The 92,159-nt window shown below is 62.6% G+C and carries 84 protein-coding genes and 5 pseudogenes (1 of these 89 cut by a window edge); 47 read left to right on the forward strand and 42 right to left on the reverse strand.

Annotation, left to right across the window (positions count from 1 at the left end; genetic code table 11):
• Together mscK and selO are read left to right on the forward strand one after the other, a co-directional pair.
• Window positions 1–621: the end of a mechanosensitive channel MscK gene (mscK, locus tag INT12_RS05610; RefSeq protein ID WP_193058781.1), read on the forward strand. It extends 2,763 nt beyond the left edge of the window; 621 of the gene's 3,384 nt are visible here — the last part of the coding sequence; the start codon falls outside the window, past its left edge; its stop codon occupies window positions 619–621.
• 48 nt (window positions 622–669) lie between these two features.
• A complete protein-coding gene (gene selO / locus INT12_RS05615; RefSeq protein WP_193039499.1) occupies window positions 670–2,133 on the forward strand; it encodes a protein adenylyltransferase SelO in 1,464 nt (487 codons plus the stop codon).
• 6 nt (window positions 2,134–2,139) lie between these two features.
• Here selO and INT12_RS05620 read toward each other — a convergent pair whose 3' ends face one another.
• A complete protein-coding gene (locus tag INT12_RS05620; RefSeq protein WP_017849826.1) occupies window positions 2,140–2,541 on the reverse strand; it encodes a helix-turn-helix domain-containing protein in 402 nt (133 codons plus the stop codon).
• Window positions 2,538–2,834: a type II toxin-antitoxin system HigB family toxin gene (locus INT12_RS05625; protein WP_017849827.1), complete on the reverse strand. Its 297-nt coding sequence runs from the start codon at window positions 2,832–2,834 to the stop codon at window positions 2,538–2,540. The genes INT12_RS05620 and INT12_RS05625 overlap by 4 nt, the downstream gene beginning before the upstream one ends.
• A 238-nt stretch (window positions 2,835–3,072) precedes the next feature.
• On the opposite strand from INT12_RS05625, the gene trxC reads away from it, so the two are divergent.
• Window positions 3,073–3,507, forward strand: a complete 435-nt coding sequence (gene trxC, locus INT12_RS05630; protein ID WP_126585357.1) for a thioredoxin TrxC — start codon at window positions 3,073–3,075, stop codon at window positions 3,505–3,507.
• A gap of 113 nt (window positions 3,508–3,620) precedes the next feature.
• On the opposite strand, the gene INT12_RS05635 is transcribed toward trxC, so the two are convergent.
• Entirely contained in the window at window positions 3,621–4,391 is a 771-nt protein-coding gene (locus INT12_RS05635) for a ParA family protein (protein WP_017849829.1), read from the reverse strand.
• Window positions 4,392–4,728: 337 nt separating this feature from the next.
• Between INT12_RS05635 and INT12_RS05640 the strand changes: the two genes are divergently transcribed.
• Genes INT12_RS05640 through INT12_RS05735 form a run of 20 tightly spaced genes read left to right on the forward strand, consistent with a single transcriptional unit; the run spans window position 4,729 to window position 22,029 of the window.
• The gene (locus tag INT12_RS05640) at window positions 4,729–5,448 is read left to right on the forward strand and encodes a beta-ketoacyl synthase chain length factor (protein WP_046384950.1); all 720 of its coding nucleotides are present in this window, start codon (window positions 4,729–4,731) and stop codon (window positions 5,446–5,448) included.
• Complete coding sequence (locus tag INT12_RS05645) at window positions 5,424–6,236, forward strand: lysophospholipid acyltransferase family protein (RefSeq protein ID WP_017849831.1); 813 nt, start codon at window positions 5,424–5,426, stop codon at window positions 6,234–6,236. Before INT12_RS05640 ends, INT12_RS05645 begins: the two co-directional genes overlap by 25 nt.
• Window positions 6,214–6,483: a phosphopantetheine-binding protein gene (locus INT12_RS05650; RefSeq protein WP_017849832.1), complete on the forward strand. Its 270-nt coding sequence runs from the start codon at window positions 6,214–6,216 to the stop codon at window positions 6,481–6,483. The genes INT12_RS05645 and INT12_RS05650 overlap by 23 nt, the downstream gene beginning before the upstream one ends.
• 9 nt (window positions 6,484–6,492) lie before the next feature.
• Window positions 6,493–6,747 (forward strand): acyl carrier protein, encoded by a 255-nt coding sequence (locus INT12_RS05655; protein WP_169884399.1) that lies wholly within the window; start codon window positions 6,493–6,495, stop codon window positions 6,745–6,747.
• Window positions 6,744–7,289, forward strand: a complete 546-nt coding sequence (locus INT12_RS05660) for a membrane protein (RefSeq protein WP_017849834.1) — start codon at window positions 6,744–6,746, stop codon at window positions 7,287–7,289. The genes INT12_RS05655 and INT12_RS05660 overlap by 4 nt, the downstream gene beginning before the upstream one ends.
• Window positions 7,286–8,956 (forward strand): acyl-CoA synthetase family protein, encoded by a 1,671-nt coding sequence (locus INT12_RS05665; RefSeq protein ID WP_193039500.1) that lies wholly within the window; start codon window positions 7,286–7,288, stop codon window positions 8,954–8,956. The genes INT12_RS05660 and INT12_RS05665 overlap by 4 nt, the downstream gene beginning before the upstream one ends.
• Complete coding sequence (locus INT12_RS05670) at window positions 8,949–9,683, forward strand: glycosyltransferase family 2 protein (protein ID WP_046384953.1); 735 nt, start codon at window positions 8,949–8,951, stop codon at window positions 9,681–9,683. The genes INT12_RS05665 and INT12_RS05670 overlap by 8 nt, the downstream gene beginning before the upstream one ends.
• Window positions 9,680–10,615, forward strand: a complete 936-nt coding sequence (locus tag INT12_RS05675) for a glycosyl transferase (RefSeq protein WP_193039501.1) — start codon at window positions 9,680–9,682, stop codon at window positions 10,613–10,615. Before INT12_RS05670 ends, INT12_RS05675 begins: the two co-directional genes overlap by 4 nt.
• Complete coding sequence (locus INT12_RS05680; protein WP_102617204.1) at window positions 10,599–12,140, forward strand: HAL/PAL/TAL family ammonia-lyase; 1,542 nt, start codon at window positions 10,599–10,601, stop codon at window positions 12,138–12,140. Before INT12_RS05675 ends, INT12_RS05680 begins: the two co-directional genes overlap by 17 nt.
• On the forward strand, window positions 12,133–12,561 hold the full coding sequence (locus tag INT12_RS05685; RefSeq protein WP_193039502.1) for an acyl-CoA thioesterase: 429 nt from the start codon (window positions 12,133–12,135) through the stop codon (window positions 12,559–12,561). Before INT12_RS05680 ends, INT12_RS05685 begins: the two co-directional genes overlap by 8 nt.
• Window positions 12,555–13,241: an outer membrane lipoprotein carrier protein LolA gene (locus INT12_RS05690; protein WP_046490798.1), complete on the forward strand. Its 687-nt coding sequence runs from the start codon at window positions 12,555–12,557 to the stop codon at window positions 13,239–13,241. Before INT12_RS05685 ends, INT12_RS05690 begins: the two co-directional genes overlap by 7 nt.
• Entirely contained in the window at window positions 13,213–15,543 is a 2,331-nt protein-coding gene (locus tag INT12_RS05695; RefSeq protein ID WP_193039503.1) for an MMPL family transporter, read from the forward strand. Before INT12_RS05690 ends, INT12_RS05695 begins: the two co-directional genes overlap by 29 nt.
• Before the next feature lie 33 nt (window positions 15,544–15,576).
• Window positions 15,577–16,824, forward strand: a complete 1,248-nt coding sequence (locus tag INT12_RS05700) for an NAD(P)/FAD-dependent oxidoreductase (RefSeq protein ID WP_026140390.1) — start codon at window positions 15,577–15,579, stop codon at window positions 16,822–16,824.
• The gene (locus tag INT12_RS05705) at window positions 16,821–17,555 is read left to right on the forward strand and encodes a class I SAM-dependent methyltransferase (RefSeq protein WP_017849843.1); all 735 of its coding nucleotides are present in this window, start codon (window positions 16,821–16,823) and stop codon (window positions 17,553–17,555) included. The genes INT12_RS05700 and INT12_RS05705 overlap by 4 nt, the downstream gene beginning before the upstream one ends.
• Window positions 17,552–18,034: a hypothetical protein gene (locus INT12_RS05710; protein WP_017849844.1), complete on the forward strand. Its 483-nt coding sequence runs from the start codon at window positions 17,552–17,554 to the stop codon at window positions 18,032–18,034. Before INT12_RS05705 ends, INT12_RS05710 begins: the two co-directional genes overlap by 4 nt.
• Window positions 18,031–19,197 (forward strand): beta-ketoacyl-[acyl-carrier-protein] synthase family protein, encoded by a 1,167-nt coding sequence (locus tag INT12_RS05715; RefSeq protein ID WP_046490805.1) that lies wholly within the window; start codon window positions 18,031–18,033, stop codon window positions 19,195–19,197. The genes INT12_RS05710 and INT12_RS05715 overlap by 4 nt, the downstream gene beginning before the upstream one ends.
• Window positions 19,194–19,655 (forward strand): hotdog family protein, encoded by a 462-nt coding sequence (locus INT12_RS05720; RefSeq protein ID WP_193058782.1) that lies wholly within the window; start codon window positions 19,194–19,196, stop codon window positions 19,653–19,655. The genes INT12_RS05715 and INT12_RS05720 overlap by 4 nt, the downstream gene beginning before the upstream one ends.
• Window positions 19,652–20,380: a 3-oxoacyl-ACP reductase FabG gene (gene fabG / locus INT12_RS05725; protein ID WP_193039504.1), complete on the forward strand. Its 729-nt coding sequence runs from the start codon at window positions 19,652–19,654 to the stop codon at window positions 20,378–20,380. The genes INT12_RS05720 and fabG overlap by 4 nt, the downstream gene beginning before the upstream one ends.
• A complete protein-coding gene (locus INT12_RS05730; RefSeq protein WP_046384962.1) occupies window positions 20,380–21,606 on the forward strand; it encodes a beta-ketoacyl-ACP synthase in 1,227 nt (408 codons plus the stop codon). Before fabG ends, INT12_RS05730 begins: the two co-directional genes overlap by 1 nt.
• 27 nt (window positions 21,607–21,633) lie before the next feature.
• Window positions 21,634–22,029, forward strand: a complete 396-nt coding sequence (locus tag INT12_RS05735) for a hypothetical protein (RefSeq protein WP_017849849.1) — start codon at window positions 21,634–21,636, stop codon at window positions 22,027–22,029.
• 108 nt (window positions 22,030–22,137) lie between these two features.
• On the opposite strand, the gene INT12_RS05740 is transcribed toward INT12_RS05735, so the two are convergent.
• Window positions 22,138–23,052: a LysR family transcriptional regulator gene (locus tag INT12_RS05740; RefSeq protein WP_193058783.1), complete on the reverse strand. Its 915-nt coding sequence runs from the start codon at window positions 23,050–23,052 to the stop codon at window positions 22,138–22,140.
• A gap of 124 nt (window positions 23,053–23,176) precedes the next feature.
• On the opposite strand from INT12_RS05740, the gene INT12_RS05745 reads away from it, so the two are divergent.
• On the forward strand, window positions 23,177–24,445 hold the full coding sequence (locus INT12_RS05745; protein WP_026140391.1) for an MFS transporter: 1,269 nt from the start codon (window positions 23,177–23,179) through the stop codon (window positions 24,443–24,445).
• 11 nt (window positions 24,446–24,456) lie between these two features.
• Here the strand turns inward: INT12_RS05745 and INT12_RS05750 are convergent, their stop codons facing one another.
• The 11 genes and pseudogenes from INT12_RS05750 to pilM all read right to left on the reverse strand — a co-directional run bounded on the left by INT12_RS05750 (window position 24,457) and on the right by pilM (window position 39,611).
• Window positions 24,457–24,966 (reverse strand): cytochrome b/b6 domain-containing protein, encoded by a 510-nt coding sequence (locus tag INT12_RS05750; RefSeq protein WP_193039505.1) that lies wholly within the window; start codon window positions 24,964–24,966, stop codon window positions 24,457–24,459.
• A 197-nt stretch (window positions 24,967–25,163) separates the two neighbouring features.
• Window positions 25,164–26,231: a uroporphyrinogen decarboxylase gene (gene hemE / locus INT12_RS05755; protein ID WP_017849853.1), complete on the reverse strand. Its 1,068-nt coding sequence runs from the start codon at window positions 26,229–26,231 to the stop codon at window positions 25,164–25,166.
• A 242-nt stretch (window positions 26,232–26,473) separates the two neighbouring features.
• Window positions 26,474–27,892, reverse strand: coding sequence for an FAD-dependent oxidoreductase (locus tag INT12_RS05760; protein ID WP_017849854.1), 1,419 nt, complete (start codon window positions 27,890–27,892; stop codon window positions 26,474–26,476).
• Between the two features lie 32 nt (window positions 27,893–27,924).
• Window positions 27,925–32,370 carry a glutamate synthase large subunit gene (gene gltB, locus INT12_RS05765; protein WP_193058784.1) on the reverse strand — a complete coding sequence of 1,482 codons (4,446 nt, stop codon included), beginning with the start codon at window positions 32,368–32,370 and terminating at the stop codon, window positions 27,925–27,927.
• A gap of 351 nt (window positions 32,371–32,721) precedes the next feature.
• A complete protein-coding gene (locus INT12_RS05770; RefSeq protein ID WP_193039506.1) occupies window positions 32,722–34,284 on the reverse strand; it encodes an SPOR domain-containing protein in 1,563 nt (520 codons plus the stop codon).
• 10 nt (window positions 34,285–34,294) lie between these two features.
• A complete protein-coding gene (gene aroB, locus INT12_RS05775; RefSeq protein WP_169884392.1) occupies window positions 34,295–35,395 on the reverse strand; it encodes a 3-dehydroquinate synthase in 1,101 nt (366 codons plus the stop codon).
• A gap of 125 nt (window positions 35,396–35,520) precedes the next feature.
• The gene (gene aroK / locus INT12_RS05780; RefSeq protein WP_026140392.1) at window positions 35,521–36,039 is read right to left on the reverse strand and encodes a shikimate kinase AroK; all 519 of its coding nucleotides are present in this window, start codon (window positions 36,037–36,039) and stop codon (window positions 35,521–35,523) included.
• A 4-nt stretch (window positions 36,040–36,043) separates the two neighbouring features.
• Window positions 36,044–37,297 (reverse strand): annotated as a pseudogene (locus INT12_RS05785) (type IV pilus secretin PilQ); the annotation flags it as partial.
• A 141-nt stretch (window positions 37,298–37,438) separates the two neighbouring features.
• A complete protein-coding gene (locus INT12_RS05790) occupies window positions 37,439–38,410 on the reverse strand; it encodes a pilus assembly protein PilP (RefSeq protein ID WP_193039635.1) in 972 nt (323 codons plus the stop codon).
• Window positions 38,407–38,961, reverse strand: a complete 555-nt coding sequence (locus INT12_RS05795; RefSeq protein WP_126585348.1) for a PilN domain-containing protein — start codon at window positions 38,959–38,961, stop codon at window positions 38,407–38,409. The genes INT12_RS05790 and INT12_RS05795 overlap by 4 nt, the downstream gene beginning before the upstream one ends.
• A complete protein-coding gene (pilM, locus tag INT12_RS05800) occupies window positions 38,958–39,611 on the reverse strand; it encodes a type IV pilus biogenesis protein PilM (RefSeq protein ID WP_104904587.1) in 654 nt (217 codons plus the stop codon). Before pilM ends, INT12_RS05795 begins: the two co-directional genes overlap by 4 nt.
• Window positions 39,612–39,831: 220 nt before the next feature.
• On the opposite strand from pilM, the gene INT12_RS05805 reads away from it, so the two are divergent.
• Entirely contained in the window at window positions 39,832–42,294 is a 2,463-nt protein-coding gene (locus INT12_RS05805) for a penicillin-binding protein 1A (RefSeq protein ID WP_413469013.1), read from the forward strand.
• Between the two features lie 199 nt (window positions 42,295–42,493).
• Here the strand turns inward: INT12_RS05805 and INT12_RS05810 are convergent, their stop codons facing one another.
• From INT12_RS05810 to rpmE, 3 genes and pseudogenes are all read right to left on the reverse strand, one after another.
• Window positions 42,494–43,762 (reverse strand): malic enzyme-like NAD(P)-binding protein, encoded by a 1,269-nt coding sequence (locus INT12_RS05810; RefSeq protein WP_017849864.1) that lies wholly within the window; start codon window positions 43,760–43,762, stop codon window positions 42,494–42,496.
• Window positions 43,763–44,019: 257 nt separating this feature from the next.
• A pseudogene (locus INT12_RS31140) lies at window positions 44,020–44,100 on the reverse strand (thermonuclease family protein); the annotation flags it as partial.
• Window positions 44,101–44,114: 14 nt separating this feature from the next.
• Window positions 44,115–44,345: a 50S ribosomal protein L31 gene (gene rpmE, locus INT12_RS05815; RefSeq protein ID WP_017849866.1), complete on the reverse strand. Its 231-nt coding sequence runs from the start codon at window positions 44,343–44,345 to the stop codon at window positions 44,115–44,117.
• A gap of 225 nt (window positions 44,346–44,570) precedes the next feature.
• Between rpmE and INT12_RS05820 the strand changes: the two genes are divergently transcribed.
• Window positions 44,571–46,790: a primosomal protein N' gene (locus INT12_RS05820; RefSeq protein ID WP_108526685.1), complete on the forward strand. Its 2,220-nt coding sequence runs from the start codon at window positions 44,571–44,573 to the stop codon at window positions 46,788–46,790.
• On the opposite strand, the gene INT12_RS05825 is transcribed toward INT12_RS05820, so the two are convergent.
• A complete protein-coding gene (locus tag INT12_RS05825; RefSeq protein WP_169884389.1) occupies window positions 46,787–47,050 on the reverse strand; it encodes a hypothetical protein in 264 nt (87 codons plus the stop codon). The genes INT12_RS05820 and INT12_RS05825 overlap by 4 nt on opposite strands.
• Between INT12_RS05825 and argS the strand changes: the two genes are divergently transcribed.
• The 9 genes from argS (at window position 47,021) to INT12_RS05870 (ending at window position 57,522) form a co-directional block, all read left to right on the forward strand.
• Window positions 47,021–48,757: an arginine--tRNA ligase gene (gene argS, locus INT12_RS05830; protein ID WP_017849869.1), complete on the forward strand. Its 1,737-nt coding sequence runs from the start codon at window positions 47,021–47,023 to the stop codon at window positions 48,755–48,757. The genes INT12_RS05825 and argS overlap by 30 nt on opposite strands.
• Window position 48,758: 1 nt before the next feature.
• On the forward strand, window positions 48,759–49,460 hold the full coding sequence (locus INT12_RS05835; RefSeq protein ID WP_193039632.1) for an SPOR domain-containing protein: 702 nt from the start codon (window positions 48,759–48,761) through the stop codon (window positions 49,458–49,460).
• A gap of 272 nt (window positions 49,461–49,732) precedes the next feature.
• Entirely contained in the window at window positions 49,733–50,263 is a 531-nt protein-coding gene (gene hslV / locus INT12_RS05840; RefSeq protein WP_010563201.1) for an ATP-dependent protease subunit HslV, read from the forward strand.
• Between the two features lie 38 nt (window positions 50,264–50,301).
• Window positions 50,302–51,639 carry an ATP-dependent protease ATPase subunit HslU gene (hslU, locus tag INT12_RS05845; protein WP_017849871.1) on the forward strand — a complete coding sequence of 446 codons (1,338 nt, stop codon included), beginning with the start codon at window positions 50,302–50,304 and terminating at the stop codon, window positions 51,637–51,639.
• Window positions 51,640–51,786: 147 nt separating this feature from the next.
• Entirely contained in the window at window positions 51,787–52,164 is a 378-nt protein-coding gene (locus INT12_RS05850) for a gamma-butyrobetaine hydroxylase-like domain-containing protein (protein WP_057003631.1), read from the forward strand.
• 249 nt (window positions 52,165–52,413) lie between these two features.
• Window positions 52,414–54,093 carry a class II poly(R)-hydroxyalkanoic acid synthase gene (gene phaC, locus INT12_RS05855; protein WP_193039631.1) on the forward strand — a complete coding sequence of 560 codons (1,680 nt, stop codon included), beginning with the start codon at window positions 52,414–52,416 and terminating at the stop codon, window positions 54,091–54,093.
• Window positions 54,094–54,256: 163 nt separating this feature from the next.
• The gene (gene phaZ / locus INT12_RS05860) at window positions 54,257–55,102 is read left to right on the forward strand and encodes a poly(3-hydroxyalkanoate) depolymerase (protein WP_017849874.1); all 846 of its coding nucleotides are present in this window, start codon (window positions 54,257–54,259) and stop codon (window positions 55,100–55,102) included.
• An 88-nt stretch (window positions 55,103–55,190) separates the two neighbouring features.
• On the forward strand, window positions 55,191–56,873 hold the full coding sequence (phaC, locus tag INT12_RS05865) for a class II poly(R)-hydroxyalkanoic acid synthase (protein ID WP_104904087.1): 1,683 nt from the start codon (window positions 55,191–55,193) through the stop codon (window positions 56,871–56,873).
• Window positions 56,874–56,901: 28 nt separating this feature from the next.
• Window positions 56,902–57,522 carry a TetR/AcrR family transcriptional regulator gene (locus INT12_RS05870; RefSeq protein WP_017849876.1) on the forward strand — a complete coding sequence of 207 codons (621 nt, stop codon included), beginning with the start codon at window positions 56,902–56,904 and terminating at the stop codon, window positions 57,520–57,522.
• Window positions 57,523–57,545: 23 nt separating this feature from the next.
• Here INT12_RS05870 and INT12_RS05875 read toward each other — a convergent pair.
• The 4 genes and pseudogenes from INT12_RS05875 to INT12_RS05890 form a co-directional block, all read right to left on the reverse strand.
• Window positions 57,546–57,686: pseudogene (locus INT12_RS05875) on the reverse strand (DNA-binding response regulator); the annotation flags it as partial.
• Between the two features lie 60 nt (window positions 57,687–57,746).
• The gene (locus tag INT12_RS05880) at window positions 57,747–58,619 is read right to left on the reverse strand and encodes a phasin family protein (RefSeq protein WP_126585346.1); all 873 of its coding nucleotides are present in this window, start codon (window positions 58,617–58,619) and stop codon (window positions 57,747–57,749) included.
• Window positions 58,620–58,631: 12 nt separating this feature from the next.
• Window positions 58,632–59,054, reverse strand: a complete 423-nt coding sequence (locus tag INT12_RS05885; RefSeq protein ID WP_017849878.1) for a phasin family protein — start codon at window positions 59,052–59,054, stop codon at window positions 58,632–58,634.
• Between the two features lie 104 nt (window positions 59,055–59,158).
• Window positions 59,159–59,434 (reverse strand): polyhydroxyalkanoic acid system family protein, encoded by a 276-nt coding sequence (locus INT12_RS05890; RefSeq protein WP_177031418.1) that lies wholly within the window; start codon window positions 59,432–59,434, stop codon window positions 59,159–59,161.
• Between the two features lie 144 nt (window positions 59,435–59,578).
• Here INT12_RS05890 and ubiE point away from each other — a divergent pair, with 144 nt between their 5' ends.
• The 12 genes and pseudogenes from ubiE (at window position 59,579) to INT12_RS05945 (ending at window position 69,610) form a co-directional block, all read left to right on the forward strand.
• On the forward strand, window positions 59,579–60,349 hold the full coding sequence (gene ubiE / locus INT12_RS05895) for a bifunctional demethylmenaquinone methyltransferase/2-methoxy-6-polyprenyl-1,4-benzoquinol methylase UbiE (protein WP_017849881.1): 771 nt from the start codon (window positions 59,579–59,581) through the stop codon (window positions 60,347–60,349).
• Entirely contained in the window at window positions 60,349–60,972 is a 624-nt protein-coding gene (locus INT12_RS05900; RefSeq protein ID WP_017849882.1) for an SCP2 domain-containing protein, read from the forward strand. The genes ubiE and INT12_RS05900 overlap by 1 nt, the downstream gene beginning before the upstream one ends.
• Window positions 60,969–62,573, forward strand: a complete 1,605-nt coding sequence (ubiB, locus tag INT12_RS05905) for a ubiquinone biosynthesis regulatory protein kinase UbiB (RefSeq protein ID WP_017849883.1) — start codon at window positions 60,969–60,971, stop codon at window positions 62,571–62,573. Before INT12_RS05900 ends, ubiB begins: the two co-directional genes overlap by 4 nt.
• 41 nt (window positions 62,574–62,614) lie before the next feature.
• On the forward strand, window positions 62,615–63,007 hold the full coding sequence (gene hisI, locus INT12_RS05910; protein WP_017849884.1) for a phosphoribosyl-AMP cyclohydrolase: 393 nt from the start codon (window positions 62,615–62,617) through the stop codon (window positions 63,005–63,007).
• Between the two features lie 2 nt (window positions 63,008–63,009).
• Window positions 63,010–63,342: a phosphoribosyl-ATP diphosphatase gene (locus INT12_RS05915; RefSeq protein WP_017849885.1), complete on the forward strand. Its 333-nt coding sequence runs from the start codon at window positions 63,010–63,012 to the stop codon at window positions 63,340–63,342.
• 25 nt (window positions 63,343–63,367) lie between these two features.
• A complete protein-coding gene (locus tag INT12_RS05920; protein ID WP_017849886.1) occupies window positions 63,368–63,646 on the forward strand; it encodes a twin-arginine translocase TatA/TatE family subunit in 279 nt (92 codons plus the stop codon).
• Window positions 63,647–63,656: 10 nt separating this feature from the next.
• Window positions 63,657–64,067 carry a Sec-independent protein translocase protein TatB gene (gene tatB, locus INT12_RS05925; RefSeq protein ID WP_017849887.1) on the forward strand — a complete coding sequence of 137 codons (411 nt, stop codon included), beginning with the start codon at window positions 63,657–63,659 and terminating at the stop codon, window positions 64,065–64,067.
• Window positions 64,064–64,858 carry a twin-arginine translocase subunit TatC gene (tatC, locus tag INT12_RS05930; RefSeq protein WP_017849888.1) on the forward strand — a complete coding sequence of 265 codons (795 nt, stop codon included), beginning with the start codon at window positions 64,064–64,066 and terminating at the stop codon, window positions 64,856–64,858. The genes tatB and tatC overlap by 4 nt, the downstream gene beginning before the upstream one ends.
• A complete protein-coding gene (locus tag INT12_RS05935; protein WP_193058786.1) occupies window positions 64,855–65,562 on the forward strand; it encodes a 16S rRNA (uracil(1498)-N(3))-methyltransferase in 708 nt (235 codons plus the stop codon). The genes tatC and INT12_RS05935 overlap by 4 nt, the downstream gene beginning before the upstream one ends.
• An 81-nt stretch (window positions 65,563–65,643) precedes the next feature.
• A pseudogene (locus tag INT12_RS31870) lies at window positions 65,644–66,702 on the forward strand (methyl-accepting chemotaxis protein); the annotation flags it as partial.
• A 144-nt stretch (window positions 66,703–66,846) separates the two neighbouring features.
• A complete protein-coding gene (locus INT12_RS31875) occupies window positions 66,847–67,560 on the forward strand; it encodes a methyl-accepting chemotaxis protein (protein WP_370737573.1) in 714 nt (237 codons plus the stop codon).
• Window positions 67,561–67,702: 142 nt separating this feature from the next.
• The gene (locus INT12_RS05945; protein WP_193058787.1) at window positions 67,703–69,610 is read left to right on the forward strand and encodes a methyl-accepting chemotaxis protein; all 1,908 of its coding nucleotides are present in this window, start codon (window positions 67,703–67,705) and stop codon (window positions 69,608–69,610) included.
• A 3-nt stretch (window positions 69,611–69,613) separates the two neighbouring features.
• On the opposite strand, the gene INT12_RS05950 is transcribed toward INT12_RS05945, so the two are convergent.
• The 19 genes and pseudogenes from INT12_RS05950 to hutU form a co-directional block, all read right to left on the reverse strand.
• Window positions 69,614–70,348, reverse strand: a complete 735-nt coding sequence (locus INT12_RS05950) for an amino acid ABC transporter ATP-binding protein (RefSeq protein ID WP_193039628.1) — start codon at window positions 70,346–70,348, stop codon at window positions 69,614–69,616.
• Window positions 70,341–71,300 (reverse strand): amino acid ABC transporter permease, encoded by a 960-nt coding sequence (locus INT12_RS05955; protein ID WP_017849893.1) that lies wholly within the window; start codon window positions 71,298–71,300, stop codon window positions 70,341–70,343. Before INT12_RS05955 ends, INT12_RS05950 begins: the two co-directional genes overlap by 8 nt.
• Window positions 71,301–71,508: 208 nt before the next feature.
• Window positions 71,509–72,306: a transporter substrate-binding domain-containing protein gene (locus INT12_RS05960; RefSeq protein WP_017849894.1), complete on the reverse strand. Its 798-nt coding sequence runs from the start codon at window positions 72,304–72,306 to the stop codon at window positions 71,509–71,511.
• Window positions 72,307–72,526: 220 nt separating this feature from the next.
• The gene (locus tag INT12_RS05965; RefSeq protein ID WP_046384983.1) at window positions 72,527–73,327 is read right to left on the reverse strand and encodes a transporter substrate-binding domain-containing protein; all 801 of its coding nucleotides are present in this window, start codon (window positions 73,325–73,327) and stop codon (window positions 72,527–72,529) included.
• A 150-nt stretch (window positions 73,328–73,477) separates the two neighbouring features.
• Window positions 73,478–76,086: pseudogene (gene mdoH / locus INT12_RS05970) on the reverse strand (glucans biosynthesis glucosyltransferase MdoH).
• Entirely contained in the window at window positions 76,079–77,758 is a 1,680-nt protein-coding gene (locus tag INT12_RS05975; protein ID WP_186357264.1) for a glucan biosynthesis protein G, read from the reverse strand. Before INT12_RS05975 ends, mdoH begins: the two are co-directional and overlap by 8 nt.
• Before the next feature lie 323 nt (window positions 77,759–78,081).
• On the reverse strand, window positions 78,082–78,519 hold the full coding sequence (dtd, locus tag INT12_RS05980; protein WP_046490853.1) for a D-aminoacyl-tRNA deacylase: 438 nt from the start codon (window positions 78,517–78,519) through the stop codon (window positions 78,082–78,084).
• Entirely contained in the window at window positions 78,516–79,487 is a 972-nt protein-coding gene (gene pip, locus INT12_RS05985) for a prolyl aminopeptidase (RefSeq protein ID WP_046384986.1), read from the reverse strand. Before pip ends, dtd begins: the two co-directional genes overlap by 4 nt.
• A 341-nt stretch (window positions 79,488–79,828) precedes the next feature.
• On the reverse strand, window positions 79,829–80,167 hold the full coding sequence (locus INT12_RS05990) for a hypothetical protein (protein ID WP_128192080.1): 339 nt from the start codon (window positions 80,165–80,167) through the stop codon (window positions 79,829–79,831).
• Between the two features lie 35 nt (window positions 80,168–80,202).
• Entirely contained in the window at window positions 80,203–80,286 is an 84-nt protein-coding gene (locus INT12_RS05995) for a hypothetical protein (protein WP_226926018.1), read from the reverse strand.
• 52 nt (window positions 80,287–80,338) lie between these two features.
• A complete protein-coding gene (gene hutG / locus INT12_RS06000; protein WP_046490859.1) occupies window positions 80,339–81,139 on the reverse strand; it encodes an N-formylglutamate deformylase in 801 nt (266 codons plus the stop codon).
• A gap of 11 nt (window positions 81,140–81,150) precedes the next feature.
• The gene (hutI, locus tag INT12_RS06005; RefSeq protein WP_126585342.1) at window positions 81,151–82,356 is read right to left on the reverse strand and encodes an imidazolonepropionase; all 1,206 of its coding nucleotides are present in this window, start codon (window positions 82,354–82,356) and stop codon (window positions 81,151–81,153) included.
• 144 nt (window positions 82,357–82,500) lie between these two features.
• Window positions 82,501–84,039 carry a histidine ammonia-lyase gene (hutH, locus tag INT12_RS06010; protein ID WP_017849903.1) on the reverse strand — a complete coding sequence of 513 codons (1,539 nt, stop codon included), beginning with the start codon at window positions 84,037–84,039 and terminating at the stop codon, window positions 82,501–82,503.
• Window positions 84,040–84,058: 19 nt separating this feature from the next.
• The gene (locus INT12_RS06015; RefSeq protein WP_193039626.1) at window positions 84,059–85,582 is read right to left on the reverse strand and encodes an HAL/PAL/TAL family ammonia-lyase; all 1,524 of its coding nucleotides are present in this window, start codon (window positions 85,580–85,582) and stop codon (window positions 84,059–84,061) included.
• Between the two features lie 136 nt (window positions 85,583–85,718).
• A complete protein-coding gene (locus INT12_RS06020; RefSeq protein WP_017849905.1) occupies window positions 85,719–86,543 on the reverse strand; it encodes a quaternary amine ABC transporter ATP-binding protein in 825 nt (274 codons plus the stop codon).
• Complete coding sequence (locus INT12_RS06025) at window positions 86,540–87,391, reverse strand: ABC transporter permease (RefSeq protein ID WP_017849906.1); 852 nt, start codon at window positions 87,389–87,391, stop codon at window positions 86,540–86,542. The genes INT12_RS06020 and INT12_RS06025 overlap by 4 nt, the downstream gene beginning before the upstream one ends.
• A 71-nt stretch (window positions 87,392–87,462) precedes the next feature.
• Complete coding sequence (locus INT12_RS06030; RefSeq protein WP_017849907.1) at window positions 87,463–88,428, reverse strand: ABC transporter substrate-binding protein; 966 nt, start codon at window positions 88,426–88,428, stop codon at window positions 87,463–87,465.
• Between the two features lie 68 nt (window positions 88,429–88,496).
• Entirely contained in the window at window positions 88,497–89,969 is a 1,473-nt protein-coding gene (locus INT12_RS06035) for a purine-cytosine permease family protein (protein ID WP_046490861.1), read from the reverse strand.
• Between the two features lie 149 nt (window positions 89,970–90,118).
• Complete coding sequence (hutU, locus tag INT12_RS06040) at window positions 90,119–91,804, reverse strand: urocanate hydratase (RefSeq protein ID WP_046384993.1); 1,686 nt, start codon at window positions 91,802–91,804, stop codon at window positions 90,119–90,121.
• Window positions 91,805–92,159 lie beyond the last annotated feature (355 nt).

The raw sequence follows: 92,159 nt of genomic DNA on the forward strand, positions 1-92,159 counted from the left end.
ATGATCCTGTTCGAGCGCCCGGTGCGGATCGGCGACACCATCACCATCGGCAACCTGTCGGGCACGGTGAGCAAGATCCGCATCCGCGCCACCACCATCACCGACTTCGACCGCAAGGACATCATTGTCCCGAACAAGACGTTTATCACCGGGCAACTGATCAACTGGTCGCTGACCGACACCATCACCCGGGTCACCCTCAAGCTCGGCGTGGACTACGGCTCCGACCTCGACCTGGTGAAAGCCCTGTTGCTCCAGGCCGCGCGCGAAAACCCGCGGGTGCTGAAAGAACCCGAACCCCACGTGTACTTCCTCAACTTCGGCGAAAGCACCCTCGACCACGAACTGCGCATGCACGTGCGCGACCTCGGTGACCGCAACCCGGTGATCGACGAGGTGAACCGTTTTATCAACCGCGAGTTCAAGAACAACCACATCAACATCTCGTTCCGGCAGATGGAGGTTTACCTGAAGAACCTGCACGGCCAGGAGTACAAGCTGGTGCCGGTAGAAGACGAAAAACGCACCATCGCCAACCCGGCCGAGACGCACGACGCACCGGAACCGCCGCCGGGCAAAGGGGTGGACGCCCCCGAGCCGCCGCCCTCCAAGCTCGACTAAAACGCCTATCCCCAGCAGAATGCTCGGACATTCTGCTGGAGATGGCCGGTGAAAGCCCTCGACGAACTGACCTTCGACAATCGCTTCGCACGCCTGGGCGACGCGTTCTCAACCCACGTCCTGCCCGAGCCCCTCGACGAACCGCGCCTGGTCGTGGCGAGCGACGCCGCCATGGCCCTGCTCGACCTCGACCCGGCCGTGGCCGAAACGCCGGTGTTCGCCGAACTGTTCGGCGGCCACAAGCTGTGGGCCGAAGCCGAACCGCGGGCGATGGTGTATTCCGGGCATCAGTTCGGCTCCTACAACCCGCAGTTGGGCGATGGCCGTGGCTTGCTGCTCGGCGAGGTATATAACCGCGCCGGCGAACACTGGGACTTGCACCTCAAGGGCGCCGGGCAGACGCCGTACTCGCGGATGGGCGATGGCCGCGCCGTGCTGCGCTCTTCGATTCGGGAGTTTCTGGCATCAGAAGCCCTGCATGCATTGAACATCCCTAGCAGCCGGGCGCTGTGTGTGATCGGCTCAAGCACGCCGGTTTGGCGCGAGAAGCAGGAACGCGGGGCGATGGTGTTGCGCCTGGCCCGTAGCCATGTCCGCTTCGGCCATTTCGAATACTTCTACTACACCCAGAAGCCCGAGCAGCAGGCGGCACTGGCCGAACACGTGTTGAAGCTGCACTTCCCCGAGTGCCGGGAACAGCCCGAACCGTACCTGGCAATGTTCCGCGAAGTCGTCGAACGCAACGCCGAACTGATCGCCAAATGGCAGGCCTATGGCTTCTGCCACGGGGTGATGAACACCGATAACATGTCGATCCTCGGCATCACCTTCGATTTCGGGCCGTTTGCGTTTCTCGACGATTTTGACGCGCACTTCGTCTGCAACCATTCCGATCATGAAGGGCGCTACTCCTTCAGCAATCAAGTGCCGATCGGGCAGTGGAACCTCAGCGCGCTGGCGCAGGCGCTCACACCGTTTATCAGCGTCGACGCTTTGAAGGAAACCCTCGGCCTGTACCTGCCGCTGTACCAGGCGCACTACCTGGACCTGATGCGCCGCCGGCTGGGGCTGACCAGCGCCGAAGACGATGACCAGAAACTGCTGGAGCGCCTGCTGCAATTGATGCAGAACAGCGGCGTGGACTACACGCTGTTCTTCCGCCGCCTGGGCGATGAACCGGCGGCGCTCGCAGTGGCGCGGTTGCGTGACGAGTTTGTCGACAGGAACGGCTTCGATGCCTGGGCAGACGCGTACAAGGCCCGCGTGGCGCGCGATGGCGAGTACAGCGAAGAACAGCGCCGAGCACGGATGCATGCGGTCAACCCGCTGTACATCCTGCGCAACTACCTCGCACAGAACGCCATCAGCGCCGCCGAGTCGGGGGATTACAGCGAAGTGCGGCGGCTGCATGAGGTGTTGCGCAAACCCTTCGAGGAGCAGGCCGGGATGGAGCAGTACGCGCAGCGGCCGCCGGATTGGGGCAAGCATTTGGAGATCAGTTGTTCTTCGTAGAGTCGACTAGATGAACGTCTCCACGGAAACCCCAAAGCGTTCGGCCAACCATTTAATCTGTCGCAGATTGAGCTTACGCTTACCGCTCAGAATCTCGGAAACGACTGACTGTGTGCCTAAGCCTGGCAGATCACTTTGATTCAAGCCGTGTTCGCGCATCATCGCGCGCAACACGTCAACACCACTGACGATGGGCATCGGACGATGCTCGTGATCGTAGGCTTCGATCCAGTCACTGAGAATATCCACCAAACTCATAAGCGGATTTGATTCGTCCTCCCCGACCAAATCCAGCAACTCGTCGAGGGCAGCAACCAGTGCATCGTAATCCGCCTCGTTTTTTGGCTTGCGCAGTAATGGTGAAACAAATTGCCAATGTTCAGCGGCGAGCTGAATGAGTGCGCTCATCTGATTGTCTCCTTCCACTTGTCTTGTTCGTATTCGCGGTGATCGAGCAGATGCTTGATGTAAATTCGTTGTGCTGGGTACCGCACGAAAGCAATTAACCTCAGTTTATTGCCACCGATGTCGAACACATGGAACTGCCCGACTTTATCCGTCGCAGGAAAAATGCCTTTCATTGACGCGAAATCTCCTGGGCTATTGCGCTTTATCCGTCGGTACCACTCATCCAAAGCACTCGCTGAGCGCGGCCACTTTTCCTTTGCTTCCCAGATCCTTTTCTCACTAATCACTCGCATGCAACATCCTTATCGCATCTTGCTATGAAGGTTAAACCCGAACTCAAACTATCGCAATTTGCTATAACCGCAAACAGACAGATGGCGGGAAACAGAACGCGCTCCAACAGCCTAGATAAGCGGCTTCACATCGACATGGCAGAAACTGTGAGCGGATGAGTCACCGCTCCCACGCCTTGATAAACCCCAGACCTGACTCCAAATAGGATCTATTGGCCAGTCTCAAAGGAGCGCCACCATGTCCAACCCTCTCGTCATTCCCTGCCCGCACTGCAACGGCCTCAATCGCATCCCCGGCGAACGCCTGGGCGATGCGCCGAAGTGCGGGCGCTGCAAGCAGCCGGTGCTGCTGAACAAACCTTTTGAACTGAAACAGGGCGACTACACCAGCCAGATCAAGGGCGACCTGCCGTTGCTGGTGGATGTGTGGGCCGATTGGTGCGGGCCGTGCAAGTCGTTCGCGCCCATCTTCGAACAGGCCGCCGCGCAGCTGGAAGGCAAGTGCCGGCTGGCCAAGCTCGACAGCGAGGCCAATCAGCAGTTGTCGGCACAGTTGGGGATTCGCTCGATTCCCAGTTTGATTCTGTTCAAGAACGGCCGCGAAGTGGCGCGTCAGAGTGGGGCGTTTCCGTTGCCGCAGTTGATGAGTTGGTTGCGCAGCCAAGGGGTCTAGTGTGGGAGGGAGCTCGCTCCCGATGACGGTGTATCAATCAGCTTATGTTGCGCCTGACCCACCGCCATCGGGAGCAAGTCCCTTCCCACATCGGTTTTGTGTGGTGCTTTAGGTCAGGCGTTTTCCAGCAGGTTATGCAACTCCACAAACTGCTGCGTCAGCTTGTGCCGTGGGTCCAGGTGGATCAGCGGCTTGTTCTGCTGGTGCGACTCACGCATGCGTACCGAACTCGCCAGGTACACCGGCAGCACCGGCAAGCCTTCGGCAATCAACTCATCGAGCATCTGCTGCGGCAAGCTCGCCCGCGCCTGGAACTGGTTGACCACGATGCCTTCGACTTCCAGGCCTTCGTTGTGGTCTTCCTTCAATTCTTCGATTTCCGCCAGCAGGCCATACAGCGCCTGGCGCGAGAAACTGTCGCAATCGAAGGGGATCAACACACGATCAGCAGCAATCAGCGCCGAAACCGCATAAAAATTCAACGCTGGCGGGGTATCCAGGTAAATCCGGTCGTAGTCTTCGCTCAGTTCATCCAGCAGCTTTCGCAGCTTGTTGATCTTGTGCTTGGCTTCGAGCTTGGGCTGCAAGTCCGCCAGCTCAGCGGTGGCGGTGATCACGTGCAGGTTGTCGAAGGGCGTTTCGTAGATATCCACCCGGTTTTTCTTGGCGAACGGCCCGGAAGACAGGGTTTGCTTGAAGAACTCGGCAATACCCATCGGTATATCGTCGCCGGTCAGCCCGGTGAGGTACTGAGTAGAGTTGGCTTGTGCATCGAGGTCCACCAACAGGGTTCGATAACCTTCACTGGCGCTGACCGCCGCCAGGTTGCAGGCGATGCTGGACTTGCCAACCCCGCCTTTTTGATTGAACACCACGCGCCGCATGGAAAAACCTCCGTGTACCAATGAATGCCCGAGTGTAGAGGGCAAAAGCGCCGGTTAGCTACCTCGTTCATCCATGCACTGCTGCATTAATGGTCCGGGCTAGCATCTAACGTACAAATGAAAAGGAACAGTCCGACAATCCAGCTCGGTTCTCAGTGAAGGACAATCTGTAAATCTTCCCCAGCAAATTGTAATCGGCCGTGAACAAATATTTACCAAAGTTTGCTAGAACCCCACAGCACCGGGATAATGCGCGCCACTCGGCTGCTGCTCCCTGTCCCGGTATTCGGGGCCAGTGGCCGCGCATGGAAGCCCGCAGGGGCGGGATATCTTCTCAGTGATCAATTTCAATATCAGCCAATGGCGCGCCTGGGCTCCGGGCCTCGAAAGTGCGGACGACTGGCGCGCCTGGTGCCAGGCGCCAGTGTTGCTACCCGCCAGCGAAGCCTCCCCCGACGTCTCGTTTTTACCGGCCATGCAGCGCCGCCGCCTGAGCCGTCTGGCGCGCATGGCTTTCAGCGTGGGCTGGCCGCTGGCCGAGGGCCTGCAAGACCTGCCGCTGGTGTTCGTTTCCCGCCACGGCGAAACCCCGCGCACCCTCGACATCCTCAGCGACCTGGCCAACGACCAGCCGTTGTCGCCGACCCAGTTCAGCCTGTCGGTGCATAACGCGGTGATTGGCCTGTGGTCGATCCTGCGCAATGAAACCAGCGAAATGACCGCCCTCGCCGCCGCCGGCGATGGCCTGGAACACGGCATGCTCGAAGCAGCGGCCCTGCTCAACGAAGGCGCCCCGGCGGTATTGCTGGTGATCAGCGAGGAACAGCCCCCCGAGGCCTACGCCAACTGGATCCACGACGTGCCCTTCCCCTACGCCCTCGGCCTGTTACTGACGCCGGGCGACGAGTGGCAACTGGAACTGCGCACCGGCACGGTCCAACACACTCACACCCAGTGGCCTCACGCCCTGAACCTGCTACGCACCCTGTTGACCGAACAGGGCGCCTGCCAACACGCCTGGAAGAACCGCGTATGGAACTGGCAACGCAAGCCCTGAACGACAAGCCACGGGACGCCTACTACTGGCGCCTGTTCGCCACCGCCGCCAGCTTCGCGCTGTTTGGCGTCGGCGGGTTGTGCCTGCGCTTACTGGTGTTTCCGTTGCTCAATTGCCTGCCGGGGACTGCCAAGCAGCACCAACGGCGCGCGCGGCATACCATCAGTCGCCTGTTCTGGTTGTTCATTCGGTGGATGCAGCGCCTGGGCATTCTCACGTTCAGCGTCGACGGCGCCGACAAACTCGGGCGCCCCGGCCAGATGATCGTCGCCAACCACCCGTCACTGATCGACGTGGTGTTCCTGATCGGCCTGATGCGCCAGACCAACTGCGTGGTCAAGCAGAGCCTGTTTCAAAACCCGTTCACCCGTGGGCCGGTGCGCGATGCCGGCTACATCAGCAATGACGGCAGCGCGGACATGCTCGACGCCGCCGCCGATGCGCTGCGCGAAGGTCAGACCCTGATCATCTTTCCAGAAGGCACCCGCACCACACCCGGCGCGGCGCCTGCCTTTCATCGCGGCGGCGCCGCGATTGCGTTGCGTGGTGCGACAATCATCACCCCCGTGGTAATCAAGGTCAGCCCCACCACCCTGACCAAGGCCGAACCCTGGTATCGCATTCCCAAACGCCGCTTTCACTTCAGTTTACGGGTGGGTGCCGATATAGAACCACAAGCGTTCGCCGCACTCGGCCCCGCGCCCCAGGCCTCACGCAAGCTCAACGATTACCTGCATCACTATTTTATTAAGGAGCTCGCCGAAGATGAGCAACTCAAACAGCCTTGAGCACGACATAAAGACGCTGATCATCGAGGCCCTGGGCCTGGAAGACATCAGCGTCGACGACATCAACAGCGACCAAACCCTGTTCGGCGAAGGCCTCGGCCTGGACTCAGTCGACGCCCTGGAACTGGGCCTGGCGATCCAGAAAAAGTACGGCATCAAGATCGATGCCGACGCCAAGGACACCCGCAATCACTTCACCAACGTGGCCAGCCTTGCGGCGTTCGTCACGGCCAGACAGGCAGCTTGAGACCGTACCATGCAAACTCGTGACGATATTTTCAACACCCTGCGCGCTGCCTTGGTGGAACTGTTTGAACTGGAACCTGGACGCATCACCCTCGAAGCCAACCTGTACCAGGACCTGGAAATCGACAGCATCGACGCCGTGGACCTGATCGATCACATCAAACGCCAGACCGGCAAAAAAATCGCCGCCGAAGAGTTCAAGGCTGTGCGTACCGTGAACGACGTGGTTGAGGCGGTGTACCGTCTGGTCCAACCGGCCGCATGAGCCGGCTGATCGGCCTTGGCCTGTTGCTGGCGGGGTTGCTGTACCCTTTCGCGGTGTATTACGGCACCGAGCACTTTGCACCGTGGCAATTCGGCCTGCTGCTCGGCAGCCTGTGGTTGCTGCGCGCGCTCACGGGTGCGCGGCGCCCCGGCAGCCGCTGGATGGCGGTGGCGATCATCCTGTTCTGCTTGGCCCTGGCCTGGTTCGACAACCCGCACCTGCTGCGCTGGTACCCGAGCCTGGTCAGCGCGTTCATGTTGGCGCTGTTCGGCCTGAGCCTGAAATACGGCCCGCCGATGGTCGAGCGCCTGGCACGCATGACCGACCCGCAACTGCCGCCGAAAGCCATTGTGTATACGCGCCAGGTCACCGTGGTGTGGAGCGTGTTTTTTCTGTGTAATGGCCTGCTGGCCGCCGCCCTCACCCTGTGGGCGCCGCTGAGCTGGTGGACGTTGTACAACGGCCTGATCGCCTACGGGCTGATGGGGCTGTTGTTTGCCGTGGAATGGCTGGTACGACAAAGGGTTCGAGGCCGCGTATGAATGGGTTGAAACTTGAGCACCTGCTGCTTGAGCCGTTGGAACAGCGCTTGGTCACCACCGAGCCTGCGATGAATCACGCCCAGCTGTGGGAGCAATCTCTGCGCCTGGCGGCAGGCCTGCACGCGCGCGGTATCCAGCGCGTGGCGGTGCATCTGGAAGACGCCGGCCTGCTGGCGATCGCCCTGCTGGGGGCCTGGCGCGCCGGGGTCGGCGTGTTGCTGCCCGCCGACCTGCAACCGCAGACTCGCCAACGCTGGGCCGACGCCGTCGACACCTGGCTGACCGACGCCGCGGACCTGGACGCGTTGTATCAGGCGCCGTTGAGCCCGGCCGCCCTCGACCTGGATGCGTGCCAATTGAGCCTGTGTACCTCCGGCTCCAGCGGCGAACCCAAGCGCATCGACAAGACCCTGCGCCAACTGGCCAACGAGGTGCAGGCCCTGGAAACGCTGTGGGGCGCGGACCTCAACGACGCCTGCATCATCGGCAGCGTCGCCACCCAACACATCTACGGCTTGTTGTTCCGCGTGCTGTGGCCGTTGTGCGCCGGCCGCAGCTTCGTGCGCCGCCAGCTGGCCTTCCCGGAGGATTTGCAGCGCGCCAGCCGCGAGCACCCACGGTTCGCCTGGGTCGCCAGCCCGGCGCTGCTCAAGCGGATGGGCGACAACCTCGACTGGCCGGCCCTGAGCCGAGTGTCGCGGGTGTTCTCCTCCGGCGGCGCCTTGCCCCTCGACGCGGCCGCCAGCCTGTACGAACGCTTGCAACAATGGCCGACGGAAATCCTCGGCAGCTCGGAAACCGGCGGCATTGCCTGGCGCCAAGGCGCGCAGCCGTGGCAGCCGTTCGCCGGGGTAGAACTGAGCCAGGACGCCGACGGTGCCCTGCGCATTGCCTCGCCGTACCTGCCCGCCGGGCATATCGAACAGACCGCCGACGCCGCCCGCCTGCATGCCGACGGCCGCTTCGAGCTGCTCGGGCGCCTGGATCGCATCGTCAAACTGGAAGAAAAACGTATCTCCCTGCCCATGCTCGAACAGGCCCTGATGGCGCACCCCTGGGTCGCCGAAACGCGCCTGGGCGTGGTCCAGGAAAACCGCGCCAGCCTCGGCGCCCTCGTGGTGCTGAGCACCGACGGCCTGCATGCCCTGCGCAACCAGGGCCGGCGCACCGTCACGCAAACCCTGCGCCAACACTTGAGCCAGCACTGCGAAGCCCTGGCCCTGCCGCGTCGCTGGCGTTTACTGCGACAGTTGCCGCTGAACAGCCAAGGCAAGCTGCCCCAGGCCGAGATCGAAGCGCTGCTGCTGGCGCCCCGGCCGAAAGCCCCGGAGGTGCTGGAGCAAGTCGAAGCCGATGGCGAATGGACCTTGCAACTGAGCATCCCGCCGGACCTGGCCTACTTCAGCGGCCACTTCCCGGTGACGCCGGTGCTGCCGGGCGTGGTGCAGGTCGAGTGGGCGTTCAACCTCGGCCAGCAACTGCTCGACCTGCCGGCGACCTTTGCCGGCATGGAAGTGCTCAAGTTCCAGCAACTGGTGCGCCCCGGCGACCACGTCGAACTGCACCTGCGCTTCGACCCGCAACGCAGCAAGCTGTATTTCGCCTACCGCAACGGCGTCGCGGCCTGCTCCAGTGGCCGGATTCAACTGGAGCCTGCGCATGCATAACCCCTGCGCCCTGATCCCGGTCTACAACCATGAAACCGCCGTGCCGGCCGTGGTCCACAGCCTGCTCGACAGCGGCCTGCCATGCCTGTTGGTGGACGATGGCAGCAGCCCGGCGTGCGCGGCGGTGCTGGCGCAATTGGCGACCCTCGACAACGTCAGCCTGCTCACCCTGCCGAACAACCAAGGCAAGGGCAGCGCGGTGATGGCCGGCTTTCGCGAAGCGGCGCGCCTGGGCTTCACCCATGCCCTGCAAGTGGACGCCGACGGCCAACATGACCTGCGCGAAGTCGAGAGCTTCATCGACACCTCGCGCCGACACCCCACGGCGGTGATCTGCGGCTACCCCGAATACGACGATAGCGTGCCCAAGGGCCGCCTGTACGCACGCTACCTGACCCACGTGTGGGTGTGGATCAACACCCTGTCGCTGCAGATTCGCGATTCGATGTGCGGCTTTCGCGTGTACCCGCTGGTGCCGACCCTGGCGCTGATGGACTCGGCCTACATCGGCACCCACATGGATTTCGACTCGGACATCCTGGTGCGCCTGGCCTGGCGCAACCAGCCGATGCGCTGGCTGCCGACGAAGGTGCATTACCCCGCCGACGGCCTGTCGCACTTCCGCCTGTTCCGCGACAACGTGCGTATCTCGGCCATGCACACCCGGCTGTTCTTCGGCATGTTGGTGCGCGCACCGATGATTCTGTGGCGACGGTGGCAGGCATGAGCGACAGCAGCAAACACTGGGCCGACCGCGAAGAGCGTGGCAGTTTCTGGCTGATGAAACTCACCGCAGTCGCCGCCAGGCTGCTCGGGCGCCGGCTGTTGAGCCCGCTGCTGTACGGCATCGTGCTGTACTTCTTCCTGTTCGGCCGCACCGCGCGCCAGAGCACCTGGCAATACCAGCAGCGTCTGGCGCAATGGAGCGGCCGCGATGAGCTGCGCCCGACCCGGCGCAAAGTCTTCGGCCAGTTCATGGCATTTGCCGATGCGCTGCTGGACAAGCTCGACGTGTGGAACGGCAAGCTGCGCATCGAGCAGATCGAAATCCACGACCCGGCGCAATTGCGCGGCCAACTGCGCGGCGAGCGCGGGCAGATGCTGGTGGGCGCGCACCTGGGCAACCTCGAAGTGTGCCGCGCGCTCGCGGAGATCGGCGAAAAAGTCACCATGAACGTGCTGGTCCACACCAAGCACGCCGAACGCTTCAACCGCCTGCTGGGCGAAGCCGGCGCGACCCATTTGCGCCTGATCCAGGTCAGCGAGCTGGACCCGGCCACCATGCTGCTGCTCAGCCAGCGCCTGGACGACGGTGAATGGCTGGCGATTGCCGGCGACCGCGTGCCACTGCACGGCGGGCGCACGGTGCGCGTGGACTTCCTCGGCCACGACGCCGCCTTCCCCCAGGGCCCGTGGCTGCTGGCCGGGCTGCTGAAATGCCCGGTCAACCTGCTGATGTGCCTCAAGTACCAGGGCCGCTATCGCCTGAGCATCGAACCGTTTGCCCAACTGATCGAATGGAAACGCAGCACCCGCGAGCAGGTCATCGCCCTGTGGACCGCACGCTACGCCGCACGCCTGGGCCAGTTCTGCCTGGAAGCGCCCCAACAATGGTTCAACTTTTACCCTTTCTGGAAGACCGATGACGACGCATCTTGAGCCAGTAACGTTTGGCGAACGCGCTTTGCGCATTGAAGACGTATTGGCCCTGGCCAATCGTCAGGCGCCCACGCACTTGCAGGATGATGCCGCGTATCGCCAGCGCATCGCCAAGGGCGCGCAGTTCCTCGACTCGCTGCTGGACAAGGAAGGCGTGATCTACGGCGTGACCACCGGCTATGGCGACTCGTGCGTGGTGGCGGTGCCGTTACAGCACGTCGAAGCCCTGCCGCGACACCTGTACACCTTCCACGGTTGCGGCCTGGGCAAGTTGCTCGACGCGCAAGCCACCCGCGCCGTGCTCGCGGCGCGTTTGCAGTCGCTGTGCCACGGCGTGTCCGGGGTGCGCGTGGAACTGCTCGAACGCCTGCACGCGTTCCTCGAACACGACGTGCTGCCGCTGATCCCGGAAGAAGGCTCGGTGGGCGCCAGCGGCGACCTGACGCCGCTGTCCTACGTGGCCGCGACGCTCTCCGGCGAACGCGACGTGCTGTTCCGCGGCGAACGCCGCCAGGCCATCGACGTCCACCGCGAACTGGGCTGGGAGCCGCTGGTCCTGCGGCCCAAGGAAGCCCTCGCACTGATGAACGGCACCGCCGTGATGACCGGCCTCGCCTGCCTGGCCTTCGCCCGCGCCGATTACCTGCTGCGATTGGCCACGCGCATCACCGCGCTGAACGTGGTGGCACTGCAAGGCAACCCGGAACACTTCGACGAGCGCCTGTTCGCCGCCAAGCCGCACCCTGGGCAGATGCAAGTCGCCGCGTGGTTGCGCCAGGACCTCGCCATCGATGCGCCGACTGCGCCGCTGCACCGTTTGCAGGACCGCTACTCGCTGCGTTGCGCGCCCCATGTTCTCGGCGTGCTGGCCGACAGCCTGAACTGGCTGCGCTCGTTCATCGAGATCGAACTCAACAGCGCCAACGACAACCCGATCATCGACGCCGAAGCAGAGCGCGTGCTGCACGGCGGGCACTTCTACGGCGGGCACATCGCCTTCGCCATGGACAGCCTCAAGACCCTGGTGGCCAACGTCGCCGACCTGCTCGACCGCCAGCTCGCCCTGCTGGTGGACGTGCGTTACAACCACGGCCTGCCGAGCAACCTGTCCGGCGCCCCGGCCGACCGCGCGATGATCAACCACGGCTTCAAGGCAGTGCAGATCGGCACCAGCGCCTGGACCGCCGAAGCGCTGAAGAACACCATGCCGGCCAGCGTGTTTTCACGCTCCACCGAGTGCCACAACCAGGACAAAGTGAGCATGGGCACCATCGCCGCCCGCGATGCGATCCGTGTGCTGGAGCTGACCGAACAGGTCGCCGCCGCCACCCTGCTCGCCGCCAACCAGGGCGTGTGGCTGCGCGCCCAGGCCGCCGACGCGCGCCCGTTGCCGCCGGCGTTGGCGGCGATGCACAGCGAACTGGCCAAGGACTTCCCGCCGGTGATCGAAGACCGCGCCCTCGAAGGCGAGCTGCGCCTGTGCCTGCAACGCATCGCCGAGCAACACTGGAGGCTGCATGCGTAGCCCGGGCGTACTGCATTGCGACACTGAAATCCTCGTGCCGTTTTTCGACATCGACACCATGAACGTGGTCTGGCACGGGCACTACGTGAAGTACCTGGAAATCGCCCGCTGCGCCCTGCTCGACAAGATCGGCCATAACTACACAGCGATGCTCGAGTCGGGCTACGCCTGGCCGGTGATCGACATGCAACTGCGCTATGTGCGCGGCGCCACCTTCGGCCAGACGCTCAACGTGCGCGCCAGCCTGGTGGAGTGGGAGAACCGTTTGAAGGTCAATTACCTGATCACCGACCGTACCAGCGGCGAGCGTTTGACCCGCGCCAGCACGGTACAAGTAGCGGTACAAATCGCCAGCCGCGAGATGCAACTGGCGTCCCCTACCGTCTTCATCGACGCGATCGAAAGGGCCCTGAAATGCTGACCCCTGTAGGAGCGAGCTTGCTCGCGAAGATCGTCAACGATAACGCTGGCCACCTGACACCCCGTGGCGCCCTCAGGTTTTTCGCGAGCAAGCTCGCTCCTACAGTGTTCGCGTTGTTTGGTTTTTCGGCGGCGGCCCATGGGTTCGACTTACAGCAACTGAGCGATCAGTTGGCCAAACCCAGCGTGATCCACGGCAGCTTCATCCAGGAAAAACACCTGCGCGCCCTGCCGCAGCCCTTGGTCAGCAAAGGCACCTTCGTCCTGGCCAAAGACCACGGCCTGCTGTGGCTGCTCAAAACCCCGCTGCAACAGGATTACCGCATCAGTACCCAAGGCATTGCGCGGCGTGACGCCAACGGCTGGCAGACGCTGCCGAACAAGAGCGCCGGGGCCGAGCAGAACCGCCTGTTCCTCGCCGTGCTGCAGGGCGACAGCAGCGGCTTGCAGCGTGACTTCGACCTGCAACTGCAGGGCGAAGCCGAGCAGTGGCAGTTGACGCTGACCCCGCGCTCGCTGCTGCTCAAGCAAGTGTTCAAGCAGATCAATATCGACGGCGGCACGCTGGTCCACAGCATCGAACTGCTGGAAACCCAGGGCGACAGCACCGTGCTGCGCATGCAGGACAGCAGCGCCGACCTTCCCCTGAGCGATGCGGAGCAACACGACTTTGCCCAGTGAGCGTTTATTGCCGCGCCTGTTCCTGACCCTGCTGGTGGCCGTGCTGGCCCTGGCCGGCTGGCAATGGCGCCATGGCGCGCCGTTGTCGGCCAACCTGATGGAACTGGTGCCGGGCAACACGCCGGACGCCCTCGAACTGCAAGCCGAACAGCGCATGCAGGAACCGTTGAACCGCGAAATCCTGGTCCTCGTGGGGCACGCCGACCGCCAGCAAGCGGTCAACGTGGCCGAGCAACTGGGCGCGCGCTGGCAAGCCAGCGGCCTGTTTGAAAAGGTCCAATGGAACCTGCAAGCCGACCTGCCGGCACTGCGCGCGCAATTGTTGCGCGGGCGTTTGTCGATGCTCGCGGCCAAGGACCGCGAGCAACTGATCGACCACCCCGACGCCTTCATCCAGCAGCGCGTGCAAGCATTGTTCGACCCGTTCACCGGGTTCAGCCTGGTGCCGAGCCAGGACGACTGGCTGGGCCTGACCGGACGCATTCAGAACAGCCAGCCGCAGAGCGGCGCGGTGCAATTGGATATCGGCAGCGGCGCATTGATTGCCGATGCCGACGGCAAGAGCTGGGTGCTGTTGCGTGCGCGCACCACCGGCAATGCCTTCGATATGAAACTGCCGCTGCAGGTCGCGGACCTGCTCCAGGCCAGCCGCGCCCAGGCCACCGAGCACGGCGCGCAACTGCTCGCGGCCAGCGGTTTGCTCTACGCTGCCAGCGGGCAACAGCAAGCCAGCCGCGAAATCACCTGGGTCGGCGGCGGCGCCACCCTCGGCATTCTGCTGCTGTTGCTCCTGGCGTTCCGCCGCTGGCGCGTGCTGCTGGCCTTCGTGCCGGTGCTGGTGGGCATGCTGTTCGGCGCGGTGGCCTGTGTGGCGCTGTTCGGGCATATGCATGTGCTGACGCTGGTGCTCGGCTCCAGCCTGATCGGCGTGGCAGTGGACTACCCGCTGCACTATTTGTCGAAAAGCTGGAGCCTGCAGCCATGGCGCAGTTGGCCGGCGTTGCGCCTGACCCTGCCGGGCCTGAGCCTGAGCCTGGCGACCAGTTGTATCGGTTACCTGGCGCTGGCCTGGACTCCGTTCCCGGCGCTGACCCAGATCGCCGTATTCTCCGCTGCCGGCCTGGTCGGTGCGTACCTGTCGGCCGTGTGCCTGTTGCCAGCGCTGCTCCAGGGTGTCGACCTGCGCCCGGCGCAATGGCCGTTGCGCATCGCCGAGCGCCTGTGGCTGATGCGTTCCGGGTTGATCAAGCGCGTGCCGAGCGCGGTGCTGCTGGTGTGGGTGCTGCTGTTTTGCGCCGGCGGCTTGTGGCAGTTGAACAGTAAAAACGATCTGCGCCAGTGGATCGGCGCCCCGCCGCAATTGCTGCAGGAAGCCCAGGCCGTGGCGCGGATCACCGGGTTCCAACCCACCAGCCAGTTCTTCCTGGTGCGCGCCGACAATCAGCAGCAGTTGCTGGAACGCCAGGCCGCCCTGGGCCAGCGCCTGGAACAGCTGGTGAATATGGACAAACTCCAGGGTTATCTGGCGCTGAACCAGCTGGTCAACCTGCCCGCCGAGCAACAACAGCTGCGCGAGGCGCTGAATGCACTTCCCGCGCACTGGCAACCGCTGCTGGACCTCGGCGTGCCCGTCGGCGCGCTGCAAGCCGAAGTCGCTCAACTGCAAGCGCTGCCTACCCAAGACATCGACGCTGCGCTGCTCGGGCCACTGGCCGAACCCTGGCGCACGCTGTGGCTGGGCCCGGTCGACGGCGGTGTGGCAGCCATGATCAGCCTGCAAGGCTTGAGCGACCCGGCGCTGCTGCAGGTGCAGGCCGTGGATTTGCCGGGGGTGCAACTGGTGGATCGCCTGGGGGAGTTGAACCGGGTGTTCGCCGCCACGCAGATCAGCGCGGCTGAATTGAAGTTGATGTCGTGCGGGCTGATCGTGCTGTTGTTGATCGTGCCCTTCGGCTTTGGCGGCGCGCTGCGCATCGTCGCCCTGCCGTTGCTGGCCGCGCTGTGCAGCCTGGCCAGCCTCGGTTGGCTGGGCCAGCCGCTGACGCTGTTCAGCCTGTTCGGCCTGCTGCTGGTCACCGCCATCAGCGTCGACTACGCGATCCTGATGCGTGAACAGATCGGCGGGCCTGCGGTCAGCTTATTAGGAACACTGCTGGCGGCACTGACGACCTGGTTGTCGTTCGGCCTGCTGGCGCTGTCGAGTACACCCGCGGTGAGTAATTTCGGCCTGTCGGTCAGCCTGGGCCTGGCCTTCAGCTTTATGCTGGCGCCCTGGGCCGGCCGACAGAAGCACGCCTCATGAATGTGATTATCGCCAAAGCGGCAAGGAGCCCTCGTGCCCATAGTTGAAATGGAACGTCGCCAGGTGGTGGTGATCGGTGCCGGCCCGTCCGGTGCCATCGCTGCCGCGCTGTTAAAGCGTAAAGGGCATGATGTATTGATTATCGAGCGCCAGCATTTCCCACGCTTTTCGATCGGTGAAAGCCTGCTGTCGCACTGCATCGACTTTATCGAAGAGGCCGGCATGCTCGACGCCGTGCAGGCGGCGGGTTTCCAGGTGAAAACCGGTGCCGCATTCGCCTGGGGCGAGCGCTACAGTGCGTTTGATTTCGGCGATACGTTCAGCCACGGCAAACCGACCACCTTCCAGGTGCAGCGCGGCGAGTTCGACAAGTTGCTGGCCGATCAGGCGGCGCTGCAAGGCGTCGACATCCGTTACGGCGAAACCATCGTCGGCGTGGATTTCAGCGGTGAAACCCACTACCTGCATGTGCGCCGGGAGAACGGCAGCGAGTACCACATCAAAGCCAAGTTCGTGCTCGACGCCAGCGGCTACGGCCGCGTCCTGCCGCGCCTGCTGGACCTGGAAGCGCCGTCGGATTTCCCGTTGCGCCAGGCGGTGTTCAGCCATGTCGAGGACCGCATCGAACACCCAGGCTTCGACCGCACCAAGATCCTCGTGACGACCCACCCGACCCAGCGCGACATCTGGTTCTGGACCATCCCGTTCAGCAACGGCCGCTGCTCCGTGGGCGTAGTGGCGGCCAAGGAACATTTTGCCGGCCGCGACAACGACCTGGATGCGTGCCTGCGCGGGTTCATCGACGAAACCCCAAGCCTCAGCAGCGTGCTGCAGAACGCCGTATGGGACACCCCCGCGCGTACCATCGGCGGCTACTCGGCCAACGTCAAAACCTTGCACGGCCCGGGCTTCGCGCTGCTGGGCAATGCCGCAGAATTCCTCGACCCGGTGTTCTCCTCCGGCGTGACCATCGCCATGCGTTCGGCGAGCATGGCCGCGGGTGTGCTGCATCGTCAGCTCAACGGCGAAACCGTGGACTGGCAGCGCGAGTTTGCCGAGCCGTTGAAGCGCGGCGTCGACACCTTCCGCTGCTACGTCGAAGGCTGGTACGCCGGGACGTTCCAGGATGTTATTTTTCACGCCGGCAGCTCGCCGGAGATTCGCCGGATGATCAGTTCGATCCTCGCCGGCTACGCCTGGGACGAGCGCAACCCGTTTGTCAGCGAGCCCAAGCGGCGGTTACGGATGTTGTCGGAAATTTGTGCAGGGGATGCCGTGTGAGCAGTCAGTACTTGAGTAAGAACTACGTCGAAGAAACCAAGTTCGGCTTCTGGTTCCTGCGCAGCCACACCTGGCAGCACCATGTGTTGCGCGTGGCGATCAACGACCTGCGCAGCCTGTTCAGCGAACCGTTGCCGGTGGCGCCGGTACTGCTGGACGCCGGCTGCGGCCAGGGCAAATCCTTCAAGCTGTTGCAGCAAGTGTTTGCGCCGTCCCGCCTGATCGGGCTGGATGCCGACCCGCACAGCCTTGAGCTGAGCAAGGCGGAAGCCGCGCACCAAGGGCTGGACGTCGAGCTGATCGGCAGCGACTGCGCCACCCTCGACGTCGCCGACGCCAGCGTCGATATCCTGTTCTGCCACCAGACCTTCCATCATCTGGTTGAGCAGCACCGTGCATTGAAAGAGTTCTACCGGGTCCTCAAGCCCGGCGGCTATCTGCTGTTTGCCGAGTCCACCGAAGCCTATATCGACACCTGGGTGATTCGCTGGTTGTTCCGCCACCCCATGCAGGTGCAGAAAAGCGCCGAAGAGTACCTGCAGATGCTGCACGAGCAGGGCTTTGAATTCGGCGCGCAGAACGTCTCCTACCCATACCTGTGGTGGAGCCGGGCCAGCGATTTCGGCCTGCTGGAACGCTGGGGCCTGCGCAAGGCACCGCCGGTGGGCCAGCGCGAAGAAACCCTGGTCAACTGCGTGGCACGCAAACCCCTGGCGAGCGCGGCACCATGATGCGTGCGCTGCTGATCGGCTGCCTGTTGCTGCTGAGCGCCTGCGCCAGCCAACCGCCCTTGCCGGCAAAAAACCCGGCCCTGGCCTTGCCGATGCAACTGCACGTGCAGCGCCTGGCGGACGGCCAGAGCCAGGACTGGTTGCTGGTGATCCAGCACGAAGGCAACGCGATCCGCTGGTCGATGATGGACCCGCTGGGCATCCCCCAGGCCCGGCAGAAGCTGATCGACGGCCAGTGGCAGGCCGACGGGTTGCTGCCGCCCAATCCCCAGGCGCGCGAGCTGTTCGCCGCGTTGCTGTTTGCACTGACTTCGGCGGATGACCTCCGCGCGCTGTACCCGAACGCCCAAGCGATGGACCTGACACGCACCCTGCCGGGCCATTGGCAAATCGTCTATCAGTCATCCGAGGTGTTCAGCGTGAACATGCACGGGCAACCGCTGAGCTATCGCATCACCCCGCTGGGAATGGCGCGATGACCGCGTATCTGAATGCCCTCGGCGTGATCTGCGCTCTCGGGCGCGGCCAGGCCGACGTCAGCCGCAGCCTGTTTGCCGGCGACTGCTCCGGCATGCGCGCCGAAAGCGGTTGGGTGCCGGAGCGGGTATTGCCGGTTGCCGGCGTACCGGGCGCACTGGCGACCATCCCGCCCGAGCTGGGCCAGCAGAGCAGTCGCAATAACCAGTTGCTGCTCGAAGCCGCGTTGCAGATCGACGGAGAGATCCGCCAGGCGATCCAACGCTACGGCGCGGCGCGGGTCGGCATTGTGCTCGGCACCAGCACCTCGGGCATCGACGAAGCCAGTCGCGGCATTGCCCGTTACCTGAGCGATCACCGCTTCCCCGACGACTACGACTACCAGCAACAGGAACTCAGCGCCCCGGCGAACTTCCTCGCCGACTGGCTGCAACTGAGCGGCCCGGCCTATGTGATTTCCACCGCCTGCACCTCCAGTGCCCGCGCGCTGATGAGTGCCCGGCGCCTGCTGGAGCTGGGCCTGTGCGATGCGGTGATCTGCGGCGGCGTCGACAGCCTGTGCAAGCTGACGCTTAACGGCTTTACCGCGCTGGAAGCGGTCTCGAGCGAGCGTTGCAACCCGTTTTCGGTGAACCGCAACGGCATCAACATCGGCGAAGCGGCGGTGTTGTTTTTGATGACTCGCGAGCCCGCCCCCATCGCGCTGCTGGGCAGTGGCGCGAGTTGCGATGCACACCATATTTCCGCGCCGGAGCCCACTGGCAAAGGCGCGTTGCTGGCGATGCGCAAGGCCCTGGCCAGCGCGCGCTTGAAGCCGGAGCAGATCGGCTACCTGAACCTGCACGGCACCGCCACCCAACACAACGACGCCATGGAAAGCCTGGCCGTCGCCAACCTGTTCCCCGACGGCGTGGCCTGTTCATCGACCAAACCGATGAGCGGCCACACCCTGGGCGCGGCCGGCGCACTGGAAGCAGCGTTCTGCTGGCTGAGCCTGGCCCACGGCCGGCTGCCGCCCCACGTATGGGACGGCCAGGCCGACCCGGCGCTGCCCGCCTTGCAGTGGGCACGCCGTGGTGACACCTTGAAAAAACGCTGCCTGATGAGCAACTCGTTTGCCTTCGGCGGCAATAATGTCAGCCTGATTATCGCAGAGGCCCCATGATCGATTGGCCACTCGCCGCACTGCTGCCCCACGCGGGCGACATGATCCTGATCGACCAGGTGCTGTCGTTCGACGAAGAGCAGATTCACCCCCGCCTCACCGTCAAGCCCGGTGGCTTGTTCAACCGCCCCGACGGCAGCCTGCCGGCCTGGGTCGGCATCGAGCTGATGGCGCAAAGCGTTGCCGCCTATGCCGGTTGCCGCGCGCGCCAGAACGGCCAGGCGGTGGAACTGGGCTTCCTGTTGGGCACGCGTAAGTTCGAGTGCAACGTGGAGCACTTCCCGGCCGGTGCCGAGTTGACCATCCACGGCCTGCGCTCCCTGGAAGACGACAACGGCATGGGTGTGTTCGAATGCCACCTGACCGGCGACGGTATCCACGCCAGTGCCCGCTTGAACGTATTTCGACCGCCCCAGGCGGCCACCTATTTAGATGAATCGAAGGACGAAACGCCATGACTGAATCCGTACTGGTCACCGGCTCCAGCCGTGGCATCGGCCGCGCCATTGCCCTGCGCCTGGCGCAGGCCGGGCACGACATCGTGTTGCATTGCCGCAGCGGTCGAGCAGAAGCCGACGCGGTGCAGGTCGAGATCGAAGCCCTGGGCCGCAAGGCGCGGGTGCTGCAATTCGACGTTTCCGAGCGGGCCGAGTGCAAGGCAATCCTCGAAGCCGACGTGGAACGACACGGCGCGTATTACGGCGTGGTGCTCAACGCCGGCCTGACCCGCGACGGCGCGTTCCCGGCCTTGTCGGAAGACGACTGGGACGTGGTGATGCGTACCAACCTCGACGGTTTCTACAACGTGCTGCACCCGGTGATGATGCCGATGATCCGTCGTCGCGCGGCCGGGCGTATCGTGTGCATCACCTCGGTGTCCGGGCTGATCGGCAATCGCGGCCAGGTCAACTACAGCGCCTCCAAGGCCGGCCTGATCGGCGCGGCCAAGGCCCTGGCCATCGAGCTGGGCAAGCGCAAGATCACCGTCAACTGCGTCGCACCGGGCTTGATCGACACCGCGATGCTCGATGAAAACGTGCAGGTCGAAGAGCTGATGAAAATGATCCCGGCGCAGCGCATGGGCACACCGGAAGAAGTGGCCGGCGCGGTGAATTTCCTGATGTCGGCCGAAGCCGGCTATATCACCCGCCAGGTCTTGGCCGTGAACGGAGGTCTGTGCTGATGAAGCGCGTGGTCGTAACCGGCATGGCCGGCATCACCTCCCTGGGCAGCGACTGGAACACCATCGCCGCCAACTTTCGCGCCAACCGCAGCGGCATCCGGCGCATGGACGAGTGGGACCGTTTCAGCGAATTGAACACGCGCCTGGCCGGGCCGATCGACGACTTCGTCGTGCCCGCGCACTGGACGCGCAAACAACTGCGCAGCATGGGCCGCGTATCGCGCCTGGCGGTGTGGGCGGCGGAGCAGGCGCTGAAAGACGCCGGCTTGCTCGGTGACGAGTCGATCAAGGACGGGCGCATGGGCGTGGCCTGCGGCTCGTCCACCGGCAGCACCGACGAGATCAAGGCGTTCGGCAACATGCTGCTCAACTCGGTGGCCGAGGGGCTGAACGCCAACTCCTATGTCCGCATGATGCCCCACACCACGGCGGCGAATATCAGCATCTTCTTTGGCCTCACCGGGCGCTTGATTCCCACGTCCAGCGCTTGCACCAGCGGCAGCCAGGGCATCGGCTATGCCTATGAGGCGATCAAGTTCGGACGCCTGCCGCTGATGCTTGCCGGCGGCGCCGAAGAGCTGTGCCCCACCGAAGCCATGGTGTTTGACGCACTCTACGCCACCAGTCTGAAGAACGATGCGCCACAGACCAGCCCGCGCCCCTACGACAGCGGCCGCGACGGCCTGGTGATCGGCGAAGGCGGCGGCATGCTGGTACTCGAAGAACTGGAACACGCCCTGGCCCGTGGCGCGCATATCCACGCCGAAATTGTCGGTTTCGGCAGCAACGCCGACGGCCAGCACACCACGCGCCCGGAACAGAAAACCATGCGCCGCGCCATGGAGCTGGCCCTGGAAGACGCCGGGCTTGAGCCCTCGGTCATCGGCTACGTGAACGGCCATGGCACCGCCACCGACCAGGGCGACATCGCCGAAACCCTGGCCACCAACAGCCTGTTCGGCAGCCGCATGCCCATCAGCTCGCAGAAGAGCTTCCTCGGCCACACCCTGGGCGCGTGCGGGGCGCTGGAGTCGTGGTTCAGCATCGAGATGATGAACCGCGACCAGTACGTACACACCTTCAACCTGGACTCCGTCGACCCGCAGTGCGGCGAGCTGGATTACCTGCAAGGTGAGTTTCGCGAGATGCACCACGACTACGTGATGAACAACAACTTTGCCTTCGGCGGCGTCAACACCTCGTTGATCTTCCGCCGCTGGTCCTGACTTTTTACATCGATTGGAGAAAACGGAATGTCTTCCTTGCTACGCGCCACCCTGATCACCCTGGCCCTGCTGACCGGCGCCGGTTGCACCAGCAAACCGGTGCTCAACACCCAGCACGACTTGCCGGCGGGTGCCCAGGTCAGCGAAGAACAAGTCAAACAGGTGATCGTCACCGCCCTGCAAAAACGCGAATGGACCGTGCAACGCCTGAGCCCGCAACTGGTGCAGGCCGAGATCACCGTGCGCAATCAGTTCTACGCCGCCATCGACATCCGCTACACCCGCAACAGCTACGCGATCACCTACCGCGACAGCCGCGACCTGGGCTACAAGGACGGCAAGATCCATCGCAACTACAACCGTTGGGTGAGCATGCTGGATCGGGACATCATGGCGGGGTTGCGTTCGGCGGGGATGCAGTAACCCCGGAAACGACAAAGGGCGCCGTTCGGCGCCCTCTTCACAAACCGCTGGGCTTGTCATCGCCGTGTCCTGCCTGGCTCTGCAAGCGCTGGCAAAACACAGCTGAACTCACCGCACCCCAAGCGCGCTGCGAACCGCCGCCTTACGCGTCAACAACTCCACGAACGCCTGCGCCATCGGCGTTTGCGCGCCCTTGCGCTGCACCAGCCACACCGCCGTCACCGCCTCCTGGTCGAGCAGGGTGCGATAGACCACGCCATCGATGCGGATGCGCTGGTAGGACGCCGGCAGCACCGACACGCCCACCCCCGCCGCGACCAACCCGATGATCGTCATCGCCTCCCCGGCCTCCTGGGCAAAGCGCGGGCTGAAGCCGGCGTCGCGGGCCAGGTTGAGCAGTTGCGCGTAGAGGCCACTGCCGTAGCTGCGCGGGAAAAACACGAACGGCTCCTCGGCCAACTGCGCCAGGTGCAAGCCCCGCTCGCTGCCTTGCACCAAGGGATGATCGGCGTTGAGCACCGCCACCAGAGGTTCGCGCATCAACTCCACCACACTCAGCGAGTCCGGCAACGGCAACGGGCGCATCAAGCCGACCTGGATCGACTCATCCACCAGCGACTCGGCCACCTCTGTGCTGCTCATTTCCTGCAAACTCAGGTGGACCGCCGGGAACGCCTGGCGAAACGCAAAGATCGCCTGGGGGATGCTCGAATTGAACGGCGCCGACGACGTGAAGCCGATCTTCAGTTCGCCCAGCTCACCCAACTGCGCCCGGCGTGCCACATCCGCGGCCTTATCGACTTGCGCCAGCACCAGTCGCGCCTCGTGCAGGAACAAGCGCCCGGCTTCGCTCAGTTCGACCCGACGGTTGGTCCGCTCGAACAAACGCGCGCCCACCTCGTGCTCCAGCGCCTGGATCTGCTGGCTCAGAGGCGGTTGCGAGATGCCCAGCACCTGCGCGGCCCGGCCCAAATGCAGCTCTTCGGCGACGGCAATGAAGTACCGCAGGTGACGTAATTCCATAGCAGCCTCATTAGGTCGTTAAAGCTATCAAACAGGTCGAACAATATATTGGAAAGAATCATTAGGCAGCTATATTCTTTTTTGCATTGCCGGTCCTGGCAGGCTTTTCCTCCCCGAGGTCCCCGTGAAATCTGCTGTCGCTCCATTCGCTCAAGAAGTCCCGTCGACTGCCCTGGATAAAAGGGTGGAGCAGCTCACTGACACGTACATCGAAAAAGGCACACCGATGTTCATGCGGACCGTGCTGGCGCTGTTCTGCGGCGGCTTCGCGACGTTTGCCCTGCTGTATTGCGTGCAGCCGATGATGCCGGCGTTGTCCCACGAATTTTCCATCAACGCGGCGCAAAGCAGTCTGGTGCTGTCGGTGTCCACGGCGATGCTCGCCCTGGGCCTGCTGATCACCGGGCCGATTTCCGACACCCTGGGGCGCAAGCCGGTGATGGTCGCCGCGTTGTTCTGTGCCGCCCTGTCCACCATCGCCAGCGGCCTGATGCCGAGCTGGGAAGGGATTCTGCTGATGCGCGCGCTGCTGGGGCTGTCGCTGAGTGGTCTGGCCGCCGTGGCGATGACCTACCTGAGCGAAGAGATCCACCCGCAGCACATCGGCCTGGCCATGGGCCTGTACATCGGCGGTAACGCCATCGGCGGCATGAGCGGGCGCCTGATCATCGGCGTATTGATCGATTTTGTCAGTTGGCACACCGCCGTGCTGATCATCGGCGCCCTGGCCCTGATCGCCGCGACGGTGTTCTGGAAAATCCTCCCCGAATCGCGCAACTTCCGCGCCAGCAGCCTCAAGCCGCGCAGCCTGGTGGACGGCTTCGTCATGCACTTCAAGGACGCGGGCCTACCGTGGTTGTTCCTCGAAGCCTTCCTGCTGATGGGCGCGTTTGTGACGATGTTCAACTACATCGGCTATCGCCTGCTGGCCGACCCGTATGACCTGAGCCAGGCCGTGGTCGGCCTGCTGTCGCTGGTGTACCTCTCGGGCATCTACAGCTCGGCGAAAATCGGCGCGCTGGCCGACCGCCTCGGCCGCCGCCGTGTGCTGTGGGCCACCATCGTGTCGATGCTTGGCGGCATCGGCCTGACCCTGTTCACTCCGCTGTGGCTGGTGATACCCGGCATGCTGGTGTTCACCTTCGGCTTCTTCGGCGCGCACTCGGTGGCCAGCAGCTGGATCGGCCGTCGCGCGGTGAAAGCCAAGGGGCAAGCGTCGTCGCTGTACCTGTTCTGCTACTACGCGGGGTCAAGCGTCGCCGGCACCACGGGGGGGTTCTTCTGGCATTTGGCCGGGTGGAACGGGATTGGCGGGTTTATCGTCGCGCTGTTGCTCGGCGCGTTGCTGGTGGCGTTGAAGTTGGCGAAATTGCCGCCGCTGGCCTCGGCTTGAGGCGCAGCGCCCTAGAACGACATCCGCACCATCACCCGCTTGCCCCGGCGCTCGTGCATAACCACGGCGCCGATGTGCATCACCAGCATCAGCAACAAGGCCACGCAGGACAGCACATGCACGCGGGAGTACCAGACGATGCTGGCCGGGTCACTGTGAAACGGTGCGAAGGAGACCAGGTTAAAGAGGTTGATCGGGCGATCCATCATCAGTACCCCTGTTGCCAGCACCATTGCCAACACCACATACATGGCCTTATGCACCCATAGCGCCAGGTATTCCCGTGGTGAACGCCTGACGGAAAAATCCAGGCCGTGGGTAAAGGAGCAACAAACCCGCACAACAAACACCGGGATGTACAGGGTGGTCAATGACACATTGAAAAAAAACACCCACGCTTTGACCGAGGCCGGCACGGCGAATATCGCCACGACAGAACCTGACAATAGCGTCCACACGATGATGACAGCCGAAACCCAATGCAGCAGTTTCTGGCACGTTGAATAGTCAGCGGTATTCATCCAGCGATCACCTGACAACGGACGCCAATCACTGGCGAGTGGAAAAGTTGGGCAGGATTTTTTCTTGGGCGGACAACGGCAGCCGTAGGAGAAGTCCTAAAGACCACAGACTACCAAGGCAGGACTTAACAAGAGCTGAAGCGCAACGAGCCCCCGCCTGCCGGGCAGACGGGGGCTCGATTCAGGCGGGGACGCTGTTACTCGTGATACTGCGCCGACAACTCATGCACCGCGCGCAAGAACGCGCCGGCATGTTCCGGGTTCACTTCCGGCGTAATGCCGTGACCCAGGTTGAACACATGCCCGCTGCCCTTGCCGTAGCTGGCCAGGATGCGCCCGACTTCAGTGCAGATGGCTTCTGGCTTGGCGTACAGCACGGTCGGGTCCATGTTGCCTTGCAGCGCAACCTGGTTGCCGACGCGACGGCGGGCGTCGCCGATGTCGCAGGTCCAGTCCAGGCCCAGGGCATCCGCGCCGGCATCGGCGATGCTTTCCAGCCACAGGCCGCCGCCCTTGGTGAACAGGATCACCGGCACTTTACGGCCTTCGTGTTCGCGGATCAGGCCGCTGACGATCTTGCGCATGTAGGCCAGGGAGAACTCCTGGTACGCCGCCGCCGACAGGTTGCCGCCCCAGGTGTCGAAGATCTGCACCGCTTGCGCGCCGGCCATGATCTGGCCGTTGAGGTACGAGGTGACCGACTGCGCCAGCTTGTCCAGCAGCAGGTGCATGGCCTGCGGGTTGTCGTAGAGCATGGCCTTGGTCTTGCGGAAGTCTTTCGACGAGCCGCCTTCGACCATGTAGGTGGCCAGGGTCCAGGGGCTGCCGGAGAAGCCGATCAGCGGCACGCGGCCATTGAGCTCGCGGCGGATGGTGCTGACGGCGTCCATCACGTAACCGAGGTCTTTGTGCGGGTCCGGGATCGGCAGCGCTTCGATGTCGGCCAGGGTGCTGATGACTTTCTTGAAACGCGGGCCTTCGCCGGTCTCGAAGTACAGGCCTTGGCCCATGGCGTCAGGAATGGTGAGGATATCGGAGAAGAGGATGGCCGCATCCAGCTCCGGGTAGCGGTCCAACGGCTGCAGGGTGACTTCGCAGGCGAACTCCGGGTTCATGCACAGGCTCATGAAGTCGCCGGCCTGGGCGCGGCTGGCGCGGTATTCCGGCAGGTAGCGACCGGCTTGACGCATCATCCACACAGGGGTGACGTCTACGGGCTGCTTGAGCAGGGCACGAAGGAAACGGTCGTTCTTGAGGGCAGTCATGTCGGCATCCGCAAAAAAAGTACGGGCATTTTCTCAGAGCGCGACGCAAAAGGCACGGGATGAGCCGTGCCTTTTATCTATCGGGTTGATTTACGACAATCTCTTGGGCATATCAAAACCAAATGTGGGAGGGGGCTTGCCCCCGATTGCAGTGTGTCAGTCTCAGTATCTTTAACTGGACTACCGCTATCGGGGGCAAGCCCCCTCCCACATGTTGATCCCATTTCAACTCGGGATCGGGGTCAGACCTGCAGGTAGTCCAGGATACCTTCGGCGGCGTTGCGGCCTTCGAAGATCGCCGTCACTACCAGGTCAGAGCCGCGCACCATGTCGCCACCGGCGAAGATCTTCGGGTTGCTGGTCTGGTGCTTGTACTGGCCTTGTTCCGGGGCGACGACGCGGCCCTGGCTGTCGGTCTGGATCTGGAACTGCTCGAACCACGGCGCCGGGCTTGGGCGGAAGCCGAAGGCGATGACCACGGCGTCGGCCGGGATGATCTCTTCGGAACCCGGGATCGGCTCGGGGCTGCGACGGCCACGGGCGTCCGGTTCGCCGAGACGGGTCTCGACCACCTTCACGCCTTCGACGCGGTCTTCACCGACAATCGCGATCGGCTGGCGGTTATAGAGGAATTTCACGCCTTCTTCCTTGGCGTTCTTCACCTCTTTGCGCGAGCCCGGCATGTTCGCTTCGTCACGACGATAGGCACAGGTCACCGACTTGGCTCCCTGGCGGATCGAGGTACGGTTGCAGTCCATCGCGGTGTCGCCACCGCCCAGCACCACGACCTTCTTGCCTTTCATGTCGATGAAGTCTTCCGGCGACTTTTCAAAGCCCAGGTTGCGGTTGACGTTGGCGATCAGGAAGTCGAGCGCGTCGTACACGCCCGGCAGGTCCTCGCCGGCAAAGCCGCCCTTCATGTAGGTGTAGGTGCCCATGCCCATGAACACTGCATCGTATTCGGCGAGCAGTTGTTCCATGGTCACGTCTTTGCCGACTTCGGTGTTCAGGCGGAACTCGATGCCCATGCCGGTGAACACTTCACGACGATTGCTCAGCACGGTTTTTTCCAGCTTGAACTCGGGGATGCCGAAGGTCAGCAGGCCGCCGATTTCCGGGTTCTTGTCGAACACCACCGGGGTCACGCCGCCACGCACCAGCACGTCGGCACAGCCCAGGCCCGCCGGGCCCGCGCCGATGATCGCGACGCGCTTGCCGTTCGGCTTGACCTTGGACATGTCCGGGCGCCAGCCCATGGCGAAGGCGGTGTCGGTGATGTACTTCTCCACCGAACCGATGGTCACCGCGCCAAAACCGTCGTTGAGGGTGCAGGCACCCTCGCACAGACGGTCCTGCGGGCACACCCGGCCGCAGACTTCCGGCAGGGTGTTGGTCTGGTGCGACAGCTCGGCGGCGGCGAGGATGTTGCCCTCGGCCACCAGTTTCAGCCAGTTGGGAATGAAGTTGTGTACCGGACACTTCCATTCGCAATACGGGTTACCGCACCCCAGGCAGCGGTGGGCCTGGTCGGCCGACTGCTGGGGTTTGAAGGGTTCGTAGATTTCCACGAACTCTTTCTTGCGTTGACGCAACAGTTTCTTCTTCGGATCTTTGCGCCCGACATCGATGAACTGGAAGTCGTTATTCAGACGTTCAGCCATGTTAAAACCTCATCAAACTCTTCAGGCGCATATCACTGCGGGTTGGCACGGATGCTGGAAAGCAACGATTTCAGGTTGGCAGCCTTGGGCTTGACCAGCCAGAAACGACGCAGGAAATCATCAAGGTTCTCGGCGAGGTTACGACCCCATTCGCTGCCGGTTTCCTCGACGTACTCGTCCAGCACGTGCTGCAAGTGGTTACGGTGGGATTCCATCGCTTCGCCGCTGATCCGCTGGATCTCGACCAACTCGTGGTTGACCCGGTCGACGAAGGTGTTGTCCTGGTCGAGCACGTAGGCGAAACCGCCGGTCATGCCCGAACCGAAGTTGTAACCGGTCTTGCCCAGTACCGCGACAAAGCCCCCGGTCATGTACTCGCAGCAGTGATCGCCAGTGCCTTCCACCACGGTGTGGGCACCGGAGTTACGCACGGCGAAACGCTCACCGGCGGTACCCGCGGCGAACAGCTTGCCGCCGGTGGCGCCGTACAAGCAGGTGTTGCCGATGATGGCACTGTCCTGGGTCTTGTAGACGCTGCCTTTAGGCGGAACGATCACCAGCTTGCCGCCGGTCATGCCCTTGCCCACGTAGTCGTTGGCGTCACCTTCCAGGTACATGTGCAGGCCACCGGCGTTCCACACGCCGAAGCTCTGGCCCGCGGTGCCCGTGAAGCGGAAGGTGATCGGCGCCTTGGCCATGCCCTGGTTGCCGTGCTTGCGCGCGATTTCGCCGGAGATGCGTGCGCCGATGGAGCGGTCGCAGTTGCAAATGTCCAGGCTGAATTCACCGCCGCTGGCGTCGTTGATCGACGAAGCGGCCATCTCGACCATCTTCTCGGCCAACAGACCTTTGTCGAACGGTGGGTTGCGGTCCACCTGGCAGAATTGTGGCTTGTCTGCCGGGATGTGATCGCTGCCCAACAGCGGCGTCAGGTCCAGGTGTTGTTGCTTGGCGGTCTGGCCTTCGAGGATGTCCAGCAGATCGGTGCGGCCGATCAGCTCTTCGAGGGAGCGCACGCCCAGCTTGGCCAGCCACTCACGGGTTTCTTCGGCGACGTAGGTGAAGAAATTCACCACCATGTCGACGGTGCCGATGTAGTGATCCTTGCGCAGCTTCTCGTTCTGAGTGGCGACGCCGGTGGCGCAGTTGTTCAGGTGGCAGATGCGCAGGTATTTGCAGCCCAGGGCGATCATCGGCGCGGTGCCGAAGCCGAAGCTTTCGGCGCCGAGGATCGCGGCCTTGATCACGTCGAGGCCGGTTTTCAGGCCGCCGTCGGTTTGCACCCGGACCTTGCCGCGCAGGTCGTTGCCGCGCAAGGTCTGATGCGTCTCGGCCAGGCCCAGCTCCCACGGTGCGCCAGCGTACTTGATCGAGGTCAGCGGCGAAGCGCCGGTGCCGCCGTCGTAGCCGGAGATGGTGATCAGGTCGGCATAGGCCTTGGCCACACCGGCGGCGATCGTGCCCACGCCGGCTTCGGCGACCAGTTTCACCGAGACCAGGGCCTGTGGGTTGACTTGTTTGAGGTCGAAAATCAGCTGCGACAAGTCTTCGATCGAGTAGATGTCGTGGTGCGGCGGTGGCGAGATCAGGGTCACGCCCGGCACCGCATAACGCAGCTTGGCGATCAGACCATTGACCTTGCCGCCTGGCAACTGGCCGCCTTCACCGGGCTTGGCGCCCTGGGCGACTTTGATCTGCAGCACTTCGGCGTTGACCAGGTATTCCGGAGTTACCCCGAAACGGCCAGTCGCCACTTGCTTGATTTTCGAGCTCTTGATGGTGCCATAGCGCGCCGGGTCTTCGCCGCCTTCGCCGGAGTTGGAACGCGCACCCAGGCGGTTCATGGCTTCGGCCAGGGCTTCGTGCGCCTCGGGCGACAAGGCGCCCAGGGAAATACCGGCGGAGTCGAAGCGCTTGAGGACCGATTCGAGCGGTTCGATTTCGCTGAGGGCCAGCGGCGTATCCAGGGTTTTCACCTTGAACAGGTCGCGGATCATCGACACCGGACGGTTATCCACCAGCGCGGTGTATTCCTTGAACTTGGCGTAGTCGCCCTGCTGCACGGCAGCTTGCAGGGTGCTGACCACGTCCGGGTTGTAGGCGTGATACTCGCCACCGTGTACGAACTTGAGCAGGCCGCCTTGCTGGATCGGCTTGCGCGCACTCCAGGCTTCGGCCGCCAGGGCTTTCTGCTCGGCTTCGATGTCGACGAAACGCGCACCCTTGATGCGGCTCGGTACGCCACGGAAGCTCAGCTCGCAGACTTCTTCCGACAGGCCAATAGCCTCGAACAACTGCGCGCCACGGTAGGAAGTGACGGTGGAGATGCCCATCTTCGACAGGATCTTCAGCAGGCCCTTGGTGATGCCTTTGCGGTAGTTCTTGAACACCTCGTAGAGGTCGCCCAGCACTTCACCGGTACGGATCAGGTCACCGAGCACTTCGTAGGCGAGGAACGGGTACACCGCCGAAGCGCCGAAACCGATCAGCACCGCGAAGTGATGCGGGTCACGGGCGGTGGCGGTTTCCACGAGGATGTTGGAGTCGCAGCGCAGGCCTTTTTCGGTCAGGCGGTGATGGACCGCGCCGGTGGCCAGGGAGGCGTGGATCGGCAGCTTGCCCGGTGCGATGTGACGGTCGGTCAGCACGATCTGGGTACGCCCGGCGCGCACGGCTTCTTCGGCCTGGTCCGCGACATTGCGCACCGCGGCTTCAAGGCCGAGGCTCTCGTCGTAGTTCAGGTCGATGATCTGGCGGTCGAAGCCCGGACGCTCCAGGGTCATCAGCGAACGCCACTTGGCCGGGGAAATGACCGGCGAGCTGAGGATCACGCGGGAGGCGTGCTCAGGCGATTCCTGGAAGATGTTGCGCTCGGCGCCGAGACACACTTCCAGAGACATCACGATGGCTTCACGCAGCGGGTCGATCGGTGGGTTGGTCACCTGGGCGAACTGCTGGCGGAAATAGTCGTATGGCGTGCGAACGCGCTGGGACAGCACGGCCATCGGCGTGTCGTCGCCCATCGAGCCGACCGCCTCGTAGCCTTGCTCGCCGAGCGGACGCAGCACCTGGTCGCGCTCTTCGAACGTGACCTGGTACATCTTCATGTACTGCTTGAGCTGGTCGATGTCGTAGAACGCCGAACCGTGGTCGTTGTCTTCCATGGTCGCCTGGATGCGCAGGGCATTCTTGCGCAGCCATTGCTTGTACGGGTGACGGGACTTCAAGCGGTTGTCGATCGCATCGGTGTCGAGGATCTGCCCGGTTTCGGTGTCCACGGCGAGGATCTGGCCAGGACCGACGCGGCCTTTGGCGATCACATCTTCCGGCTGGTAGTTCCACACGCCGATTTCCGACGCGAGGGTGATGAAACCGTTGGTGGTGGTGACCCAACGCGCCGGGCGCAGACCGTTACGGTCGAGCAGGCACACCGCGTAGCGGCCGTCGGTCATGACCACGCCGGCCGGGCCGTCCCACGGTTCCATGTGCATCGAGTTGTACTCATAGAACGCCCGCAGATCGGGGTCCATGGTCTCGACGTTCTGCCACGCAGGCGGAATGATCATCCGCACGCCACGGAACAGGTCGATGCCGCCGGTGACCATCAGTTCGAGCATGTTGTCCATGCTGGAGGAGTCGGAGCCGACGCGGTTGACCAGCGGGCCGAGCTCTTCCAGGTCCATCAAATCGTTGGCGAACTTGGTGCGACGGGCCACGGCCCAGTTGCGGTTGCCGGTGATGGTGTTGATCTCGCCGTTGTGGGCGAGGAAGCGGAATGGCTGGGCCAGCGGCCATTTCGGCAGGGTGTTGGTGGAGAAGCGCTGGTGGAACACGCAGATCGCGGTTTGCAGGCGCTCATCGCTCAGGGCCGGATAGAAGGCGGTCAAGTCCGCCGGCATCATCAGGCCTTTATAAATGATGGTCTTGTGCGAAAAGCTGCAGATGTAGTGGTCGGTGTCGGCGGCATTCGACACGGACGAGCGACGACGCGAGGTGAACAGCTTGATCGCCATGTCCTGGTCGCTCAGGCCGTCGCCCGCGATGAACACTTGTTCGATCTGCGGCAGGCGCTCCAGGGCCAGGCGGCCGAGCACGCTGGTGTCGATCGGCACTTTGCGCCAGCCGACGAGTTGCAGGCCGGCCGCGAGGATTTCGCGGTTCATGTTCTCGCGAGCGGCTTCGGCTTTGACCGGGTCCTGGTTGAAAAACACCATGCCCACGGCGTACTGCTTGGGCAGCTCGACCGCGAAATGCTGTTTGGCGATGGCGCGCAGGAACAGGTCGGGCTTTTGAATGAGCAAGCCACAACCGTCACCGGTCTTGCCGTCGGCGTTGATCCCACCGCGGTGGGTCATGCAGGTCAGGGCCTCGATGGCCGTTTGCAAAAGGGTATGACTGGGTTCGCCCTGCATATGGGCAATCAGGCCGAAACCGCAGTTATCCTTGAATTCATCGGGTTGGTACAGACCTGCTTTCATAGACACTTTCTCACCAGGCTGCCTCTTATATCGAGGCAAATTTCTTTTCAATTCAACCAGTTACCTTCCACGCCGAACGTTCGCCGGCTTTGCAGGGGCAAAAGGGAGGTCATTGTACACACCGACACAGACGCTCACAAATTTAGCGACGAGATGTCGCAAATCTATGTCGCATTTATGAAAGGTTTAAAGCGATATGCTGTGCTAGTCAAAACTTTTTTAATTTTGACCGCTACGACTCAAAAGCCACTGTGACGCAGACACCACAATGCGCGCGGCCTTGAGGGCTGCACGCACTTGCGGTTTTTTTTGAGGTGCCGGGAGGGCGGCCTGGGTAAGGCCGCCGAATCTTCAGCGAGTTGCTGCCAGTTCTTGTTGAACGCTGGCAACAGTGCGAGGCCAAGGTTTACCAGCCTGAACCTTCGCTGGCAAGGCTTTGATAGCGGTATCGGCGGCGGCACGGCTGGAGAAGCTGCCGTAAGTGATCACGTAAAGCGGCTTGCCGTTGAGCACCTTCTTGAAATAACGGTACTCGCCGCCCTGCTCTTTGACGAAGGCTTGAGCATTGGCTTCAGAGCTGGTGCCGAGGATCTGCACCACGAAGTTACCGCTGGGCTGGCTGGTGTACCAGCTGCTGCCGGTGGCGCCGGCCTTGGCGACAGTCACCGGTTTTTCCGCCGGTTTGGCGGCCGGAGCTGGCTTGGCGACAGGCGCTGGCGCGACCGGCTTGGCGACGGGCGCCGGTTTGGCGGTCGCGACCGTAGGCGCAGGTACAGGCACAGGCGTTGGTTTTGCCGCCGGTTGACCGGCAGGCACGCCCGCTGGCGGCGCGGTGGTAGTCACGGTCGGCGGTGTGCTGCTGGAGCCTTCCACTGGCACACCGTCGTCGCCTTCGGAGATACCGCCGGCCGCTTCGGCGAGCGGGCCGCGCATGACAGGCTGGCCGACCATCGGCAGGTTGGTCGGTTGGCCGGAGTTGGCGAACTCGACATTCGGCGTGGGTTTACCCAGTGGTAACTGCGCCTGTTCGGTTGGCGCGCCGGCAGGCGTCGGTGCCTTGCTGCGACCCGGGATCAACCAGGCGGCGGCGACAGCGACCACGACAACGGCGGAAATAGCCAATACGTGCTTTTTAGGCATAGTGAACCCCATCTTTGGACGCTTGACCGCAGAGCGGCTGGCAATCATGGCTTCAATCATCGCATCGCGGGCAACCTGGTTGATGGTGCCAGGCCAGCCGTCGGAGCTTTCGTGAATATCAGAGATCTGCTGAGCGGAGAAAAGTTCGATGCCCTGCCCGGCGCCTTCGAGGCGTTGTGCCAGGTATTCACGGGTTTCTTCCTCTTCATACGGCTGCAATTCGATGACGTGAAACAGCTCCTGCTCGCCGCTGATCTGCTCCAGAGCGGCGATCAGGGACGATTCACCGAACAGGAACACATGCGGACGACCTTCCGGCGTACCCGCTGCCAGCGCCAGCAGCGCTTCGAGGGCCGACTCGTCAAGCTGCTCGGCGTCGTCCACCAGCAGGTAGACTTCCTGGCCGGTCAGGCCCAGTTGCACCACTTGCTTGAGAATCGCATTCGGCTCGGCGCTGGCAACGTCCAGGGCCTGGGCCACCTGACGCAGCACGCCCGCAGCATCGCCGGCGCCACGCGCCGACACCACTACGCTTTGCACCGATTGCTTGTTAGTGCTGGCGACCAGCGCCTGGCGCAGCAGGGTCTTGCCGCTGCCCAGCGGGCCGGTGACGACCAGCAACAGCTGGCTGTAGCGCGCGAGGTGATGCAACTGCCCGAGCACCGACTTGCGCTGCGCAGGGAAGAATTTGAAACCAGGCACCCGTGGAGCGAAGGGGTCGTGGCTTAACTGGTAATGGCCGAGGAACGCCTCGTCGGCATGCAAACTAGTCATCGGGCTCTTATTAACCTTTAAGCTGGGCCAGGGCGCGGTAATCCGCTCCCAGCGTGGCCTGTAGAATCTCTTTCGGATAATCGTCGGTCACCACCGCTTCGCCCATGCGGCGCAGCAGCACCAGTCGCAGTCGACCGTCGATCACTTTCTTGTCTATCGCCATATGTTCGAGGAAATCCGCCTCGCTCATTTCCTCGGGCGGGATCACCGGCAACCCGGCGCGCTGGAACAGGCGGATGCCCCGATCCCGGTCCTGGGCGCTGATCCAGCCCAGGCGTTGCGACATCTCCAATGCCATCACTGTGCCAGCCGCTACGGCTTCCCCATGCAACCACACACCATAGCCCATGTGCGTTTCGATCGCATGGCCGAAGGTGTGGCCCAGGTTCAAGGTGGCCCGTACACCGGACTCCCGTTCGTCGGCATTCACCACCAGCGCCTTGGCCGCACAGGAACGGGAGATCGCTTCGGTCAGCGCCACCTGGTCCAGCGCGCGCAGGGCGTCGACATGTTCTTCCAGCCAGGTCAGGAACGGCTCGTCGCAGATCAGCCCGTACTTGATGACTTCCGCCAGGCCCGCCGACAGCTCGCGCGGGGGCAAGGTGTTGAGGGTCGCGGTGTCGATCAGCACAGCCTGGGGCTGGTAGAACGCGCCCACCATGTTTTTGCCCAGCGGATGGTTGATGCCAGTCTTGCCACCCACCGACGAATCGACCTGGGACAGCAAGGTGGTCGGCACCTGGATGAAATCCACGCCGCGCTGGTAACAGGCGGCCGCAAAACCGGCCATGTCACCAATCACGCCGCCACCGAGGGCGACCACGGTGGTGCGCCGGTCATGGCGTGCGGTCAGCAGGCCATCGAAGATCAGTTGCAGGGTTTCCCAGTTCTTGTGGGCTTCGCCGTCGGGCAGCACCACGGAGATCACCGAGTACGCCGCCAGGCTGCGGCTCAGACGCTCAAGATACAGCGGCGCGACCGTTTCGTTGGAGATGATCGCCACTTGCCGCCCGGCAATATGCGGTGCGAGCAACTCGGGCTGGTCGAGCAGACCTTCGCCAATATGGATCGGGTAGCTGCGCTCGCCTAGATCGACCTTAAGTGTCTGCATGTGTCCCCGCGTTGAAGATGTATTAACGACCGGCAACGTCGTGATCCGACGTCGCCTGATGGCTCTACGCCACACCCCACAGGGTGATGACGCGCCGCCGAGAATAGCGCATTTCGGGCCTGGCTTTAACGGGGTGGCAGCCGTTGCAGGCGCTCGAGAATGTCGAGCACCACCATCCGAGGTGGCCGCTCATCGGTTTCCACCACCAGATCGGCGATTTCCCGATACAGCGGATCGCGCAGCGCCAGCAGATCCCGCAGGGTCTTCGCCGGGTCGGCGGTGCGCAGCAGTGGGCGATTGCGATCACGCGCGGTGCGCCCCACCTGCTGCTCGACCGACGCATGCAGATAGACCACCCGACCACCGGCATGCAATGCCCGGCGGTTCTCCTCGCGCATCACAGCACCGCCGCCGGTCGCCAGGACCACGCCATCGCAAGCGCACAGCTCGGCAATCATCGCCTGCTCACGGTCACGAAAGCCCAGTTCGCCTTCCTTATCGAAGATCCACGGGATATTGGCACCCGAGCGCACTTCAATTTCCTTATCGGAGTCTTTGAATGGCAGGCGCAGCTCTTTGGCCAGCAAACGGCCGATGGTGCTTTTTCCAGCACCCATCGGTCCTACAAGAATCAAATTTCGCACAGAATCAACGACTCACAGCAATCGCCTGGTTATTCATAATACGCGGAGTCAGGAATACCAGCAGCTCGGATTTTTTTTCTGCCAGCACATCGCGCCGGAAAAGGCGGCCAAGATACGGCACATCGCCCAAAAATGGCACTTTATCTAGCACTTTGCTTTGGGTATTGGAGAAAACTCCGCCGACGACGATGGTCTCGCCGTCCCTGACCAGCACCTTGGCGTTGACCTCGTTTTTCTTGATCGGCGGTACGTCGTTGAGCTTGTTCAGGTAATCCGGCTCATCCTTGGTGACTTTGACCTCCATGATCACGCGGTCGTCGGGGGTGATTTGCGGGGTGACTTCCAGGGACAGCGAAGCCTCCTTGAACGACACCGAGGTGGCGCCGCTGGAGCTGGATTCCTGATAGGGAATCTCGGTGCCCTTGAGGATGCGCGCGGTCTCCTTGTCGGACGTGACCACCTTGGGCTGCGAGACAATCTCGCCGTTGCCGGTTTTTTCCATCGCGGTCAGTTCCAGGTCCAGCAGCAGGTTGTCGGTGATAAACGCGACACCCAGGCCAGAAGTGTTGGTGAGCGCCCCCAAATCGACAAAGGGCGAGCCGGACGGGTTTTCCACAGGCTCGGTGCCTGGCTCCGGAGGTTTCTCGACACCGCCAGCGCCCCAGTTGCCGCGATTGACCCGCCCTCCCCAGCGCACGCCCAGGCTTTTGTCGTAGTCGACATTGGCCTCGACAATCCGCGCCTCGATCATCACCTGGCGCACCGGAATATCCAGCTGCGCCACGATGCGTCGCAGCTCTTCCAGGCGTTCGCCGGTCTGGTAGGCAATGATGTTATTGGTGCGGTCATCCACCGCCACCGAGCCGCGTTCGTCGGTGGCGCCTTCCAGGCCGGTCACCGACTGGAACAACTTGGCCAGGTCCGCAGCCTTGGCGTAATTGACCTGCAACAGTTCGCGCCGCAATGGCGCCAGTTCAGCCATCTGCTTGCGCGACTCCAGCGTCAGCAGCTCGCGCGCGGCCAACTCGTCGGCGGGCGCCACCAACAGCACCCCGGCCTTTACCCGCTGGTCCAGCCCCTTGCTTTGCAACACCAGGTCCAGCGCCTGATCCCAAGGCACGTCCTTGAGCCGCAGGGTGATCGAACCTTGCACATCGTCACTGGCGACCAGATTCAGGCCCGCCACATCGGCAATCTGCTGCAACACGGCGCGCAGCTCGATGTTCTGGAAGTTGAGGTTCAGCTTGTCGCCAGTATAGGTACCTGATGCCGCACCGCCGGGAGGCGGCAGCTGGATCAGATCCACACGATTGGGCACAGCAGCAGCCATCGGTGCCGTGAACGCTATCCATAGCGCCACACCGAAGGACGAGAAAGTCCTTTTCATTGTTTGATTCCGTTATGAGTTGACGTTCAGCACGAGGGTCCGCGGGCGTTCCAGCCACGCGCCCTGTTCATCGGGAAACAATTCGAGCAATTCCACATGGCCCTCATCAATAGCCGTGACCCGACCGTGGTCCGGCCCCAAGTAATCGCCGACCGCCAGCCTGTGGACGCTGGCGGCGGCACGCAGCAGGGCGAAGGTCTGCGCGCCTCGGGACAGCGTGCCGACCATTTCGAACTGGTCGACGGCGATACCTTCCAGGGCGCCGCGGGCACGCCCGAGGTCCGGTGCGAGCGCGGGCCGGCCAGGTACGTGACCGACCTGCAAGGCACGCGGCTGGAACGGATCACGCAAGGCCAGCGCGTCATAGACAAAGCGCGGCCCCGGCTCGACGGCCGGGGCCGACTGACCGCCCGACGACGGATTGCGATAGGTCTTGGCCACCAACTCCAGGCGCAACCCTGCCCCATCAGCCCGAAGCGCGACATCATGCACCGTGATGATGCGCGGCAAGCCGCCCAAAGCGCTCACAAACATCGCCAGGTCGTGATAAGCCCCGGTGACGCCCAGGCGTAACGGCTGCTCGATATAGAGCGGCCGGGGCTGCTCATCCAACACCACGATAGCGTCGACGAGCACCCCATTGGCCGCCCCCAGGCGAGCGATATCTTCGAGCAATGCGGGCACCTCGGATGCACTGGGCAACTGCTGCATCAGCCCGGCAAAACGCGCCTGCATCGCCTGAAACCGCTGGCTGCGCGCCTCCAGGCTGGCGGCAAGGCCAGCCTTCTGGGCCACCTGTCGCTGCAAGACGACGCCCTGCGCCTCGACCGCCTGCAACCGTTGCCGCGAGGGGCTCAGGTACGTCCCATCGCCCACCCACAGCACCAGGCCGGCGAGCGCGCAGCCGAGCACGACCTTGGCGGGCAAGGGCCATTTCGCAGCGTTGTGGGTGAGAGCGGAAAAGTCGAGCCTGGGCAGGCTCACGGTTGGGCCTCGACGGACTCTCCCTGGCGCACCATCAATTGAAATTCGTTGCCGCCCTGGCCATCTTCCATCCGCACATGTTGCAGCCGAGTGGCATGGGCGCCTTCGGAGGCTTGCAGGCGGCGCATCAGTTGGGCGATGTCCTGGCTGGAATCGGCGCTGCCACGGATGCTGACCGTATCGCCCTTCGCCACGACCTCGTGCAAATGCACGCCGTCTGGCATCGCGCGGGCCAACTGATCCAAGAGCTGGGCACCGGCCGAGCGGGCTTCGTTCAAGTCCTGCACGACCTTCATGCGCTCCGCCAATTGCTGGCTTTGTTCCTGCAGGTCATCGATGGTCTTGATGCGCGAGTCGAGGACGGCAGCGTCCTTGTCCAGGTGGCTATTGCGCGTCACTTGTCGATCGATCGCCCGGTCGATCACCTGATCGGCCAACCACACGGTTGCGAACGCCACGCAGACAAACGCCAGCAGCAGCCCCAGAAAGAATTTGCGCCGCCGTTCCGCCAGCGCCTGGCGCCAGGGCAAAAGGTTGATTAGTGTCTTCAAGCGAAACTCCTCAGGGCCAACCCGCAAGCAATTCCCATCCCGCGGGCATCCGCGGCCCATTGTGCGCCATCGACTCGATGGCCCGGCGTGAAGCTGGCGAAATCCTGACTGCAAGCGCGTGCGAATGCAAATGCTTCCACATCCACCACCTTCGGCACCAGCCCAGCCAGGGTCAAAACCGCGACCCGAGCCTCTACCTGGGCCTTATGGCACGCCGCGAGCAATACATCAACCCGTGCCAGGTTCTGGGCCGATGGCCCGCGAACCTGGAAATCCAGGGCCATCTCATCCAGCGGATAAGGGATGTACTGGTCGGCCTCCATTTGGATCATCCAGGTCATTTCTTCCTCACTGAGCCCCGCGTCCAACTCGATCACCCGGGTAATCACCGAAGCTCCCGCCACGGCCACGGCCGCTTGGCGGGCCGAGGTGCGCGAGCGGGCCAATGCCTGGGACAACGTCTGCCCCACGCCGTCGAGGTCGAGCACGCTGCTGTCGACTACCGCCTGGGGCGGTAGCGCCTGTGTGGCGTAGCTTTGCACGCTGTAACCGGCGGGCGAGTGGCCGAGTTCGATCAACCGGATGCCGGTGTCCTGGATGTCGACACCCAGGACGGTATCGACTTTTCGCCTGAAAAATCCCTTTTCCATAAAACTCCCTAAAACTTTCCCTGTCATACCGCCTGATTGGCGCGTGGCAGCGTGCATTCGGTCGCCTTGTTTGCGAGGCGCGAATGACGCCCCAAGCCGAAAATGCTTTAATGCCCAGCGTTTTTTCCCGCTTTTTATCTGCAGCCAGGGTCGATTCATCGTTTGCCATGCATGCCCCGGCGCCTAACCCATTCTTTTCTCTGGAAATCCAAAAGCCTTGATTCGTCTGCTGAAGTTTTTCGGGTACTCCATTGTCGCCATCGTTTGCGGGCTGCTGCTCGTCCTCAGCGGCGCCTACCTCTACCTTAGTCCGGGATTGCCCTCCGTAGAGGCCCTGAGAAGCATCCAGTTGCAGATTCCTTTGCGGGTCTATAGCAGCGATGAAAAACTGATCGCAGAGTTCGGCGAAATGCGCCGTACCCCGATTCGTTTCGCGGATATTCCACCCAACTTCATCAACGCCCTGCTGTCGGCCGAGGACGATAATTTCGCCAACCACTACGGCGTCGACCCCAGCAGCCTGGTGCGGGCCGCCACGCAATTGGTAAAAAGCGGACACATTCAATCCGGCGGCAGCACGATCACCATGCAGGTGGCGAAGAACTTCTTCCTCACCAGCGAACGCAGCTTTTCACGCAAAGCCACCGAGATCCTGCTGGCACTGCAGATCGAGCGGCAGCTGACCAAGGACGAGATCCTTGAGCTGTACGTCAATAAAATCTACCTGGGCAACCGCGCCTACGGCATCGAAGCCGCGTCCCAGGTCTACTACGGCAAGTCGATTCGCGACGCCAGCCTGGCGCAGATGGCCATGATTGCCGGCCTGCCCAAGGCGCCCTCGCGCTTCAACCCGCTGGCCAACCCGGCACGCAGCAAAGAGCGGCGCGACTGGATTCTGGGGCGCATGTACAAGCTGGGCAAAATCAGCCAGAGCGCCTATGAAAGCGCGGTGGCCGAGCCGCTGAACGCCAGTTACCACGTACCGACCCCGGAAGTGAACGCCCCTTATATCGCGGAGATGGCACGGGCCGAGATGGTCGGCCGTTATGGCAGCGAGGCCTACACCGAAGGCTTCCGTGTGACCACGACCGTTCCGAGCGACTTGCAGGAAATCGCCAACAACGCGGTGCATGAAGGCCTGATCTCCGACGACCAGCGCCATGGCTACCGCGGCCCCGAATCGCGCCTGCCGGGCAAGACCCTGAGCGCCTGGACCACCGAACTCGGCAAACAGCGCACGATCAGCGGCCTGGAACCGGCCATCGTCACCCAGGTGAAGAAGGACGGCGTGCAGGTACTGACCCGCACCGGCGAAGCGCATGTGGCGTGGGACAGCATGAAATGGGCGCGCCCATTCCTGAACACCAACAGCATGGGGCCGATGCCCAAGCAGCCATCGGACGTGGCGCAGGTGGGTGATTTGATCCGCGTGCAACGCCAGAAGGACGACAGCCTGAAATTCAGCCAGGTGCCGGTCGCCCAAGGCGCCCTGGTCTCCCTCGACCCGCAGAACGGCGCGATCCGTGCCCTGGTCGGCGGCTTCGCGTTCGAGCAGAGCAACTACAACCGTGCCACCCAGGCCAAGCGCCAGCCGGGTTCGAGCTTCAAGCCGTTCGTCTACAGTGCCGCCCTGGACAACGGCTACACCGCCGCCAGCCTGGTCAACGATGCACCGATCGTGTTTGTCGACGAGTACCTGGACAAGGTCTGGCGTCCGAAGAACGACACCAACACCTTCCTCGGCCCGATCCGCATCCGCGAGGCGCTGTACAAGTCGCGCAACCTGGTGTCGATCCGCTTGCTGCAGGCGATGGGCGTGGGCAAGACCATCGACTACATCACCCGCTTTGGCTTCAACAAGGCGGACCTGCCGCCGAACCTGTCCCTGGCCCTGGGGACGGCGACCCTCACGCCGATGGAAATCGCCACCGGCTGGAGCACGTTTGCCAACGGCGGCTACAAGATCACGCCGTACCTGATCGACAAGATCGAAAGCCGCAATGGCGACACCCTGTTCACCGCCAACCCGCCACGGGTGCCGGGTGATGTGGTCAATGGCGTGGCCGCCAGCGATGGGCTGGCCGCACCGAGCAACGGCGGTATCACCATCGAACCGACCCCAGGCGTCACGCCGGCGGCGAACCCGAGCGCCGCGCCTGAACCGCAGGCGCCGGCAGTGGCCGAACGCGTGGTGGATGGCCGCACCACCTACATCCTCAACAGCATCCTGGAAGACGTGATCAAGAAAGGCACCGGCCGCCGAGCACTGGCCCTGGGCCGCGCGGACATCGCGGGCAAGACCGGTACCACCAACGAATCCAAGGACGCCTGGTTCTCCGGCTACAACGCCGACTACGTGACCACCGTATGGACCGGCTACGACCAGCCGGAAAGCCTCGGCCGCCACGAGTTCGGCGGTACCGTCGCGCTGCCGATCTGGATGAGCTACATGGGCGCCGCCTTGAAGGACAAGCCGCTGCATACCCAGCCGGAACCGGAAGGCATCCTCAGCCTGCGGATCGACCCGATCAGCGGCCGCGCAGCATCGCCGAGCACGCCGAATGCGTACTTCGAGTTGTTCAAGAGCGAGGACACGCCGCCGTCGATCAACGAGCTGGGCAATGGCGTGGCGCCGGGCAGCCCGCTGCCGGCGGATGAGGCGGCACCGATCGATCTGTTCTAAACCAATGCGGTCAACCCTGTGGGAGGGAGCTTGCTCCCGATGGCGGTGTGTCAGGCACCAGGTTCATTGACTGACAGTCCGCCATCGGGGGCAAGCCCCCTCCCACATTTGGTTCTGCGCAGGCCTTGGGTTTATAGCCAGACAGCAAAAAGCCCCGACTCGCAAGAGCCGGGGCTTTTTGTTGGTGCGCTACAACGGCTTAGCCGTTGAACACATCATCCACGCTTTGCAGCGGGTAGTTTTTCGGATACGGCAGGGTGGCCACACCGGTCTCGATCGCAGCTTTGGCCACGGCGTCGGAGATCACGGTGATCAGGCGCTTGTCCATTGGTTTCGGAATGATGTACTCACGACCGAATTCCAGCTTGGCGCCACCGTAGGCATCGCACACGTCCTGAGGCACCGGCAGCTTGGCCAGTTCACGCAGGGCGTTGGCGGCCGCTACTTTCATTTCTTCGTTGATGCGCTTGGCGCGAACGTCCAGGGCACCGCGGAAGATGAATGGGAAGCCCAGCACGTTGTTGACCTGGTTCGGGTAGTCCGAACGGCCGGTAGCCATGATCACGTCGTCGCGGGTGGCGTGTGCCAGTTCCGGCGCGATCTCTGGGTCCGGGTTGGAGCAGGCGAACACGATCGGGTTGGCTGCCATGGCCTTCAGGCCTTCAGCGCTCAGCAGGTTCGGGCCGGACAGGCCGACGAATACGTCGGCACCGTCGAGGGCCTCAGCCAGGGTGCGCTTGGAGGACGGATGCGCAAACATCGCCTTGTACTGGTTCAGGTCGGTACGCTCGGACTGGATCACGCCCTTGCTGTCGACCATGTAGATGTTTTCCAGCTTGGCGCCCATGCTGACGATCAGCTTCATGCACGAGATGGCCGCAGCGCCAGCGCCCAGGCAGACGATCTTGGCGTCAGCCAGGGTTTTGCCAGCGATTTCCAGGGCGTTGATCATGCCGGCCGCGGTAACGATCGCGGTGCCGTGCTGGTCATCGTGGAATACCGGAATGTCGCACTGTTCGATCAGAGCCTTTTCGATCTCGAAGCACTCAGGTGCCTTGATGTCTTCCAGGTTGATGCCACCGAAGGTGATGGAAATGCGCTTGACGGTGTCGATGAAAGCCTGCGGGCTCTCGGAATCGACTTCGATGTCGAACACATCGATGCCGGCAAAGCGCTTGAACAGCACGCCTTTACCTTCCATGACTGGCTTGGAAGCCAATGGGCCGAGGTTACCCAGGCCAAGAATCGCGGTGCCATCGGAAATCACTGCAACCAGGTTGCCTTTGCCGGTGTATTTGTACGCCAACTCAGGGTCACGGGCGATTTCACGGACGGGCTCGGCAACGCCAGGGCTGTAGGCCAGCGACAGGTCGCGAGCGGTGGCAGTGGCTTTGGTGAGCTCTACACTCAGCTTTCCTGGACGAGGAAGGGCATGATATTCGAGAGCGGCAGTTTTCAAATCAGACATATCGGCATTCCGCTTTTACTGTTGGTCGACGGACCGCCGAGGATACTCGTGTCGTAAAGCCCCTACAAGACTGGGCAGTCACCGGTGTCAAGCGCCGTACACTACGACTTTCGGCCAAGAGCCACGGGACACAAGGGCTCAACTGTTCACAATCGACTTGAAAAATGTCTACAATTTTTCCTCGAGTGTCGATTTCAACCACCGCAATCGCGCTGGAGTGCCTGCTTAGCCGAGCAAAGCCTGATGACCGAGGCGGGCCTGGCCCCCGCCAGCCAAATCGCGGGCACAAAAAAGGCGCCCGCAAGGGACGCCTTTTTCAACAGCTGGCAAAAGCCCATAGGGCCTTTGAGCCTTACTCTGCTGGAGTAGCAGGCTTCTTGCCGAAAGCACCAAAGCGATCTGCGAAGCGCTGTACACGGCCGCCAGTGTCCAGAGTTTTCTGCTTACCGGTGTAGAACGGGTGGCACTCGTTGCATACGTCAGTGCCCAGTGGCTTGCACAGGTTCGAACGGGTTTCGAACTTGTTGCCGCAGCTGCAGGTGACTTCGATGGTTTCGTACGCTGGATGGATACCGGCTTTCATGGTGACTTCCTCAGGCTAGCGTGCCGCCACTCGACACCATTGTCGAATACCGCACGTAATTAGGCCGCGGATTCTACCAGACCTTTTTAAACGCGCAAGCGCCGCTCCGCATCGATTCAGCACACCAAAGCCCCTTTCATCCGAAAACCGCGGCATACCCAACGCATCCCTCGTCTGCTAGGCTCCCGCCCTTCGTCATCACCCTCCTTTATAGAGAACCCCTGCGTGCCCGACGCCATTTTGCGCCTAGCCCTGCCCTCGCCCCTGCGCCGCCTGTTCGACTACCGGGCCCCGGCCGGCGTGCTGCGGGCGCAGTTGCAGCCAGGCATGCGGGTGCGGGTGCCGTTCGGGCGCAGGGAAATGATCGGCATCCTGGTGGAGGTGGCCGATCACAGTGAAGTGCCGGCGGAAAAGCTCAAGCCGGCCGTGGCCATCCTCGACACCACGCCGCCGCTGCCGCCGGCGTTGTTCAAGCTGTGCCTGTGGACCGCCCAGTATTACCAGCACAGCCTGGGCGACACCTTGAGCTGGGCGCTGCCGGTGCTGCTGCGCCAGGGCGAACTGGCCGAAGCGCGCCAGGAACGCTTCTGGTCGACGGTGCCCGGCGCCCGTCTCGACGACCCGCGCATCGCCCGCGCCCCGCGTCAGCGTGACGCCCTGGCGACACTGGCGCAGCATCCCCATGGCGTGGCCCATCAGCTCTTGAGCAAGCTGATGCTGAGCAAAGACAGCCTCGACCTGCTGCTCGCCAAAGGCCTGGTGCAGGTCGAGATCCGCAAGCACGCCCCGGACCCGCGCCATGAACACTGGCTGGCCCAACCGGAATTGCCGCTGAACCCCGAGCAACGTGCGGCCTATGAAGCCATTCGCGCAGGTTTTGACTGCTTTCACGCGTTCCTGCTGGCCGGCGTGACCGGCAGCGGCAAGACCGAAGTCTATCTGCAGTTGATCCGCGAAACCCTGCAAGCGGGCAAACAGGCGCTGGTGCTGATCCCCGAGATCAACCTCGGCCCGCAAACCCTGGCGCGTTTCGAGCAGCGTTTCAACGCACGCATCGCCCTGGTGCATTCGGCGGTCAACGACCGTGAGCGCCTGGAGTCGTGGCTGGCGGCGCGGGACGGCGAGGCCGACATTATTATCGGCACCCGCTCGGCGCTGTTCACCCCGATGAAAAACCCCGGGCTGATCATCATCGACGAAGAACACGACGGTTCGTACAAACAGCAGGAAGGTCTGCGCTACCACGCCCGCGACCTGGCCCTGGTGCGGGCGCGTCAGGAAGACATTCCGATCGTGCTGGGTTCGGCCACGCCGTCCCTGGAAAGCCTGCATAACGCCTACACCGGCCGCTATGGCCTGCTGCGCCTGAATGAGCGCGCAGGCGGCGCCAAGCAACCGCGCTTCCTACGCCTGGATGTAAAAAGCCGGCCATTGGACAGCGGTATTTCCGGGCCGATGCAACAAGCCATCGGCCAGACCCTCGCCGCCGGCCAGCAAGTCCTGGTGTTTCTCAACCGTCGCGGCTTCGCGCCGACCTTGCTGTGCCATGACTGCGGCTGGATGTCCGAATGCGAACGCTGCGATGCGCGCATGACCGTACACCAGCGCCATGGCGAGTTGCGCTGCCATCACTGCGGCCATGTGGAACGAGTACCGCGCCATTGCCCGCAATGCGGCAAAGTCGACCTGCGACCGGTCGGCGCGGGCACCGAACGCGCCGAAGAACGCCTGGGCATTCTGTTCCCGGACTACCCGGTACTGCGGGTCGATCGCGACAGCACCTCGCGCAAGGACGCGATGAACCAGCTGTTCGCCACCATCCAGAAGGGCCAGCCGTGCATCCTGGTAGGCACGCAGATGCTGGCCAAGGGGCATCACTTCCCACGGGTGACCCTGGTGTCGATCCTGGATGCCGACGGCGGCTTGTTCTCCGGCGACTTCCGCGCCAGCGAGCGCATGGCGCAGTTGATCGTGCAGGTCGCCGGCCGTGCCGGGCGCGCCGAGGAGCCGGGCAAGGTGATCATCCAGACCCACCTGGCCGACCATCCGCTGCTGATCCAACTGACCGAACAAGGTTATTTCGCGTTTGCCGAGCAGGCCTTGAGCGAACGCCGCGCCGCCGGCCTGCCGCCTTTTGCCCACCTCGCGCTGCTGCGCGCCGAGGCGCACAAGCCAGGGCAGGCGGAAGGTTTTCTCGATGAAGCCTGCAGCACTGCCGAGCGCCTGCTCGGCGAGTTGGGCCTGAGCGGCATCGAATTGCTCGGCCCGGTGCCCGCGCCCATGGAACGCCGCGCCGGACGCTACCGCGCTCAGCTACTCTTGCAGGCAACGTCCCGCGCACCGCTGCATCGGCTGTTAAGTAGCTGGTTACTTGCGCTGGAGCAAATGCCCAGCGGTCGCCAGGTGCGATGGTCGTTGGATGTGGACCCGGTCGACTTGTACTAGCCCTGTAAGAGCGAGCTTGCTCGCGAAAACCCCGAGAGCGCCGCGTAAACCCGAATATCCGCGTTATCGTTGACGATTTTCGCGAACAAGCTCGCTCCTACAGTGGGCAGGATGCCCTTAAAAAGCCCCGCAGGTCTGGAACGGTTGGCAAGCCCGCCCTCGCCACGGATAATGCCCAGTTTTTCCACCTGCGCATCGCGCGCCACCGCTTGCGGTCGAAAGAGAACACCATGAAAGACACCATTCGCCAGCTGATCCAACAAGCCCTCACCCAACTCGTCAACGAAGGTGTGTTGCCTGAAGGCCTGACGCCGGCGATCCAGGTGGAAAACACCCGCGACAAGACCCACGGTGACTTCGCCAGCAACATCGCGATGATGCTGGCCAAGCCGGCCGGCATGAAGCCGCGCGACCTGGCGGAGAAAATCATCGCCGCGCTGCCGGCCGACCCGCAGGTGAGCAAGGCCGAAATCGCCGGCCCGGGCTTTATCAATGTCTTCCAGAACACCGAGGCCCTGGCTTCGCGCCTGGACGCGGCGCTGGCCGATGCCAAAATCGGCGTGCGCAAGGCCGGCCCTGCCGAGCGCGTGGCCATCGACCTGTCGGCGCCCAACCTGGCCAAAGAGATGCACGTCGGCCACCTGCGCTCGACCATCATCGGCGACGGCGTGGCGCGGGTGCTGGAGTTTCTCGGCGACACCGTGATCCGTCAGAACCACGTCGGTGACTGGGGCACCCAGTTCGGCATGCTGATGGCCTACCTGCAGGAAAACCCGATCACCAGCAACGAGCTGTCGGACCTGGAAAACTTCTACCGCGCCGCGAAGAAGCGTTTCGACGAATCCGAAGCGTTCGCCGACCGCGCCCGCGGCCTGGTGGTCAAGCTGCAAGCCGGCGACAAGGAATGCCTGGAGCTGTGGTCGCGTTTCCGCGATATCTCGCTGGCCCACTGCCAGCACATCTACGAACTGCTCAACGTCAAGTTGACCATGGCCGACGTCATGGGCGAAAGCGCCTACAACGACGACCTGATCAACGTGGTCAACGACCTCAAGGCCAAAGGCCTGCTGGTAGAAAGCAACGGCGCGCAGTGCGTGTTCCTCGAAGAATTCAAGACCGCCGAGGGCGAGCCGCTGCCGGTGATCATCGTCAAGGCCGATGGCGGCTACCTCTACGCCACCACCGACCTGGCCGCCGTGCGCTACCGCAGCGGCGTGCTCAAGGCGGATCGCGCGTTGTATTTCGTCGACCAGCGCCAGGCCCTGCACTTCCAGCAGGTGTTCGAAGTGGCGCGCCGCGCCGGTTTCGTCACGCACCCGATGCACATGGAACACATGGGCTTCGGCACCATGAACGGCGCCGACGGCCGCCCGTTCAAGACCCGCGACGGCGGCACCGTGAAACTGATCGACCTGCTGAACGAAGCCCAGGAACGTGCCTACAACCTGGTGAAGGAAAAGAACCCAGAGCTGGCGGACGCCGACCTGCGCAACATTGCCCGCGTGGTGGGCATTGGCGCGGTGAAATACGCCGACCTGTCCAAGCACCGCACCAGCGACTACAGCTTCAACTTCGAGCTGATGCTCAACTTCGAAGGCAACACCGCGCCGTACCTGCTGTACGCCTACACCCGCGTGGCCGGGGTGTTCCGCAAGCTGGGCAAGGACTTCAGCGAAGTGCAAGGGCAGATCGTATTGCAAGCGCCCCAGGAACAGGAACTGGGCGCCAAGCTGGCGCAATTCGGCGAAGTGCTGAACAGCGTCGGCGAGAAAGGCACGCCGCACATCCTCTGCACTTACCTGTACGAAGTCGCCGGGCTGTTCTCCAGCTTCTACGAGAACTGCCCGATCCTCACCGCCGACGACGAAGCCCACAAGCAGAGTCGCCTGCGCCTCGCCGCACTGGCTGGACGGACCCTCAAGCAAGGCCTGGAACTGTTGGGCCTGGAAACTCTGGAGCGTATGTAAGTTGGCTGCCAAGAAAAAACCTGCACCCAAGCGCGGCGCCAGCCGCTACCAGGCACCGGCGAAGAAGCCCATTCCGGGCTGGTTGTGGATGGCCATCGGCCTCACGGTCGGCGCGTTTATCGTATTTCTGATGAAGCTGGACCCCGGCCAGGGCGATGACGTCAAACGGGTCAAACAGGAGCAGCAAAAAGCCACGAAAATGGCCGAGGCCAACAAGACCGCGCCAAGCCCGACCGCGCCGGTGAAGCCCAAGTACGACTTCTACACCCTGCTGCCGGAATCGGAAGTGATCGTGCCGCCCGACGCCGTGCCGGAGAAAACCCTGCCGACGCCGCAAGTACCGACCACACCGGTCACCCCGGCGGAAGCGGCCAAAATCGACACGGCACGGGCCCAGGCCGCGCTGGCCGGGATCACCCCGCCGCCACCGCCGCTGGTTGCGACCACCAAGGCCGCGCCGGTGACCAAGTTCTTCCTGCAGGCGGGCTCGTTCCCGAAACAGGCGGACGCCGATCGCGTGCGTGCACAGATCATCCTGCTGGGCCAGGCGGTCACGGTGGAGTCCGGCACGGTGAAGGAGGCGACGTGGTATCGCGTGTTGGTGGGCCCGTTCAGCAACCGCGAGCAACTGACCGTGGCACAGAAACAATTGGCCGGCGCGGGCTTTAGCAACCTGTTGTTACAACAGCGCCAGAGCCGCTGACCTAAAGCCAACACCAATCAAAATGTGGGAGGGGCGGTGCGACGATTCGACTTGCCCCCGATAGCGATAGATCAGTCAATATTTTCGGCGACTGGTACACCGCGATCGGGGGCAAGCCCCCTCCCACATTGGTTTTGGGCGGTTCTCGAGAGGGTGTCAGACCAATAGACACCATTCGTCCGTACCAACCTCCCAAGGTTGAAATCATCCCCGCTACCCCCATATCAGTTCCCACCAGGGCATTTTCGCCCCGCTGCGTGGAGACTCTCCCCTTGACCACCATCGTTTCAGTACGTCGCCACGGCAAAGTCGTCATGGGCGGCGACGGCCAGGTTTCCCTTGGCAATACCGTGATGAAAGGCAACGCGAAGAAAGTGCGTCGCCTGTACCACGGCCAGGTGCTCGCAGGCTTTGCCGGCGCCACCGCAGACGCCTTCACCCTGTTCGAGCGTTTCGAAGGCCAGCTGGAAAAACACCAGGGCCACCTGGTTCGCGCCGCCGTCGAACTCGCCAAAGAATGGCGTACCGACCGCTCCCTCAGCCGCCTCGAAGCCATGCTGGCCGTTGCCAACAAAGACGCGTCGCTGATCATCACCGGTAACGGCGATGTGGTTGAGCCTGAACACGGCCTGATCGCCATGGGCTCCGGCGGTGGCTATGCCCAAGCGGCAGCCAGCGCACTGTTGAAGAAAACCGACCTGTCGGCCCGCGAAATCGTCGAAACCGCCCTGGGTATCGCTGGCGATATCTGCGTGTTCACCAACCACAACTTCACCATTGAGGAGCAGGACCTCGCCGAGTAAGCCGTAGGCTTATTCCCGCTTGAGGACCGCCAAACATTATGTCCATGACTCCCCGCGAAATCGTCCATGAACTCAATCGCCATATCATCGGCCAGGACGATGCCAAGCGCGCCGTTGCCATCGCGCTGCGTAACCGCTGGCGCCGGATGCAACTGCCGGAAGAACTGCGCGTTGAAGTAACGCCCAAGAACATCCTGATGATCGGCCCGACCGGCGTCGGTAAAACCGAAATCGCCCGGCGCCTGGCCAAGTTGGCCAATGCCCCGTTCATCAAGGTCGAAGCGACCAAGTTCACCGAAGTCGGCTACGTGGGCCGCGACGTCGAGTCGATCATTCGTGACCTGGCCGACGCTGCCTTGAAGCTGCTGCGCGAACAGGAAATGACCAAGGTCAGCCACCGCGCCGAAGACGCCGCCGAAGAACGTATCCTCGACGCCCTGCTGCCACCGGCGCGTATGGGTTTCAACGAAGAAGCCGCGCCAGCCTCGGACTCCAACACCCGCCAGCTGTTCCGCAAACGCCTGCGTGAAGGCCAGCTGGACGACAAGGAAATCGAGATCGAAGTCGCCGAAATGTCCGGCGTCGACATCTCCGCGCCGCCCGGCATGGAAGAAATGACCAGCCAGTTGCAGAACCTGTTCGCCAACATGGGCAAGGGCAAGAAGAAAAGCCGCAAGCTCAAGGTCAAGGAAGCGCTGAAACTGGTGCGCGACGAAGAAGCCGGGCGCCTGGTGAACGAGGAAGAACTCAAGGCCAAGGCTCTGGAAGCGGTCGAGCAGCATGGCATCGTGTTTATCGATGAGATCGACAAGGTGGCCAAGCGCGGTAACTCCGGTGGCGTCGACGTGTCCCGCGAGGGCGTACAGCGCGACCTGCTGCCGCTGATCGAAGGCTGCACCGTCAACACCAAGCTGGGCATGGTCAAGACCGACCACATCCTGTTTATCGCCTCCGGTGCGTTCCACCTGAGCAAGCCAAGCGACCTGGTGCCGGAGCTGCAAGGCCGCCTGCCGATTCGCGTGGAGCTCAAGGCGCTGACCCCGGGCGACTTCGAACGCATCCTCAGCGAGCCGCACGCCTCGCTCACCGAGCAATACCGCGAGCTGCTGAAAACCGAAGGCCTCGCCATCGAGTTCCTGCCGGACGGCATCAAGCGCCTGGCGGAAATCGCCTGGCAGGTCAACGAGAAGACCGAGAACATCGGCGCCCGTCGCCTGCATACCTTGCTGGAGCGCCTGCTCGAGGAAGTGTCGTTCAGCGCCGGCGACCTGGCCGGCGCGCAGAATGGCGAAGCCATCCAGATCGACGCCGCCTACGTCAACAGCCACTTGGGCGAATTGGCGCAGAACGAAGATCTGTCTCGCTATATCCTGTAAGCCTCACACAGCACTGCTTTGCTTCAATGTGGGAGGGGGCTTGCCCCCGATGGCGGTGTGTCAGTCAGCATCCATCTGTCTGACCGACCGCCATCGGGAGCAAGCCCCCTCCCACATTTTGAAGCCGGTTTATTCAGGATCTCATCAATGTCGAAATTTCCTACTGCTGTAAACCTGCACAAAACCTCCAACACCCTCGGCCTCACCTACGGGCCCGACGAGGCCTACCAGTTGCCCGCCGAATTCCTACGGGTACATTCGCCTTCCGCCGAAGTCCAGGGCCACGGCAAACCGATCCTGCAATTCGGCAAGCTCAACGTGCGCTTGAACAAGATCGAACCGGCCGGTCAGTACGCACTGAAATTGATCTTCGACGACGGACACGACAGCGGATTGTTCACCTGGGACTACCTCTACCAACTGGCCGTGCGTCAGGACGCGCTGTGGGCCGATTACCTCGCCGAACTCAAAGCGGCCGGAAAAACCCGCGACCCGGATCAGTCAGTCGTGCGGCTGATGCTCTAGTCCAGGCTTCTTGCGCTTTAGAGGGCATTTTCTAATTCCATCTGCTTGAATGCCCACTCCTGTGGCCAACGATTGGCCCGCTTGCGAAAAAAATTAAACTCGGGTAACCAATGGAACTGGCAAGTTCCCTGCATTTGACGATGCGGTATCAACGGTCACCCGAGTCGCAGTACCTGGCTTGTGTTGTGTATCGAAACGTGGTGCGCAGCGGTACCCGGTACTCGTCTTTCGGACAATGGAGCGTCGTAGATGAGTAACAAGAATAACGATGACTTGAAACGCCAGGCCTCGGAAAACACCTTGGGGCTGAACCCGATCATCGCGTTACGTAAAAAGGACTTATTGGCCTCGGCGAAGATGGTGCTGAGCCAAGCCATCAGACAACCGTTGCACAGCGTCAAGCATGTCGCCCACTTTGGCGTCGAATTGAAAAATGTGATGTTCGGCAAGTCCGCGCTGGTGCCCGAAAGCGATGACCGTCGCTTTCACGACCCGGCCTGGAGCCAGAACCCACTCTACAAGCGTTACCTGCAAACCTACCTGGCGTGGCGCAAGGAACTGCACGACTGGATCGGTGACAGCAACCTGTCGGAACAGGACATCAGCCGCGGTCACTTCGTGATCAACCTGATGACCGAAGCCATGGCCCCCTCCAACACGGCAGCCAACCCGGCGGCGGTCAAGCGCTTCTTTGAAACCGGCGGCAAAAGCCTGCTCGACGGCCTGTCCCACCTGGCCAAGGACATGGTTCACAACGGCGGCATGCCGAGCCAGGTCAACATGGGCGCGTTTGAGGTCGGCAAGTCCCTGGGCACCAGCGAAGGTTCGGTGGTGTTTCGCAATGACGTGCTGGAGCTGATCCAGTACAAGCCGATCACCGAACAGGTCCACGAACGCCCGCTGCTGGTGGTGCCGCCGCAGATCAACAAATTCTATGTCTTCGACCTGAGCCCGGATAAGAGCCTGGCGCGCTTCTGCCTGCGCAACGGCCAGCAGACGTTTATCGTCAGCTGGCGCAACCCGACCAAGGCCCAGCGCGAGTGGGGCCTGTCGACCTATATCGAGGCGCTCAAGGAAGCGGTCGATGTGGTCACCGCGATTACCGGCAGTCAAGACATCAACATGCTCGGCGCCTGCTCCGGCGGCATCACCTGCACCGCCCTGCTCGGCCACTACGCGGCGCTGGGGGAGAAGAAGGTCAACGCCCTGACCCTGCTGGTGAGCGTGCTGGACACCACCCTGGACACCCAGGTGGCGCTGTTCGTCGACGAGCAGACGCTGGAAGCGGCCAAGCGCCACTCCTACCAGGCCGGCGTGCTGGAAGGCCGCGACATGGCCAAAGTATTTGCCTGGATGCGCCCCAACGACCTGATCTGGAACTACTGGGTCAACAACTACCTGCTGGGCAACGAGCCGCCGGTGTTCGACATCCTGTTCTGGAACAACGACACCACGCGCTTGCCGGCGGCATTCCACGGCGACCTGATCGAACTGTTCAAGAACAACCCACTGGTGCGCGCCAATGCCTTGGAAGTGTGCGGCACGCCGATCGACCTCAAGCAGGTCACGGCCGATATCTACTCATTGGCCGGCACCAACGACCACATCACGCCGTGGCAGTCCTGCTACAAGTCGGCGCAGTTGTTTGGCGGCAAGGTGGAGTTTGTGCTGTCGAGCAGCGGGCATATCCAGAGCATCCTCAACCCGCCGGGCAACCCCAAGGCCCGCTACCAGACCAGCGACGGCCTGGCGGGCAAGCCGCTGGAATGGCAGGAAAATGCGACCAAGCACACCGACTCGTGGTGGTTGCATTGGCAGGCGTGGCAGGCGGAGCGGGCGGGCAAGTTGAAGAGGGCACCGACGACATTAGGCAATAAAACCTACGCCGCAGCCGAAGCGGCACCGGGTACCTATGTGCATGAACGCTAGAGCACACTTTTTCGGGATTGAAATGAGATCAAATGTGGGAGGGAGCTTGCTCCCGATAGCGGTGTATCAGTCACCAGATCCATTGACTGACCGAACGTCATCGGGAGCAAGCCCCGTCCCACACTGACCTCACTCGGACTGCAATACTTCACAGGGCTTGAGCATGCCGCAACCGTTCATCTTCCGCACCATCGACCTGGATGGCCAGACCATCCGCACGGCGGTACGCCCGGGCAAGTCGCACTTGACGCCACTGCTGATCTTCAACGGCATCGGCGCCAACCTCGAGCTGGTGTTTCCGTTCGTCCAGGCCCTGGACCCGGACCTGGAAGTGATCGCCTTCGATGTGCCGGGCGTGGGCGGCTCGTCGACACCCAAGCGGCCGTATCGCTTTCCCGGCCTGGCCAAGCTCACCGCGCGGATGCTCGATTACCTGGACTACGGCCAGGTGAATGCGGTGGGCGTGTCCTGGGGCGGCGCGTTGGCGCAGCAGTTTGCCTACGACTACCCGGAGCGCTGCAAGAAGCTGATTCTCGCCGCGACCGCCGCCGGTGCGGTGATGGTGCCGGGCAAGCCGAAAGTGCTGTGGCTGATGGCGAGCCCGCGGCGCTATATCCAGCCGTCTCACGTGGTGCGTATTGCACCGATGATTTATGGCGGTTCGTTCCGCCGCGATTCGAACCTGGCCGCCGAACACGCGAGCAAAGTGCGCTCGGCCGGCAAGCTGGGTTACTACTGGCAACTGTTCGCCGGGCTGGGCTGGACCAGCATCCACTGGCTGCACAAGATCCGTCAGCCGACCCTGGTGCTGGCCGGGGACGACGACCCGCTGATCCCGCTGATCAACATGCGGATGCTCGCCTGGCGCATTCCCAACGCACAGCTGCACATCATCGATGATGGCCACCTGTTCCTGATCACCCGCGCCGAAGCCGTGGCGCCGATCATCATGAAATTTCTCGAGGAGGAGCGCCTGCGCGCGGTGATTCATCCCCGTCCGGCGGTGTAAGGACCACACCGCCGCGCAACTTGCCGAGAACCGACTATGGTTCTGAATTGGCGTGCCTGTTGATGACTTGACGAAGGAGTGTTGGCTCATGCGAGAACGACCCGTGACGAACCCGGCGCCCACCCCTGCCGTGTTCATCAATGCGCAAAATGCGATCACCGGCCTGCGCGGCCGGGACTTGCTGTCGACCCTGCGCAGCGTCGCCGCCCACGGCTTGCGCAACCCGGTGCATACCGCTCGTCATGCCCTGGCCCTGGGCGGTCAACTGGGGCGCGTGTTGCTGGGCGAAACCGTGCATGAACCCAACCCCCACGACAGCCGCTTCATCGACCCGACCTGGGCCCTCAACCCGCTGTACCGACGCAGCCTGCAGGCGTACCTGAGCTGGCAGAAGCAAACCCGCAGCTGGATCGATGACAGCACCCTGAGCGCCGATGACCGCGCCCGCGCGCACTTCGCGTTCACCCTGATCAACGATGCGGTATCGCCCTCCAACACCTTGCTCAACCCGCTGGCCATCAAGGAACTGCTCAACTCCGGCGGTAACAGCGTGGTGCGCGGCGTGAGCAACCTGTTCGAAGACATGCTGCACAACAACGGCCTGCCGCGCCAGGTCAGCAAACACGCCTTTGAAGTGGGCAAGACCGTCGCCACCACGCCAGGCTCGGTGGTGTTTCGCAATGAGCTGCTGGAGCTGATCCAGTACAAGCCCATGAGCGAAAAGCAGTACGCCAAGCCCCTGTTGATCGTGCCGCCGCAAATCAACAAGTACTACATCTTCGACCTGAGCCCGGCCAACAGCTTCGTGCAGTACGCCCTGAAAAACAGCCTGCAGACCTTCATCGTCAGCTGGCGCAACCCGGATGTGCGCCACCGCGAATGGGGCCTGTCCACCTACGTGGCCGCGCTGGAGGAAGCACTCAACGTCTGCCGCGCGATCACCGGCGCCCGCGAGGTCAACCTGATGGGCGCCTGCGCCGGCGGCCTGACCATCGCCGCGCTGCAAGGCCACCTGCAAGCCAAGCGCCAGTTGCGCCGCGTCGCCAGCGCCAGCTATCTGGTGAGCCTGCTCGACAGCCAGATCGACAGCCCCGCCACCCTGTTCGCCGACGAGCAAACCCTGGAAGCCGCCAAGCGCCGCTCCTACCAGCAGGGCGTGCTGGACGGTCGCGACATGGCCAAGGTATTTGCCTGGATGCGCCCCAACGACCTGATCTGGAACTACTGGATCAACAACTACCTGCTGGGCAAGGAACCGCCGGCCTTCGACATCCTGTACTGGAACAACGACAACACGCGCCTGCCCGCCGCCCTGCATGGCGACCTGCTGGACTTCTTCAAACACAACCCGCTGAGCCATCCCGGTGGCCTGGAAGTGTGCGGCACGCCCATCGACTTGCAGAAGGTCACGGTGGACAGCTTCAGCGTGGCCGGGATCAACGACCACATCACGCCATGGGACGCGGTGTACCGCTCCACGCAGTTGCTGGGCGGCGAGCGGCGCTTCGTGCTGTCCAACAGCGGGCATATCCAGAGCATCCTCAACCCGCCGGGCAACCCCAAGGCCAACTACGTCGAGAACCTCAAGCTGAGCAGCGACCCACGCGCCTGGTACTACGACGCCAGCCACGTCGAAGGCAGCTGGTGGCCCGAGTGGCTGGCGTGGATTCAAGCGCGCTCGGGCGTACAACGCGAAACCCTCACCGCCCTGGGCAACCAGAATTACCCACCGATGGAAGCAGCGCCAGGCACTTACGTGCGGGTCCGCTGAGCTCAACGATCCTATTTAAGAAGACCGGATGAAAACCCGCGACCGTATCCTTGAATGTGCCCTGCTGTTGTTCAACCACAAGGGCGAACCGAACGTGTCGACCATGGAGGTGGCCAATGAAATGGGGATCAGCCCCGGCAATCTCTACTACCACTTCCATGGCAAGGAACCGCTGGTGCTCGGGCTGTTCGAGCGTTTCCAGAGTGAGCTGGCGCCCCTGCTCGACCCACCGCCGGGCGCGCAACTGGAGGCCCAGGATTACTGGCTGTTCCTGCACCTGATCGTCGAGCGCATGGCCCATTACCGGTTCCTGTTCCAGGACCTGTCGAACCTGGCGGGACGCCTGCCGAAACTGGCAAGGGGCATTCGCCACCTGCTCACGGCGCTCAAGCGCACCCTGGCGTCATTACTCGCACGGCTGCAGGCGGCGGGGCAGTTGGTCAGCAGCACCCAGGCGCTGGGCCAGTTGGTGGAGCAGATCACCATGACCCTGCTGTTTTCCCTGGACTACCAACGCATTCTCGACCGTGAAGGCGAGGTGCAGGTGGTGGTCTACCAGATCATGATGCTGGTCGCGCCGCACCTGTTGCCAGCGGCGCGGGAAACCACGGAGCGCCTGGCGCTGCGCTATATGGACGATCCGGGTTAAACGTGTGCCTTACAGGCACTGCGTCATTGAGGCTCACCGAACTGTCGAGTGAACTTGAACAGCTCGCAGTCACTTCTGATCCCCAACTTTCGATAAGCCGATTGTTTTTGCGTACTGATCGTACTTGCACTGCGCGAGAACCGTGCGGCAATCGAATGGACTGACCGATCATAAAAGCGCCCGACCTTCACAGGCCGGGCGCTTTTTCAGGTGCCCCGAAAAGATCAGGACTGACTGGATGGCGTCGGGGTTACCGATGCGGCAGTCGGTGCAGGCGCAGCGGTCGGCGCGGCTGCCGAGTTGGCGCTGGAAGCGGCGAGTGCCGCAGGCGCAGGCTTGGCGGCCACGGCCGGCTTCGCTGCTGCGGGCTTTTTCGCGGCGACCGGCTTCTTCGCGGCGGCAGGTTTGGCGGCGGCAGGTTTGGCCGCTGCAGGTTTGGCGGCGACCGCTTTAGCGGCGGGTTTGGCAGCGGCTTTAGCGGCCACTGGTTTAGCGGCTGGCTTGGCCGCAGGTTTGGCCGCTGCAACTTTCGCCGCTGGCTTGGCCGCAGGTTTAGCCACGGCTTTGGCTGGCGCTTTGGCCGCAGGTTTGGCGGCCGGCTTGGCGGCGGCTTTGACCAGTGGCTTGGCGGCCGTTTTCGCAGCCGGTTTGGCGGCAGCGGTTTTAGCGGCAGGCTTGGACGCAGCAGCCTTCACCGGGGCGACTTTGGCACCGGTGAGTTTTTCGATTTGCTTGGTCAGGGTCTCGACCTTGCTGTGCAGTGCTTTCACTTCAGCACGGCTGGGTACGCCCAGTCGCGAAATCGCACTGTTAAGGCGCTTGTCGAAAGTTTCTTCCAACTTGTTCCAAGTCTCGGAAATGCTCGACTTGGCGGAACCGGCGCTGGCCTTGGCCGCATCGACTTTTTTACCCACGGTGCTTTTGGTCAACTTCTCGGCCTTCTCGCCGTCTTTAACCAACGTCTCGAAGAGTTTGCTGCCGTCACTGTCGATCTTCGAGTAAACGCCTAAACCAGCCAGCCAGATCTTGCGGGAATATTCTTCAACTTTCCCGACCCACGAGCTGCCTTCTTTCTGAGTAGTCTTTTTAACAGCCATCCCGATGTCTCCTTAGTGTTTACGCGCGACACGTTCGAGCAATGCCGTCAGCTCTTCGAGCTTAGCAGAGAGTGTCTCCACGTCATGTTTAGACGCAATGCCGATTCGATTCAAGGCACTTGCAACACGAGTGTCAAAAGCTTTTTCAACTTTATCCAGTTGAACTTCAACCCGGCCTTTGACGCTGGAGAGATTACTCTTTACTTGGTCAATCTGACTGTTGGCAGCATCAAGTTGTTCAACCGCAACTTTTTTACCTTTACTTTCAACATGTTGCCCGGTCTTTACCAGCTCTTTGAAGTACTCGCCGCCCTCGTTTCCGACCCTGGCATAGGCGCCCAGGCCTGCCAGCCAGATCTTGCGGGCATAGGTTTTAACCTCGTCCAGGGCGTGGCTCGGGGCGTCGATTTTTTTCTTCAGGGTAACTTTGGCCATGGAACACCTCACGCAAAAAGGGTGGAGGAACGGCCCGCAGAAGTTGAGGGCTTGGGCACAAAGTAGGCAGAAAAATTAGAATCGGCACCCTAACAACAGTCGGATCAGGCCAAGGCTTTATCCAGGGCTTTCTCGATTTCAGTCTTGATGGTGCCACTCATGGCCGACATCAGCAGGCCCAGTTCCACATCGATACGCAACAGATCAGCGGCAACCTGCACCGTGCCTTTAACCCCCGAACGCTTGAGGTTCAACGTATCGCCAGACCACGAAGGCTCCAGGCCATATTGATCCTGGAGTTTCTGTGCCAGCTTCTCGGCCTTCGCCCGTGCGCCTTCTTTACCCAGGGTGTGTACACGTTCAACAGTGATACGGGCCATTGCAACGACTCCTCTTTATAACGACTTGAACACCTGCCATGCGGCAAAAGGTCTCGGTGAGCACCTATCTTACCTTCAGCCTTGCCAAGACAAAGCAGGCCTTGGGGATTATCATGTCCCGCATTCTCTTTTGGTGACAGCGATATGACTGATCAGCGCAAAGGCAGCGATGCCGAACCCACCACTCACTTCGGCTTCAAGAACGTCCCGGAAAGCCAGAAAGCGCAGAAAGTCGCTGAAGTGTTCCACTCCGTTGCGGCCAAGTACGACCTGATGAACGACGTGCTGTCCGGCGGCATGCACCGCCTGTGGAAGCGCTTCACCATCGAATTGTCGGGCGTGCGTACCGGCAACCGCGTGCTGGACATCGCCGGCGGCACGGGCGACCTGGCGGCCAAGTTCTCCAAGCTGGTCGGCCCGACCGGCCAGGTGGTGCTGGCGGATATCAACGGCTCGATGCTCAAGGTCGGCCGCGATCGCCTGCTCGACAAAGGCGTGGCCGGCAATATCGAATTCGTCCAGGCCGATGCGGAAAAGCTGCCGTTCCCCGACAACCATTTCGACTGCGTGACCATCGCCTTCGGCCTGCGCAACGTGACCCACAAGGAAGACGCGATCCGCTCGATGCTGCGCGTACTCAAGCCCGGTGGCCGGCTGTTGGTGCTGGAGTTCTCCAAGCCGACCAACGCATTGATGTCCAAGGTCTACGACACCTACTCGTTCGCCTTCATGCCGTTGATGGGCAAGCTGATCACCAACGATGCCGAGAGCTATCGCTACCTGGCCGAATCGATCCGCATGCACCCCGACCAGGAAACCCTGAAGTCGATGATGGTGGACGCCGGTTTCGACCGCGTGACCTACCACAACATGACCTCGGGCATCGTCGCCCTGCACCGCGGCATCAAGCCCTGATGCTGTTCCAAGGCCTGCTCGCCAGCGTCGAACACGGCGTCAACCGCGTGCTGCGCCTGGACAGCACCGCCCTGGCGCGGCTGGCGCACTTGAACGGCAAGATCATCGCCGTCGACTGCACGAGCCCCGCCTTGCAGCTGTTTATCCTGCCCAGCGACGAAGGCCTGTTGCTCGCGACCCATTGGGCCGCCGAGGCCGACTGCACCCTGCGTGCGCCGGCCTCGAGCCTGTTGCACCTGGCGCTGAGCCGCAACAAGACCGCCATCCTCCACGGCCCCGAAGTGGCGCTGGAAGGCGACAGCGCGGTGCTGATGGACCTGGCCGCCGTGCTGCAGGACCTGGAACTGGACTGGGAATACGAACTGTCGCGCTGGATTGGCCCCGTGCCCACCCAGTTGATCAGCGGCCACCTGCGCAGTCGCACGCGCTGGTACCAGCAGGGGTTCGCCAGCCTCAACCAGAACCTCGCCGAATACCTGAGCGAAGAATCGCGCACCCTGGTCGGACAACGGGAAGCGCAAGCGCGCTTTCGTGAACTCGACAAGGCCAAAATCGACCTGGAACGCCTTGAGGCCCGCTTCGAGCGCCTGAGCCGTTCCCTTGATCCAAGCGATAACGCATGAAGCTGCTCGCCGTCCGCCGTTTGTTCCGTATCCAGCGCGTCGTAATCCGCTACCGCCTCGATGACCTGCTGTTCGCCCTGCCGTTGCCGTGGTTCCTGCTTGCCGTGCGCTATGTGCTGCCGTGGCGCTGGTTCCCGCGCAAGCCGCTGGACCTGAGCCGTGGCGCGCGCCTGCGCCTGGCCTTGCAGGATCTGGGGCCGATCTTTATCAAGTTCGGGCAGATCCTCTCGACCCGTCGCGACCTGCTGCCCGAAGACATCGCAGACGAACTGATGCTGCTGCAGGACCGCGTGCCGCCGTTCGATTCGCAGCAGTCGATGAAGCTGATCGAAGAGCAGTTGGGCCGGAAGATCAGCGACGTGTTCAGCCGTTTCGACGTCGAGCCCCTGGCCTCGGCCTCGGTGGCGCAAGTGCATGCGGCGCAGCTCAAGACCGGCGAAGAAGTGGTGGTGAAGGTGATTCGCCCGGGCCTCAAGCCGATCATCGGCCAAGACCTGGCGTGGCTGTTCATTCTCGCCCGCGCCGCCGAACGCTTCTCCGCCGACGCGCGCCTGTTGCACCCGGTGGACGTGGTCGCCGACTACGAAAAAACCATCTACGACGAACTCGACCTGCTGCGCGAAGCGGCCAACGCCAGCCAGCTCAAGCGCAACTTTGAAGGCTCACCGCTGCTGTATGTGCCGCAAGTGTACTGGGACTGGTGCCGCCCGAAAGTGTTGGTGATGGAGCGCATCTACGGCGTGCAGGTCACCGACCTCGCGACCCTGGCCGACCAGCGCACCAACATGAAGATGCTCGCCGAGCGCGGCGTGGAGATCTTCTTCACCCAGGTGTTCCGCGACAGTTTCTTCCATGCCGACATGCACCCCGGCAATATCTTCGTCAGCACCCTCAACCCGTGGAGCCCGCAGTACATTGCGATCGACTGCGGCATCGTCGGCAGCCTGACCCCGGAAGACCAGGACTACCTGGCGCGCAACCTGTTCGCCTTCTTCAAGCGCGATTACCGCCGCGTGGCGCAGTTGCACATCGATTCGGGTTGGGTGCCGGCGGAAACCAAGCTCAACGAATTCGAAGCGGCGATCCGCACCGTGTGCGAGCCGATCTTCGAAAAGCCGCTGAAAGACATTTCCTTCGGCCAGGTGCTGATGCGCCTGTTCCAGACCGCGCGGCGCTTCAATATGGAAGTGCAGCCGCAGTTGGTGCTGCTGCAGAAAACCCTGCTGAACATTGAAGGCCTGGGCCGCCAGCTGTACCCCGATCTCGACCTGTGGAACACCGCCCAGCCGTTCCTCGAACGCTGGATGCGCGAGCGGGTCAGCCCGAAAACCCTGCTGGGCAACCTGCAGAGCCAGGTGGAGCAACTGCCGCACCTGGCCAACATGACCCGCGACCTGCTGGAACGCATGTCCCAGCCCCACGCCAAAGACCCGACGCCGCCGTGGCACACGCGCAAGGACGACTGGTTCCTGCGCCTGCTGGGCGCCGCGCATCTGGTCGGCGGGGTGATGCTGGCTATCGGCGGGCCGCTGAATCAACTGGGCCACTGGCCGGCCGGCATCATGGTCGCCGTGGGTGTTTATCTGATCGTGCGTCGGTAGCCAATCCGGTTATACACTGTCGCAAATTGCCGGAGCCGAAGATGAAAGACTGGCTGGATGAGATCAAGTGGGACAGTGACGGCCTGGTGCCGGCCATTGCCCAGGACTACAAGACCGGGCGCGTGCTGATGATGGCCTGGATGAACCGCGAGGCCCTGAGCCTCACCGCCGCTGAGCAGCGCGCCATTTACTGGTCACGTTCGCGTGGCAAACTGTGGCGCAAGGGCGAAGAGTCCGGGCACGTGCAAACCCTGCACGAGATACGCCTGGACTGCGACGCCGACGTGGTGATCCTCAAGGTCGAGCAGATCGGCGGCATCGCCTGCCACACCGGCCGCCACAGTTGCTTCTATCGCGTGTTCGAGAACGGCGAGTGGAAGGTTGTGGAGCCGGTACTCAAAGACCCGCACGCCATTTATTCGGCAGGACACTGACCATGAGCGATACCCTGAACCGTGTGGCCCAGGTGCTGGAAGAGCGCAAAGGCGCGGATGCCGAAAGCTCCTACGTCGCCAGCCTGTACCACAAGGGCCTGAACAAGATCCTGGAAAAACTCGGCGAAGAATCCGTCGAGACCATCATCGCCGCCAAGGATGCCGAGATCAGCGGCGACTGCAGCGATGTGATCTACGAAACCGCCGACCTATGGTTCCACAGCCTGGTCATGCTCGCCCAACTGGGGCAGCATCCGCAGGCCGTGCTGGATGAACTGGACCGTCGCTTCGGCTTGTCCGGGCATGCCGAAAAGGCCTCGCGCCCGTCCGCCTGAATAACTTTTACAGAGGAATTGCAGCATGGGCATTTTTGACTGGAAACATTGGATCGTCATCTTGGTGGTGGTCGTTCTGGTATTTGGCACCAAGAAACTGAAAAACCTCGGCACCGACGTGGGCGAGTCGATCAAGGGCTTTCGCAAGGCCATGAACGATGACGAAAAACCCGCCGAACCCGCCGCCAACCCGGTGCCGCCGGCCCAACCGGTCCACCCGCAGGCGACCCAGCCGATCACCGAGCGTCGCACCTTCGACGTGCAGGCTGAAAAAGTCGAAGAGCCGATCCGCAAAGACTCGTGAGCACTGACTAATGTTTGGTATCAGCTTCTCTGAACTGCTGCTCGTCGGCCTCGTGGCCTTGCTGGTACTCGGGCCGGAACGCCTGCCCGGCGCCGCGCGCACGGCCGGTTTGTGGATCGGGCGTCTGAAACGCAGTTTCAACGCCATCAAACAGGAAGTTGAACGGGAAATCGGCGCCGACGAAATCCGCCGCCAACTGCACAACGAACACATCCTGTCGTTGGAGCAGGAGGCGCGCAATATTCTGACGCCGGTGCAGGAGCAGGCCAAGCCGGTGACACCGGTGGCCGAACACAGCATTGCGCCCACGCCCGTTGTTGAAGCAGCGCCCGCTACCCCGACCGCTCCAACCGAGCCAGCGCCGACGCCAACCGCGCCGCCCGCTCCCCATGACCCTACATTGCCGCCGCGAGCCCCATGAGCGCTGATAAACCGGAAAACGACCAGCACATGCCACTGGTCTCGCACCTCACCGAGCTGCGTACCCGCCTGCTGCGTTGCGTGGCGGCGATCTTCGTGATCTTTGCCGGGCTGTTCGCCTTTACCCAGCAGATCTACACCTTCGTCTCCACGCCACTGCGCCATTACCTGCCGGCCGGCGCGACGATGATCGCCACCGACGTGTCGTCGCCGTTCCTGACGCCGTTGAAGCTGACGATGATGGTCTCGCTGTTCCTGGCGATCCCGGTGATCCTGCACCAGATCTGGGGCTTCATCGCCCCCGGCCTGTACAAGCATGAGAAGCGCATCGCGGTGCCGTTGCTGGTATCGAGCATCCTGCTGTTCTACACCGGCATGGCGTTCGCTTACTTCCTGGTGTTCCCGCTGATCTTCAAGTTCTTCGCCGCCGCCACCCCGGCCGGCGTAGAGATGATGACCGACATCACCAGCTACCTCGACTTCGTGATGACGCTGTTCTTCGCCTTCGGCGTGGCCTTCGAAATTCCGGTGGCCGTGGTGTTGCTGGTGTGGATCGGCGTGGTCAACGTGCAGTACCTGAAGAAGATCCGTCCCTACGTGGTCATCGGCTGCTTCGTGGTCGGCATGATCCTGACCCCGCCGGACATCTTCTCCCAGACCCTGCTGGCCGTGCCGATGTGGATGCTGTTCGAGATCGGCATCCTGTTCAGCAGCCTGATCACCAAGCGTGGCGAACACCCCGACGACCAAGCCGCCGACGACAACGACCAGCCGCCAGCGACCCAGCCGTGAACCTGTTGCTGCTTGAAGAGGCCGACTTTATCGCGGCCGACCGGGTGGTCCTGCGTGACCGGCGCCTGGTGCATATGCAGGACGTCCACCGCGCGACGGCGGGCGACAACCTGCGGGTCGGGCGTATCGGCGGGCTGATGGGCAATGCCCAAGTGCTGCGCCTGGAAGCCCACGAAGCCGAGCTGCAAGTGGCCTTCGACCTGCCGCCGCCGGCCAAACTGCCGCTGACCCTGCTGCTGGCCCTGCCACGCCCGAAAATGCTGCGCCGGGTGCTGCAGACCGTCGCCGCCATGGGCGTGCCGAAGGTCGTGCTGGTCAACAGCTACCGCGTGGAAAAGAGCTTCTGGCAAACCCCCTTCCTGGAGCCCGAGGCGATTCGCGAGCAATTGATCCTCGGCCTGGAACAGGCGCGCGACACAGGGCTACCGGAAATCGTCATCGAAAAACGCTTCAAGCCCTTCGTCGAAGACCGCCTGCCCGCCATGACCGCAGGCACCCTCGGCCTGATCGGCCATCCCGGCGATTACCCGCCGTGCCCGCGCGGTCTGGACGAGCCGGTAACCCTGGCCATCGGCCCGGAAGGCGGCTGGATACCCTACGAGGTCGACCTGCTGAGCAAGGCCGGCTTGCAACCGGTGCAACTGGGCGCGCGCATCCTGCGCGTGGAAACCGCCGTCACCGCCCTGCTCGCCCGGCTATTCTAGCCAACCAATTCCTACAGATTCTTGCTGCGCTGCCGATAACCGTCGAATAAGTCCAAGCCTTGTTCCACGGGAGTTCGCAGCATGCATCGTTGGTTAGCCGAAAAGCTGGGGAATGTCAGCGTCAACCACAAACTGGGCGTAGGCTTTGGCCTGGTGTTGCTCCTCACCTTGTTGATCACCTTCACCGGCTGGACCGGCCTGGGCGATGTGGCCAGCCGCGGCGACAAACTGGGGTATATCTCCAGCCTCAATGTCTTGACCAAAGACCTGCGTATCGCCCGCCTGGACTATGAAATGCGCCGTGGCGAACAAGGCACGGCGGCCGTCAGCGAGCTGCTGAACCGCCTGGACAGCGGCATGAAGACCGCCCGCACGCTGATCGAACAACCTGCCGACATCGCCCTGATCGATGAGCAATTGGCCGCCGTGGAGCAATACAAGCGCGCATTCAGCGATATGGCGCAAGCCGGCGCCAGCCGCGAAGATGCGCGCAGCAAGCTGGGCAATACCGCCGACAATGCGGTGCTCAAGGTGACTGAAGTCGAGAAATCCCTGCTGCAAAGCGACAGCGTCACCCAGTTCAATAGCGTGGTCGACCTGAGCAAGCTGATCCAGCAAGCGCGCTTCCAGGTCCGCGGTTACACCTACAGCGGCAAGGTCGAGGCTGAGCAACCCGCGCTCGACGCCATCGACAACGCGCTGAAGAAGATCACTGAACTGCAAGGTTCATTGCAGGAGCAATACCAGGCCAACCTGCAGCAGGCCAGTGTCTCGCTGCAAGCCTATCGCGCCGCCGTCAGCCAGTTCCGCGACTCCCAGGTGGCCACCGCCGTCGCACTCAAAACCATGAGCGCGCAAGGCGATGTCCTGCTGAACCGCAGCGATAAACTGACAATTTCCCAGACCGCGGTGCGCGACACCGATGCCGCCCAGGCCAAGTACCTGCTCCTGCTGGCCACCGTGCTGGCATTGATCTTTGGCCTGGTGGCCGCCTGGGCGATCACGCGCCAGATCGTCATCCCGCTGAATCAGACCCTCAAGGTGGCCGAGCGCGTTGCCTCGGGCGACCTGAGCCACGACCTGACGTCCACTCGCCAGGACGAACTGGGCCAACTGCAACGCGCCATGCAAAGCATGACCGTAGGCCTGCGCGAATTGATCGGCGGCATCAGCGACGGCGTCACCCAGATCGCCAGCGCCGCCGAGCAATTGTCGTCGGTCACCGAGCAGACCAGCGCCGGGGTCAACAATCAGAAAATCGAGACCGACCAAGTCGCCACGGCCATGAATGAAATGGCCGCGACCGTGCAGGAAGTTGCGCGCAACGCCGAGGAAGCGTCCGAAGCCGCAGTTGCAGCGGACCAGCAGGCCCGCGAAGGCGACAAGGTGGTCGGTGAAGCCATCGCCCAGATCGAACGCCTGGCCACCGAAGTCGGCAACTCCACCGAGGCCATGGGCCATCTCAAGCGCGAAAGCGACAAGATCGGCAGCGTGCTCGACGTGATCAAGTCGGTGGCCCAACAAACCAACCTGCTGGCGCTGAACGCCGCGATTGAAGCAGCGCGTGCCGGTGAAGCCGGGCGCGGCTTCGCGGTGGTGGCCGATGAAGTGCGCAGCCTGGCCCAGCGCACGCAAAAATCCACGGAAGAGATCGAAGAGCTGATCGTCGGCTTGCAAACGGGCACCCAGCAAGTGGCGACCATCATGGACAACAGCCGTGGGCTGACCGACAGCAGCGTCGAATTGACGCGCCGCGCCGGCAGCGCCCTGGCGAACATCACCCGTACCGTATCGACGATCCAGGCGATGAACTCGCAGATCGCCACCGCCGCCGAGCAACAAAGCGCCGTGGCCGAAGAGATCAACCGCAGCGTGCTGAACGTGCGCGATGTGTCGGAACAGACGTCCTCGGCCAGTGAAGAGACCGCCGCTTCCAGCGCCGAACTGGCGCGCCTGGGCATCTACCTGCAAACCCTGGTCGGACGTTTCCGCATCTGACCGGGCTGGGCGGCGACCCATCCGGGTCGCCGCACTTCAGCATCTTGTGAAATTTCCTACACGCTTATCAGCCCGCCCTCACCCCAAATCGTTTTAGCGTTTGCCTTGTTGCGCAGCGCTTTTTCAGATTTGGAGGTTCATCATGTTTCCTCGGCTGACCCGCTTGCTGGTCAACGCCAGCGTCCGACTCAAACTCGCCCTGGGTTTTGGCCAGGTGCTGGTCCTCAGTTTCATCATCGCCATGACAGGCTGGCAGGCCTTGAATGCCGCACTGTTCCGCTCCAGCAACCTGACGGTGCTGGGCCAACTGGCCGCCGACGCGGAGGCCATGCGCGCCGACCGCATCGTGTACCGAACGCTCACCGACACGGCCAGCCTGGGCAAAATGACGCGGCAGAGCGAAAAAATCGACCAGCACCTCGACTACCTGTCAAAACACATGAAAGACCCGACCGACCTGCAGCGTCTCGAGGAAGCCGAACGCCTGGTAGCCGCCTTCAAAGCGGTGCTGGTGGAATTGCCGCCGTTGATCGAACAGCGGGAAAACGCCCGGCCGCCGCTGCAAAAAGCCGCCCTGCAAGCCAGCGACACCCTCGCGCAACTGTCCAGCGAACTGCCTGACCAGCAAGACCAGCAGGCGCTCGACGCCATCGAAGATCTGCGCCAGGCCATGGAACAGGCCGAAGATCGCGCGCGCAGCCCCGCCTGGGCCGCCGAGTCGTTGCAGGCCTATGCCGAAGCGGTGGGCAAGGCCCTCGACGCCCTGGACGTCGCTCAAGTCGCCGTCACCAACCTGCCCGTGGACGCCACCCTGCTCAAAACCGACCTCGCGCAATACCGTGCGCTGCTGACCACGCTCAAGCAGGCACAACTCGACACCGAGACCGTGCAAAACCGCTTTGAACAACAACTCAATCAGTTGCTGGCGCAAAGCGATCTGGTCAGCCAGGGCCAGGCGTTCAAACGCGACCGGGAAGCGCAGCACACCCGAACCCTGCTGATCAGCGTCACCCTTGCCGCCCTGCTGCTGGGGGCCTTGGCGGCCTGGTGGATCGCCCGGCAAATCGCCGTGCCGTTGCGCGAGGCCTTGGCCGTCGCCAACCGCATTGCCGCGGGCGACTTAAGCGAAAACCCCGCCGTGGAGCGCCGCGATGAACTGGGCCAGTTGCAGCAGAGCATGGCGCAGATGATCCGCAACCTGCGTGGCCTGATCAGCGGCATCGGCGACAGCGCCCGGCAAATCGCCAGCGCGGCTACGCAGCTATCCACCGTCACCGAGCAAACCCGCGCCGGGGTCAACAATCAAAAGGACGAAACCGACCAGGTGGCCACGGCCATGAATGAAATGCTCGCCACCGCCCAGGAGGTCGCCCGGCATGCCGAGCAAGCGTCGATCGCGGCGAGCGAAGCCGACCAACAGACCCACCTCGGCGACAAAGTGGTTGCGCAGGCGGTGGAGCAGATCGGCCACCTGGCCAGTGAAATGGCACTGTCCAGCCGGGCGATGCTGGCGTTGCAGCAGGAGAGCCAACAGATCGGCAGCGTGCTCGACGTGATCAAGTCAGTCTCCCAGCAGACCAACCTGCTGGCCTTGAACGCCGCCATCGAAGCGGCGCGCGCGGGCAGTGCCGGGGAAGGTTTCGCGGTGGTCGCCGATGAAGTGCGCAGCCTGGCCCTGCGCACGCAGGAATCGGCCGAGGAAATTGAAGGACTGATCTTGCGTCTGCATACCGGCACCCAGCAGGTGGCGGACATCATGGACAGCAGTCGCAGCCTCACGGACAACAGCGTCAGCCTGACCCGCGACGCCGGCGACGCCCTGGCGGCCATTGCGCGCACGGTGTCGGTCATCCAGGAAATGAACCCGCAGATTGCCGCCGCCGCCGAGGAACAAAGCGCGGTGGCCGAGGAGATCAATCGCAGTGTGTTGAAGGTGCGCGATGTGTCCGAGCAAACCGCCACCGCCAGTGAAGAAACGGCGGCGGCGAGCGCTCAGTTAAGCCAGTTGAGCCTGGATTTGCAGACACTGGTCGGCAAGTTCAGGCTCTGAGGCTCACAGCACCTGGCGCAGGAAGGCCTGGGCTCGCGGGTCTTTCGGTGCGTCGAAGAACTCGGCCGGGGACGCGTCTTCGAGCAGCTTGCCGTGATCGAAGAACAACACCCGGTCCGCCACTTCACGGGCGAAGCCCATTTCGTGAGTGACGCAGACCATGGTCATGCCTTCCAGGGCCAGGGTTTTCATGACGTCGAGCACTTCGCCGACCATTTCCGGGTCGAGGGCCGAGGTGGGCTCGTCGAACAGCATCACCTTGGGCGCCATCGCCAGCGCGCGAGCTATCGCCACCCGCTGCTGCTGGCCACCGGACAGACGCGAGGGAAACTCGTTGGCCTTTTGCGCGATGCCGACCTTTTCCAGCAACGCCAGGGCCTTGGCTTCACGCTCTTTTTTGCCGCGCTTGCGCACGACTTTCTGCGCCAGGCACAGGTTCTCCAGCACGGTCATGTGGGGGAACAGGTTGAAGTGCTGGAACACCATGCCGACTTCGCGGCGATAGGCGTTCACGTCGGTTTTCGGATCGGCCAGTTGCAGGCCGTCGATGCTCACCGACCCCGAATCGAACTCTTCCAGGCCGTTGAGGCAGCGCAGGAAGGTCGACTTGCCGGAGCCGGACGGGCCGATCACCACCAGCACTTCGCCCTTGGCGACCTGGGTGGTGACGTGGTCCACCGCGCGCACCACATGGCCACGGGTGTCGAAGACTTTTACCAGATCGCGGACTTCAATCACTTTGCGCGAGCCTCCGCTCAAGCCGGCTGGCCATTTTCGACAGCGGCAGGTTGATCAACAGGTACAGGCCTGCCACGCAGAACAGGATTTCAAACGGCGAAAACGAAGTGGTGATGACTTCGCGGCCGCTCTTGAGCAGCTCGGTGATCGCGATCACCGACACCAGCGAAGTGTCTTTCACCAGGCTGATAAACTGCCCGGCCAGGGGCGGCAGCACGCGCTTGAACGCCTGCGGCAGCACCACATGGCGCATCGACTGGCTGGCACTCAAGCCCAACGAGCGCGCGGCTTCGTTCTGGCCACGGGTGATCGACTGCACACCGGCGCGGACGATTTCCGCCACATAGGCCCCGGTGAACAGCGACAGCGCGGCGATCCCGGCAAACTCCCGGGACAGGTTGAGCACCGTGCCGATAAAGAAATAGAAGATGAATATCTGCACCAACAGCGGCGTGCCGCGCACCAGTTCGACGTAGATCGTCGACAGATCGCGCAAGGTCGGGTTGCTGGACAGCCGGCACAGGCCCGTCGCCAGGCCAATCGCCAAGCCCAGCACGCCGGACACGAAGGACAGCCACAAGGTGGTCCACAAGCCCCACATCAACGGGCCCAGCGCCCACTGCCGGGTCACGCCCACTACATCGCCTTCCGCCACGTCATCGCCGCGCGCCACTTTCAGGCTGTTGTCGGCCACGCTGAGCTTTTGCTCCGTGCCCGCGTCGTTGCGCAGGGTGACTTCGGCCACATCGCCTTTGCGCACCAGCTCGACAACGGTGGAGATATCCGCCGCGCGCTGCGATGTTTCGGCCTGATAGGCGAAATATTGCGGTACGCGGTTCCAGCGCCATTCGTAGGACATCAGCGACGTGGCGTAGTACAAGGCGCCCGCCAGGCCGACGAGCACGACCACGGTCAGCAGGTGCCAGGGCCATTGGGCTTTTTTCTGTTTCATTACTCAACATCCAAAAGGGTCGGGTAAGCCCCCGCCTTTGTGGCGGGCGGGCTTGCCCTAATGCCATTCAGTCAAGGCATTTTGTAGGAGCGAGCTTGCTCGCGAAAAACTCAAAGACACCGCGTTTATTCAGTAAGCCCGCGTTATCGTTGACGGCCTTCGCGAGCAAGCTCGCTCCTACAGAAAGCAGGAGCCACAGGAGCCGGCGTTATTCCATGTCCTTGAGCCACTCGGAGCTCTTGAACCACTTGTCATGGATGCGATCGTAGGTGCCGTCGTTCTTGATCTGGTGCAGGAAGTTGTTGATGAAGTTGATGCTGTCGTAATCGCCTTTCTTCAGACCGAAGGCCAGCGGTTCAAAGGTGAAGGGTTCTTCGAGGAACACCAGCTTGCCATTACCGACTTTCTTCTCGGCGACCACGTTGTACGGCGCGTCATACACAAAGGCATCGGCCTTGCCGTTGACCACGTCCAGCACGCCTTCCTGTTCGTTGTCGTAGCCGTGGTACTTGGCCTTGGAGATCAGCTTCTTGGCGACCATCTCGCCGGTGGTGCCGAGCTTGGAGGTCAGGCGGTACTTCTCGTCGTTCAGGTCTTTGTAGGACTTGATGGTGCCTTCCAGGTCCTTGCGGATCAGCAGGGTCTGGCCAACCACGATGAACGGTTCGCTGAAGTTCAGGCGCAGGTTGCGTTCCTGGGTCAGGGTCATGCCGCTGCCGATCATGTCGAACTTGCCGGTGAGGAAGGCCGGGATGATGCCGTCGTAGCCGGTGGACACCAACTCCAGCTTGACGCCCATGGACTTGGCCATGGCCTTGAGGAGGTCGACTTCGAAGCCGATGATTTCACCACGCTTGTCGGTCATTTCGAACGGCATGTAGGTCGGGTCCATGCCGACTTTCAGCGTGCCGCGCTTGACCGCATCATCGATGGCCCCGGCCTGAGCCACATTGGCCGCGACCAGCGCGGTGACGCCGAGCAGCAGCATCGAAAGATACTTTTTCATCATCAAGTCCCCTGAACGATTCTTATGAAGTCGGCGCGCAAAAAGGGCTGCACCATTTCGGGGTGCGATCCTAACCCACTCGCTGCCCGGCACAAAGGTTTCACCGGTAATAGTTGTCGAGGTATGTCGGAATAGCCCTACAGCACTGCGGCAAAGCGCAGACGTAGACACTTCATTGTCGGGCGAGGGCAATTGATTGATGTGTAAGTAGGTATGACTTTCAGTCGACCTCGGCCATCCAGTCGGTGTCCTTGAACCACTTGTCGTACAGCCGATCGTAGGTGCCGTCCTGGGCCACTTGGTTGAGGAAATGGTTGATCCAGTTCAGGCTGTCGTAATCGCCTTTTTTCAGGCCGAACGCCAGGGGCTCGTAGGTGAAGGGTTGCTCCAGCGCCAGCAATGCCTGGTTTTCCGGCCGGGTCATGGCGATCAGGTTGTAAGGCGCATCATGAATAAACGCATCGGCCACCCCGCTCACCACCTGGCGCACCCCTTCCTCCGGCGTGGCGAAACTGCTGAGCCGAGCCGCCCCCAGAAACCGCTGCGCCGCCGCCTGCGCGGTAGTGCCTTCGGTGGTGGCGATGCGGTAACCGGCCTCGTCCAGGTCTTCAATGCTGGCGACCTTGCCGGCCAGGCGCGGGTGCAGCAACACCGTTTGGCCGACCACGATAAACGAGTCGCTGAAATTCAGCTTGAGGTTGCGCTCCTGCGTGACGGTCATGCCGCTGCCGATCAGATCGAACTTCCTCGCCATCAGCCCCGACAGCAACTCGGTGTACGGCACCGCCACCAGTTCAAGCTCGACCCCCAGGGCGCGGCTCATCGCATGCAGCAAGTCGACTTCAAAACCGACGATACGCCCCTGTTTATCGGTCATCTCGAACGGCACGTAAGTGGGCGTGGTGCCGACCTTCAGCACGCCACGCCGAACGGCGTCGTCCAGCGCGCCGGCCTGCACCAGAGCACCGTGAATCAATGCGACAGCGCCCATCAGCAATGCCGAACAATACCTTTTGATCATGAATCCCCCTGTGCTCGAGTCAAATTTCGGGGGGCGATGCTAACTCAGACACAGGCACGGCAATACGCCTTGAACCAGGGACTTTTGTTTCGAAATAACAAGGAGTTAGAGCACAAAGGAAGAGACGGGAAACGCTGTAGGACCAGCGCTTCAAGCGCCCCCGAGGAGAACCCTCGGGGGCGTCTGAATCAGGCCGGTTGAGCCTGGGACGACAACGGTTGCAACGGCAGCAATGGCGCGTGCGGGTCGGACTTGAAGGACTGACGCCAGGCGCCCAGCCACTCGGCATGCCCTTCGCTCCAGACCTGCTCGTGCAGGCGGGCCAGGGCCACCGGGTCACTGAGCAGGGCCAGGCGTTCGGCGTTGTTGAGGCCGGCCGGGCCGACTTTCAACGCATAGCGCACGCGCTCGCCACGCAGGTACTCGATCGGCTCCGCCTCACGGTGACGCGAGGTCGCCAGGGCGCAAGCCAGGGCGTTCTGCTGCGGGTCGACCACCGAACGCACGAACCCGTCATTGAGGGCGTGCCAGCGGTTTTCGTGGGTGTACTTCTCGGTCGACAGCAGCGCCTGCGGCGGATTGTATTCCTCAGGGATCAGGAACAGGCTCTCGTCACGGGACTTGAGGCCCAGCTTGACCCGGCTGGAAATCACCGACACCGGGATCGACAGCATCAACGAACCGACGATCGGGACCAGCCACCACAGGAAGCTCGGGTTCAACCACACCACCAGCAGCGCCCAGAGGAAGCCGAGCAAGGTTTGCGGACCGTGGCGCTTGACCGCTTCACCCCAGGGGGTGGAGTCGTCGTCACGCTGCGGCGAATTCCAGGTCGCGGCCCAGCCGAGGAACGCGGCGAGGACGAAGCGGGTGTGGAAGATCATCCGCACCGGCGCCAGCAGCATGGAGAACAGCATCTCCAGCAGCATCGACATTGTCACCTTGAACTTGCCACCGAACTCTTTCGCGCCCTTGGCCCAGATCAGGATGACGCTCAGCAACTTGGGCAGGAACAGCAGCACGATAGTAGTGGAGAACAGCGCCACGGCCTTGTCCGGATGCCATTGCGGCCACAGCGGGTACAACTGGCGCGGTGCCATGAAGTACTGCGGCTCCATCAAGGTGTTCACCGCCAGCAACGCCGTCGACAGCACCAGGAAGAAGAACCACAACGGGGCCGACAGGTAGGACATCACGCCGGTGAGGAACACCGCACGGTGGACCGGGTGCATGCCCTTGACCAGGAACAGGCGGAAGTTCATCAGGTTGCCGTGGCACCAGCGACGGTCGCGCTTGAGTTCATCCAGCAGGTTCGGCGGCAGTTCTTCGTAGCTGCCCGGCAGGTCGTAGGCAATCCACACGCCCCAGCCGGCACGGCGCATCAGCGCGGCTTCGACGAAGTCGTGGGAGAGGATCGCACCGGCGAACGCGCCTTTACCCGGCAACGGCGCGAGGGCGCAGTGCTCGATAAACGGCTTCATACGGATGATTGCGTTGTGACCCCAATAGTGGGATTCACCCAGCTGCCAGAAGTGCAGGCCGGCAGTAAACAGCGGGCCGTACACGCGGGTGGCGAACTGCTGCATGCGCGCATACAGGGTGTCCATGCCCGACGCCCGTGGCGCGGTCTGGATGATCCCGGCATCCGGCGTGGCTTCCATCAGGCGCACCAGGCTGGTCAGGCATTCGCCGCTCATCACGCTGTCGGCGTCGAGAACGACCATGTACTTGTAGTCACCGCCCCAACGACGGCAGAAGTCGTCGAGGTTGCCGCTCTTGCGTTTGACGCGACGGCGACGGCGGCGATAGAAGATCTTGCCGAAGCCACCGGCTTCGCGGCACACGTCGAGCCAGGCTTGCTGTTCGGCGATGCAGATGTCGGCGTCGTTACTGTCGCTGAGCACGAAGAAGTCGAAGCGGTCCAGGTCACCGGTCGCCGCGACCGACTCGAACGTCGCGCGCAGGCCAGCGAATACGCGGGGCACGTCTTCGTTGCAGATCGGCATCACCAGCGCGGTGCGCGCATTCTTCGGAATCGGCTCGTGGCCGGCACTTTTACCGGAGATCCGGTACTTATCGTGGCCGGTCAGCAGCTCGAGGAAGCCCATCAACGCGGTCCAGAAACCGGCCGACACCCAGCAGAACAAGATCCCGAACATGATCAGGATGCTGGTTTGCAGGGCGTATGGCAGCACTTGGGTCGCGGTCTGCAGCAAGGTCTGGTTGCGGATCTCGTCGAAGTCGACCAGCGACCAGCCCTGGTACGGCATGATGCCTTTCATGTACCAGCCGGCCACGATGGTCTGGCCGAGCATCAGCACCAGCAGGATGTAGCGACGGATCGAACCGACCGTGCGCCAGCGCGCCGCCGGCAGCACGCGTTCGTCTTTCGGCGGCTTCGGTGGGTTGGTGCGGCCGGTCAGCCGGCGCCAGCCGCGCACCAGGATATTGGTGCGCCACGGCTCCGGTACCACCTTGGTCCGACGGATCGGCGGCGTCGCCTTGAGGCACACCCGGCCGCTGGCGTCGAGCGCCAGCATTTCGGCGTCCTCCAGCTCTTCGGCCGTGCTGAGGGTCAACCGGCGGCCAACCGACGCCTGGGCGGCGTCGACCGGCGCATCGAACGCCTTGGACGACAAACGTTCGTGCAGTTCGCTGAAGGATGTGCAGCCCGCCAGTTCGGCGCGCTGCTCTGCGGTCATCGGCAGATGCGCCAGGTACTCGGACAGAGTCTCTGGCTGGACTTGAGAATTACTCATCGGCAGGCAACTGATAGCTCCAGGTTTCGGTCAGGACTTGCTCGGTCTTGATCGGCTCCGGTGTGGCTGGGGCAGCTTCTGGCTGCTTGGCTTCCTTGTCTTTGGCGTCTTTCTTGGCTTGTTTCTCGTGCTGCTTGGCCAAAACCTTGTCAGCCTTGAGCACTTGGGTCGAGACCTTCTCGGGCTCAGGCTGCACGATGTCCTGGACCAGGGCCGCACGCATTTCGGTCGGCTTGCTTGGGTCCTTGATCTTCATGCGCAGGGTCAGGCGCCAGCCTTTGGTGTGCTCGTTGTAACGCACGCTGTTTTCCACCAGCTCGGCGTTGTCACCCACGCTCACCTGGCTGCGCACCGGGGCGTCCGGCAGCAGTTTCTTCAGGGCCGGGCCTTCGAAGTCCACCAGGTACGCGACGCTGCCATCCGGCTGACGGATCAGGTTGGACTGTTTCACGTCGCCGGTGGAACGCAGGGTCTGCTTGACCCAGGCGCTGTCCGGCGAATGGAACGCGGCGTCGTCCAGGGTCCAGTGCAGGCGGTAGGCAACATCCAGCGGCTGGCCGACTTCCGGCAGTTTTTCCGGGCTCCAGAAGGCAACGATGTTGTCGTTGGTTTCGTCGGCGGTCGGGATCTCTACCAGGTCGACGGAACCCTTGCCCCAGTCGCCTTCAGGCTCGATCCAGGCGCTTGGGCGCTTGTCGTAGTTGTCGTCCAGGTCTTCGTAGTGGCTGAAGTTGCGACCGCGTTGCAGCAGGCCGAAACCACGTGGGTTTTCCACGGTGAAGTTGCTGACCGACAGGTGTTTAGGGTTGTTCAGCGGGCGCCAGATCCACTCGCCATTGCCGGCATGGATCGACAGGCCGCTGGAATCATGCAGCTCGCGACGGTAGTTGAGGACCTTGGACGGCTGGTTCGCGCCGAACAGGAACATCGAGGTCAACGGGGCAACGCCCAGCTTGCTGACCTTGTCGCGCAGGAACATCTGGGACTTGACGTCGACCACGGTGTCGGTGCCAGGGCGCAGGATCAGGCGATAGGCGCCGGTGGCACGCGGCGAATCCAGCAGGGCGAAGATCACCAGATGCTTGTCGCCCGGCTTCGGACGCTCGATCCAGAACTCGGTAAAACGCGGGAATTCTTCGCCGGACGGCAGCGCGGTATCGATCGCCATGCCACGGGCGGACAGGCCATACACTTGGTCCTTGCCCACGACGCGGAAATAGCTGGCGCCGAGCATGGTCATGATTTCGTCTTGCTTGTCGCCCTTGTTGATCGGGAACAGCACGCGGAAACCGGCATAACCGAGTTGCTCAGTGGCCTTGGGATCAAATTTGACGTCGCCGAAATCGAAGCGCGTCGGGTCGTATTTGATTTCCTGGACGCTGTCGGCGGTGACTTCGTTGATCTTCACCGGTGTATCGAAGTGCATACCCTGGTGATAGAAGGACAGCTTGAACGGGGTGTTCTGATCGGCCCACTCGGCTTTTTCGTTGCGGAAACGAATCTTCTGGTAGTCAGCGAACTTCATTTCGCGGAATTCGTTCGGCAGATTGCTGCGCGGAGCTTCGTATTTCTGCCCGGCCAGCTCTTTTGCCTTGGCCGACACATCATCCAGACTGAATGCCCACAGTTGACCCGCGCCGAACAGGCAAAACAGGGCGGAGCCCGTCACCAGTGCGTTTCGTAACCGTTTGGCAGACAATTTTGGTGCATTACAGGGACTAACAATCACGAGCAACCCTCGCCGAAAACAGATCAAAAAACCAACGGCCAGCTATCTATATGCCAGGTTGGCGAGCATTGTTCCGACTCCCCTGGGGCAAAATGATTCCCCTGAGGCTGTCGGACAAGTCTCTACCTAAGTCAAAAATGGACCAATCAACGCTGATCCCCGTAGCGCGCGATTATCTAGTAGCCCGCGAGACAACGCATCAGGGACAACGAAGTATTTGTAGCGAAACCCTGCGTTTTTAGGCATTAACGTCGTTTTTAATACATTCATGTCTGTAGGAGGAAGGTCACAGGGCCATCATTGACCAAATGAACCTGCATATCCGCACCAAAACGCCCTGACGCCACCTTGTCATGCAATTGTTGCGCTTGTAACAGCAAGTGCGCAAAAAGTGCCGCCCCCAGGGCCGGCGGCGCGGCGGTAGAGAAACTTGGCCGCAGCCCGCTTTTGGTATCCGCCGCCAGGGTGAACTGCGACACCAGCAGCAAACCGCCGTCGATATCCTTGAGCGACAAGTTCATCTTGCCATCGTCGTCGCTGAACACCCGATAGTTAAGCAGCTTGTGCAGCAGTTTGTCGGCGCTCTCGACAGTATCCCCCGGTTCGACGGCCACCAGCACCAGCAAACCCTGGTCGACCGCCCCCACGATTTCGCCCGCGACCTCGACCCGGGCGCCGCGCACCCGTTGCAACAGGCCCTTCATGCTTCTTCAGGCGGCAAGTCCAGCAGACGACGCGCCATCTCGCCGGTCGCGCGCACCAAGGCATCGGTGATGCCCGGCTCGGACGCCGCATGGCCCGCCTCGCGGATCACCTGCAGTTCACTGTTCGGCCAGGCCTGATGCAGCTCCCAAGCGTTATCCAGCGGACAGATCATATCGTAGCGGCCGTGGATGATTACGCCAGGCAGATGGGCGATCTTGTGCATGTCGCGAATCAGTTGGTCGGGTTCCAGGAAGGAATTATTGGTGAAGTAGTGGCACTCGATGCGGGCAATCGACAGCGCGCGCTGGGGCTCGGCGAAACGCTCGATCAACTGCGGGTTCGGGCACAGGCCCAACATGCGCCCTTCCCAGGTGGACCAGGCCTTGGCGGCGTGCATCTGGGCAATCTGGTCGTTGCCGGTCAGGCGCTTGTGGTATGCGGTGAGCAGGTCGTGGCGCTCGTCCTGGGGGATCGGTGCGAGGTAATCCTGCCAGTAATCCGGGAACAGGCGGCTGGCGCCTTCCTGGTAAAACCAGTGGATGTCCTGGGGCCGGGCCAGGAAAATCCCACGCACGATCAGGCCATGCACGCGCTCGGGATGGGTTTGCGCGTAGGCCAGCGCCAGGGTCGACCCCCAGGAGCCGCCGAACAACACCCATTTGTCGATGCCCAGGTGCTCGCGAATGCGCTCGAGGTCGGCGACCAGGTCCCAGGTGGTGTTGTTTTCCAGGCTGGCGCGGGGAGAGGAACGCCCGCAGCCCCGCTGGTCAAAGGTGACGATGTGGTACAGGTTCGGATCGAAATAGCAGCGGCTGTTGGCGTCGCAACCGGAACCAGGGCCACCATGGATGAATACGACGGGCAAGCCTTCGGGGGAGCCACTTTCATCGACATACAGGGTGTGGGTGTCATCGACGGCCAGATCGTGCCGGGCGTAGGGTTTGATCTGCGGGTACCAAGTCTGCATTGCGCGCTCCGTAGGGGGTCGGGTTCATCCCTGGGGGGACGTCTTTTATTCTGCCGTCTGGCACTATAAACCCGAATTGTGCAATGAGCATGTCCTTGAGCACTTAGACCTGTGTCAGCAGTTCGCTACCCAGGTAAGCCAATAGGCCGTTGTAGAGCCGGTCGCCCTCCTCCACCTCGCTCTGCGCCCGCAGGCAGGCAGGCAGCCGATGGATCAGGCCTTTGCAGGGTACGGCACAGCGTTCACGCCCGCCGCTTGCAGGTGTGTGTCATATAAAAAGCCGTCTTCGCGCAGCGGGCGAAGTCTGACCTTAGAAGCAGCAAGATCATCAACATGGCATCTCAGCGCCATTTCAAAAAACGTTTTACGTTTCGCCACTTAGTGCGCTTGAGATTTACATCAAGTAACTGAGAGACCTGCTGCAAAAACTGCTGATTACTACAGCCAAAATATTGCTCGGAAAAACAAAGCTCATAGTCAAAAGGAGCGGCGTTTTTCAGGCCCGTAGCGGTGAGGTTTGCTTTCAGGTAGCGTCCGATATCTCTTTTGAGCATAAAAGATGCGAAGCGTGATCGGTTATCAACATACCCCTTCACAATATCCGAAAGCGCCGTAGGCGCGACGTTTGATTCGGCGTCGACAAGCCATGCGCCTACGCCCTCTGCCACCTCACCATACATGAAGCTCTCTAGATACCCGTAAGTCATTGACTGCCTCAAAGGATTGGAAACGCCGTCAAAATATACATAGGCATATTGTTGAACTCTGCATATTTGATGACCACTCGCACCTTAGTCATCTCAATGACGGTTGCAGGAGATCGTGGGCGAATGCCCAACTGACCACCTGCTTCAGCAGTAACGCTTCTGCCCCCACACCAGGAAACCGTCCAACAACTGCTTCAACACCCCCCGCGTCGGCCCCGCCAGATCCTCGCGATAACGGAACGGCTCGAACTCTTCCATGTACGTGCTCTGGCACAACTCCAACTGCACGGCATGAATGTTCTGCGCCGGGTTGCCGTAATGCCGGGTGATATGCCCGCCCTTGAAGCGTCCGTTGAGCACATGGGTGTACTGCGGATGCGCGGCGCAGATGGCTTCCAGTTGGCTGGCCAGCCCAGGGTCGCAGGCGGCGTTGTTGAAGGTGCCGAGGTTGAAGTCCGGCAGTTTGCCGTCGAACAGGTGCGGGATCACCGAGCGGATCGAATGTGCGTCGAACAACAGTGCGTAGCCGAATTCGGCCTTGAGCCGCGCCAGTTCGTCTTGCAGGGTGCGGTGATACGGCATCCAGATCTGCTCGAGGTAGGTGGCGCGCTCTTCCCTGGATGGCGCCAGGCCTTCGCGGAACAATGGCACACCATCGAACAGGATCGACGGGTACAAACCAGTGGTGGCGCCGGCGTACAGCGGCGTGTCGTCGGAGGGCCGGTTCAGGTCGATGACAAACCGCGAGTACTCCGCCGCCAGGGTGCTGGCGCCGAGTTCTTCGGCAAAGTCATACAGCGTGGGGATATGCCAATCGGTGTCCGGCAGGCTTTGCGCCTCGGGGATCAGCCCGGCCTGCACGGCAGGCGTCAGGCGCAGGCCGGCGTGGGGCATGCTGATCAGCAGCGGCACGCGGCCTTGTTTGAAGTTCAGAACGTTATCCACAGTGCGACTCCTTAAACAGTGACATCGACGCCGTGGCGCACGACGCGTTTTTCAAGCTCGCCGCCCAGCCAGTAGGCCAGGTCGGCGGGACGATCGATCTGCCAGGCGACAAAGTCGGCGACCTTGCCCACTTCCAGCGAGCCATGGGTATCGCCCATGCCCAGCGCGGTGGCGGCATGTTGGGTGGCGCCGGCCAGGGCTTCTTCCGGGGTCATGCGAAACAGGGTGCAGGCCATGTTCAGCATCAGGCGCACCGACAAGGCCGGTGAAGTACCGGGGTTGAGGTCGCTGGCGATGGCGATCTTCACGCCGTGCTTGCGCAGGGCGTCCATCGGCGGCAGTTGGGTTTCGCGCAGGAAGTAGAACGCGCCCGGCAGCAGCACCGCGACGGTGCCGGCAGCGGCCATGGCGATGGCGTCGTCTTCGGTCATGAACTCCAGGTGATCCGCCGACAGCGCCTGGTAACGCGCCGCCAGGCTGGAACCGTGCAGCGACGACAGTTGCTCGGCGTGCAGTTTCACCGGCAGGCCGAGTTGCCGCGCGACCTTGAACACACGCTCCACCTGCGCCGGCGAGAACGCCAGGTATTCGCAAAACGCATCCACCGCGTCCACCAGCCCTTCCGCGGCCAGGGCCGGGAGCATTTCGCTGCAGATGTGATCGATGTAGGCGTCGGCGCGGTCCTTGTACTCCGGCGGCAACGCATGGGCGGCCAGGCAGGTGGCGCGCACGCTGACCGGCAGCGCGTCGCCGAGGCGCCGAATCACCCGCAGCAACTTGCGCTCGCTGGCCAGGTCGAGGCCGTAGCCGGATTTGATCTCCACCGTGGTCACGCCGTCGCGCAGCAAACTGCGCAGGCGCTTGTGGGCGCTTTCGAACAGTTCATCCTCGCTGGCGGCGCGGGTGGCGCGCACGGTGCTGGCAATACCGCCGCCCTGGGCGGCGATGTCGGCGTAGCTGACGCCTTGAAGGCGTTGCTCGAATTCACCACTGCGGTTACCGCCGAACACCGTGTGGGTGTGACAGTCGATCAGCCCGGGGGTGACCCACGCGCCGTGCAGGTCATGCACCTGGGCGTAATCCGCAGCCGGCACTTCGCTGCGCGGGCCGATCCACTCGATCAGCGAACCGGCAGTGACCAGGGCGGCATCCTCGATGATCGAGTAATTGCCGTGGGCCATGGTTGCGATGTGGCAGTGTTGCCAAAGGACTTTCATCAATGCCTCCCAAGGTGGTCGCTGTTGCCTGTAGGAGCGAGCTTGCTCGCGAAAAACCTCAACGATAACGCGTGCTACTTGATAGCTCGCGGCGCCTGGGGGTTCTTCGCGAGCAAGCTCGCTCCTACAGGGGCGGAGGGTTTTTCAAAGGCTCGGCAGCAACTTGGCCGGCACCAGTTCATTCAGGCAGCGGCTGGCGAGCAGTTCAGTGGCGGCGATGATGTCCGGGGCGAAGAAGCGGTCTTTGTCGTAGAACGCCACTTTGCCGCGCAGGGTGGCGCGCGCTTTTTCCAGCTTCGGTGAGGTCTTCAAGCCTTCGCGCAGGTCCAGGCCCTGGCACGCCGCCAGCCATTCCACGGCCAGGATGCCGCGAACGTTTTCAGCCATTTCCCACAAGCGCTTGCCCGCAGCCGGAGCCATCGACACATGGTCTTCCTGGTTGGCCGAGGTCGGCAGGCTGTCGACGCTGTGGGGATGGGCGAGTGCCTTGTTTTCGCTGGCGAGTGCCGCAGCGGTCACCTGGGCGATCATGAAACCGGAGTTCACCCCGCCATTGCCCACCAGGAACGGCGGCAGTTGCGACATGTGCTTGTCCATCATCAACGAAATACGCCGCTCGCTCAGCGAGCCGATTTCAGCGATGGCCAGCGCCATGTTGTCGGCGGCCATGGCCACCGGTTCGGCGTGGAAGTTGCCGCCGGAGATCACGTCGCCTTCGGCGGCGAATACCAGCGGGTTATCCGACACCGCGTTGGCCTCGATCACCAGCACCTCGGCGGCCTGGCGGAACTGGGTCAGGCAGGCGCCCATGACTTGTGGCTGGCAGCGCAGGGAATAAGGGTCTTGCACCTTGTCGCAGTTCTGGTGCGACTGCGACACCTGGCTGCTTTCGCCCAGCAGGTCGCGGTAAGCCGCCGCCGAATCGATCTGCCCACGCTGGCCGCGCGCGGCGTGAATGCGCGCATCGAACGGCGAGCGCGAACCCAGCACCGCTTCCACAGTGAGGCTGCCGCACGCGAGGGCACCGGCGAACAGATCCTCGCCCTCGAACAAGCCCCGCAGCGCATACGCCGTGGACACCTGGGTGCCGTTGAGCAGCGCCAGGCCTTCCTTGGCGGCCAGGGTCAGCGGGGTGAGACCGGCGATTTTCAGCGCAGCAGTCGCCTCCAGCCATTCGCCTTGGTAGCGCGCCTTGCCTTCGCCGAGCAGCACCAGCGACATATGGGCCAAGGGCGCCAAGTCACCGGAGGCACCGACCGAGCCTTTGAGCGGGATGTGCGGGTACACCTCGGCGTTGATCAGCGCGATCAGCGCGTCGATCACCTGGCGGCGAATCCCGGAAAACCCACGGCTCAGGCTGTTGACCTTGAGCACCATGACCAGCCGCACCAGCGCATCGCTGATCGGCTCACCGACGCCGGCGGCGTGGGACAGCACCAGGGAACGCTGGAGGTTTTCCAGGTCTTCGCTGGCGATGCGGGTCGAGGCCAGCAGGCCGAAACCGGTGTTGATGCCGTAGGCGGTGCGGTTCTCCGCGAGAATCTGCTCCACGCAGGCCACACTGGCGTCGATCTGCGCAGTGGCGCTGTCATCCAGATTGATCGTTACCGGCTGCTGGTAGATGGCCCGCAGTTGGGCAAGGCTCAGTTGGCCCGGAATCAGAGTTAGCGCAGTCACATTCATGCTCCTTGGAAATTATTGTTCAGTGCAATTCGGGAAAAGTCTGCTGCAGCAAAGCGCTGTGCTTGAGCAACGCGGCGGCGGTCGCGATGTCTGGCGCCAGCCAGCGGTCTTGCGCGTAAGGCGCGACCTGTTCACGCAACAAGCACCAGGCGCGGTCGGTGCCCGCGCCGAAACGCTGGTCCTTGAGAAACTCGAAGGCCTGGGCCGCCAGCAGGTACTCGATGGCGAGGATCTGGGTAACGTTGGCCAACAGTTGGTGCAGCTTGAGCGCGGCGTTGGTGCCCATGCTCAGGTGATCTTCCTGCAGGCCCGAGGTGACGAAATTGTCGAGCACCGCCGGCTGCGCCAACTGGCGGTTCTGCGCGCACAGGGAAGCGGCGACGTACTGCACGATCATCATCCCGGAGTTGACCCCCGGGTCGCTCACCAAAAACGCCGGCAAGCCGCTGACGTGGGGGTTGATCAGGCGGTCCAGACGACGTTCGGCGACCGAGCCGATCTCGGCCATGGCAATCGCCAGCATATCCGCCGCCAGCGCCACGGACTGCCCGTGCGGGTTGGCCTGGGACACCACGCGATAGCTGTGTGGCGTGCCGAGCAGCAGCGGGTTGTCGGTGGCGCTGTTGAGTTCGGTCTCGATCTGGCGGGTCGCGTGTTCCACCTGGTCGCGCGCCGCGCCGTGGATCTGCGGGATCGAGCGGATGCTCAGCGCGTCCTGGGTGCGGATGCCCTGGCTGCTGGCGATCACTTCACTGCCGTCGAGCAACGCACGCAGGTTGATACCGACCTGCTGCATGCCGGGGTGCGGTTTGAGGGCGATGATTTCAGCGTCGAAGGCATCGATCTGGCCGCGCAGGGCCTCGAAACTCATGGCGCCGATCACGTCGGCCCATTGCAACAGTTGATGGGCGTCGGCCAGGGCCAGGCAGCTCAGGCCGGTCATGCACGGCGTGCCGTTGACCAGGCACAGGCCGTCCTTGGCACCGAGCACCACCGGCTGCAAGCCTTCTGCGCTCAGGGCCTGTTGCGCCGGGACGATCCGGCCGCGGTAGCTCACCTCGCCAATCCCCAGCAACGCCACGCCGACATGGGCCATATGGGTCAGGTAACCCACCGAACCCTGGGACGGCACCTGCGGCGTGATGCCGTGGTTGAGCAGCGCCAGCAGCGCATGCACCACCTGCGGATGCAGGCCGGATTTGCCGTGGCTGTAGTTGATGATCGCCGCGCAGATGATCGCGCGGGTCTGTTCGTCGCTGAGCACCGGGCCGACGCCACAGGCGTGGCTCAACAGCGTGTTGCGCGACAGTTGGCTCAGTTGCGCGCCCTCCAGCGGCACATTGCACAGCGCACCCAGGCCGGTGTTCACGCCGTAGGCGCGCTCACCGCTGGCGACGATGCGCTGCACAATGGCCTGGGCATTGTCGATGCGCGCCCAAGCCTGGCCCGAGAGTTCGAGCACCGCGCCGAAGCGGGCCACGGCGACCACGTCCTGCCAGCGCAGGGGGGTGTCGGCGATGATGATTTTTGCTGCCTGGGACATCTTCATACCTTCTTGAGTTCTTGTGCAGCTTTACTGGCCCTATCGGGAGCAAGCCCTCTCCCACCTTTGGAATGCATCCCCCTGTGGGAGGGAGCTTGCTCCCGATGAGGCCAGCAGCCCCACCCCATAATCCGGATCAGACCACCGCCGCCCGCCGCTGAACGAACCGATCCACATACTCATCCGCCGGCGAATGCAAAATCTCCCGCGGCGTGCCGACCTGGATCAGCTTGCCGTCCTTGAGGATCGCGATGCGGTTGCCGATACGCACCGCCTCGTCGAGGTCGTGGGTGATGAACACGATGGTCTTGTGCAGGGTCTTTTGCAGTTCGAGCAACTGGTCCTGCATCTCGGCGCGGATCAGCGGGTCGAGGGCGCTGAAGGCTTCGTCCATCAGGATGATGTCGGTGTCTGCCGCGAGGGCGCGGGCCAGGCCGACCCGCTGGCGCATGCCGCCGGAGAGCTGGTGCGGGTATTTGTTTTCGTAACCTTTGAGGCCCACGGTTTCGATCCAGTGCAGCGCGCGCTCGGTGCAGACCTGCTTGGTTTCGCCGCGCACTTTCAGGCCATAGGCGACGTTGTCGAGCACGTTCTTGTGGGGCAGCAGGCCGAAGCTCTGGAACACCATGCTGATCTTGTGTCGACGGAATTCGCGCAGGGCTTGCATGTCCAGTTGCAGGATGTCTTCGCCGTCCACCAGGATCGCGCCGCTGGTGGGGTCGATCAGGCGATTGAAGTGGCGCACCAGGGTCGATTTCCCCGAACCCGACAGGCCCATGATCACAAAGATCTCGCCGGTGCCAATGCTCAGGGACAGGTCGTTGACGCCGACCACGCAACCGGTCTCGGCCAGCACCTGATCCTTGGTCTTGCCCTGGCCGATCAGCGCCAGCGCGTCCTTGGCGCGGTTGCCGAAGATCTTGAAGACGTTTTTCACTTCGATTTTGCTGACAGTAGTCATTTGCTCGCCTCATGCCGTGGACGACCATAGGCCTGGGTGATGCGGTCGATGACCACGGCGAGAATCACGATGGCCAGCCCGGCTTCAAGGCCGCGGCCGACGTTGAGGGTCTGGATGCCGACAAGAACATCTTCGCCCAGGCCGCGGGCGCCGATCATCGAGGCGATCACCACCATCGACAACGCCATCATGGTGGTCTGGTTGATGCCGGCCATGATGCTCGGCAGCGCCAGCGGCAGTTGCACGCCGAACAGCTGTTGCCAGCGGTTGGCGCCGAAGGCGTTGATGGCTTCCATGACTTCGCCGTCGACCTGGCGAATCCCCAGGTCGGTCAGGCGGATCAGCGGCGGCGCGGCGTAGATCACCGTGGCGAAAATCGCCGGCACCTTGCCCAGGCCGAACAGCATCAGCACCGGGATCAGGTACACGAAGCTGGGCATGGTTTGCATGATGTCGAGCAGCGGCATCAACACCGAACGCAAGCGATTGCTGCGCGCCGACAGGATGCCCAGCGGTATGCCGATCAGCACCGAGATCAGCGTAGCAACCAGCATCAGGGCCAGGGTCTGCATCAGTTTGTCCCACAGGCCGACCGCGCCCACCAGGAACAACAGGCCGACGATCACCGCGGTGGTCACCACTTTGCGCGTGGCGTGCCAGGCCACGGCGCCGACGATGGCCAGCATCAGCCACCAGGGCGCGGCGCGCAGCAGGCCCTCGAGGTTGACGATGGCCCATAGCAGGGTGTCGGAGATGTGCCGGAACACATCGCCGTAGTTGGTCACCAGCGAATCCACCCAACCGTTGACCCAGTTGGCAATGGAAAACGTAAAACTTTCAGGAAACATAGCGTGCTCTCGATCCAGTGGGTTGTGGCCAGGCGCCCGGCTGCCCCTCAGGGTAGTCGGGCGCGCATGACCTACAAGGCCGCGTCGATTTTCTTGGCGGCGTCTTCGCTCACCCAGGCGTGCCAGATTTCAGGGTGTTCCTTGAGGAACAGTTTCGCCAGTTTCGGCGACTCGATTCGCTCCTTGGCCATGCGCCCCAGGTTCTGGTTCAGCAGGTCGATCGGCAGGTTGACCTTTTCCAGCACGGCCACCAGTTCCGGTGCCTGTTCGTGGAAGGTCTTGGACAGGCCGACCTTGATACTCACGCTCTTATCCACGCCGGGTTTTTCTTCCAGCTTGACCAGGTCGACCTGGCCCATCAGCGGCGTTGGCGACCAGTAGTAGAACAGGATCGGCTCGCCGCGCTTGTAGCTCGACAGCACCGCCGCATCCAGCGCCGGGCCGGTGCCAGGACGGAAGTTGGTGTAGCTGCTCTCCAGGCCGTAGCTCTTGAGCATCGCGCTGTTGTCCAACTCGCAGGTCCAGCCGGCCGGGCAATTATAGAAGCGGCCTTTGGACGGCTCTTCCTGGTCCTTGAACACCGCGGCGTACTTGGCCAGGTCGGCGATGTTTTTCAGGCCCGGCGCCTTGGCTTCCAACTTGCGCTTGGCATCGCCTTCGATCACGTAACGCGGCACATACCAGCCTTCGATCGCACCGACAATCGGCGCGCCGACACCGACGACCTTGCCGGCCTTCTCGGCCTTGTTCCACACCTCGCTGCGGCCGACCCACTCTTCGGCAAACACTTGAATGTCATTGCTGCTCAGGGCGTTTTCCATGGTGATCGAATTGCCCGGCAGGCTGTCGGTCTTGCAGTCGTAGCCCTTTTCCAGAACGGTTTGCAGGATGTCAGTGAGCAACATGCCGCTTTCCCAGTTCAGGCCGGCGAATTTCACCGGCTTACCGGACTCGCACCAACCGGCCGCCTGGGCACCGGCGCTTGCCAGCAAGCCCATGGACAGCAATGTGGTCAGCAGGGTCTTGTTCGATTTCATTGTGTGACGCTCCTAATCATGAGTTGGCTTACGGCAGTCAAGAGGCATCCTGCCCGGTCCACGTCCAATCAGGCCCGCGCCGCAGAGCGACTGGCGCCGCTGGCTGGGGCAGGTACAACGCTGTCCTGCTCGACCGGCAGAATCAGTTGATCGGGCACGGCGCTGTGCCATTTTTTCGCACACACGTAATACAGAGCTGCGGGAATTATCAGACCGATGATCCAGGAAATATCCACATCACCCAGGGCGGCCACCAGCGGACCGGTGTAGAACTTGGTGGAGATGAACGGCAATTGCACCAGCACACCGAACACATAGACGCTGATACCGAGCAGGTTCCAACGCCCATAGCGCCCGTCCGGATCGGCCAGCGCCGTCACGTCATAACGCTCGCGGGTGATGCAGTAGTAGTCCACCAGGTTGATCGCGCTCCAGGGCGTAAAAAACGCCAGCAGGAACAGGATGAAAGACTTGAACGCACCGAGGAACGAGTGCTGGCCGAGCAACGCGATCAGAGTCGCCGTACCGACGATGGCCAGCACAAAAACCAGACGCTGCAAGCGCGTGACCTGCAGGCGCCCCCGGAAGCCGCTGATGATGGTGGCAATGCACATGAAGCTGCCGTAGGAGTTCAGCGTGGAGATGGTGACCTTGCCGAACGCGATGCTGAAATACAGCAGCGCGGCGGTGGCCCCCGTACCGCCCAAACCGACGATGTAGGCCACTTCATGACCGGCGAATTGTCCGTTGGACAGGGCGGCGGCAAACACGCCGAGGACCATCGCCACCTGTGCGCCGATCACCGACCCCGCGCCGGCGGCCAGGAAGGTTTTCAGCGAGGACGTCTGGCTCGGCAGGTAGCGCGAATAGTCCGCTACGTAAGGGCCGAAGGCGATTTGCCAGGAGGCTGCGAGCGACACCGCGAGCAGGAAGCTGCTCCAACTGAAGTGACGGATTTGCAGCAGCGCGCCAATGTCGGCCTGGCTCATCAGACGGCTGAACAGGTAGACAAAGGCAATCACACCAATGACGCTGGCGACCCGGCCGATGAAGTGGATCACGCGGTAGCCGAGCACCGTGACCAGCACGATGACACTGGCAAAGACAAGGATACCGACGCTGTCGCTGACGCCCAGCAACTGGCCCAGCGCCTGACCGGAAAGCACGGTGCCGGTGGCGGTGAAACCCAGGTACATCAAACACACCAGCACGATCGGGATGGCCGCGCCATAAACCCCGAACTGCACCCGGCTGGAGATCATCTGCGGCAGGCCAAGCTTGGGCCCTTGCGCCGCGTGCAACGCCATGACGCTGCCGCCGAGCAGTTGGCCGATCAACAGGCCGATCAACGACCAGAACACATCACCGCCCAGCACCACGGCCAGGGCCCCGGTGACAATCGCGGTGATTTGCAGGTTGGCGCCCATCCATAGGGTGAACTGGCTAAACAGACGTCCGTGTCTTTCCGCTTCCGGGATGTAGTCGATCGAACGCCTTTCGATCAACGGGGTGGTGCTTGCACGCGCGTCATTTGCAGCCATGTGTGTTCAACCTCTGATGGATTGTTTTGGGTACTGATTGCTCTTCTGTGGGAGCTGGCTTGCCTGCGATTGCATCACCGCGGTCTACCCGAAAGACCGCGTCGCCTGCATCGCAGGCAAGCCAGCTCCCACAGAAACCGAGCCAGTCGTTACTTGATCATCGGCAGGTTCAAGCCCTGCTCTTTGGCGCAATCGATCGCGATCTGGTAACCCGCATCGGCATGACGCATCACCCCGGTGGCCGGGTCGTTGTGCAGCACGCGGGCAATCCGCTCGGCCGCTTCGTCGGTGCCGTCGCAGACGATCACCATCCCCGAGTGCTGCGAGAAGCCCATGCCCACGCCGCCGCCGTGGTGCAGGGAGACCCAGGTCGCGCCGCTGGCGGTGTTGAGCAAGGCGTTGAGCAGCGGCCAGTCGGACACGGCGTCGGAGCCGTCCTGCATCGATTCGGTTTCGCGGTTGGGGCTGGCCACCGAGCCGGAGTCGAGGTGGTCGCGGCCGATCACCACCGGCGCGGACAGCTCGCCGCTGCGCACCATTTCGTTGAACGCCAGGCCCAGCTTGGCGCGTTGGCCCAGGCCGACCCAGCAGATACGCGCCGGCAGGCCCTGGAAGCTGATGCGTTCGCGGGCCATGTCCAGCCAGTTGTGCAGGTGCGCGTCGTCGGGGATCAGCTCTTTGACTTTGGCGTCGGTCTTGTAGATGTCTTGCGGGTCGCCCGACAGCGCGGCCCAGCGGAACGGGCCGATGCCACGGCAGAACAGCGGGCGGATGTAGGCTGGTACGAAGCCTGGGAAGTCGAACGCGTTTTCCACGCCCTCTTCTTGCGCCATCTGACGGATGTTGTTGCCGTAGTCGAAGGTCGGGATGCCTTGTTTCTGAAAGTCCAACATCGCTTTGACGTGAACGGCCATCGACTGCTTGGCGGCCTTGATCACGACCGCCGGTTCGGTCTTGGCGCGGGCGCGGTATTCGTCCCAGGTCCAGCCGGCCGGCAGGTAGCCGTTGAGAGGGTCGTGGGCGCTGGTCTGGTCGGTGACCATGTCCGGGCGCACGCCGCGCTTGACCAGTTCCGGCAGGATTTCGGCGGCGTTGCCCAGCAGGGCGATGGAGATCGCTTTGCCTTCCTGGGTGTACTTGGCGATGCGCGCCAGGGCGTCGTCGAGGTCGCTGGCCTGTTCGTCGACATAACGGCTGTTCAGGCGGAAATCGATGCTGACCTGCTGGCATTCAATGTTCAGCGAGCATGCGCCGGCCAGGGTCGCGGCCAGCGGCTGCGCGCCGCCCATGCCGCCGAGGCCGGCGGTCAGTACCCAACGGCCTTTGAGGTTGCTGTCGTAATGCTGGCGACCGGCCTCGACGAAGGTTTCGTAGGTGCCCTGGACGATGCCTTGGCTGCCGATGTAGATCCAGCTGCCGGCGGTCATCTGGCCGTACATGGCCAGGCCCTTGGCATCCAGTTCGTTGAAGTGTTCCCAACTGGCCCAGTGCGGCACCAGGTTGGAGTTGGCGATCAGCACACGCGGGGCATTGCGGTGGGTCTTGAACACACCGACCGGTTTGCCCGACTGCACCAGCAGGGTTTCGTCATCGTTAAGGTTGGTGAGGCTCTCGACAATCTGGTCATAGCACTCCCAGTTACGCGCCGCACGGCCGATGCCGCCGTACACCACCAGCTCTTTCGGGTTTTCGGCCACTTGCGGGTCAAGGTTGTTCATCAGCATGCGCAGCGGCGCTTCGGTCAGCCAGCTTTTGGCGGTGAGCGTGTTACCGCGCGCGGCGCGGATTTCGACGTCTCGGTATTTTGTAGGCTTAGCGTTAGAAAAATCGGTCACAACCAGAACTCCTCAGCGATCGATGCGCGAACTGGATGCGTGCGAAGTCGACTCTTACGCACACACCTTTACTTGTACATACAAGCATATGCAATCGAACGGCCAACTTTCCTGGGGTGCAGACGCGATTGTTTGCACAGCCATGCGCGAGCCTTGGAAATTAAGGCTTCGAGGCGTGATGAAATTTCTCGGGGGGCGGTTTTACAGCGAGGCCGGTTTGCCACGTCAGGGTAGTATTGCGCCACGCTGGGGCGTTCGGTAACAAAGTGGTGCGGAAGGCTGGAAACAGATCGCAAGAACAGTGGGGAAACAAATGTGGGAGGGGGCTTGCCCCCGATTGCAGTGGGTCAGCTAC

It is taken from the genome of Pseudomonas sp. K8, assembly GCF_014889455.1.
Taxonomy (GTDB): domain Bacteria; phylum Pseudomonadota; class Gammaproteobacteria; order Pseudomonadales; family Pseudomonadaceae; genus Aquipseudomonas; species Aquipseudomonas veronii.

Excerpts from the sequence above, each read along its gene's own strand:
- INT12_RS05620 (WP_017849826.1), bottom strand. The coding sequence starts at position 2,541 with ATGAGCGCACTCATTCAGCTCGCCGCTGAACATTGGCAATTTGTTTCA.
- INT12_RS05625 (WP_017849827.1), bottom strand. The coding sequence starts at position 2,834 with ATGCGAGTGATTAGTGAGAAAAGGATCTGGGAAGCAAAGGAAAAGTGG.
- trxC (WP_126585357.1), top strand. The coding sequence starts at position 3,073 with ATGTCCAACCCTCTCGTCATTCCCTGCCCGCACTGCAACGGCCTCAAT.
- INT12_RS05635 (WP_017849829.1), bottom strand. The coding sequence starts at position 4,391 with ATGCGGCGCGTGGTGTTCAATCAAAAAGGCGGGGTTGGCAAGTCCAGC.
- INT12_RS05645 (WP_017849831.1), top strand. The coding sequence starts at position 5,424 with ATGGAACTGGCAACGCAAGCCCTGAACGACAAGCCACGGGACGCCTAC.
- INT12_RS05650 (WP_017849832.1), top strand. The coding sequence starts at position 6,214 with ATGAGCAACTCAAACAGCCTTGAGCACGACATAAAGACGCTGATCATC.
- INT12_RS05655 (WP_169884399.1), top strand. The coding sequence starts at position 6,493 with ATGCAAACTCGTGACGATATTTTCAACACCCTGCGCGCTGCCTTGGTG.
- INT12_RS05660 (WP_017849834.1), top strand. The coding sequence starts at position 6,744 with ATGAGCCGGCTGATCGGCCTTGGCCTGTTGCTGGCGGGGTTGCTGTAC.
- INT12_RS05665 (WP_193039500.1), top strand. The coding sequence starts at position 7,286 with ATGAATGGGTTGAAACTTGAGCACCTGCTGCTTGAGCCGTTGGAACAG.
- INT12_RS05670 (WP_046384953.1), top strand. The coding sequence starts at position 8,949 with ATGCATAACCCCTGCGCCCTGATCCCGGTCTACAACCATGAAACCGCC.
- INT12_RS05675 (WP_193039501.1), top strand. The coding sequence starts at position 9,680 with ATGAGCGACAGCAGCAAACACTGGGCCGACCGCGAAGAGCGTGGCAGT.
- INT12_RS05680 (WP_102617204.1), top strand. The coding sequence starts at position 10,599 with ATGACGACGCATCTTGAGCCAGTAACGTTTGGCGAACGCGCTTTGCGC.
- INT12_RS05685 (WP_193039502.1), top strand. The coding sequence starts at position 12,133 with ATGCGTAGCCCGGGCGTACTGCATTGCGACACTGAAATCCTCGTGCCG.
- INT12_RS05690 (WP_046490798.1), top strand. The coding sequence starts at position 12,555 with ATGCTGACCCCTGTAGGAGCGAGCTTGCTCGCGAAGATCGTCAACGAT.
- INT12_RS05695 (WP_193039503.1), top strand. The coding sequence starts at position 13,213 with ATGCGGAGCAACACGACTTTGCCCAGTGAGCGTTTATTGCCGCGCCTG.
- INT12_RS05710 (WP_017849844.1), top strand. The coding sequence starts at position 17,552 with ATGATGCGTGCGCTGCTGATCGGCTGCCTGTTGCTGCTGAGCGCCTGC.
- INT12_RS05715 (WP_046490805.1), top strand. The coding sequence starts at position 18,031 with ATGACCGCGTATCTGAATGCCCTCGGCGTGATCTGCGCTCTCGGGCGC.
- INT12_RS05720 (WP_193058782.1), top strand. The coding sequence starts at position 19,194 with ATGATCGATTGGCCACTCGCCGCACTGCTGCCCCACGCGGGCGACATG.
- fabG (WP_193039504.1), top strand. The coding sequence starts at position 19,652 with ATGACTGAATCCGTACTGGTCACCGGCTCCAGCCGTGGCATCGGCCGC.
- INT12_RS05730 (WP_046384962.1), top strand. The coding sequence starts at position 20,380 with ATGAAGCGCGTGGTCGTAACCGGCATGGCCGGCATCACCTCCCTGGGC.
- INT12_RS05735 (WP_017849849.1), top strand. The coding sequence starts at position 21,634 with ATGTCTTCCTTGCTACGCGCCACCCTGATCACCCTGGCCCTGCTGACC.
- INT12_RS05740 (WP_193058783.1), bottom strand. The coding sequence starts at position 23,052 with ATGGAATTACGTCACCTGCGGTACTTCATTGCCGTCGCCGAAGAGCTG.
- INT12_RS05750 (WP_193039505.1), bottom strand. The coding sequence starts at position 24,966 with ATGAATACCGCTGACTATTCAACGTGCCAGAAACTGCTGCATTGGGTT.
- hemE (WP_017849853.1), bottom strand. The coding sequence starts at position 26,231 with ATGACTGCCCTCAAGAACGACCGTTTCCTTCGTGCCCTGCTCAAGCAG.
- INT12_RS05760 (WP_017849854.1), bottom strand. The coding sequence starts at position 27,892 with ATGGCTGAACGTCTGAATAACGACTTCCAGTTCATCGATGTCGGGCGC.
- gltB (WP_193058784.1), bottom strand. The coding sequence starts at position 32,370 with ATGAAAGCAGGTCTGTACCAACCCGATGAATTCAAGGATAACTGCGGT.
- INT12_RS05770 (WP_193039506.1), bottom strand. The coding sequence starts at position 34,284 with ATGACTAGTTTGCATGCCGACGAGGCGTTCCTCGGCCATTACCAGTTA.
- aroB (WP_169884392.1), bottom strand. The coding sequence starts at position 35,395 with ATGCAGACACTTAAGGTCGATCTAGGCGAGCGCAGCTACCCGATCCAT.
- pilM (WP_104904587.1), bottom strand. The coding sequence starts at position 39,611 with ATGGAAAAGGGATTTTTCAGGCGAAAAGTCGATACCGTCCTGGGTGTC.
- INT12_RS05810 (WP_017849864.1), bottom strand. The coding sequence starts at position 43,762 with ATGTCTGATTTGAAAACTGCCGCTCTCGAATATCATGCCCTTCCTCGT.
- rpmE (WP_017849866.1), bottom strand. The coding sequence starts at position 44,345 with ATGAAAGCCGGTATCCATCCAGCGTACGAAACCATCGAAGTCACCTGC.
- argS (WP_017849869.1), top strand. The coding sequence starts at position 47,021 with ATGAAAGACACCATTCGCCAGCTGATCCAACAAGCCCTCACCCAACTC.
- hslU (WP_017849871.1), top strand. The coding sequence starts at position 50,302 with ATGTCCATGACTCCCCGCGAAATCGTCCATGAACTCAATCGCCATATC.
- INT12_RS05850 (WP_057003631.1), top strand. The coding sequence starts at position 51,787 with ATGTCGAAATTTCCTACTGCTGTAAACCTGCACAAAACCTCCAACACC.
- phaC (WP_193039631.1), top strand. The coding sequence starts at position 52,414 with ATGAGTAACAAGAATAACGATGACTTGAAACGCCAGGCCTCGGAAAAC.
- phaZ (WP_017849874.1), top strand. The coding sequence starts at position 54,257 with ATGCCGCAACCGTTCATCTTCCGCACCATCGACCTGGATGGCCAGACC.
- phaC (WP_104904087.1), top strand. The coding sequence starts at position 55,191 with ATGCGAGAACGACCCGTGACGAACCCGGCGCCCACCCCTGCCGTGTTC.
- INT12_RS05870 (WP_017849876.1), top strand. The coding sequence starts at position 56,902 with ATGAAAACCCGCGACCGTATCCTTGAATGTGCCCTGCTGTTGTTCAAC.
- INT12_RS05880 (WP_126585346.1), bottom strand. The coding sequence starts at position 58,619 with ATGGCTGTTAAAAAGACTACTCAGAAAGAAGGCAGCTCGTGGGTCGGG.
- INT12_RS05885 (WP_017849878.1), bottom strand. The coding sequence starts at position 59,054 with ATGGCCAAAGTTACCCTGAAGAAAAAAATCGACGCCCCGAGCCACGCC.
- INT12_RS05890 (WP_177031418.1), bottom strand. The coding sequence starts at position 59,434 with ATGGCCCGTATCACTGTTGAACGTGTACACACCCTGGGTAAAGAAGGC.
- ubiE (WP_017849881.1), top strand. The coding sequence starts at position 59,579 with ATGACTGATCAGCGCAAAGGCAGCGATGCCGAACCCACCACTCACTTC.
- INT12_RS05900 (WP_017849882.1), top strand. The coding sequence starts at position 60,349 with ATGCTGTTCCAAGGCCTGCTCGCCAGCGTCGAACACGGCGTCAACCGC.
- ubiB (WP_017849883.1), top strand. The coding sequence starts at position 60,969 with ATGAAGCTGCTCGCCGTCCGCCGTTTGTTCCGTATCCAGCGCGTCGTA.
- hisI (WP_017849884.1), top strand. The coding sequence starts at position 62,615 with ATGAAAGACTGGCTGGATGAGATCAAGTGGGACAGTGACGGCCTGGTG.
- INT12_RS05915 (WP_017849885.1), top strand. The coding sequence starts at position 63,010 with ATGAGCGATACCCTGAACCGTGTGGCCCAGGTGCTGGAAGAGCGCAAA.
- INT12_RS05920 (WP_017849886.1), top strand. The coding sequence starts at position 63,368 with ATGGGCATTTTTGACTGGAAACATTGGATCGTCATCTTGGTGGTGGTC.
- tatB (WP_017849887.1), top strand. The coding sequence starts at position 63,657 with ATGTTTGGTATCAGCTTCTCTGAACTGCTGCTCGTCGGCCTCGTGGCC.
- tatC (WP_017849888.1), top strand. The coding sequence starts at position 64,064 with ATGAGCGCTGATAAACCGGAAAACGACCAGCACATGCCACTGGTCTCG.
- INT12_RS31875 (WP_370737573.1), top strand. The coding sequence starts at position 66,847 with ATGAATGAAATGGCCGCGACCGTGCAGGAAGTTGCGCGCAACGCCGAG.
- INT12_RS05945 (WP_193058787.1), top strand. The coding sequence starts at position 67,703 with ATGTTTCCTCGGCTGACCCGCTTGCTGGTCAACGCCAGCGTCCGACTC.
- INT12_RS05955 (WP_017849893.1), bottom strand. The coding sequence starts at position 71,300 with ATGAAACAGAAAAAAGCCCAATGGCCCTGGCACCTGCTGACCGTGGTC.
- INT12_RS05960 (WP_017849894.1), bottom strand. The coding sequence starts at position 72,306 with ATGAAAAAGTATCTTTCGATGCTGCTGCTCGGCGTCACCGCGCTGGTC.
- INT12_RS05965 (WP_046384983.1), bottom strand. The coding sequence starts at position 73,327 with ATGATCAAAAGGTATTGTTCGGCATTGCTGATGGGCGCTGTCGCATTG.
- dtd (WP_046490853.1), bottom strand. The coding sequence starts at position 78,519 with ATGAAGGGCCTGTTGCAACGGGTGCGCGGCGCCCGGGTCGAGGTCGCG.
- pip (WP_046384986.1), bottom strand. The coding sequence starts at position 79,487 with ATGCAGACTTGGTACCCGCAGATCAAACCCTACGCCCGGCACGATCTG.
- INT12_RS05990 (WP_128192080.1), bottom strand. The coding sequence starts at position 80,167 with ATGTATGGTGAGGTGGCAGAGGGCGTAGGCGCATGGCTTGTCGACGCC.
- INT12_RS05995 (WP_226926018.1), bottom strand. The coding sequence starts at position 80,286 with ATGACTAAGGTGCGAGTGGTCATCAAATATGCAGAGTTCAACAATATG.
- hutI (WP_126585342.1), bottom strand. The coding sequence starts at position 82,356 with ATGAAAGTCCTTTGGCAACACTGCCACATCGCAACCATGGCCCACGGC.
- hutH (WP_017849903.1), bottom strand. The coding sequence starts at position 84,039 with ATGAATGTGACTGCGCTAACTCTGATTCCGGGCCAACTGAGCCTTGCC.
- INT12_RS06015 (WP_193039626.1), bottom strand. The coding sequence starts at position 85,582 with ATGTCCCAGGCAGCAAAAATCATCATCGCCGACACCCCCCTGCGCTGG.
- INT12_RS06020 (WP_017849905.1), bottom strand. The coding sequence starts at position 86,543 with ATGACTACTGTCAGCAAAATCGAAGTGAAAAACGTCTTCAAGATCTTC.
- INT12_RS06025 (WP_017849906.1), bottom strand. The coding sequence starts at position 87,391 with ATGTTTCCTGAAAGTTTTACGTTTTCCATTGCCAACTGGGTCAACGGT.
- INT12_RS06030 (WP_017849907.1), bottom strand. The coding sequence starts at position 88,428 with ATGAAATCGAACAAGACCCTGCTGACCACATTGCTGTCCATGGGCTTG.
- INT12_RS06035 (WP_046490861.1), bottom strand. The coding sequence starts at position 89,969 with ATGGCTGCAAATGACGCGCGTGCAAGCACCACCCCGTTGATCGAAAGG.